The sequence below is a fragment of the Sphingosinicella xenopeptidilytica genome, assembly GCF_042676985.1.
Taxonomy (GTDB): domain Bacteria; phylum Pseudomonadota; class Alphaproteobacteria; order Sphingomonadales; family Sphingomonadaceae; genus Sphingosinicella; species Sphingosinicella xenopeptidilytica.
Genome location: NZ_JBHTIK010000002.1, coordinates 561764 through 675917, shown reverse-complemented (window position 1 = coordinate 675917; position 114154 = coordinate 561764). Strand labels below are relative to the sequence as shown.

The following is a 114154-nucleotide window of genomic DNA, read 5'->3' as shown; positions in this document are numbered from 1 at the left end:
GAACTAGCAAGTTTCCTAACGATTTTGTATTTTACGCATCTTTTTACTTTGGCGCAGGAAACGAAGACGTCTGCGATTTAGAGGGAGTGGGCACCCTATATATCGACACCGCATCTTCCGACGTTGAGCTCCGCTTCTTGGACGGACAAAATATAAAAATCGAGAACTCTTTCTATTTTGGATTACCTTACAATAAAATATCCTCTTTTGCGTCCCCAAAAATAATGTTGGTCATAAAACACAATGACCAAGCCATACTATATGTAAACGGAAAAGTTAGCCGCTGTATAAATTACAAAACTCCGAATTTCATCTCAGGGAAATTTCGCTGGAAAAGCCCCAGATTCTATCCAGGCAGGGTTGTCACAACGGGGTCTGGGTGGAACCCAAAGAAGTATAGGTCGTCCTTGATGCTGACGTTCGGTGGCCCCTTTCCAACTGATATGGACACGTTTGCTGACAACGCGAAACAGTTCAAAGGGGCGCTTTCCCGCCTAGGGCGAGTACAAATGGATTTGGCTGCATTCCAAAGGACACTTGATAAAAAAAGGAACGGGGGTCACGCCTAACGCGCTTAACTTTTGACTTCCAAACTGCTCACAATCTCCATCCCCCCGTCACCTGTGACCCATAGCGCTTGCGCTCGGATGACGGCGGAAAATGGCAGCGCGCCATACACGTGCGGGAAGAGTTGGCCGCCGCGTGAGGGTTCCCACTTCACGCCTTCGAGCTTCGTGAGATCGACTTCGGCGAGCACGAGATCGTCCCGGCCCGCGAAGTGCTTTGCGGCCGTTTCCGCCACCTGATCGGGTGCGGAGAGGTGGATGTAGCCGTCGGCGAGATCGACCGGGGCGCCGGCGAACGTGCCTTCGGCGTTCAGGCTTTGCCACTCGCCCCGCGTGAGGATCTTGTAGGCGGTGGGGCTCATTCCGTGGCGGGTGCGACTTCTGTTTCCTCGGCGCCTTCGCCCTCGCCCTCGCCTTCGTCCTCGCCATCGGTTTCGATCTTGGCGGCGGAGACGACGTGTTCGTTGTCGGCGACGTTGAACAGGCGCACGCCGGCGCTGTTGCGGCCGATGACGCGGAGCGTATCGAGGCCGAGGCGGATCATCTTCGCCTGATCGGTGACGAGCATGAGCTGCTCGCCGTCGTGCGCCGGGAAGCTCGCCACCACCGGCCCGTTGCGCGCGATGTTGTCGATGTTGCCGATGCCCTGCCCGCCACGGTTCGAACGGCGGTATTCGTAGGCAGACGTGCGCTTGCCGTAGCCGTTCGCGCAGACGGTGAGGATGAACTCCTCCGCCGCCGTGAACTCGGCCATACGCTCCGGCTTGAGCGTCGGTTCGTTCTCGTTGTCCTTCCACGGCGCAGCGCGGAGGTAGGCCTCGCGCTCGTCCGGAGTCGCTGCGAAGCCGCGCAGGATGGAGAGCGAGATCACCTCGTCATCGCCCTTCAGCGTCATGCCGCGCACGCCGGTCGACGTCCGACTCTGGAACTCGCGCACGTCGGTCGCGGAGAAGCGAATCGCCTTGCCCTGCCGCGTTGCGAGCAGAACGTCGTCGTCCTCCGTGAGCAGCGCCACGCCGATCAGGCGGTCGTCGCTGTCCTCGTCGAAGCGCATGGCGATCTTGCCGTTCGAGGGCACGTTGGTGAACGCATCCATCGAGTTGCGGCGCACGGTGCCCTTCGCGGTGGCGAACATCACGTGGAGCTTGCCCCACTCCGCCTCGTCCTCGGGGAGCGGCAGCACGGTGGAGATGACTTCGCCATCCGCCAGCGGCAGCAGGTTCGCCATCGCCCGGCCGCGTGCCTGCGGCGCGCCTTCGGGGAGCTTCCACACCTTCATGCGGTAAACCTTGCCCGCCGTGGAGAAGAACAGCACGGGCGTGTGGGTAAGCGTCACGAACAGGTTCGTGATCGCATCCTCGTCCTTCGTGTTCATGCCGGAGCGGCCCTTGCCGCCACGCCGCTGCGAACGGAAGCTGCCCAGCGGCGTGCGCTTGATGTAGCCGCCCATGGTGACGGTGACGACCATCTCCTCGCGCTCGATGAGGTCTTCATCATCGATGTCGTCGAGGTAGGGCACGATTTCGGTGCGCCGGGGCGTCGCGTAGCTTTCCGAGACGGCGACGAGCTCCTCGCGCATCACCGCGTAGAGCTTCGCACGATCCCCGAGGATGGCGAGCAGCTCGGCGATCGAAACCGCCAATTCCTTCAGTTCGGCGCCGATCTCGTCGCGGCCGAGCTGGGTGAGGCGGTGGAGGCGCAGATCGAGGATGGCGCGGACCTGCGTCTCGCTCATCTTGTAGGTGTCGCCGTAGACGGCGTCTTCCACGGCCTCGACGAGCTCGAGATAGGGCCGGATTTCGCCGATCGCCCACTCGCGCGCCATCAGGGTTTCGCGCGCTTCGGCGGGGTTGGAGCTGCCGCGGATGATGCGCACGACCTCGTCGAGGTTCGACACGGCGACGACGAGACCGAGCAGGATGTGGGCGCGGTCGCGCGCCTTGTTGAGCTCGAACTTCGAGCGGCGGGTGATCACTTCCTCGCGGAAGGTGATGAACGCCGCGATGATGTCGCGGAGGTTCAGGAGTTCCGGGCGGCCGCCGCGGATCGCCAGCATGTTGAAGGCGAAGCTCGTTTGGGCCGGGGTGAAGCGGTACACTTGGTTCAGCACCACTTCGGGGGTCGCATCGCGCTTCAGCTCGATGACGACACGGACGCCTTCGCGGTTCGATTCGTCGCGGATGTCGGACACGCCCTCGATACGCTTGTCCTTCACCGCCTCGGCGATCTTCTCGACGAGGCCAGCCTTGCCGACCTGGAACGGGATTTCGGTGAGCACGATCTGGCGGCGGTCGCCGCGCCGATCCTCAATCACGCTGCGCGCGCGCATGATCACCGAGCCGCGCCCGGTGGTGTAGGCGCTCAAAAGCCCGCCCTTGCCCATCACCATCGCGCCGGTCGGGAAGTCCGGCGCCGGCACGAACTCCATGAGCTCCTCGACCGTGATCGCCGGATTGTCGATGAACGCCACCGCCGCCGCCACGACCTCGCCGAGGTTGTGCGGCGGGATGTTGGTCGCCATGCCGACCGCGATGCCGCCCGCGCCGTTCACCAGCAGGTTCGGGAAGCGCGCCGGAAGCACCGAAGGCTCGCTTTCAGAGCCGTCGTAGTTCGGGACGAAATCGACCGTATCCTTGTCGAGATCGGTCAAAAGCTCGTCGGTGACCTTGGCGAGGCGCGATTCGGTGTAGCGCATCGCCGCCGCGGCATCCGGGTCCATCGAGCCGAAGTTGCCCTGACCGTCGATCAGCGGCACGCGCATCGACCAGTCCTGCGCCATGCGGACCAAGGCGTCGTAGATCGCGCTGTCGCCGTGCGGGTGGTATTTACCCATCACGTCGCCGACGATGCGGGCCGATTTGCGATAGGCCTTGTTCGACGTGAAGCCGTTTTCGTAGGCGGTATAGAGAATACGGCGATGGACGGGCTTCAAACCGTCGCGAACATCAGGCAGCGCACGCGCCACGATCACGCTCATCGCGTAATCGAGATAGCTCGTCTTCATCTCCTCGACGATGGAGATGGGGCGGATATCGGACGGCTCGGCGCCGCTGGTCTCTGGGGCGTCCACTCGGTTTCCTGTACGCTCTCGGGGATTTGTTCTTGGTATGCCGTTAGGTCTCTACATGCGCGCGCGCGTGAAGGCCAGCGTTACGATTGGGTGACGTCCGCGCCCGCTAGCGGATGCCTTCCAGCCACTCTTCGATCATGCGCCGGCCCGCAGCGACGGCGACGGGGCCGAGTTCGTCATGCTCGCGGCGCATCGCTTCGATGTCCTTGCCGGCTTCGAGCACCGATTCCGGCCATTCGTCGATCCAGGCGTCGAAGCGCGGGTCTTCGCCCATTTCGGCATGAAACTGGAGCGCGAGCAGGTTGCGCCCGCGCCGGAACGCCTGATGCGCATAGGCGTCGCTGGACGCGAGCAGCTCGACGCCGCGCGGCAGATCGAACGTATCGCCGTGCCAGTGCAAGACCGACACGTCATGCACGTGGCGGAGCGGCGAATCCGCGCCTGCGGCGCTGATCGACACGGGCTTGAAGCCGACCTCCTTCACGGGACCGGCAAAGACGCGGGCGCCAAGCGCCGCAGCCATCATCTGCGCGCCGAAGCAGACGCCGAGCGTTGGCCTGTCCGCATCCAGCCGCCCGGCGAGGCGCCGGAGCTGGCAGGAAATCCACGGATACTGCTCCGCCTCGTACACGCCCATCGGCCCGCCCATCATGATGACGAGGTCCGGCGCCGAAAGGTCCACGGAGGAGAACGCCGCGTCGGTCACGTCGATGCGATCGACGGCGTAGCCCGCGTCCTCGATGGGTTTGCGGAAGCCGGCGACGCCTTCGTAGGGGACGTGACGAATGATGAGCGCGGATTTCATTCGACCGCTGATAGGAATGCCGCGCACCCCGGAAAAGCTAGACTTTCTTGGCGTTCGACAAGCTTTGGTCGAGCAAGGCTTCGACCTTTTCGAACTGCGCGGCGCGCGTCAGCCCGTCGGCCGCGCCTGCCGGAAGGTCGGGAAGGCGACCGTTCGCACGCTCGGCCAGCTTTTCCGAGAGCCAGCCGGCGATTGTCGCCGGATCGTTGCTGACGAGGCCGATGCCGGTGCGCCGGATAATATCCGCCGCCTCGCCTTCCTGCTGGCCGTGGCAGAGGATGGGACGCCGCGCGCCGACATATTCGTAGAGCTTGCCCGCGACGACGTGTTTTTCGCCCTCGGTCGAGAAGCGCAGCAGCAGAAGGATATCCGCCGCGCGCTCGATGCGCAGCACCTCGCCGCGCCCGATCGGGGGATGCGCCTGCACCAGATGCGCGACACCCGCGCGCTCGGCCATCGCCATCGGTACGTGGCTGTCCTCGCCCCAGAAATGTACGACGAGCTTCGCCGGATCAGGCTTCAGGAGCGCGAGCGCCGCGAGCAGCGGCTCGGGCGAACGGCCACCGTTGTAGGTGGAGCCTGCGTGGACGATGGTGAGCCGCCCGGCATCCAGCGCCGCCGCGTCTTCGAGGCCAACGAAATCCGCCGGGTCGTAGCCATTTGCGGCACAGATGACGGGCTTTCCGTAACGCCGTGCGAGGATTTCGGCGCTGCCCTCGGTCACCGCCACCAATGCAGCCGCCTTCGACAGCGCGCGCCGTTCCATACAGCGATTCACGCGGTTCGCGATGAAGCTCTCGTTCTGGTAGATATTGTCCGCCCAGAGATCGCGGAGTTCGGCCACAAACGGCACGCCCCAAGCACGCGACAGCCGCGCCGCCGCCATGTGACTCGAATGCGGCGGCCCGGTCGAGAAGATCGCATCGGGCTTCCAGTCCCACGCCAGTGCGGCCTCGACCGCCGGGTCGATCCAGGTGATGTGGGGGTCAGGCAAGTAGGAGAGCTGCCAGAGGAGCCGCCGCAGCCCGCCCGGCTCCGCGGCGGTTTCCACGCCGGCCTTTGCGCCGGACTTCGGCTGATCGGCCTCCGTCATCGGCGCGGTCCGTCCACGCCGCACATAAGGCACGGCGGTGATGCGCTCGGCGGGAATCTCGGGGTCGACCGCGGCAGGAAACTGCAGATTCCGCCCTGAAAGCACGCGAACGTCGTGGCCGCGATCCAGCAGGAAACGCGCGAACTTCGGCGCGCGCACGGTCGCCGTGGGGGCGTTCGGCGGGTACAGCCCCGTGACGATCAGGATGCGGCGCGACATTCGCCAAGGCTCATCGCAAAGAGCGCGCGACCATGCAACACTGGACGCAGCCACCCCTTCCCCATATCTCCGCGCGCATGAAGACACCCGTTCACGTCATCGGCGGCGGCCTCGCCGGTTCGGAAGCCGCATGGCAGCTCGCGCGCGCGGGCGTTCCTGTCGTTTTGCACGAAATGCGCCCTGTGCAAGGCACGGACGCGCATCATACCGACGGCCTTGCCGAGCTCGTCTGCTCCAACAGTTTCCGGTCGGATGATCCGAATGCGAGTGCCGTCGGCGTGCTGCATGAAGAGATGCGACGGCTTGGCTCGCTGATCCTCGGCTGCGGAGACGCCGCGCGGGTGCCCGCGGGCTCGGCGCTGGCCGTGGACCGCGACGACTTCTCGGCGCGCGTCACCGCCGCCATCGAAGCCGAACCGCTGATCGAAATCCGCCGCGAGCGCGTGGACGGCCTGCCGCCGCCCGAATGGGGTCAGACGATCATCGCCACCGGGCCGCTGACCGCCGCACCACTCGCCGAAGCGATCCGCGCGCAGACGGGCGAAGACGCCCTTGCCTTCTTCGACGCCATCGCACCCATCGTGCACCGCGAAAGCATCGACATGGAAACCGCGTGGTTCCAGTCCCGCTACGACAAGGGCGACGGCAAGGACTATATCAACTGCCCGATGGACGAGGCCCAGTACGGTGCCTTCATCGACGCGCTGCTGACCGGCGAGAAGACCGTGTTCAAGGAATGGGAGGCGAACACCCCCTATTTCGAAGGCTGTATGCCGATCGAGGTGATGGCGGAGCGCGGGGCCCAAACGCTGCGTTTCGGGCCGATGAAGCCAGTCGGCCTCACCAACCCGCGCACGGGGAAGAAGGCCTACGCCGTCGTCCAGCTCCGCCAGGATAACGCTTCCGCCACACTCTGGAACATGGTCGGCTTCCAGACGAAGCTGCGCCATGCCGAGCAGGTGCGCATCTTCCGCAGCATCCCCGGCCTCGAAAACGCCGAATTCGCGCGGCTGGGCGGGCTTCATCGCAACACGTTCATCAAATCGCCGGTGCTGCTCGACGAAAGCCTGCGCCTGAAGTCCGATCCGCGCATCCGCTTCGCCGGGCAGATCACCGGCTGCGAAGGCTATATCGAAAGCGCTGCAGTCGGCCTGATGGCAGGGCGCTTCGCGGCAGCGGATGCACTCGGCAACGCGCCGGACCTGCCGCCGCGCACGACGGCGCTCGGTGCGCTGCTCGCGCATATCACGGGCGAGGCGGTGGCAGAGACCTACCAGCCGATGAACGTGAACTTCGGCCTGTTCCCGCCGTTTGACGCGCGCGTTCCCAAGAAATCGCGCAAAGCGGCTTACGCGGAGCGAGCACTTGCCGATCTCGACCAGTGGATCGCCGCCAAGGCGAGTTAGTCAGCGCAGCTGCATTCGGCTTTCGACTTCGCGGCTCGCACCGTTCGCGTCTTTTCGAACTCTGCCGCAACGAGTTCGCCGGACCTGTCGGCATCGGCGTCATCGAAGCGCGCGTTCTGCTTCACGGCATATTCCGCAAAGCTGAGCACGCCGTTGCCATCCGTATCGAACCGGTCGAACGATTGCCGACGCGCGCGCAGATACTCCTCACGGCTGACGCTGGCGTTGCGGTCGCGGTCGTAGCGGCGGAAACGCTTTTCCTCGCGCGTCGCCTCGCTCGCCTGCGGCGGCTCGGGGAGCGCGGCGGGCGCGGCGATGGCTGCCGGAGGCTCCGGAAGGGCGGCGGTCTCCTGCTCATCGTCGCCGCTCACCACCACGGCGGCGGCCACAAGCAATGTCACCGCAATCCCGCCGACCGCCCAGCGCCAAACCATCGTCATCCCTGCCCCCTCGATGCGACTCGAAGCGGCAAGTCTAGAGTCGTTCCGGTTCTGAGTGAACCGGAACGACTCTAGAATATCTTTTGTTTACCGTTATTTCCGAGCCGGCAGGTGATTCCACCTGCCTCGAAATCACTCTAACGGGTTCGTTTCGGCGCTGTCACACTTTCCCTGTCAGACGCGGCCGGTCAGCACATGCCGCAGGATCGCGAACTGCCGTCCGGCCGCCCCGCGCGGTTCCCGCTTGCCGGCGGCGTCGCGCCGGGCGACGGCTGCAAGTGCGGTGACGGGCCGGACAGGAGGCACAAAGCGCATCCGGTGAGGCATCGAAATGGCGGCCTCCGCGCCCCGGCGGCGCGCGTTTGCCTGCGCCCAGAAGCGGCCGGCATCGGCGAGCCCGGCATCGTCCTCCGCCCCGAGCAGCGCAGCGGCGCAGCGGAAAAGCTGCGCTCCGCTCTCGCCGATTTCGGCGCCGTCGAGGACGTCCATGTGCGCCTCGGCCAGCGCCGCGAGCCCTCCGGTATCCAGTGCGGCAGCCGCAACGGCGGCGAGAACGGGCTCTCCTGTGATCGGCTTTTCGCGCGCACTCTCAACACTGTCGCGCCACCATGCGAGCCGGATCATGCCGATCTGCGGCTCCGTGGTCGTGCGCACCACCTCGGCGAGCGCAAGATCGAAGGCATGGAGCGCAAAAAGTTGCGGCCTTGCGGCAGCCGGAGCGAACAGCGTCGCGACGTAGCGGTCCCGATCTTCGGCCCGCACAATCGCTTCCACTTTGGAAATCGTTTCGGCAACGCCCGGAATTCCGCCGATCCCGTCTGTCATTAACCAGTCACCTCAACGGCTTCTTAGGCATTTCCCGTTATGCATCCTTGATTATGCGCCTACTTGCAGGCGGCGCACTTCGGGGGTGAACACTATGTCGCTGGGCAGCAATACGCCGGGCAATCGCATGAAAACCATGCAGTCGTCGACCTTTCTTTCGCGCCTGAGACGCGACCAAAAAGGCAACGCGCTCGCCATCGTGGCCGCATCCGTGATCCCGCTCGTCGGCGCGATCGGCGGCGGCGTAGACCTCACCCGAGCCTACATGGCAGAGGCCCGCCTCGCCCAAGCTTGCGACGCGGCCGCGCTCGCGGGGCGGAAGGTAATGACGAAGGACGATACCGATAGCGGCGGCACCGTGCTCGACAATTCGACCGCCGATCAGGAAATCCAGAAGTTCCTCGATTATAACTTCCCCGAAGGCAAGTTCGACACGAGCGAGATCACGCGTACCGCACAAGTCGATGATGATGGCGAGCTCACGATCACGCTCGCTACGACGATTTCGACGCAGTTGTTGCGTATCGCGGGAATCCAGTCGATGGATATCAACGCCGAGTGCTCGGCGCGCCGCTCCGGCGTGAATGTCGATGTCGTTCTCGTCGTTGACGTAACCGGATCGATGGCATGGGACGTCAATAAAAACAGCGGAAGCGACAACGAGCGCATGATCGCGCTGCAGGGCGCTTCCAAGGAATTTCTCGACATCCTCAAAGAGCTTCAGGATCAGCTGAGCAGCAGCGGACTTCGTGTGCGCGTTGGTATCGTTCCCTATTCGCAGGGCGTGAACGTCGGCAAGCTGCTCTACGCTGAAAATCCCGACTACATCGATTACTCGGGTGAGCCGTATTCAACGAATATCGGTGAGCCGTACATGGCGACGGTGAGCGGAAAATACGCTTGGAAGAACTATTCCGTGACGGGCTCTTGGGACGATGAAAATCTGGACCTCGACCAGTTCGTTTCCCTCGGGCTTGCAGAAACGACGCCCGCCAACCCCTACGCGTGGAAAGGTTGCGTCGAGGCCCGCAGCACCGTCACGACCATCAACGCATCGAGCGCCCCCTACACGACCACTCCCGCGAGTGCGTGGGACGTCATCGACGCCGTGCCGGGAGCGGAGCTCGATGGAAAGGTCGCACCGAAATGGAGGCCGTACTTTGCTTTGCCGTGGACCGGGGACAAGGTCGGGACCGCGACCGTTACCGGCAATAAGTACCGCCCGAATGCGACTTACATGGACATTACCAAACAGCCGTGGGCCAATGTGAACTGGCGCATGGAGAACAAATCCGACACCTACACGAGCAAGGCTGTGCGCTATGACACGAGCTACACGAGCCTGACAACGACAAGCCACTACAAAAACGGCGTCGCCACGACCGGCCCCAATAAAAATTGCCCGAACGAGGCAAAGCTGCTTACGCAGATCGATGCGGACGGCGTGACGACGTTGGGTAGCTATATCGACGCCCTCAAACCTACAGGCGGCACCTATCACGACCTCGGCATGTACTGGGGTCTCGCGCTGATCAGCCCCGGCGCACCGTTCCCCAACGACAGCACTTACCTTGCACCCGGACACACGGGCGAAGAACGCGGCGTCAACCGCTATATCGTCTTCATGTCCGACGGTGAAATCGACCCCGGGATCAGCTATTCGGCATATAATCAGTATCTTTGGGATCACCGAACCAAATCCGACACCGCGGAACCCAAGGCCGAGCACAGGGGGCGCTTCCTCATGATCTGCAAAGCGGCTCAGATGCAGGGCATCAAGGTTTCGACGGTGGCCTTCTCCACCTCGATCGGCACGACGGACAAAAACGCGATCAAAGAATGCGCGAGTTCGGAGGACGATTACTACGTTGCGGAGACCGCCGAAGATCTGAACGAGGCCTTCCAGAAGATCGCGCAGAACATCGGCTATCTGCGCGTGTCGAAGTAAGCGCGCCATGATGCGCCTCCGCAATCCGCTTCGCCGTCTCCGCCGGGACGAACGCGGCAGCTACATCATCGAGTTCGCCTTGCTCAGCCTGCCGATGATGACGCTGCTGATGGGCGGGATCGAGCTTGGCTATCTCGCCTATGCGAAATCGAACGTGGAAGGCGCGCTTCGTGAAGTCTCGCGTCTCGCCGCGACCGGCGGCTCGACCGCGGAGGAACTTGACGCGATCCTCGACGCGAAGATCGGACAGATCAAAGGCGCCCATGCAGAGATCGATCGCAGAAGCTATTCCAGCTTCGGTGCCGTCGGGCAGCCTGAACCGCTTTCGTCCGATGTCGCGCCGTTTGGTGGCGAGCCAGGGCCGGGCGACTGCTACATCGATATCAACGGGAACGAACAGTGGGATGCAGATCGCGGCAGCGACGATCTCGGCAATGCCGAAGACATTCTTTATTACGGCGTGACGGTTACCTACCCGATGATCTTCAAGCTGACCTCAGGCATCATCAACGGCGGCAATGCAAACATGACCATCGAGGCCAATGCCATCATCAAGAACGAGCCGTTCAGCAATATCGAGGTGCCCGCCCCCGAGGAGGAGTGCATTCCTTCATGACAACGAAACGGGTTCGCCTCTTTCAAAAGGTTCGGACACCACTTCGTGACGACGAGTCCGGTGTCGCGTTCATGGAGTTCGCGTTTGCGTTGCCGTTCCTGATGGTTGCGCTGCTCGGCGGCCTTGAGCTTGTCCACCTCGCGCTGACCCACCAACAGCTCTCGCGCATCGCAACATCAACCGCCGATCTTGCCGCACGTTATCGGGCAAGTATCGACGAAGTGGACGTGAACACGCTGTTCATGGGTTCGCAGATGTCTGCATCGTTCGACGATTTCGATACAAATGGTCGCATCGTGCTCAGTTCCGTCACGCGCAATGCCGACGACGACGGGCACTGGATCCGCTGGCAACGCTGCGAGGGCGATCTCGCCCGGGCGAGCGCAATCGGCGAGGAAGGCGATGGTGAGGACGACGATTCGATCGACGAAGTAAACGGCATGATCGTCACGGACCCGAACAACGTGCTCGTCGCCGAAGTGACCTATCGCTACACGCCGTGGTTCTTCCCGGTGAGAAGCAGCATTCTGCGCAGCATCGCGCCGATATTCACGGAACGCGACATCACCTATACGTCAGCGTTCATCGCGCGCGAATTGACGCTCAGAAACATCACGAATACCACCAGCCTTAGCGACGGAGACCGTAGGCTCTGCGACTGACGTACCCTTACCGCGTGAGCTTCTTGTAGCTCATGCGGTGTGGGCGGTCGGCTTCGTCGCCGAGGCGGCGGCGCTTGTCTTCCTCGTAGGATTCGAAGTTGCCTTCGAACCATTCGACGTGGCTGTCGCCCTCGAACGCGAGGATGTGTGTGGCGAGGCGATCGAGGAAGAAGCGGTCGTGGCTGATGACCACGGCGCAGCCGGCGAAGTTCTCCAGCGCCTCTTCGAGCGCGCGCAGCGTTTCGACGTCGAGGTCGTTGGTCGGTTCGTCGAGCAGCAGCACGTTGCCGCCCTTTTGCAGCATCTTCGCCATGTGAACGCGGTTACGCTCACCGCCTGAAAGCTGGCCGACCTTCTTCTGCTGATCGACGCCCTTGAAGTTGAAAGCGCCCACATAGGCCCGCGTCGAGATGTCGTGCTTGCCGAAGTAGAAGCGCTCGTTGCCGCCGGAAACCTCTTCCCAGACGTTCTTGTTCGCATCGAGATGATCGCGGCTCTGGTCGACATAGCCGAGTTTCACCGTGTCGCCGATCTTTATCGAGCCGCTATCGGGCGTTTCCTGCCCGGTGATGAGCTTGAACAGCGTCGACTTGCCGGCGCCGTTCGGGCCGATGACGCCGACGATACCGCCCGGCGGCAGCGTGAATTCGAGGTTTTCGAACAGCAGCTTGTCGCCGTAAGCCTTGGTGAGGCCCTTCGCCTCGATCACCGTGCTGCCAAGGCGCTCGGGAATCTGAATGAGGATCTGCGCACCGCCTGGCCGGCGGTCGTTCTGCTTTTCAACGAGTTCGTCGAACGCCTTGATACGCGCCTTGGATTTGGTCTGGCGGGCCTTCGGCGATTGCCGGATCCACTCCAGCTCTTCCTTGATCGCCTTCTGGCGCCCCTCTTCCTCGCGGTCTTCCTGCTCCATGCGCTTGGCCTTCGCTTCAAGCCACTTGGAGTAGTTGCCCTCGAACGGCAGGCCGCGACCGCGGTCCAGCTCCAGCACCCAGCCGACGACATTGTCGAGGAAGTAGCGATCGTGGGTGACGAGGATGACGTTGCCCGGATACTCGATGAGATGGCTTTCCAGCCACTGCACGCTTTCCGCGTCGAGGTGGTTGGTCGGCTCGTCGAGCAGCAGGACTTCGGGCTTTTCGAGCAGGAGCCGGCAAAGCGCCACGCGGCGCTTCTCACCGCCCGAGAGGTTTTCGACGCCCGCGTCGCCCGGCGGGCAGCGCAGCGCGTCCATGGCGATTTCGAGCTGGTTGTCGAGCGTCCAGCCGTCAACGGCGTCGATCTTCTCCTGAAGCTCGCCCATCTCGGTCATCAGCGCGTCAAAGTCCGCGTCTTCGGGCGGATCGGCCATGATGGTGCTGATCTCGTTGAAACGATCCATCATGTCGGCGACCGGGCGAACGCCGTCCATGACGTTTTCCTTCACGGTCTTCGTCGGATCGAGCTGAGGCTCCTGCGAAAGATAGCCGACGCGGACGCCGTCTGCGGCCCACGCCTCGCCCTGATAGTCCTTGTCGTAGCCCGCCATGATCTTCATCAGCGTCGACTTGCCGGCGCCGTTCACGCCGATGATGGCGATCTTGGTGCCGGGCAGGAACTGCAGGTGGATGTTGTTCAGAACCGGCTTCGGCGCGCCGGGGAAGGTCTTGGTGAGACCCTTCATCACAAAACTATACTGGTAGGACGCCATGCCGCCGCCGCCTTCTCACGTGATCTTTCGGATTTGCGGGCGCGTTTAGCGTAGCCGCTCGGCGATGTCGAGGATGCCGGAGAGGTACGCGTCGATGCTCGCTTCGCTTACCGTCCGGCCGTCCAGGAACCGCCGCAGGCGATATGGGTTCGTACCCGGCGCGTTCAAGCCTTCGGTGACGAGCGTTGCGGATTTGATCCCGGCTTCGGCGAGCATCGCCTCCCCGCGCGCGTCGAAACCGCCGCTCGGGTAGCAGAAATGGTCCTGATGCGCGCCGCCAAGCATGGTGCCGAGCGACGCGCGGTTGTCGGCAAGCTCCTGCGGCAGGGCGTCGATGTAGCGGTGGAGGCCCTTGTGGCGGTGTGTGTGGAGCTGGATGTCGAGGCCGCGGCGGGCGGCATCCTGCACCTCCTCAGGGCGCATCAGGTGGAACTGGCGCCCGGACCACCACGGCTCCGTACCCATGCCGAGCCGGTTCGCGACTTCGGCGAGACCGACCATGCGGGGCTGGAAACCGACATCGTCGACGGCCGTGCGCAGCCGGTCCCCTGCCCTGTCGCGGCTTGCGGCATCACCCAGAACGAGCGGCGCTTCGAGGCCGGGAAGGACGCCGGCGAGGTCATAGGTGCCTGCAGGCGCGCGCTCGGCGAGATAATTCGCCACGACGTTCGCCACCGGGCCGTCGTTTTCGACATAATAGGTCGAGACATAGACGGTCGCCGGAAGGCCGCAGGCTTCGAGCGCGGGCAGCATGTGCGTGTAGGTGGAGGACCAGCCGTCGTCGATGGTGATGACGGTAGCGCCCTTCGGCAGCCTGTCTTCGGCGAGCATGTCGACCGCTTCGCCGAGCGGCAGCACCGGATAGGGCGAGGCGGCAAGCCACTTCATCCGATCGGCGAACTGCCGGTGCGGCATGAACAGGCGGTTGCCGAACGGCCGCGCATCCAGCGTCCAGAGGCCATGGTAGCAGAGGATGCGCAGCTTTCGCGCCGTCAGCGCGCGCGCCGCCGCAAAACCGCCGAGCGTGCGGATGGACCCGAGCAGCGCCTGCTTCACCGTGATGCGTCCTCGAACGCCTCATCGATGCGCCGTACCGCGGGATGCTGCTTGCCGTAAGCGGCAAGACCTTCGCGCAGTTCGCGAATCCGCGCCTCGACATTGTCCGGCGTCAGCACCAGCCGGTCGTCGAGCGAGCTATTCATGATGAGGACCATGCGGTCTCCGAGTGCGGGTTTGAAATGACCGGCCTCCCAATACCACCGCATTCGCGTTTTCGTATCCCCATCTTCGGGCACGGCTTCTCCGGTCACCTCATCGACGCGCGTGAACATATAGGTGAGGATACCTGTGCGCGCCGAAAACGCCGCCAGATCGCGGAGCCAATCCTCGTAGGCAGGCCACAGCCCGGCCTTCTGGTAGCTGAGCAGCACGTCGGCATGGTACGGATAGGTGAAGAAGGTGAGCGAAATCTGCCGGGCCTTCGCCGTCTGCACGAGATCTTCGAGCGCGTCGAACTCCGGGTTCTGCTCGGGGCCCCAGCGCACGCGCTTTGGGCCTGCCAGATAGTATTCGAGATTCTCCCGGTTGCGTTGGCGAAACAGCGCCGCGTGGCCCTCCCCCGCTATGATGGCGGGATAGATGCCGGTGCCATAGAAGCCGGCGGGCGTTATCGTTTCGGGCGAAGCGCTGTGCTGTTCGAGAAGGGCGTCCACTGTATCGGTGAGCGCATCGAGCGATAGCAACAGCTTCGCATTGAGCGCCGCGCGCTCGGCGAAATCCGGCTTGGGCGGCAGCGCAACAGACCCGCCCTTGTGCCAATCAGCCTGTTCCACCGTGAAGTTCATGAAATCCAGCCCAACGAAAAGCGCGCGAGGCTGGTGAGTGAAGAGCGCGGTTTCGACAGCCTGGACGACGTTGCGCATACCGACGCTCGGCAGGCCGAGGTTGTAGACGGGCTGCATTTCGGACGGCCAGGTGCGTGATCCGGGGTCGATCCCGACATACACGCGGCTGTTTCCGGCAACGAGCGTGTTCGGCTGCATCCGTTCGTACTGCCGCAGCTTCACGGCGAGCATGTGCTTTCCGGCCGCAGGACGGTAGCGGTTCACGCCATCGATGACGGGCGCATTCCAATAGGCATAGGGATCGACGAGCCATGCCAGGCCCGCGACGCCGGTGACAATCACCAGCACCGTGGCGGCAAGGATGGCGAGATAGCGTTTCACGGGTGCGGCCTTCAGAACTGGAAGTAGAGGAATTCGGAAACCTGATTGAGCGCGAGCAGCCCTGCGGCGGCAACCGCGCCTGTCAGGATGGCCCAGCGGGCCGCCGGCCGCCACAACAACCTCACCGCGCCTGCAGCCTCGAAGCCGAGACCGGGACGGTATCTGCCCATGATCTGTTGCGTGTTAGGCGCAAAGCGTGCGAGCGCGAACAAGGCGGCGATCCAGAGCCACACCGCCACGAACGCACCGCCCCCGCTGGCCGAAGCCTCGACACCAAGCGCCTCCAGACCATCGCGCAGCGGCCCGAGGCGCACGAAGATGGCGGTGGGCAGCGACACCCCGTTCAGCCCCGCCATCCCGGCAAGGATTCGCCCGGCGCCATCGAGCGTAAGCGCACGGAACGGCACCCACGCCGCGACCACGACAAGGAAGGTCAGCAGCCACGCCGCCACCGGATAGAAGCGCGCACCCGTGAGCGCGGCGGGCGCAAGCCGCCGCCACGCATGGTTCACGACAAGGAAGGCGCCGTGCAGCGCGCCCCAGAGCACGAAGGTCCACCCCGCGCCGTGCCAGAGGCCGCCAAGCAGCATGGTCGCGAGCAGATTGGCATAGCGGCGCGCACGTCCCTTCCGGTTGCCGCCGAGCGGAACATAGAGATAATCGCGCAGGAACCGCGACAGCGTCATGTGCCAGCGGCGCCAGAAATCGATGATGTTCGCCGCCTTGTAGGGCGAGTTGAAGTTGAGCGGCAGCCGGATGCCGAACAGACGCGCGGCGCCGATCGCCATGTCCGAATAGCCGGAAAAGTCGAAGTAGAGCTGGAACGTGTAGGCGAGCGCCGCGCTCCACGCGGTGAGGAGGTCCGGCGAGCGGCCGGCCTCCGCCGCATCGAACACCGGCGTTGCGTAGACCGCGATGCCATCTGCCAGCACAGCCTTCTTGAACAGGCCGATTGCAAAGATGGTGACGCCCACAGCGAAGTTTTCGGCGATCGGCCGGAAGGTTTCCGGCAACCGGAACTGCGGCACCACATCGCGGTAATGGACGATCGGCCCGGCGATGAGCTGCGGGAAGAACGCCACGAACAACGCATATTCGAGCGGGCCCACGTCGCGCGCGAGGCCGCGATGGCTATCGACGAGGAAGGCGATCTTCTGGAAGGTGAAGAAGGAGATGGCGAGCGGCAGGACGATGGGGCCGATCGCCCAGTTCGCACCGGTGAGCGAATCGACCGTCGACACGAAGAAACCGGCGTATTTGAAATAGCCGAGCGTGCCGAGATCGACGGCGATCCCGAAGCCCAGAAGCCAGCGCGACGGCTTGCGGGACAAAGCGCGCCCGACAACATAGTTGAAGGCCGCGATGCCGATGAGAAGCGGCAGATAGGCCGGATTCCACCACCCGTAGAAGACCAGCGACACGGCGACGAGCCAACCCATCGCCGCCCGCGTGCTCGCGCCCGCAAGCACGAAGAATCCTGCCACGGCGACCGGCAGGAACAGCAGGATGAATTCGTAGCTATTGAAAAGCATCGTCTTATCCGCGCCTCTATAGCGCGGAAAATCTTGCCAACAGATGCACTTTGCAAGCCCGGACAGCGATCACAGGCCCCTTGCAGGCGTCTCCGCACCCCACTAACCGGAAACCATGACTGCCGAGATCGATCCCTTTCACGCCATTGCCATAAGCCGCCTTGCCCACCGCCTTTCTGCGGAGGGGCGGCAGGTCATCCACATGGAGTTCGGCCAGCCTTCAACCGGCGCGCCCGCAGAGGCGATCGCCGGGGCGCACAAGGTGCTCGACACCGACGGCATGGGCTATTGGGAAAGCATCCCGCTCAAAACGCGCATCGCGCGGCACTATCAGGAAACCTACGGCGTCTCGCTCGATCCCGAGCAGATCATCCTCACGTGCGGCGCCTCCCCCGCCTTCGTGATGGCGCTCTCCTGCCTGTTCGACCCCGGCGCGCGCGTCGCGCTGGCGCGGCCAGGCTATGTCGCCTATCGCAACACGCTGAAGGCGCTGCACATGGTGCCGGTGGAGCTGCCCTGCGGCGAGGCGGAGCGCTACCAGATCACCGCCGCCGCGATCGAGGCTTTGGAGCCCGCACCTGAAGGCCTGATCGTCGCGAGTCCGGCCAACCCCACGGGCACGATCATCCCGAAAGACGAACTCGCCGCAATCACCGAGGTGTGCCGCCGCCGCGGTATCCGCATCATCTCCGACGAGATTTATCACGGCATCAGCTACGTGGGTCCGGCGCACTCGATGCTGGAGTTCTCGGCCGACACACTGGTCGTCAACAGCTTCTCCAAATACTTCAGCATGGCGGGCTGGCGGCTCGGCTGGCTGGTTGTGCCGCCGGAGCTGATCGGCGCGGCGCGGGCGCGCATGGGCAACCTGTTCCTGACGCCGCCGTCGCTCGCGCAGCACGCCGGGCTCACCGCCTTCGAGTGCCGCGACGAGCTGGAAGGCCATATCGCGACCTACACGCGGAACCGCGACCTGTTGCTGGAGGCGCTGCCGAAAATGGGGCTGCGCCGCATCGCGCCGCCGGACGGGGCTTTCTACATCTACGCCGACATCAGCCACCTGACCGACGACGCGATGGCCTTCTGTATGCGCATCCTTGAAGACACCGGCATCGCCACGGCGCCCGGCATCGATTTCGATCCGGTGGAAGGCCACCACTTCATGCGCTTCAGCTTCGCGGTTTCAACCGACCGGGTGGAGCGCGCCATCGCGCTGCTCGAACCGTGGTTCGCAAAGCAGAACGCGCGCTGAGCGCCTACTCGGGCTGACCGAACGGGATGTAGAGCGCGCTCGGGTGCACCTTGTCGTGGAGCAGCTTCACCGTCACCGACCGCGCATCCGCCATGGTTTCGTCCGCAACCACGCCGCCCGAATTGTAGTTCTTCTGCGTGTTGATCGAGTTGATCGGCCCGACGACGAGGCGAAGGCGGCTGCCCTTCGCGATCTGCCGCGACACGAAGGTGAAGCGGTTGAAATCGTAGCGCAGTGGCGCCTTTGAGGTGACGAGCTTCGCTTCGCGCAGCGACTCGCGGTAGCGCGCGCGGAGGATGTCGTTCGTCAGCAGGATGCTGCCGCCATCGGGGGTGATCTCGTAGACCGAGGCTTGAAAGTCCGTGTCCGGCTGATCGATCGAGATCCACGCGGACAGGCGGAAGAAGCCGGAGACTTCGGTGGGCTTGTCGAAGGCCGCGCTGTGATAGACGAGCTGCTTGCCGTCGGCCGCGAGTACCAGCGTCTGGTCGGTGAGGAGGCTCGGGTCGAGGCCCGCTTCCAGCGCCGCGCCCGACACGTCGCGGGGATCGTAAACATAGCTGTCGGCGCTGCCCTTGCCGGCTGATGCCGGTGAGAGCGATCCCGACGCCATCACGCGGTTGGCGTTGGCGGTGGAATCGAGGAAGTACGGCTTCTCCTCGGCGGTCACGCCCTCCAGCGTGTCCGCGTAGCGCCAGCGTTCGGCGCCCATCACGTAATAGGCGACGCGCTTTTGCAGGAAGTCCGGCTTCGCGCCCCCGGCCATCGCCCAGTTGTACCACTGGACATGCAGCTTCGGCAGGTCGACGAGGCTTGCAGGGCCGAAGGTCAGCCCGCCGACGCTCGCCTGCGGCGTGCGCGTGCCCGCGTGGTCCCACGGCCCGACGATCAGATAGTGGTTCGCGCGCGCCTTCTCGGAGCCCAGCTTCATGTGCGTCTTGTAGAATTCGAAGGCGCCGGGCTGGTCGCCATCGTAGCTGCCGGTGATGGTGAGGATCGGCATGTCAAACGCGCGGAACTGCTCGGGTGTGGGCGCGTAGCTGTCGTACCACGCATCGACGGCGGCGTGCGAAATCCACTCGACGAGCGTCTTATGCTCGCCGCCGAAGATGCGGGGCAGCGTGCTGAACGCCTCGCCCTCCTCGAAGCGTTCGCGGGCGATCGATGCCCAGAAGGCGGCATCGCCGAAGATGTTCGCCTGCGAGGCCTTGCCGTCCGTGAAGGTCAGCCATTGCATCAGATAGGGGTAGGCGATGTTGTTGCGCGCCGGGAAATCGGCGCCGGGATAGGGCGAGGCGACGGGGACGATGGTGGCGAGATGCGGCGGGGCTTCCTTCGCGGTCGCCCACTGGTTGTACCCGGCGTAGGAGCCGCCCCACATCGAGACCTTGCCGTTGCAATAGGGCTGTTTCGCGAGCCATTCGACGACGTCGTGACCGTCCTTCGCCTCCTGGATGAGGGGACGGAATTCGCCTTCGGAGTTGCCGCGTCCGCGCACGTCGACGGTGAGGAACGGCAGGCCGTGCGCCGCGAAATAGACGCCGCGGTCGTGGTAGCTCTGGGCGATGTAGGGCGTCAGCGTGAAGATGCAGGGCGCGGGCGCCGCCTGTCCCTTCGGCAGGTACACGGTGGCGCTGAGCTTGACGCCGTCGCGCAGCGGGATTCGCTCGCCCCAGCGCATCTCGACCTTGCTGGCTTCGGCCGGCGCCTCCGCCCGCGCCGCCACGACCGGCCCGAAACCGGCGGCAAGCGCCACGCCCAAAACCAGTGCTGCCTTCATCGCGCGCCTCCCTGACCCATCCCCGGAAACAATCCTGATCAGGATCATCATTTTCCAAACGGGATATGTCAATCGGGAGAACGCCGCTTCAATCCAGAAAGTCGAGGACGGCGGTGCTGAAGGCTTCCGGCTGTTCGACATTGGAGAGGTGCGCGGCATTGAGCATGACCTGCCGTGCGCCGGGGATCGCCTCCACGATGAGCGCACTGTCGGCGGGGGGTGTCGCGGGGTCGCGGCTACCGGTGATGACGAGCGTCGGCGCCGCGATCCAGTTGAGCAGCGGTCGCAGGTCCATGTCGCGGATGGCAGCGCAGCAGCCGGCGTAGCCTGCCGGATCGGTCGCGAGCAGCTGGTCGCGGACGAAGCTGGTCCTTTCCGGCACGGCGCGGAATTCCGGCGTGAACCAGCGTTCGAGGATGGCGTCTGTGAGTGCCGCCATTCCCTGCTGCCGAACCGTCACGATCCGCGTGTCCCATGCCGATGGCGGGCCCATGACGGCGGCGGTGTTGGCGAGGATGAGCCGGTCGATGCGATCGGGGGCGCGGGCGCCGAGCCATTGCCCGGTCATGCCGCCAAGCGACAAGCCGCAGAAATGGACGTGATCGATCCCGAGGGCATCCAGAAGCTCGACGGCATCGCGACCGAGACGATCGAGGCCGTAGCCGCCCGGCGGCGCATCGGAACGGCCGTGACCGCGCGTGTCGTAGCGCAGGATACGGAAACGAGCGGCGAACGCGGCAAGCTGCGGCCGCCACATCTCCATCGTGGTGCCGAGCGAGTTCGACAACATGAGGACCGGGGCACCCTCCGGCCCATCGAGCGCCCACGCGATGCGGCAGCCGTCGCCGAGCGTTGCGATACCGGTCGTCATGCGGTCCTCCGAATGGGTGCGCCTGTGCGCTCAAGGATTTCGGCGGCGGTCACGCCGGGCGCGCACTCCACCAGGGTGAGCCCGCCGTTCGCCTTGTCGCAGGCGAGAACGCCGAGATCGGTGATGATGAGATCGACGACACCGATGCCGGTGAGCGGCAACGTGCATTCCGGCAGGATCTTGGGTTCGCCGCTGCGGCTGCAATGTTCCATCACCACGACGACGCGGCGGACGCCCGCGACGAGATCCATCGCGCCGCCCATGCCCTTCAGCATCTTGCCCGGAATCGTCCAGTTGGCGATGTCGCCGCGCGCGCCGACCTGCATTGCGCCAAGGATCGCGAGATCGATGTGGCCACCGCGAATCATCGCGAAACTCTCTACGGACGAGAAAAAGCTGGAGGTCGGGAGTTCGGTGATCGTTTCCTTGCCGGCGTTGACGAGATCGGCATCCTCCTCGCCTTCATAGGGATACGGCCCCATGCCGAGCATCCCGTTCTCGCTTTGCAGCGTCACGCTGATACCGGGCGGAATGAAATTCGCGACGAGCGTCGGGATACCGATGCCGAGATTGACGTAGTCGCCGTCGGCAAGCTCCTGCGCGGCGCGCGCGGCCATCTGTTCGCGGGTCCAGGGCATCAGGCGGCCACCGGACGCGGGCGCGTGGTCAACTTTTCGATGCGCCTCTCGTACCGCCTGCCCTCGACGATCCGGTCCACATAGATGCCGGGCGTGTGCACCTCGTCGGCGGCGATGGAACCCGCCGGGACCAGATGCTCGACCTCGGCGATCGTCACCTTCGCGGCGGTGGCCATGACGGGGTTGAAGTTGCGCGCGGTTTTCCGGAACACGAGATTGCCTTCGGGATCGCCCTTCCACGCGCGGACGATGGCGAGGTCTGCCCTCAGCCAGCGCTCCATCACATAGCGGCGGCCTTCGAACACCTCGGTCGGCTTGCCTTCGGCAACGACGGTGCCGACGCCGGTTGCCGTGAAGAAAGCGGGAATGCCCGCGCCGCCTGCGCGGATGCGCTCGGCGAGCGTCCCCTGCGGGACGAGTTCCAGTTCCAGCTTCCCGTCGAGATAGAGCTGCTCGAACAGCTTGTTCTCGCCGATGTACGACGAGATCATCTTGGCGATCTGGCCGTTCGCGAGCAGCGTCCACAGGCCGAAGCCGTCAGCACCGCAATTGTTGGAAACGATCGTCAATCCCTTAACGCCGGAGGCGCGGAGCGCGGCGATCAGGTTCTCCGGATTGCCGGTGAGGCCGAAGCCGCCCGACATGATCGTCATGCCATCGAACAGCACACCTTCCAGCGCCGCCTCGGGACCAGAGAAGACCTTGCCTTTCATCAGGCCGCCTGCGCCGGGGCGCGGTGCCGCGCCATCAATTCAGCTTCCGTGCTTTCCGCCGCGTCGTGCAGCACGAAATCGAAATCGATCTCGCTGAACGGTCCGTTGAGCTGCTCGGCGTGGATCGCTTCCGGATCCTCGCGGCGCACGACTTCGGGGATGAGATCGTTGTGCGTGGCGAAGGCGAAATCATCGTAGAGATAAGGATCGCCCTTGATGTTGATCTGCGTCGTCAGATGGCGATGGCCGGGGGCCGACACGAAGAAATGAATGTGCGCGGGCCGGTTTCCATGCCGCCCGATCGCCTGCAGCAACTGGTCGGTGCTGCCCTGCGGCGGCACGCTGTAGCCGGAGGGGATGACGCTGCGGAATACGTAGCGTCCGTCGGCATCCGTCTCGATCCGGCGGCGGTTGTTGTAGGACGCCTGCGAGGGATCGAAGGTCGAATAGGCGCCCTTCGTGTTGGCGTGCCACACGTCCACGATCGCGCCTGCAACCGGCTTGCCGCGTGCATCGCGCACCTGCCCGCGCATGATCAACACCTCGCCCGCGTCGCTGCCGTCATCAAGACGCGCGCGGCCCTTTTCGATGGGTGCGCCGGGCACATAGAGCGGCCCTTCAATCGTGCGCGGCGTGCCGCCGGAAATGCCCGCCGCGCGATCGGCAATGTCCATGCGCACGTCGAGGAAGTGATCGAAGCCGAGACCGGGGGCGATCAGGCCGAATTCGGGCGCGGCCTGCTGCATGAAATGCAGCGCGTGCCAGAACTCTTCGGCGCTGACATCGAAATCATCGATTGTCGTGAAGAGATCGGAGACGATCCGGCGAACGATGGACTTGGTGCGCGCATCGCCGCCCGTATCACCGAGGCCGGCGATGCGATCGAGATAGGCCTGCATTTCGGCGCTCTGGACCAGTTCGGAACCCATGTCATCTCTCCCCTTGGTGTTCTGGATTCAGGAAACTCAGCGATCGTCCGCGTGGATGGAGGACGGGTGCCGGCAAAGCGGCGTCACCCGGATTTCCATGAACGGAAACAGCGGCAGCCCGACGAGAAGCTCGTGAAGCTCCGCATTGCTTTCCACATCGAAGATGCTGGTGTTCGCGTACTGCCCGGCGTGGCGCCAAAGATGCCGCCACTTGCCGCTTTTCTGCAGCGCCTCGGCGCGGGCCTTTTCCTCGGCCTTGAGCGCATCAAAACGCGCCGGGTCGACTGTGTCCGGCACACGCACGTGCATTTCCACCTGGAAGAGCATCAGGCTTTCTCCGCTGCTACGATGCTGAGGGTTGGACGCGGCTGCGCGTCCCGGCGAAAGAACGCGATCTTTTCGAGATCGAGCGCGATGCCGAGGCCGGGGCCGCGGGGCACGGCGAGCTCGAAATCGGCGTAGAGCGGCGGCGTTTCCAGAATCTCCTCAGTGAGGAGCAGCGGCCCGAACAGCTCGGTTCCCCACGGCAGGGCGACGAAGGTGGCGCAGAGATGCGCGGCGGCGATGGTGCCGACACCGCCTTCGAGCATGGTGCCACCGTAAACGGCGATATCGGCAGCTTCGGCGATGGCGGCGACCTTTGCGGCGGCATGAAGCCCGCCCGCCTGCGGCGCCTTCACCGAGAACACGTCTGCCGCATGGCGCCGCGCGAAATCGAGCGCGTCAGCGGGGCCCTGCAGCGCCTCGTCGGCCATGATCGGGACTTCCGAGCGTGCGGTCAGCCGTTGCATCCCGGCGCGGTTGGCACGCGGCAGCGGCTGCTCGACGAGATCGACGCCCGCCTCCGCGAGCATCGCGATGCCCCGGCGCGCAGTCTGCTCGTCCCAAGCCTGATTGATATCCACGCGGACGCTGGCGCGATCGCCGAGCGCCTGCTTGATCGCGCGGACGTGCGCGACGTCCGCCTCGACGTCACGCTTGCCGATCTTCAGCTTGAAGATCCGGTGCCGACGCGCTTCGAGCATCGCTTCGGCCTCTTCGATGTCGGTTTCGGTGACGCCGCTCGCCAGCGTCCACAGCACGGGAAGCGTATCGCGGACACGTCCGCCGAGGAGTTCGCTGAGCGGTAGGCCCGCGCGCTGCGCGGCGGCATCGAGCAGCGCGGTTTCCACCGCGTTCTTTGCAAAATGATTGCCGACGACGTGCTTGCGAACCAGCGCCATCGCCATCGCCGGAGAGTCAGCCGCAGCACCCAAGAGCAGCGGCGCGAAATAGGTATCGATGGCAAGCTTGATGCCTTCCGGGCTCTCGTCACCGTAGCTGAGGCCGCCGATCGTGGTGCCCTCGCCGAGCCCGACGATGCCATCCGAACAGTGCACGCGAACGATCACCATCGCCTGGCTTCGAATCGCCGTCATCGACAGGACGTGCGGGCGGATTGTCGGCACATCGACAATCCAGGTATCGATCTTTTCGATCGTCAGCAAAGCAATGACCCTTCCATATTGCATGACTTCCGCCATTTGGTAGGTATTGCACCGTGCGGCGTAAACGACCGTCTCGGTAAGCCGCGAGACCTGAAAGGTATCGAATGGAGCTGAGGCACCTGCGCTACTTCGTTGCGGTCGCCAACGAACGGAACTTCACGCGCGCGGCCGAACGGCTGAACATCGCGCAGCCGCCGCTCAGCCGACAGGTCCGCCAGCTGGAGGAGGAACTCGGCGTCGACCTGTTCGACCGCGAGGCGCGGCCCATCCGCCTGACCGAGGCGGGGCGCCTGCTCTACGAACAGGCCGTGCAGGTGCTCGCCGGAGTCGACCGGATACGCGAGGTGCTGCGGGATCAGGCTGGCAAAGGCCGCAAGCGTTTCGTTATCGGCTTCGTCGGCTCGACGCTCTACGGCCTGCTGCCAGAAGTGATCCGGCGTTTCCGCGAATGCGCGGCGCGCAGCGACGTTTCCGTGATCGAGCTTTCGACCATCGAACAAATCGCCGCACTGAAGGACGGACGCATCGACGCCGGCTTCGGCCGCCTGCGCTTCGAGGATGCCGCGATCCGCCGGATCGTGCTCGCGGAGGAGCCGCTGGTGGCGGTGATGCCGATCGATCATCCGCTTGCGGGCGGCGGACCCGTTCACCTTGAGGCACTGCTCGGCGAACCGCTGATCGTCTATCCGCGACCGGCACGGCCGAGCTACGCCGATCAGGTGCTCGGCATCTTCCACGATCTCGGGCTGCAGCCGCGCATCGTGCGCGAGGTGCGCGAGGTACAGACGGCGATCGGGCTTGTCGCGGCGCATGTCGGGTTCAGCATCGTGCCCGCATCGGTGCAGCGCATGAAACGCGACGACGTCGCCTACGTGCCGATCGTCGACAGCCCCGCGCACTCGCCGATCATGATGATCCACCGCGCCGGAGACGTTTCGCCGGAGCTTGGGCAGCTCGTGGCGATCAGCGAGGCGCTCTATGCCGGGCACGGCCAGGCCAGCATCGACCGATAACGGCCCCTCGATCATCGCGGCTGAGGCGCCAGAGGCAGCATCGTGTCCAGAACGCGTCTCCCCATGTTTTCTGATACCGTCCACCGTGCGGGAGAAGCCGGACGCCCACTATCCCCGCCCCGCAGCGGGTGGACGCTGAGTGCGGATTTCGCAGGGGGCATCTGAACCCGCGCGGGTGCGTCCATCGGCAGCCGGGACATGACGATACCCTACAGGTCTGGTGATCGGGCGAATGGGTATTGGACAGGGAACCCCGCGGGACGCAGCTTCTGCAGAGGATATCGAACCGGTGACGCGCAACTTCCGGGCCTGCCGGACGCCCGCGCTTCGATACCTGAGACGGGGGAGCGCAGGGCCAGTGCAAGCGCGGATCATGCCAGCGGCCGGCGCATCGAATCGTCGCTTGATCGCAGGGGCAATGTGCGAAATGCTGCCAGGCGGGAGAGGCCGGGAAACAGGCCAAGCGGAGGTGGGAGCATGTTGATCACGGATGTGGAGACGGCCCGCCGCTGGGCGGGCGACGGGCTGCCGCTCGCAGAGCGGGCAAGGCTGGTGACGAACGACATCGACGAGGTGCATCAGCACATGAGCGCGATGTTCTGCCCGCACGACCTCCGGATCGAAGGCGGCGTACCGCCGCTCGCGTTCCGGCATCATCAGGCAGCGCTGCGGTCGCTGACCTTCAACGCGACCGACTACGGCAATCCCTATGGCCGCGTCGTCGTCAACATCCCGCCGATGGATGCGCTCTATCTCGTACAGTTCTCGCTGCTGGGCGTCGCGCAGATCGTGCAGGACAAGAATACGTTCGAACTGCATCCCGGCGAAATGTGCGTGATCAGCCCGGACGCGAAGGTCCGGCAGGTCTTCGGCGAGGGCTACAAGCACTTCACCGTGAAGATTCCGAAAAGCGGCCTTGAGGCCGTGCTGGCACAGGAGCTGGGCTTTCGCCCCGGCGACCTGCGCTTTTCGCCGCGTCCCGTGCGGCTGCAGGGCGCGGCGGCGGCGTTCGCGCAGCTCGTGCGCACGGTTTGCGACGGGCTCGATACCGGCGCCACCGGCTATACGCACGCACGCGCCTGCGGCTCCGTGGAGGAAACGCTGGAGCGGCTGCTGCTCGCCGCCGTGCCGCACAATCATTCCGACCTGTTCGATGCGCCGCCTTCGGGACCGGCGCCCTATTATGTGCGCCGCGTGGAGGAGTTCGTGCGCGAGCACGCGCGCGACCCGATCACGCTCGGCGAGATGATCGATGTTTCGGGCGTCAGCGCGCGGTCGCTTCATGCCGGGTTCCGGCGTTTCCGCGACACGACGCCGATGGCGTATCTCAAGAACCACCGGCTCGACCTCGCGCACCGGCAGCTGAAGGCCGGCGCCGATCTCGGGCTTTCCGTTACCGACGTCGCGCTCGCCTGCGGCTTCACGCACCTGTCGAAGTTCGCGCGCGATTATCACGACCGCTTCGGCGAACGGCCTTCCTGCACGCTGAAACGCCTGAGCAGCTGAATCAGGAGGCGAGCAGGACCTCGCCGTCCTCGACCGTCACCGCGTAGGTCCGGAGCGCGACCGAACAGGGCGCGCCCGTGGGCTCGCCGGTGCGGATGTCGAAGCTGCCGAGATGGAACGGACAGAGGATGTTGCAACCCTCGATCTCCCCTTCCGCAAGCGACGCGTCGCCGTGCGTGCAGAGATCGTCCGTGGCGTAGAACGCGCCCTCCAGATGATAGACGGCGAGCGCGCGGCCATCTTCGAGATCGACGCGCAGTATCTCACCCTCGGCGATGTCGCCGACAGCGCAAAGACGCACACTCACCGCGCGACCGGCTGCTTCAGATACCATGGCGGGTTCGCTTCGCCCTGGAGCCGTATCTCCAGACACACATTCCTGAATTTCCATCCGTCCTCAGTCCACTCCGCTTCACTGTCGTACCATCCGCCGAGCCATTCATCCCGCTGACCCGCGTCCCCGGCCATGGTGCACAGTTCCCAAAGATACCAATGGCACCGCGCCGATCTTCCGTCGGGCGCGAGCACGATGTGCGGCGACACCATGAAATGGATCGACCACAGCACGCGCGATGCCGCGATTTCCGCAAGCCCCTTGGTGATCGCCTCGCGACCTTCGAGCGCCGCGAAACCCGCCGCCGACCATGTCGCATCCGGCGTGAAGAGCGTGCGCATGATCGCGGGATCGTTGCCGCGATCCGCCCCGTGCGCATAGCGCGCGACGAGGTCGCCGATTTCGGCGCGCGCTTCCAGCCGTGCCAGACGCGCCTCGGCCGAAACCGCCATACTCAGATGCCCGCCATCGGGTGCAGTCCGCGCCATGTCGGCTGCGCACCATGCACGGCGATGAAGCGGCCTTCCTCGAACGCATAGGGCACGCCGGGCGAGCCGCCGTAGAGCTCGACATGCGGAGCGACCTCGGCGAGCGCGAGCGCCATGTCGTAGATGGCGTGATGGCTCTCCGGCAGGCCGCCCAGCGGATATTTGTCAACCTCGGCGAGGATCGCCTCCAGCCTTGGCAGCAGTGCGTCGTAGAACGCCTTTAGCCCCTCTCGGCTAGCATGGCGACGTTTGGTCTGGCGCTCGTCGGCGGTGGGCAAGGCCCAGTCGAGGAACGGTGCGAGATCGGCGAAGGCGGGCGGCAGCGTAAGTTCGGTCATGATCGCGCTCCGCTCAGGCGTTGACGTACTGGTCGACGACGACAGCGCCGTGGCGGATGAGGATCTCGTCGTCCTGAAGATGCTGCAGCGTCTTCGCGCGCGACTGCATGGCGCGCTGCGTGTCCTCCATCGTCGCGGTGTCTTCGAGCCAGGCATTGCGCTGCAGCGTCATCGCGTGCTCGATCGCCCAGCGCTCCGCATTGGTGGTCGGCGCCTTCACGTAATAGCGGCCTTCCCACAGCGTGCGGTTGTGCGCGAGCGGCCAGAACTGATGCGTGAACCAGATGCCTTCCGACACATGCAGCAACGTGTTCGGGAAGATGACGCTCAGCTCGAACGCGAAATCGCTGCGGTGATCGGGATTGATCGTTTTGGGCAGCATCGATTCGCCGCGCTGCGAAACGAGGCTGGCGCCGGCCATGCGGTTGGCGATGCCGGCCACCGGCGTCGGCTTCGCATCCAGCGTCAGGCACACGGCGCAGGTGCGGTGCGGCCCCATCAGCTTCACGTTCTGGAGGCCGGTGGAGAACACGTTCGGGAACGATCCGGCGTGGATCGTATCGACGTGATACGCCTCCGCGAACGCATCGTGCGCGACCTTCCAGTTGCATTCCAGCTCGGTGCGATAGGTGAAGCCGTAGTCGAGGCTGTCGAACGGGTAACCCCGGAAATGCTCGGCATAGTCGCCGAGGAATTCGCCGAGCGTCGTCTCCGGCGTTTCGGCGACGTTGATGAACATGAAGCCTTCCCACAGCGACAGGTGCACGGGCGTCAGACCGTTGTGCCCCTTGTCGAAGCAGGAATAGAAACGCTGCTCGCTCGGCACGCTCCTCAGCGCACCGTCGGCGCCGTAGACCCAGCCGTGGAAGCGGCAGGTGATCACCGCCGCCCGGCTCTTGCCGTACGTCTCCTGCCCGTGTTCGGTGACGACGGTGTTGCCGCGGTGCGCGCAGACGTTGTGGAACGCCCTCACCTCCCCGTCCTTGCCGCGAATGAGGATCACGGAGGTTCCCGCCGCCTCGATGCGCTTCACCTTATAGTCGCCGGCCTTGGGCAATTCGTTCGCGCGGCCGACGCACAGCCAGACCTTGCGGAAGATCTTCTCGCGTTCCTTCTCGTACCAGTCGGGCGAGATGTAGGGTTCGGTCGAGATCGGGTTCGATCCCAGCTCCGGGTATTTTTCCAGCCAGCGATGTTCAACGCTCATGGGTTCGGTTCCTTCGGTTTGGCCGGCGCTTCAGTCGACGAAGATGTCGAGCGGCAGCACGGCCGAGACGATGATGTTGGGAACATCGACGAGCTGGCCGATGCGGAGGTCCACCGCCGCGGCGGCGACCGCATAGGCCTGCTCGCGCGTCAGCCCCTTGTTCTCCACCATCCAGTCGATGATCCGGATGAGCGCATCGCGCGCGGCGAGCGTCAGGTCTTCGGACAGGTTGGTGAGCGCGGCGACCTTCGGGCTGTCGAGATAGGCGAGATGCGGCGGCACTTCGCCCTTCTTCTTCACCGGCATTCCAACCACCGCGTGAAAACGCCCCGGCTCCGTATTGCGGAGCTGGCTGCCGCCCGTGACGTGCGGGAACACGATGTTCTTGCCGCCGCCCTTGATGACCTCGCACTTCAGCGTGACGCGCGCCGCCATCTCGACGGCGGTGCCGCAGACCTCGCCGTCGCCCTGCGCGAAATGGATGTCGCCGGTCCACAGGCCGGCGCCGTCGACGAGCACGGGGAAGAGGATGGTGGTGCCGACCTGCATGGCCTTGATGTCCATGTTGCCGCCGTTCTCGCGGGGCGCGACGGTGCGCAGCCCCTCGGCGGCGTAAGGCGCGCCCTCGGCGAACAAATGCGCGGGAAGCGCGCGGCCGGGATCGGGCATCAGCACGAAGCCGCCCGCCGCCGCGAGCGCGCCTTCGCGTTCGAGCGCGGCGGCGACCTCGGGCTTGCCGGGGAGCACGCCGATGGAGCCCGGAAACGCGCACATCGGAATGCGCACGCCCGGAATCTGCTCGGAGACCGCGCAGAGACGGTCCAGCTTCCAGTTGGCGATGAACGGCCCGGGGATGATGTCGCGAAGGAAGCCGAAGCCCGGCACGATCACCGTGTAGCCATAAGCGGACGGAGCGATATCGACGATGGTGACGGCGAGCGCGTCGCCGCGCTCGGCGCCTTCGATATAGACGGGGCCGGTCATCGGGTGGACGCGGTTCAGATCGCAGGCGGCGACTTCCGCGGGCGTCGTCGCGAAGTTGAACTGGTCGTCGAACGCGTCGCGCGTCTCGTAGACGATATAGTCGCCCGGCCGCGCCTTCGCGACCGGCTCGATCGCCCAGTGCAGGCGGTTGAAGCAGTTGGGATCATCCTTGGCGGTTTCCCCGCTGCGCAGCACTTCGACAGTGTTGGTCATGAGTCTTTCCTGGCTTGCCGCCAGCCGAAGCCGGCCCGTTTCGTGGAGAGATCATGTCGGCAGGGTGCCGCCGGCGGCTATCCCGCTGCCGAGCCTGTTAGCCGGTTACCGCACTAAAGCGGCACAAGGCGCCCTTGCAGGGCCGCGGAAACGCGACAGTGCAGGTTGCACTCGATCGCACTGCGGTGCTGCTGATCGCACCCTTGGGCTAGCGGAAATCGCAGCGTTGTTGTTGCCTTGGGAGTAACAATGGATGGCGCGTGGATAGTTTCCGGTGGGATGGAAACGGCGGGCGCCCCGGGGTGAGAACAACAACGCCGCCGCCGGACAGCGGGGCACCAACAGGAGGGGAAAGACACATGAACGGAGCGACCGGAACAAAGATGCGGGGGGCTTGCGGGTTGCTGCTGGGCGTATCGCTGCTCGGTATCGCAAACACTGGCCCGGCACTGGCACAGGATGCTGCGCCCGCGCAGGCCGAAGCCGACACGGGCGGCCTTGAGACGATCACCGTGACAGCACGCCGCCGCGCGGAATCGCTGCAGGACACGCCGATCGCGATCTCCGCCGTCACCAGCGAGGGCCTTGCGCAGCGCGGCATCGAGACCGTGACGCAGATCGGCGATTTCACGCCGAACGTGAAGTTCAACAGTTCGGTTCCGGTCTCCGCGAGCAATGCAACCGCGGCCATCTTCATCCGCGGCATTGGGCAAAACGATTATCAGCTCTCCGCCGACCCCGGCGTCGGCCTCTATCTCGACGGCGTCTACATCTCTCGCGGCGTCGGTAACGTGCTCGACGTGATGAACGTGGAGCGGATCGAAGTGCTGCGCGGTCCGCAGGGCACATTGTTCGGCCGCAACACGATCGGCGGCGCGGTGAGCGTGGTGACGCAGAAGCCCACGGACACGCTCGGCGGCAACTTCGAGGTATCGACGGGGAGCCACAACCGCGTTCAGCTGAAAGGCATTCTCAACCTGCCGCTCGCCGAGGGCATCTACAGCAGCGTTGCGGGCTTCTATCACAAGCGCGACGGCTACGTGAAAGGCGTGGTCGACGGCGCGCCCGACCTTGGCGATACGGACAACCTTGCCGGCCGCTTCGCGCTAAGGCTTGAACCTTCCAGCAACCTGACGATCGACCTTGCCGTGGACGGATCGCGCACGCGTGAGAATTCCGCGCCGAACGTGATGCTGAGGGTCGACGAGAATGCGCCCGCCGCGCAGGCCTGGAACGCCGCCTATTCGGGCGCAGGCGCCATCTGCGCCGATCCGCTGAACCCCGCGCGCCTGACCGACCAGCGCTGCTACAACAGCCAGTGGGCGCTGGCGCCCTATCGCCACGGCGGCACGTTCAGCGCGATTTCGGACGTGTTCGCGAACGGCAATCCGAAGCCCTACCAGTCCGGCTCCGATGTCGACATCTGGGGTATTTCCGGCACGATCGAATGGAAGATCACCGACGACCTGACGCTGAAATCGATCACCGCGTACCGCAAGGTGACCGGCTTCTGGACGCGCGATTCCGACCATAGCCCGGCCTCGATCGTGCAGACCAACAGTGACTGGAAACAGGACCAGTTTTCGGAGGAATTGCAGCTCCTCGGCGAGGCCGGCGACGGGCGCCTGAACTGGGTCGTCGGCGGCTATTATTCGAGCGAAAGCGGCAACCATAAGGATCTCGTCAACCTCATCGACGCGGTGTTCCTGAGCGGTGCGGTGCTCGACGGCGAAAGCCTCGCCTTCTTCGGCCAGGCGACCTACGAGATCGTCGACAACCTGAACCTCACCGCGGGCATCCGCTGGACCGAAGACAAAAAGACCTTCGGCAACGCCAACCAGTATGTCGTGGAAGCGGGCTTCCTGACCGGGCAGCCGTTCAATCCGGACGGCTCGGGCCTGCAGAACGGCGACCCACTTATGGGTCCGCTCGGCCAGACCGCGACGATCACAGACCGTGCATGGACGCCGATGGTGAGCCTTGCCTATCGCTGGAGCCCCGAACTGCTTACCTACGTCTCCTATTCGGAAGGCTTCAAGGGCGGCGGCTTCACGCAGCGCGTGTTCCCGCCGTTCGCCTTCATCCCTTCGTTCAAGCCGGAAACGAGCACGACCTACGAATTCGGCTTCAAGTCCGACCTCGCGGGCCGGACGCTCAGGCTGAACGGCGCGGCGTTCCTGAACGACTATGACGATCTCCAGGTCACCGTGAACGACCCGACGCTGGGTTTCGCACCGATCATCCAGAACGCCGCGAAGGCGCGCATCAAGGGCATCGAGCTTGAGCTTGAGGCGCGGCCCGTGGATGCGCTCCGCATCGAGGCCGGCATCGGCTATCTCGACGCGAAATATCGCAGGGTCGACATCCGCGCGCTGAACGCCGGTGTCACCACCGACACCAAGTTGCAGAACGCACCGAAGTGGACGCTGAGCGCGGGCATCTCCTACCTGATCGAAGCGCCCGGCCTCGGCAGCTTCCAGCCGCGCGTCGACTGGTCGTACCGTTCGCGGGTTTACAACGATGCCGTCAACAACCCGCTGCTAGTGCAGGACGGCTATCACCTCGTGAACGCCTCGATCGCCTTCAACGACGAGAGCGAGCGCTGGGGTCTGTCGCTCGGCGTCAAGAACCTCACCAAGGAAGTCTATCTCGGATCGGGCTACGCGGATGCGTTCGGCGGTATCACCGAAGGCGTCTATGGCCGCCCGCGCGAGTGGTATCTGAGCGCACGTTACAAGTTCTGATCTTCCCCCGGCGGGCCTCCCCCCTCCCGGAGGCCCGCCCCCTTACGCGGGAGCCCTGCGATGCCGAACCCGACGCTTGAAGAGCGCGTGCGCAGGCTGGAAGCACTGCGCGCCATCGATGCCCTGATCAGTGATCTTGGCCGTGCCTTCGATGCCGGCCCATCCGCGGAGGCATTGCTGCCGCTGTTCACGGATGATGCGCTGTTCCGCATCGACCGCTACGGCGACCTCGTGGGTGCCGCCGCGATCGCCGGAGGCGTTGCCGGAAATGCCGAGCAGGGTTTCCGCTGGACGCTGCACTATCTCGTCTCTCCCAAGGTGACGCTCGACGCCGACGACGCGGCGGCCGATGTCGATTTCATGCTCTGGGAAGTCGCGACCGCCGCCAGCGGCCGCGCATACTGGATCGGCGGGCGCTATCTCGCGCGCGCCGTCGCAGCGGATGCGGGGTGGCAGTTCGCGCGCCTCGAACTGCAGGCCGATCTGATTTCACACTACCCGGCCGGATGGTCGCCGAAGCCCGACGCGCTCGGCGACGCCTGACCGGCCTGTCTCACGAAGGAGAAATGACATGAGCGTGACCCCCCTGCCCGGCGCGAAAAGCGCGGAACAGTTGCGGCACCTCAATCGCTCGGTTGCGGCCATCCGCGATGAACTCGGCGTCGATCCGGTTTCCGTGGAGGCAATCCGCGATCCCGCCGTCTACGAAATCGAGCGCGAGAAGATCTTCCGGAAGACGTGGCTCAAGGTCGCCACCAGCTGGGAACTGCCCGCAAACGGCGATTACAAGGTGAAGGAGCTTCCGGTCGCCGATGCCTCCGTGCTCATCGTGCGCGGCAAGGACGGCAAGATCCGCGCTTTCCACAACGTCTGCACGCACCGCGGCAACAAGGTGGTGCCGACCTCGGATTTCGAGACCTTCGGGCGCGCCCGCGCCGGCGTCGTCAGCTGCCGCTTCCACGGCTGGGTGTTCGGCACCGACGGGCCGCTGCGCTCGGTTCCGCTCGAGGAGCATTTCGGCACGCTCGACAAAGCCTGCCTCGGCCTCCGCGAAATCGCCTGCGACACGTGGGAAGGCTTCGTCTTCATCAACTTCGCGCCGGAGCAGACGCTGCGCGAATATCTCGGCGATTTCGCCGATCTCTTCGGCGGCTATCCCTATGCGGAATCGACGACCGCCTTCCGCTATTCGACCGTGCTCGAATGCAACTGGAAGGTCGCGCTCTACGCCTTCTCCGAAGGCTATCACGTGCCGACGATCCACGCAGGTTCGCTGCCTGGTTTCCGCGGCATCGAGCATAGCGATTTCAAGCTGATCGGACCGCACGCCTCCTCGGCGATCTACGGCGCCGGCATGGACGCCGCCGCCTCGACCGCCGCGTTTGCGGGCGTGCTCCACGGCGGCGAGCCGCACCGCCCGCGCCCGGATTTGCTGCCGCCCGGCATCAATCCCACCCGACGCGCAGATTTCCAGTTCGAGCTGCCCAACATTTTCCCGAACTTCCTGATCCACCTCGCGTCGGGCTGCGGCTATCCGGGCATGTCGTTCTTCACGCACCAGTTCTGGCCGCTCGATCACGGCCGCACGCTCTGGGAAGGCATCAATTATTTCCGGCCCGCTCAGAACGCCGCGGAGCGCATCGCGCAGTTCCACGTCAACGCGCTGCACCGCAACGCCTGGCTTGAAGACACCGCGACGATGGAAGACACGTTCACCGGCATCCGTTCCGGTGTCATCGACACGATGCAGCTGATGGATCAGGAATTCCTGATCCGCCACGCCGCGCGCACGCTCGATCAGTATCTGGCCGCCTGAGGAGACCGCGCATGACCACCCTTCCCACGGGCTTTGAAGACCTCGCCGCGCTCGCCGCACAGTGGGCTAGGCCGACCGAACGCACGCGCAGCGAAATCCGCTGGGCAGCATCGGCAAAGGATTTCGCGGCGTTCTACGAAGCGTTCATGCCGCGCCTTCCGCAGGCGCTCGATTGCCTTGCCGGGTGCGAACTGGGCGCGATGGACGAGGCTGAGCAGACCCTGTTTGCCCTCGCCGCCGCCTTCGCCGAAGCTTCCCCCCACCACGAACTCTACGGCGGCAGTGCCGAAGTCCCCCACAGCTTCGCCGCCCGCCGCTTCGTCCCCGGTCACGGCGATCAACCGAGCGATGGCGCTTTGCGCTGAACCGTTGGGAGGGACGCTTTCGCTTCTGATGACAGGGAGGCCAAAACCCGCTCACCAGTGAGTGGCAGGGTCACGAGCGGCGATGCCGTCCCAAGTGCATTCTGCACCGCATTGGCGATCGCGGCGGGCACACCTATCGTTCCGCTTTCGCCGACCCCCTTGGCACCGATCGGCGAGAACGGGGTCGGCGTTTCGAAATGCACGAGTTCGACGTGCGGCACGTCCGAGGCCAACGGCAGCAGATAGTCCTGCAGCGACAGCGTGAGCGGTCGCGCGTCATCGTAGCGCATCTCTTCGAACAGCGTCGCGCCGAGCGCCTGCGCGAGCCCGCCGATTACCTGCCCCTCCACGATCGCGGGATTGATCTGAACGCCGCAATCATGCCCGAAGACGATGCGCTCCACGGTGACCTTGCCCGTATCGAGATCGACGGCGACCTCCGCCGCGACGCAGCCATAAGCGATGGCAAGCGCGGGCGGATCGTAGGCGGCCCTGTCCTCAAGGCCGGGCTCCAAACCCTCGGGCGTTGAGAACGCCTTGTACGCCGCCACCGCAATCTCAGCGATGCCGGTGCGGCGCGTCGGCATGTCGACCACCTCGACGCCACCTTGGACGAAACGGACGCTTTCGAGCGGCGCGTCGAGAAGATGCGCGCCCCAGCGCAGGATACGCTCCCGCAGTCGCCGTGCGGCAAGCGCTGTCGAGCCGCCCGCGACCCCCGCGCCGCGGCTGCCGCCGCTCGCGTAGGCGGTGTAGGCAGAAGAGACCGTGTCGCCGTGGACGATGGAGATGTCCTCGATCGGAAGGCCGAGTTCGTCGGCGGCGACCTGCATGAGTGCGGTTTCGATGCCCTGTCCCATCGGCGTTTGGCCGACGAAGACCCGCACGTGGCCGCTCGGCTCCATGCGGATCGACGTGATGTCAAAACCGCCGCTGTCGACGCCGATCAGCTTGCACAGCGGCGACGGGCCGAAGTTGGTCGTTTCGGCGTAGCAGGCGATGCCGACACCGGTCCGGCGCCGTGACGACGACTGCGCGGGCCTCGCGTCGTCGTAGCCGAACCTTTCGAGCGTCGCATCGAGGAGATCGGCGTAACGTCCGCTGTCGAGTACGATGCCGGTCGGTGTGGGGTATGGCATTTCGGAGGGTGCCACGAGGTTGCGGCGGCGGAGGTCCGCAGGATCGAGACCGAGGCGCTGCGCCGCGATGTCGAGCGCGCGTTCGAGGGCGAAGTTCGCTTCCGGCTGACCAAAGCCGCGATAGGCGCCGGTCGGTGTCTTGTTGGTGACGACGGCGAGGGCTTCGATGTCGATGGTGTCGATCCTGTACGGCCCGGTCATCACCGCGCCGGTGATCCAGGCCGTACCCATCGAGGTTGCATAGGGGTCGGCGCCCTTGTCGAGGACGATGGTAGAGCGGAGGCCGCGGATGCGGCCGTCGGCGTCGAAGGCGACGGCGAGGTCGACGCGTTCGTCGCGGCCGTGGGTGGAGGCGACGAAGGCTTCGGCGCGGGTTTCAATCCAGCGAAGCGGACGACCGATACGGTGCGTGAGGAAGGCGAGGACCACTTCCTCGCCGTAGATGCACGCCTTCATGCCGAACGATCCACCTACGTCCGGCGCGATGACGCGGATGCGGTGCTCGGGGAGGCCGAGACATTCGGAGATGCCGGCGCGCACCTGGTGGATGGACTGAGTGGAGAGCCACACCGTGATGCTCTCACCGTCGAGATCGGGCGCGACGACGACACCGCGCGGTTCGAGCGAACAGGGATGGACGCGCTGGGTCGTGAAGCGATCGCTGACGACGAGTGCGGCGCCGTCGAAGGCGGCGGCGATGTCGCCTGCCTGCCAGCGTGGACGGGCGACGATGTTATCGGACCAGTGATCGTAGAGGCACGGCGCATCGTTGCGGAGCGCGGCATCCATGTCTGCGATGATCGGGAGTGCGCGGTACTGAGGAACGATCGCGCGGACTGCCGCTTCGGCCGTGCGGCGATCGACGGCGACAACGGCCGCGAAAGGCTGGCCCACGTAGCGCAGCCGATCGGTTGCCAGCGCCTTCAGGCCCGAATGATTCTGGCCGGGCAGATTCCACAGCGACGGCTGCGGCGCGAAGCTCGCAATGTCATCGCCTGTGATGACGGCGAGAACGCCGGGCATGGCGCGTGCGGCTTCCGTGTCGACACCGAGGAGTTCGGCGTGCGCGACAGGACTGCGCGCGAAGGCGACCGTTGCCATGCCCGGCAGATCGATGTCGCCAACGTAGCGGCCACGGCCCGCGGCGAAGCGATCGAGCGCCGCGCGGCGCACCGATTGGCCGATCACGCTCATTCCGGCACCGCGGCTCGAACGGCTGCGACAATGGCCTGATACCCTGTGCAGCGGCACACGACGGCATTCAGGCGCGAGCGGATCGCCGCCTCGTTGCGGTGATCGGCGACCGTGGCGTCCGCGAGGAATTCGCGCGCCACCGCCATCATGCCCGCCGTGCAGAAACCGCACTGCGCCGCGAAATTCTCCGCGAACGCCTTGCGGAGCCGATCACCTGCCGGATCATCGAACCCTTCGACGGTGGCGATGTCGGCTCCATCCATCTGCGCTGCGAGCGTGAGACAGGAACGCAGCGTCTCGCCGTCCGCCAGCACCGTGCAGCTTCCACAAACGCCCTCCTCGCAGCCGATGTGGGTGCCCTTGAGACCCTGATCGCCGCGCAGGAAATCTGCGAGCGTCAGGTCCGGCGCGACATGCGCCGTGACTGCCGCGCCGTTGATACGGAGGCTGACGGAAACACCTGTCATGCCCGTTCCCGCGCACGAAGGGCGAGCGCATGAACAACGCGCCGCCGATAGTCTGGGCTGCTCGCGTCGGCGAGGATGGGAAACTGCAGGAGCAGATCATCGAGCCATGGGCCGAGATCGCCTGCGATCGGCCCACTGCGGACAGGACGATCGACGAGGCCGGAAACCGTATAGCGCATGGCGTCTCCCATCCGTTCGCAGGCGGCTGCAACCACCGCGCGGCCAGTCGAGTTGCGCACCAGCAATTCCTCGAAGGCAAATTTCCGCCCGATTTCGAATGTCGCGGCCACGATCATCTCGCCGGGCTCGAGTGCGGTTCGGGAGGGGCCTGTTATGAAGCTTTCCATCGCGATCTCCCGCCTGTCCGTCACCACGGTTCCGCCGAGCGCAAGCAGGACGAGCGGCAGTTCGCCGCGCGGGTCGGCCCACGCGAGACAGCCACCGACTGTGGCACGGTTGCGGATGGTGACGTTGCCGACGAAGCCGATCGCTTCTGCAAAACCGCCGGCCACGGCGGGATGCCGTGCGAGCGCCGCGAGCGTGACGCCCGCGCCGACCCGCACGCGGTTGTCCTCGATCTCGATCGTCTTCAGCGCCGCGATGCGGCCGATGTCGACGAACAGCGGCGAGGCCTTGCCGCGAAGGCTCGGCAGCAGGCTTTGCCCCCCGGCAAGGATCGCCGCGCCGGGATTGGCATCGAGGAGCGCACGCAGCGCCCCCAGATCGTCCGGTGCCGCATAGCCGCCGCTCTCTCCCGCCACGCCCGGCCGATCAGCGAATGAAATCGGCCGACGGATGCGCCCTTGGGAAATCACGCATGTAGTCGAAGAAGCGCGCGAGCGTCTTGTCGCTGCGCGTCAACGTGCCGGGCTTGAAATGAATCGTCTGCATGTTGACGAGATCATCGAGCACGACACGTGTTTCGAGCTCCGCCACAAATTCGAGATACTCGTCGATCTCTTCGGGTGTACCCATGTCCTTGCGCGCGCAGACGACGATGAACACCGTGGAGCGGCTCGGCCGGTTGAGGCTGAACGGCGACACGAAGCCGAACCAGCGGCCGGCGAAATTGGTGCTCTGGAAATACATGCTCGTGCCGACGATGCCGATGCGGTGGTTGACCGGATCGCCGGTGACGTGCGTGCCCTCGAACTCGTAGAACATCGAATGGTCGGTCCACTCGACGGCATCGTGGGGATTGTCGCCGTTGATGACGATGCCGTGCAGGTAGCGGATGTGCTGCATGTCCGGCGTGTTGGCGCAGAGAATCCACGGATCGGTGGGAATTTCCTCGCCGAACGTCTTGATCTTGAAGACAAGCTCGTCGTCCGGATACGGAAAATCGGGAAGCTGATAGTGCGGATCGGTGCCGTTGTAGGCCCAGACGAGACCGTATTTCTCGCAGGTGGGGAATTCGAACAGGCGCGCGGTCGGCGGAATCGGATCGCTGCTCGGCATACCGGAGCAGCGCCCGTCCGCACCGTAGCGCCAGTGGTGGAAAACGCAGCGCACCTGCCCGTCCACCATGTCTCCAACCGAAAGGTCCGCGCCGAGGTGCGGGCAATAGGCGCTCATCACGTGCGCCTTGCCGTCCTTGTCGCGGAACACGATGACGCGCCCATCGAGGAAATCGAAACCGCGGACGAACGACGAGGTTGCCGCGCTCGACAGGCAGATCGGATACCACGACTGGGTGAAGAGCCCGTCTTCACCTTCGAACGGTACGGGCTGGCTCAAAGGCCGCTTCACCGGCTGATCGAGACGGCGCGACTTACTGACATCATCAAGCGACACGCGAGACCTCCCTCTTGGTCCACTGGAATGGAATATGAGGTGCAGCATCGGTCAAGCCGGCAGCGGCGCATAGCCCCACGTACGGCCAATGCGGCAGTGCGCGGCCCTATCCTAACGGACGGGCGATGCTCGCCAATCGGACGTGTGTGTGCTTGTCCCCGCGCCGCTTATGGTCTCTCCATTCCACTCAGGGGAGCAAGCGGAGCCCGACATGGCCAAGAAAATCCTGTTTATCGTAACCTCGCACGGCGAGCTCGGATCGAGCGGCAACGCCAGCGGAAGCTGGCTTGAAGAGCTGGCGACACCCTATTGGCAGTTCGTGGACGCCGGCTTCGACGTCGCGATCGCATCGCCGAAGGGCGGCAAGGCGCCGATCGACCCGATGAGCCTTGAAGACGCATGGATCAGCGACAACGGGCGCCGTTTCCTTGGCGATGCAACGGCGTCGGCGAAGATGAACGGCACGCAGCCGCTCGAAAGCATCGGCGACGAGGGGCTGGACGGCATCTTCCTTGTCGGCGGCACGGCGACGACGTGGGACTTCCCGCACAACCCCGTGATCAAGCGCCTCGCCGAGACGCTGTTCGCGCGTGGCGATGTCGTCGCGGGCATCTGCCACGGCGTTATCGGGCTGGTGCAGACGGTCGACCCGAACGGCGAGCCGCTGGTGAAGAACCGCAAGCTCACCTCGATCAGCAATGCCGAAGACGTGATGATGGGCGTCGACAAGATCGTTCCCGTGCTGCCCGAAGACATGCTGCGCAAGCTGCGCGCGATCTATTCGGCGGCGCAGCCGTTCGGCGCGCACGTCGTTTGCGACGCGCCGTTCTTCACGGGACAGAACCCGGCCTCCGCCGAGCCCCTGGCGAAGCAGATTATCGATCATCTCGAACGGAAGGCCGCGGCTGCAGCGGCCTGAACTGGCCCGGGGGCGGCGCTGCCGCCCCCGATTGCCGTGCTGGAGTCATTCCGGTTCGGCAGGTGAGTCCACCTGCCTTGAAATCACGCTATCAGCCGACGGGTGCAGCACCGACGAGCGCGCGGTAGCGCGCCAGTGCCTGCGTGCGGTTCTGCGCGCTCAACTTCCTGTAGATGTTGCGCAGATGGAACTTGATCGTCGCCTCGCTGAGACCGAGGCGATGCGCGGTGACCTTGTTCGGGTGCCCCTCCCCCATGAAATGCAGAATCTGCCGCTCGCGCGCCGTGAGCGGATCGCTTGAAGCTCCGACCGGGTCGGCGCCCGCGACCGGAATGTCGCCGCGCTGCGGGTCCGGCGTCGACCAGCCCGGCAGCTCGGCAAGATAGGGCTGGAGATCCGCGCCCGCCTCCACGAACAACCGCGCGGGCAACAATCCCTGGCAGTGCCCGCACGCCGCCTGCAGCTTCGCGCGCACCAGCACGGGCTTCGCCTCGGCATGGTGAATGCGCGCCCAGGCGATATCGATCGCGGTCGCAAAGCGCAGCGCCGAGGTTCGCCCGACCTCCTCCTCGGCGAGGTGGAGCCAATGCGCGGCCTCGTCGAGACGACGTGCCGACGTCTGCAGCTCGGCGAGCGCGAGCAGGCCCCCGATACGCTCCTGCCATGTGAGGGGAACACCCGTTCCGCTGAGGAAGGCGCCGCCCGGGAGGCCAAGCGCCTCCACATCGCGCCATGCCTTGTCAACGGCACCGCTGCGCGCCTCGATGAGCGCACCGGTGAGACCCATGTTCCATGCAAGACGCGGCGTTTGCAGCCGTTCGCTGACCTCGACCCCGTTGGCGAGGATCGCGCGCGCTTCGTCCAGCCTGTTCGCGGCAGCGGCAGCGCGCGCCGCATAACGATGCGCCCAGAGCTGCACCTCCACCCACGCCTCCACCGCGCCAACCATGGCGGCAAGGTCGAGCGGATTGGCATGGAGATCGGGCTTGCCAAGCTCGAACTGGATGCTGGTGCGCAGCATCTCGGTGAGCACGCGCAGCCGCTGATCTTCCGGGAAGAACAGCCGCACCATCTTCTCGCCGAGCGCGGATTCGGCAAGCGCACCTTCGAGATCGTTGCGCCAGAATTGCGCGAGCATCCGGTGCACATGCATGAACAGCGCGCCGAAAACGCTCTCCGTGCCCGCATAATCGATCGCGGCTTCCACCGCAGCGCGCTCCGCCTTCACGAGATCGCCGCTGCAATAGCTGTTCCACGAGCGGAGGATATGGACCTGCGCGCGGCCATGATGATCGCTGGCGGCGGCTTCGACGATGTAGCGTTCGAGCGCGGCTTCATCCTCGGCGCTCGCCCGCTGATCGAGGAAGCCGTTGACGAAGCCCTCGGCGATCAGGAACTGGCGGTCGATCAGCAGCGTATCGGTTCCGGCTTCGGCACTTTCGAGCTGCAGCCGCACCGACTGGAGACGCTCGACGGCATCGACGATGCGGCCTTCGTGGGCGCTGACGACGGCGAGCGAGAGCTGCGCGCTCGGGCAGCGCGGATCGGCGGCGATGCCGATCGAATCGAGCATCAGCCGCGCCGCCGCGATGCCCTGCCGCGTGACGACGGTGGTCGCGCCGACCTGCTCGATGAGCGCGAGCGCGCGCTCGCGTTCGCCCGCTTCGATCGCGTGGCGAAGCGCTTCCTGAAACAAGCCGCGATCCGCGAACCATTCGGCGGCGCGGGCATGGAGCGCCGCGCGCTCCTTCGCGTCCATGAGCGCGAGCCGATCGTCGAGGAACCGGCGCAGCATTTCGGGGAAATGGAATTCCTGCGTGTAGAGATCGCGGAGCAGCAGGCCTTCGTCGTGATAGAGCTTTTCGACGAGCGACAGCGCGACGTTCCCGACCAGTGCCTCGGCAAGCGAGAGGTCGAAGCGTTCGACGACGACGAGGCGGCTCATGGCGGTGCGGAGATCAGGGTCGAGCGTGCTCAGCACCTCGTCGCGGAAATAATCGCCGAGCCAGTCCTGCCACGTGCCGCAATCGTGGCCGGGGCGCGGCGTGTGATCGAGCGAACGCCGCGCGAAAGCGACCGCGACCGCCGAACCGCTCGTGCTGGCATGAAGGCGCCGCGTGTAGAGCTCCGGCACCTGGTTCGAGAGCAGCGCGTGGATTTCCGCGGGTGTGAAAGCGAGATCGCCGGGGCCGATCTCGAGCAGCTGGTTGCGCGCACGGAGTGCGCCGAGCGGAAGCTGGGGACGCCGGCGCGACGACAGCACCAGACGCAGCGCGGGCGAATGGAGGAGCAGGCTCGAAAGGAACGCGAAGGCCTCGGGCGCGTCGATCGCCTCGCAGCCATCGAGGATCAGGATGGGCTTGCGCGGGGTGCGGTTGACGGCGGCGGCAAGGCGGCGGGCCGCTGTCTCCGGCGCTTCAGGAGAGAAGCTGGGCGCGATGGCGGCGAAGGCTTCGGCGAGGTCGTCGTAGCCCGCGTGGGCGAGCGCTTCGGCGATTCCGGCGATGAGCAGCGCGGGGGCGCGATCCGACGCATCGAGCGTAAGCCATGCCGCCGGGCGCTCCATCTGGCGCAGCAGGTCCGCCCACTGCGTGAGGAGCACGGTTTTGCCGGAGCCCGCGGGGCCGCGAACGATGGTGAGCGGACGCAGCAGGCTCGCTTCGGTCAGCTCACGCAGCAGAAGCTGGCGCCGGACGAGCGGCACGTCGCCGCGCACAGGGCCGAAGCGGTGCGGCAGCGCGGTGGTATCGGCGGCAATCGCCTCAAGGCTGTGATCGACCGGCATCGCTCCCTCCCAGCCCCTTCACATCAAGCCGGGGAGCCTATCACGAAAGCGCGCCCCAAGCGAAGAAGTCCGTATCCACGCGCCAGCCCTTGGCGGTGCGGCGCCAGAGGATCGTGTAGCGCACGAGCGTCGGCGCCTCGCCCGCCGCCTTCGGATGCACGGTGGATTCGCCGAGCTCGAACGCGATGTCGCCGCCACCGTGGCTCACCTCCACCTGCCGGAGGTCGCACGCCGAGAAGCCGTCCATCAGGCCGCGAAAGACCGCGACCGCTGCGTCACGGCCCTTCTGCAGCGGCGTGTCAGGGACGGCGATGCGGGGATCGTCGACATAGTAGTTCGCGACGAGGCGCTCGGGATCGCCGCTTCGGAAGTCCGCCTCAAACCGGTCGCTCGCCGCACGGATCGCCGCGGCGACATCTTCCGGCTGTGCCGCAGGTGCACCGCCGAGGAAGACTTCGATCTCATCGAACAGACTGTTCTCGATGGTCTCCCATTCCCTGCCCCAGCCGTCGTCGGTGGTGACACCGACAAAGCTGTTGCGGATCACCACATCGCAGGCACCCGGCCCGCACGGTGTGATGCGCACTTCACCGACATAATCGGTGATCGGCAGCGGGCCGCTATCGACGACGCGGTAGCCATAGCCATAGCCCGCGGCGTCGATCCATTCGAGGCGTTCGCGGAGCGGTGGACCTTCCGCGAGGTGGATCCACTTTGTGGCGCCGACCCCCGCGCCCTCCCCTTCGAACACGACGCGTTTGAAGAAGCCGCCGCCCGCGAGCTTTTCCATGCCGCGCCACGACAGATAGCTCCAGAGCGTCTCCGCCGGTGCGTTGAACCGGCGGACGACCTGTGCCTTGCCCATATCGAAACTCCCCTAGAAGCGCAGCTTCGCCTGCACACCCCAACGCCGCCCCGGCGCAGCACCGGAAAGATCGCCAGCACCTGCGCCACTCCACTCGACGGGCACGAATTCGATCACATAATCCTCGTCGAACAGGTTCTCGACAAAGCCCGCGAGCGACAGGCCGCCCTTGCGCAGCGTGAGACGCGCATTGACGAGACTGACGCCGCTGCGCTTGTCTGTATTGTCGATTTCCCAATAATAGGCCCCGCTCGAACCGTTGAGCTCGACACGCGGCGTGATCGACATGTCGTCGCCGAGTTCGTGCTCGTACTGCGCGCCCAAGGCATAAGAGAACTTCGCCATCTGCGGTAGTTTGTTGCCGGTGTAGTCCCCCGCCCCGGGAAGACCTGCGAATACCGACGTATCGTAGCTGATGATCTTAGAATCCGTGTAGCCGATCGACGCCGAAAGATCGAAACCGGGCGCCGGACGCGCGATCACCTCCGCCTCGAAACCGTAGACTTCCGACTTCGGAATCGGGTTCGCGAGCGTCTGCGCCGAGTTGTTGATGTCGAGCGTGTAGACCTGACGGTCCTTGATGCGCGTGTAGAAGACGGCACTGGTGAGCGTCAGCTTGCGGTCAAATGCGCTCGCCTTGAGCCCGACCTCGTAGTTCCAGTTCTCTTCCTTGTTGTAAGACCGCGTGATGATATCGAGTGGGTTGAAGCCGCCACTGCGGAAACCCTTGGCGACGGTCGCATAAACCATCGAATCGTCGTTCCAGAACCATGTCGCCGAGACCTTCGGCTGCAGCGACTTGAAGGTCCGGTCGTACTCCGGAAGCCCCACCGCGGCGCGATCGATCTGGTGCCGGTCATCGACGTCGTAGCGCAGCGCCCCCGTGAGTTCGAGGCCGGAATCGAAGCGGTAGGAGACCTGGCCGAACGCCGCATAGGCCTTGTTGTGATCCGTCGATCGGCTCTGCGAGAACAGGAGCGGCGCGAGCTCCGGCGGCAGACCGAACAGAGGCAGGAAATCCGCACCGAGGAAAATCTCGGTATCGAGCTTCTGGCGCGTTTTCAGATAGTAGAGTCCAGCGAGCCACTTGAAGCGCGTGTTGCCCGTGGAGGCGAGCCGCAGTTCCTGACTGAAATTCCGCGTCTTCAGCGTCTGCTGCGCGATAATGCCGTCGAGCGGGCTGAGATCGAGCTCCTCGTCGATGTACGACGAGACTTTCGAATAGGCCGTGACGGAGGTAAGCAGCGCGCCGCCGAGATCGACATCCACCTTCGCGGACGCATCGTTCAGGATACGCTCCGCCCACGAGGGATAGTCGCCGATATACGGCCTCGGCTCATCAATGTCACCGCCGGGCGGCACGGCCGCGTACCACGCCGCGCCCGCTTCGGTTTCAAGCCGCGAATAGCGCAGATCGACGGTGACGACATCGGACGGCGTGAACAGCAGGCTGCCGCGGATGTTCTTGTCTTTCGCCCAGTTCGCTTCCCGGGAGCGCGGCGCGTTGACGCTCTCGATGTCGCCGTCGAAATCGCGCAGCGATCCGGCAAGGCGGAACAGCAGCTTGTCCGGAACGATCGGGCCGCTGATCGCGGCGGACAGGCGCCAGTCCTGCCCCGTGCCGTAGCTACCCTGAACGAAGCCTTCGAAATCGTTCGTCGGCTGCTTGGTCGTGATGTTGATGGCGCCGCCGATGGCGTTGCGGCCGTAAACCGCGCCCTGCGGACCCTTCAGAACCTCGATGCGTTCGATATCGAACAGGTCCTGCGTGATCTGGTAGGCGTTGCTGAGCTGCACACCGTCGACGACGACCGCGATCGGCGGTTCGCCGTTGCGCGCCTGCCCGACGCCGCGGATCGTCAGCAACGCGACGCCCGGCTGCTGCGCCTCGACGATGGAGAGGTTGGGCACGCGAAGCGCCACGTCCTTCACGTTGTCGATACGCGTCGCTTCGAGCGCGGCCGCCGTGAAGACGCTGATCGAATCCGGCACGTCCTGCACGCGCTCCTCGCGCTTGCGCGCCGTGACGACGATCTGTTCGACCTCTCCACTGTGCACGGCAGTGTCGCTGCCGCTTTCCTGCGCCCACGCCGGCATGGTGACGATGGTCGCAACGCCAGCCAAAAGGCAGGCGCACGTATAATTCAGGCTAGATTGGCTCCGCATACCACTTCCCCTCCGCATTCGCCGACGATCCTCCCGATCGCTTGGACTGTTCTGCGTCCCTGTTCGGCGACCTTGGTTCTAGCCCGAGGGCGGGGCGAGGCTCATCCTATCTTTTGGGAACAAATGACCTGTGTTTCCGCCTATCCGGACGGATAGGTTCGGGAGAGAGGCCATATGACATGGGCAAAGCACGAGATCATTGCCGCGTAAACCCGTCCAACCACGTTGCGGACTTCTCCGCGGACGCATCTGACGATAACAACAGACGCCTGCCGTAAGTTCTTGAAAACGCTTGGCTGGGGCGGAAGGATTCGAACCTTCGCATGGCGGTACCAAAAACCGCTGCCTTACCGCTTGGCTACGCCCCAATGCGATGCTTGAAACGGCGAATGCCGTGCTTGCGGCGGCCCTTATAGCTGCTGTTCCGGCTTTGGAAAGAGGCGCCCGAGGCTTTGTTTCAGGCGCTGACGCCGCGGCGAACCGTGCCGCCGCGTGTCGCTAGGAAGAGCGTCGCCACGTACATGACGGCGCCGAGGCCAAGGAGCGCAAGGCTGTAGGCCGGGAACATCACGCCGAGGAAATTGGGGAGCGCCACCAGCGCCGCGTAGATGCCAAGACCCGCCGGCCAGCCCCAGCGTGCGTGCAAATAGTGGTGGAGGTGGTTGCGATCACCCGAGAACGGGTTGCGGCCCTGCCGCATTCGCCAAACCATGAGGCGGACCGTATCGAGAACCGGGACCAGGAACAGCAGCGCCACCTGCCCCGCATCGAACGTCGCGAAACTGTGGTTGTAGGCATAGATGGCGAGCAGGCCGAAAATCGCCGAAATGCCGTAGCTGCCGCCATCGCCCAGGAAAAGCGCACCCTTCATGTTGAACCAGAGCATGACCACGAGACTGCCGGCGATGCCGAACAACAGCGGATCAAAAGGCTGCGGGTTGCGGGCGAAGAGCACCGCTGTCCAGATCAGCGACAGCGTGAGAACGATGCCGTTCTTGCCGTCCGCCATGTTCACGGCGTTCAGAAGCCCGATGAGACAGAGGAGCGTGAACAGAATCGAAGCCCATGCTGGCAGCAGGATGAGCTGGTCGACCCCGGCGAAGCGCAGGAAATCCACGCGGAGATCGGGAACTTCGAGGATCGTCAGGACGAGGACGAACGAGGTCAGTGCCAACCTCACGATGGGGGACAGACCCATGCGATCGTCAGCGAGGCCGACGAGTGCCATCGCCCCGACCGCGAAGCCGAACCACAGAATCTGCCAATCGAGCAGCGCGGAATCCTTGGCGAGGAGGTGGTAAAGCAGCAGCGCCGAAGCTTCGAACGCCAGCACGACGGCAAGGCCGCCGACCAAGGGCGTCACGCGGGCGTGACGCTTGCGGCCACCGAACGGATCGGGATAATCGAGAAGCCCGAGCAGACTGCCGACACGGCCAGCGTTTCGTCCCACGAAAAGCGCGATTCCGACACCTATGGCGGCACAGAGCATATTCAGGCTCATCGCGGTCATCGCCGTGCCCCGACCCCTTTCTCATCAACGCCTGCCGACCTTACCGTTGCGGCCCGGCCAGCGCTACGCTAACTCCCCTCAATGCGGCGCCGAAGTGCAACGGCTCGCCTTTATGCAGGATGAATCAATGACTTTTCTCGTGACCGGAGCCGCAGGTTTCATCGGCTACCACCTTTCGGAACGGCTGCTGTCGCGCGGCGAGCGGGTCATCGGGATCGACAACGTCAACGACTATTACAGCCCGACGCTGAAACGCGATCGCATCGCCGATCTGAAACGGCGACACAACGGCTTCACCTTCATCGAGCAGGACTTCGCGGACTTCGAAGGGCTGAAAACCGCGCTTGCGCCGCACCGGATCGAGCGGATCGCCCATCTGGGCGCGCAGGCCGGCGTTCGCTACTCGCTGACGAACCCGCACGCCTACGTGCACTCCAACCTCGTCGGGCATCTCAATTTTATGGAGTATGCGCGGCATTCGGACAGTGTCGAGCACCTCGTCTATGCCTCGTCGTCGTCGGTTTACGGCAAGAACGAGAAGCTGCCGTTTTCGGTGGAAGACCGCGTCGATCAGCCGATATCGCTTTATGCGGCCACCAAAAAGGCCGACGAGCTGATGAGCGAGACCTACAGCCATCTCTACCGCCTGCCGCAGACGGGCCTGCGCTTCTTCACCGTGTATGGCCCGTGGGGCCGACCCGACATGGCGATGTGGCTGTTCACCGATGCCCTCCTGAAAGGCGAGCCGATCCAGGTGTTCAACGGTGGCGACATGCGCCGCGACTTCACGTACGTTGACGATATCGTTTCGGGCATCGTCGCCTGCCTCGACAACCCGCCGCCCGACGACGGCAGCGTGAAGGCCGGCGGTTCGGTAAGCCCGCACCGCGTCTACAACATCGGCAACCACCGCTCCGAAGAGCTGATGCACATGATCGCAGTGCTCGAAAAGGCCGTCGGCAAGACCGCGATCAAGCAGTTCGAACCGATGCAGCCCGGTGACGTGAAGGACACGTTCGCCGATATCTCCGCTATCGAGCGCGATCTCGGCTTCCATCCGACCACGTCGATCGAGGAGGGCATCCCCCGCTTCGTCGACTGGTTCCGCACCTACCACGGCGTCTGACGGGCGTGTCGCTGAACTACCTGCTCTGGGCGCTTTTCGGCCCCGCAGCCTGGTTTGTCTGGCTGACACTGCTTACCGCGACCTTCCTGCTTTGCGGCGCACTGCGACCCGCGCGCGGTGCGATCGCGCTTCTGGTGCTCTGGACCCTCCTGTTCGCCATCCTGCCGACGGGGAACTGGCTGATGAGCCGGCTGGAGGCCGCCTATCCGCGCCCAGCAGCCCTGCCCGACCGGATCGATGCCGTGGCGGTGCTCGCCGGCGCGGAAAAGCTGCGGGCGTCGGCGCTGTCGGGTTCGCTGGAATTCGGTCCGCACGGCGAGAGGGTGAGCGAGGCGCTCGCGCTCGCGCTGGTCTATCCACAGGCGAAAATCTGGATCGTCGGCGGCGTGACCCGCGATGGTAGCAGCGATGTCGACTGGACGGCCGATTATTGGCGCCGGGCGGGTCTGCCGCAGGGCCGCATCGGCAAGATCACCGGCACGCTCGACACCTGTGCCAATGCACGCGGGATTGCAGAGGCCCTGCCCGGCAAGCGGGTGCTGCTCGTCACATCAGGCTTCCATATGCCGCGCGCGATGGCCTGCATGAAATCCGCAGGCGTGGATGCGGTTGCCTACCCGGTGGACCGGCAGGCAAGCGACCGCGAATTCTCGCCCGCGTTCATCGAAAATGTCGAGCGCGCGGACCTTGCGCTCCACGAATATGTGGGCCTCGCCTGGTATCGGTTAAGCGGCCACCTATAGCTGCCAGCGACCGACCCCTGGGGGCAAGGCCTTGCCACGCAGCGCGCCCTTGATGTCCGCGACGAGGCCGCCGTCCTTCACGAGACCACCGATCGCAGCCGGGTCCATCGCCAGATACTCGGCGTGCGGAACCGCAAGCACCACCGCATTGTAGCGACGCGAGAGCGCGTCCGCGTCGAGCGTCAGGTGATATTCGTGAACGGCTTCCTCGGGGTCTGCGAGCGGATCGTGCACCGTGACGTTGTGGCCGAGCCACTTCAGGCGCTCGATGACGTCGACCACCTTGGAATTGCGAAGATCGGGAACGTCTTCCTTGAAGGTCAGCCCCATTACGAGAACGTCACCGGCCTTGCGCAGCCGATCGTGCACACGGTCGGCGACATAAGCGCCCATGCTGTCGTTGATCGACCGTCCGGCAAGGATCACGCGCGGCAGGTGGCCAAGCTGCTGGGCCTTGTAGCTGAGGTAGTAGGGATCGACGCCGATACAGTGACCACCGACGAGGCCGGGACGGAACGGCAGGAAGTTCCACTTGGTGCCGGCCGCTTCGAGCACATCGTAGACCGAGAGATCGATCTTCTGGAAGATCTGCGTGATCTCGTTGACGAAGGCGATGTTGATGTCGCGCTGCGCGTTCTCGATGACCTTTGCCGCCTCGGCCGCCTTGATCGAGGCGGCGCGGAACACGCCGCCGGTCGTGACCTTGTTGTAGAGCGCGGCCACCTTGTCGAGCACTTCGAGGCTTTCGCCTGAAACCACCTTGATGATTTTGTCGACCGTGTGTTCGCGATCGCCCGGGTTGATGCGCTCGGGCGAGTAGCCGAGGAAGAAGTCCTCGCCCTGCTTCAAGCCCGACACCTTCTCGATGATGGGGCCGCAGAACTCTTCGGTGACGCCGGGATAGACGGTGCTTTCGTAGATGATCACGGGCTTCGAGGCGGCAGTGATCGCCGCCGCAAGCGCGCGCGTTGCGCCTTCGACGGGGCTGAGATCGGGCTGATTGGCGCCGTCGACCGGCGTCGGGACCGTCACGATGATGAAGGCGGCATCCGCGCACGATGCCATGTCGGACGCGTACTTGAGGCTGCTGGCCTTCAGCGTGTCGCTGTCGATCTCGCGTGTCGCATCATGCCCCTGCTTCAGCGCGGCGATGCGGGCAGCGTTGATATCGACACCCGTCGTGTCGAAATGGCGCGCCAAAGCCACCGCCAGCGGCAAACCGACATAGCCGAGGCCGACGACGACCACTTTCGTTGCAGCATCAAGGCTCATGCATTCATTCCCACAGGTTCGGCGGCGGGCAACGCGCCCGCTGCGACTAGTTGTTCCGGTCCGCCAGAATCGCGACAGACGCGACGGCTGTCGCCAATTGCCCGAAAATGGTTGCTACATCGCGAACGATGCCAAGAGTCCTCAGCGGCTGCAGGTTTTTCGGCACGATGATCGTGCTGCCCGGCGGCACGACGGCATTGGAACGCCGCCAGAAGCTGGACCGGACCGGCTGCGCACTGCCATTCGGCAGAACAAGAAACACACGGCCATCATCCGCTGTCGACTGCGTTCCACCGGCTTCGGCGACGTACTGCGAAACCGACTTGCCCGGCTGGAACTGGACCGCACCCGGGTTGGAGACATCACCAAGCGCGAGCACATAGGTCGGCTTCTTCGGGATATGCAGCGTATCGCCCCCATCGAGAATGGGGTCGAGGTCAGGACGCTGCGCGAGCACCCGCGGATCGGCCTCGACAACCATGCGCCCGACGGCTTCCGTCGCCGACAAGGTCCGGATTAGTTCGCCGGCGGCGGCAATGGACTGCCCGTTCACATTTTCCTGCGCCGCCAGTGCAAGCAGCGAGGTGTTGAGTTCCCGTGCTGTGCGCCGGAAGCCTTCCTGCTGCTGTTCGCGAACGCTCCTACGTGTGAACACGCCGCCATAAGGATATGCCTGATCGGTGAGACCGCCTGCGCGCGCCACAAGCTCGGACAGCCGCTCGCCCTTCCGGATCGTGTAGAGACCGGGGCTGTTGAACTCGCCCGTCAGCAGCACCGCGCCCGCTTCATAAGCCGCATTGTTCGCGGTGATGCGGATATCGTCGCCAGCACTCACGAGAACATTGGCGAGCCGATCTTCCTGCCCCTGCGCCATTTCATAGCGCGTGAACGGCCCGCTCGCCGGCGTGATATCCAGCATGGGGTCGCGTACGTTCGCCATCACGCCGTCCGAAGCGGAAACGAGGGCGTCGGCGGAGATCGCCCCTGCCACGGGATAAGCACCTGGCCGACGAACGGCCCCGCCCACGCTGACGCTGTGCTCGATCAGGACGGGAAGGAGCTCCGGAACATCCTCGAAGACGGAAGGACATTCCATGGCCTTACGCGAAAGTGCATCGTAGTTGGAGCCTGTGCGCTCGTCCGTAGCGTTCAGTTCGTCCTCAGCGCTGTCGATGGGCTCCCGTTGCTTCGTCTGGATCACATCGAGAGACTGATCGACCCCCCCGGCACCGGTGAGCGCCCTGCCCGCGCTTGCCGCGACATCGCGTCCGCCCCGCTCGACGGTAATCGTACCGCGGGTAATCACGTTGAACCGGGGCGACTGCGTATCGGCGACGAGGCTCTCCAGCTTTTCGAGCGCGAGGCAGCGCGGCTTTGGATTCTTGTCGCCGAGAATGATCTGGCGCGTCGCACTGGAATTGAGGAACGCGATATCATCAGCGCTGAAAACGTAGACACGATCATCGCCGCGAAGCGCCACGGGGCGACTGCGATCAAGCGCGCCACGCAGGTCTGCCGCCTCGTAGCTGCGCATACCGGTGAGTGGATTGCGCCGGATGATGATAGCCATCGGCATATAGGTGCCCAGCCGCAAATCCTCGGGCCCGCCAATCAGATCGGCAAGCGTCGGAACAGCGGCGAGCGCGCGCGGGCCGGGGTTACGGACATGGCCCGCCAGCACGACCCGGTCGAACGCTGCACCGGCGCTGCCCGAGAGCACCTGCACGCCGTCACCCGACCAGATCGCGGCAGCCGCTCCCTGCGGACGCACGAAAACCTCGCGCCCGTCCTCTCCGATGCGGCTGATCGAAATCTGGTAGCCGCGAGGGTAAAGCGCGCCGCCAGCATAAGCGAGAACGTCGCTGACGCTCGCCGAGCCGTGAAGCTCGTAGATCCCGGGCCGCGCAACGGCACCCGTGATGGCGACCGTATTGCCGACCACCGGCACCACGATGCGGTCGCCATCCTGAACGCGGATGCGCGGTGCAGTTCCGATGCCAAGAAGGCCGTAGAGATCGACCGTGCGCGTCACACCGCCCCGGACGAGACGGATGTTGCGAAGGCTGCCCGCCTTACGGACACCACCTGCGAGCGCAATCGCGTTCGCGACATCGGACAGCGCTGTGACCTGATACTGGCCGGGTCTCTCGACCTCGCCGCCGACGAGCACCGTCGCAGATCGCACGCCGCCCAGCGACACGAACACGTCGGTACCGAGCAGGTTCTGACGCGTCGCCTCCGAAAGCGACGTGCGCACCGAACCCAGTGTCCGGCCCGCAGCGCGGATAGGCGGCAGGCTACCGACGATCAGCCGGCCATCGCGGGCCACGCGCGCGCTTTGACTCGTGTTGGTGGCACCCTGAAACGTGACGACCAGCTCATCGCCGGGCCCGAGCACATAGCCATCGGAAACCTCGCCGGTGACGGGCCCGGAACCGCCTTCGGATACCCGAAACAGATCATAGCCGAACTGCCGAAGCGACGGATCACCAAGCCGCTCCCGATACTGCCGTTCAACGGGCGACGGCAGATAGAGGGAATTCAGCTGAATCCGCGATTGCTGGCGGCGGAGTTCGCGCTCTTCGCTGGTCAGATCCGTATTCGACGGCAACGTAATGCGGCCGCTCTGTTCGCGCGCCTGATCGACCTGCGCACCGGCATCCTGCGTGCCCTGTAGCCGCCCCTGAAGCTGCTCGATGACGCGCGGATCGACCTGCGCCGCAGCGGGAAACACCAAACCAAAGATCAGGGTAAGCTGGAGTGATCGCCGCGCAGCTCCTACCACCAGAGCATGTATTGCACTCGACGCCGCGCGCACGATTGCCATGCCCAGCCCTCTCCCGATCAAAGTGGTTGTCACGCGTGATAGATAGGCCGGAAATGCCAGTCAACTCGCCCCGCCCCCTTGTCGAGGCGGGCGGCGGCGCAGAGCTGGTTCAATTCGAAAGAAGGCTTACGACGGCCTTCAATGCTTCGCCATCAATGCGCTGCAAGTCCTCTTCGTCTCGACCAGACCAATATAGGCCTTTGTCCGCATGATAGCGCTGATGCGCGCTACTTGCCCGTCCTTGCGAAACGGGAGAGGGCGTGACAATAAATGCGGCAGAAATAAATAGTGCCGTCAGAGCCTGAACACGCAATTTCATACTACATGCCTGTGCTTGGGGCCGGGACAAATCCCAGTCTCTTTTTGTCAACTTGCATTCCCCAACCGCGAGGGCGAATAAAACGCAAGTATTACAAAATCAAGTCGTTAAACAATCATTCCGGCTGGATGTTCAGTTTTAAAGCCGAAGTGTGACTCGGTTCACACGCCCTCGGTTGTTGGCACCAAGACCATGACAGGTCCGTACTGAGTTTTCGTACCTTCTCCCGCGGCGTAATCCGTGCAAGATGCGTCAATATGGCTGACTCTTTTTTGCCGCCGTCACCGCTGTTCCTGCGCGAGGCCGAGGTTCGCCGCGGCATCGAACTTCTGTATTTCGGCTATTCCAGCCTGATCAAGCGCGCGGACGACAAGCTTGCCGGCACGCCCTATGGCCGCGCGCATCACCGTGCGCTGTATTTCATGGCGCGCCAGCCGGGGCTGACTGTCTCGGAGCTCTTGCGGTTGCTCGACATCACCAAGCAATCGCTTGGGCGGGTGCTGACCGATCTTCAAGATAACGGGCTTGTCGAGCAGAAAGTCGGCGAGCGGGACCGGAGGCAGCGCCGGCTTTTCCTGACCGAAGCGGGCAAGACGTTCGAGCATGAACTCTTCGATCTTTTGCGCCGGCGTATGGCCGAGGCCTATGCCGAGGCCGGGCAGCAGGCGGTGGGCGGCTTCTGGTCGGTTCTGCGTGGACTGCTGCCGCCCGATCTGCGCGAGGCGGTGGCCGACTTGCAGCAGGGCGATTAGCGGCCTTCCGCGAGTTCCTTCGAGCGACCGGCAGCAGCGCGGACGGCGGCGCGGACCAGCGCGGGAAGGCCGGGATCGGCGTCCAGCGCTTCGAGGCCGGCCTGCGTCGTGCCGCCCGGAGAAGTGACGGCGGCGCGGAGATCGCGGGGGCTGCGGGGATCGACTTCCGCAAGGGCCGAAGCACCTACAACGGTGGCGCGGGCGAGCTTTTCGGCGAGTTCGGACGGGAGGCCCGCGGCTTCGCCGGCGGCGGCGAGGGCTTCGATGAAGCGGAAGACGTAAGCGGGGCCGGAGCCGGAGACGGCGGTGACAGCGTCGAACTGGTTTTCCGATTCGAGCCAGACGACCGATCCGGTGCGTTCGAAGAGATTTTCGACCGAGACGCGTGCGGCGTCAGAGAGGCCGTTGGCGTAAAGCGCGGTGACGCCCTTACCGACGGCCGCGGGCGTGTTGGGCATGGCGCGGACGGGTACGGCTTCGCCCGCGAAAGCGGCGAGATCGGCGAGCATCGTGCCCGCCATGATCGAGACGACGACCGTTTCAGGGCCAACAAGCGCCGGGAGCCCCGCAAGCGCGGTCGGCGCGACCTGCGGCTTCACGGCGAGCACGACCACATCGGGACGCGGCAGCACGCCCGCAGGCAGGGCCGGAAGATGCTCGACACCCTCCGGCAACTGCGGCGAACCCGGATCGACGACGACGATCGTTTCGGCGACACCGACCCACCGCGCCAGCAGCGCGCTCCCCATGTTGCCGCAGCCGATCAGCCACAGCGTTCGAATTTTGTTCTCGTTCTGCATAGTCGATGCGCTCCTTAACCGGGCCGGACCACGACCGCAATCGCGAGTTTCGGAACCAACGGGGCAGCGCGTTGTTATGGGGGGACTGAGGATAAGGAGATCGCCATGCAATCGAGGGTATTTCGAATCGCCACCGCGGCTGCGGCACTGACGGCGTTCAGCGGGCTCGCCGCGTGCAACAGCCCGACCGAGCAGAAGGCGGAAGACCGCGCCGACGCCATCGAGAACCAGGCCGACACGATGCGCGACAGCGCGGACGCACAGGCGGACCAGATGGAAGATACCGCCGACACCATGGACCCGACACTGGACGGGGTCGATTCGACCGCTGAACAGTCGATGGAAAATCAGGCCGAAGCCGTCCGCAAGGCGGGCGAAGCGAAGGCTGATGCCATGGAAAACAAGGCTGACGCCGTCCGCGACGCTGCCGACAAGTAAGCCGCGGTCTCACAAAAAGGCCCGGCGCCGCATCTGCGGGCCGGGCCTTTTTTCTTTTCAGGCGGCCTGCCGAAGCTCTTCGCCCGGCCACTTCGCCCAGAGCGCAGCAGCGCGCGCCGCGACTTTCTTCGCGGCCTCTTCCTTGACGGGCCCATAGCCGCGCACATCGAGCGGCAATGACGCGATCGACGTGGCGAGCGCGACGTTATCGGCGCGGAGCCCGGCGATCAGGCGATCGAGATCGGTCTCGAACGCGGGAATGGCCGCGCGCTCGTCTTTCCGTTCCTGCGAATAACCGAAGATATCGAACGGCGTGCCACGAAGGCCTTTCAGCTTCGCCAGCACCTTGAACACCGGCATGATCCACGCGCCGAACTCGTACTTCTTCGGGCGCCCCGTGCGCGGATCGGGCCGCGCGAACAGCGGCGGGGAAAGCTGAACCTTCATCTTGTAGTCGCCGCCGAACTGCTGGCCGATCGCCGCCGCGAAACGGCCGTCGGTGTAAAGCCGGCCGACTTCGTATTCGTCCTTATACGCCATCAGCTTGTAGAGCGACCGCGCCGCTGCCTGCGTCAGGCATTCGCTGTCCGGGTTCGCCGCCTGCTCGGCCGCACGCACCGCCGCGATCCGGGCAGCGTAACGGCTGGCATAGGCCGCGTCCTGGTAAGCCGTGAGGTCTTTCACGCGGCGCGCGATCAGTTCGTCCAGCGTTTCGGAAAGCGGCTCGGGCGCCGGGCCCTTCGCCTCCTCGACCATCGCCATCACCTTGTCGGGCCGGTGCGCGAGCAGCCGCCCGAGCGCGAACGCGCGCTTGTTGAAGGGGATGGCAACGGCGTTCAGATCGATCGCCGCATCGATGCTTGCCAGCGCGAGCGGGATGAGACCCTGCTGCCACGCATAGCCAAGCATCAGCATGTTGGTGCCGATGGCGTCCCCGAGCAGCGCCGTCGCGATCTCGTCCGCCTTCACGAACGTGGTGGCGTTCGGGTTCGCGGCCTTGCGGATCGCGCGCTCGATGGCGGCGTTCTGGAAATCGAGATCGCGGTTGCGAACGAAATCGCTGACCGGCGAGATGTTCGCGTTCGCGACCACCGCCGTGCGGTTCGGCAGCATCAGGTTCTGCGCCGCCTTGTCCGCCGCGACCACCGCATCGAAGGCGAGCACGAGATCCGCCGAGCCGGCGATGATGCGCGGGCTGAGAAGCTGATCGTTGCGATCGGCGAGGCGGACGTGGCTGTAGACCGCCCCGCCCTTCTGCGCGAGACCCGCCATGTCGGCCGTGGTCGACGCCTTGCCTTCGAGGTGCGCGGCCATGCCGAGCAGCGCCGAGATCGTCAGCACGCCGGTGCCGCCGATGCCGGTGACGAAGATGTTGTAGCCGTGGCCGGGCGCGTTCAGCGCCGGCTGCGGCACGTCCGACAGGTCCACGTCGGCCGACTTCGCCTTTTTGATCTGTGCGCCTTCAACGGTGACGAAGCTGGGGCAGAAGCCCTTCAGGCACGAGAAATCCTTGTTGCAGCTCGACTGGTTGATGCGGCGCTTGCGGCCGAATTCGGTCTCCACCGGCTCCACCGACACGCAGTTCGACTGCACCGAGCAATCGCCGCAGCCTTCGCAGACGGCAGTGTTGATGAACACGCGGCGATCGGGATCGGGGAACTTGCCCTTCTTGCGGCGGCGGCGCTTTTCTGCGGCGCAGGTCTGGTCGTAGATGATGACCGTGGTGCCCTTGGTCTCGCGGAACTCGTTCTGGATCGCGGGGAGATGATCGCGGTCCTTCACCGGCACGCCGGAGACGGTTTCGCCCTCGTAGCGCGACATATCCTCGGTGAGGACGACGACCTTCTTCGCGCCTTCGGCCTGCATCTGCGCGGCGATCTGCGCCACGGTGATGTCGCCGTCGTGCGGCTGGCCGCCGGTCATGGCGACGGCATCGTTGTAGAGGATCTTGTAGGTGATGTTGACGCCCGCCGCGATCGACTGGCGCACGGCGAGTATGCCGGAGTGGAAATAGGTGCCGTCGCCGAGGTTCGCGTAGATGTGCGGCTCGTCGACGAACGGCGCCTCGCCGATCCACGGCACGCCCTCCCCGCCCATCTGCGTGAAGTTGCCGGTATCCCGGTCCATCCACATCGACATGATGTGACAGCCGATGCCCGCGAGCGCACGGCTACCCTCCGGCACCTTCGTGGAGGTGTTGTGCGGACAGCCCGAGCAGAAATAGGGCGCGCGCTTGATCGGCGGCGCATAGCTTTCCGCCGTTTTCGCCCGCTCTTCGAAGAAGGCGAGACGGGCGCGGATGCGGTCCGTATCGTGATACTTCTGGATGCGGCTGGCGATCACGTGCGCGATCATGCCGGGGGTCAGCTCGTTATCGGGATTGAGCAGCCATTCGCCGTGCTCATCCTGCTTGCCGACGATGCGCGGGCGCACATCCTCGCGCCAGTTGTAGAGCTGCCAGCGGACCTGATGCTCGATGAACTCGCGCTTTTCCTCGATGATGAGGATTTCCTCGAGCCCTTCGCAGAACTGGCGGATGCCGTCAGGCTCCAGCGGCCAGGGCATACCGACCTTGTAGATACGAAGGCCGATGTCGCGCGCCACGCGCTCGTCGATGCCGAGCGCATCGAACGCTTCCATCGTATCGGCATAGGCCTTGCCGGTGGTGATGATGCCGAAGCGGGGGCGCGGCGTATCCCACACCGTGCGATCGATGCCGTTCGCCTTGGCGAAGGCCATCGCGGCGAAGCCCTTGTAGCGCTGAAGACGCGTGTCTTCTTCGCGCCAGATATCGCCTTCGCGGATACCGAGGCCGCCTTCGGGCATTTCGAAGTCGCCCGGCACGATGATACGGCGATGTTCCTTCGCAAGATCGATCGTCGCGGAGGTTTCGACGGTGTCGGCGGTCGCCTTGAAGCCGACCCACGTGCTGGCGAAGCGCGACATGGCGATGCCGAGCAGGCCGTATTCGACATATTCGTCGACGCTCGCCGGATAGAGGAACGGCACGAAGGCGGCGAGGAAGTTGTGATCCGACTGGTGCGGCAACGTGGAGGACTTGGCGCCGTGATCGTCGCCCACGATGGCGAGGACGCCGCCGTGCTGCGACGTACCCGCCGCGTTCGCGTGCTTCAGTACGTCCATCGCACGGTCGAGGCCGGGGCCCTTGCCGTACCAGATACCGAAGACGCCATCGAACTTGCGGTGCGGATTGAGGCCGACATGCTGCGTGCCCCAGACGGCGGTGGCGCCAAGCTCTTCATTGACGCCGGGGACGAAGCGGATGTCCTGCGCTTCGAGGAGTTTCTTCGCGCGCCAAAGCTCCTGATCGTAGGTGCCGAGCGGCGAGCCGCGATAGCCGGAGATGAAACCGGCGGTGTTGATGCCGGCGGTGCGATCGCGCGCCTTCTGGATGAGGGGGAGCCTGACCAGCGACTGCACGCCGCTCATGAACACGCGCCCGTCTTCGAGCAGGTACTTGTCGCTGAGCGTGATGGCGGGCTTCGTGGCCATGTGTTGATTCTCCCTCAATAGGTCAGTTATACTGCCTTATCCTTTTTCACGCAAGAATATTACAACGCGCCAATGCCGGTTTTTTGGCTGATATCGGCGTTAAAACCCCCATTATGGGCAGATACCACTCCAGAAATCTTATCCGTTGGCAGAATTCTTCTCCAAACCCGACTGCACGCCGAAAGAAAGACAGAATCTAGCGACTTTGCATGTTCACCGCGCCCGCGGGCATCCGCATCTCAAGCTCCGGCAGGTCTTCCGATGTGTAAAGCTGGCAGGCAAGCCGGGAATTGCGCGCAACGCCATAGGCAAAGTCCAGCATGTCCTCCTCCTCCACGCTCGGACGCGGCAGCAGCGCGGCGTGCCGTTCCGCGACGATGACGTGGCAGGTCGAGCAGGCCATGTAGCCTTCGCAGACGCCCTCCAACGGCTGATCATTCAGCTGCGCGATTTCCAGCACGCGCTCGCCGGGCTTTGCTTCCACCTCGACGACATTGGCGCCATCCGCCGATATGAACCGCACCAGCGTCACGCCGCCGTCCTCCGCTGCATCAGCACGGCATCGCCGATCATGGCGGCGGCGGCGCGCACCTCGTCTTCCGTCGAAAAACGGCCCCAGCCGATGCGGAGGCTCGCCTTCGCCTGCGCGCGGCTGAGCCCGAGCGCTTCGAGAACGTGGCTGTGCCGCCCCTTCGCGCTGGCGCACGCCGCGCCCGACGAGATGGAAAGGCGGCGCAGGTCCGCGATCAGGCGGTCGCCGTCCAGCCCTTCGAAGCGCAGGTTGATGTTGCCGCGCCAGCGGTGCGTGGCGCTGCCGTTGATCGCGTGGGGCACATGGAGCGCGGCGAGGAAGGCATCCCACAGTGCTTCGGCATGGGCGGCATCCTCGGCCATGCGCGCGGCGGCGATCTCGGCGGCCTTGCCGAAGCCGACAGCGAGCGGCGCGGCGAGCGTGCCGGAACGCAGGCCCCCGCCCTCCTGCCCGCCGCCGTGCATCTGCGGTTCGAGATCGAGACCGGGGCGGAGGACGAGCGCGCCGATGCCCTTGGGACCGTAGATCTTGTGCGCCGACAGGCTCATGAGATCGATGCCGAGCGCCCGCATATCGAGCGGGATCTTGCCGAAGCCCTGCGCCGCGTCGCAGTGGAACAAGGCTCCGGCGGCGTGCGCGGCGGCGGCGATCTCTGCGAGCGGCTGGATGACGCCGATTTCGTTGTTGACCGCCATGATGGAGACGAGCGCGACGTCCGGGCCGAGCGCGGCTTCGAGCGCGGCGAGGTCGACGAGACCGTCCGCGCCGACGCCGAGCACGGTGAGGTCGAAGCCCTGCGTCTCCAGGAAGCGCGCGGTTTCGAGGACGCAGCTGTGCTCCGTGGCGACGGTGACGAGACGGCGGCGGCCGGCGCGGGCCATGACGCCCTTCAATGCGAGATTGTTCGCTTCGGTGGCACCGCTTGTGAAAACAATGGATTCCGAATCGATATTGAGAAGTTGCGCGAGGTGTCCGCGCGCGACGTCCACGGCGGCTTCAGCCTCCCACCCGTAGCGATGGTTGCTGTGCGGATTGCCGAACTTCGCGGTCCAGAACGGCTGCATCGCCGCGACGACGGCGGGGTCCGCGGGGGTGGTCGCCTGATAGTCGAGATAGATGTTCATGCCGCCCGCCTTGCCGCCGCGAGCGTTTGCCACGTGTCGCAGAAGGCGTCGATCTCGGCCTCGGTCGTCGTCCAGCCGAGGCTGACGCGGATCACCTCCGCCGCGGCGGCGCCCATGCCCATCGTGGCGAGCACGTGGCTCGCGCCGACCTTGCCCGAGGAGCAGGCCGAGCCGCTGGAAACGGCAATGCCCGCCATGTCGAAACGGATGAGCTGGGTGGCGGCGGGGACGCCCGCCATGCGGATCATGCTCGTCGTCGGCAGGCGCGGCGCGGTTGCGGCGACGATCTCGGCGCCGAGGGCCGTGAGGCGCGCCTCCATGCGGTCGCGGAGAGCGCCCGCGCGGGCGAGCCAGGCGGTGTCCGCGCGGCGGGCTTCGAGCGCGGCGGCGAAACCGGCGATGCCGACGAGATTCTCGGTGCCGCCGCGAAGCCCACGCTCCTGCCCCCCACCCTTCTGGATCGCGGCGAAATCGTCCGCGCAGCGCACGACAAGCGCGCCGACACCCGGCGGGCCGCCGAGCTTGTGCGCCGAGACAGCGACGAAATCGGCGGGCGGGAGCGGGAGCTTTCCGGCGGTCTGCACGGCATCGCAAACGACGCGGGCACCGGTGGCGTGGGCGGTTTCGACGATCTCCGCTACGGGCTGGATGACACCGGTTTCGTTGTTGGCGTGGCTGACGGCGAGGAGGTCGCCCGCCGCCAGCGCCGGAAGCCGGGCGAGACCGTTCGCGTCCACGGGGACGATCAGGGCGTCCGGCGCGGCGGCGAGGACGGCGGCATGTTCGGTCGCAAGGGCGAGGCGGCGGCCGGCTTTCGCGCCATTGAGCGCGAGCGCGAGCGCCTCGGTGCCGCCGCTGGTGAACACGATCTGCTGCGGAAAGGCGCCGAGCGCGGCGGCGATGCGGTCGCGACAGTCTTCCAGAAGTGCCTTCGCGCGGCGCCCCTCGGCATGGACGGACGACGGATTCGCCCATGCGCGCGCGGCCTCGGCCATCGCGTCCGCAGCGGCCGGCGACATCGGCGCCGTGGCATTCCAGTCGAGATAGATTCGCTGCGTCAAATCACTGCCTTGCTGAGCGCGACTCATTCATTGAGTCCGGAAGGGTGTTTCCTATATAGGGATGCGCTTTCACGCGCACAGTATCAGGACCATCGATGCCCGAAGTGATTTTCCCCGGACCGGAAGGCCGGCTCGAGGGACGCTATCAGCCCGGCAACAAGCCGCGCTCGCCCGTCGCCATTCTGCTCCACCCGCACCCGCAGGGCGGCGGCACGATGAACAACGCCATCGTGCAGGCGATGTACCAGTCGTTCGTGCGGCGCGGCTTCGCGACGCTGCGCTTCAACTTCCGCGGCGTCGGCCGCAGCCAGGGGACGTTCGACCAGGGTGTCGGCGAGCTTTCGGACGCGGCGAGCGCGCTCGACTGGCTCCAGCAGTTCAACCCCGAGGCGCCGGTCACATGGGTGGGCGGCTTCAGCTTCGGCGCGTGGATCGGGATGCAGCTGCTGATGCGCCGCCCGGAGATCAAGGGCTTCATCTCGGTGGCGCCGCCGGCGAACATGTACGACTTCGGCTTCCTCGCCCCCTGCCCGTCCTCGGGCCTCATCGTGCAGGGCCTCGCCGACGAGGTGGTGGCGCACGGCGCGGTTCAGAAGCTCGTCGACAAGCTAAAGACGCAGAAGCACATCACGATCACGTACGAGACCGTTCCCGGCGCGAACCACTTCTTCGCGAACGAAATGAACGAGCTGATGGGCGTGATCGACGCCTACCTCGATATGCGGCTCGCGACCGACCGCTAGGAACCGAACAAAAAAAGCCCCCGGCCTCAGACGAGGCCGGGGGCTTTTCTTTTTTACGATCAGCCGACCTTGTGGATCCAGCCGCGCTCGTCATTCGACTCGCCGCGCTGGATGCCGACGAGCGCCTCGCGCAGCTTCTGCGTGACCGGGCCGGTCGTCGTGCCGTCGCCGATGGTGAACTCGCCGCCGCGATAGCGCACCGTGCCGATCCCGGCGACGACGGCCGCCGTGCCGCACGCGAACACCTCGCGCAGACGGCCGCTTTCCGCGTCCGCCTTCCATTCATCGAAGCTGTAGGGCTTCTCTTCCACCTTGAGGCCGTCGCCGCGCGCCAGTTCGATCAGCGAGGCGCGCGTGATGCCGGGGAGGATCGTGCCGAGCGGTGGCGTGATGATGCTGCCGTCGTCCATCACGAAGAAGACGTTCATGCCGCCCAGCTCCTCGACCCAGCGGCGCTCGGCCGCATCGAGGAACACGACCTGATCGCAGCCCTGACGGGTTGCTTCGGCCTGCGCGACGAGGCTGCCCGCATAGTTGCCGCCGCACTTCGCAGCGCCGGTGCCACCCGGCGCCGCGCGGGTGAAATTGTCCGAAACCCAGATCGTGACCGGCTTGCCGCCGCCCTTGAAGTAGGGGCCGACGGGGCTTGCGATCACGCAGAAGATATAGTGCGCGGCGGGCTTCACCCCGAGGAACACCTCGTCCGCGAACATGAACGGGCGGAGGTACAGGCTGCCCTCGCCGTCCGGAATCCAGTCGCGATCGGCGGCGACGAGCTTCTCAACCGCCTCGACGAAGAGCGCTTCGGGAATGCGCGGCATCGCCATGCGGTCCGCCGACTCGTTGAACCGGCGCGCGTTCTCTTCGGGGCGGAACATGGTGACCTCACCGCCGCGGCCGCGATACGCCTTCATGCCTTCGAAGATTTCCTGCGCGTAGTGCAGCACGGCGGCCGCCGGATCGAGCGAGAACGGCGCGCGGGCACGCACCTCGGCATTGTGCCAGCCTTTGCCCTCACTCCATTCGATCGTCACCATGTGATCGGTGAAGAGCTTTCCGAATCCGGGGTTTTCAATCAGCTTCGCACGCTCCGCGGCGGGGACCGGAGTCGCGGGGGTAACGCGGAATTCAAGACCGGATGTCATCATTCTCTCCTTAAAACTCGTTCAGGCCGCGGTCCCAGCGACGACTCGCGTGCTTTGTTAGAAAATTGCGCGGGCCTTTGGCAAGCCATCCACCATACAGACGCGTCAGGGCTGGAAGATGACACCGCCCACGGTGGGCGACGGTACGCCCGTGGTGCCGGGAAAGCTGATGGGCAGGTCGCGGAGGCGCCGCACCGCCATGTAGGCGAAGCCTTCCGCCTCCATCGCATCGCCCCGCCAGCCGACGGCCTCGACGGGATCGGCGGCTACACCCGTGCGCTCGGCGAGCATCCGCATCAGCGTGGCGTTGTGCCGTCCGCCGCCGGTGACGAGCAGTCGCGCCGGGCGCACTGGCAGATGGGCGAGCGCGAGACGGACGGTTTCCGCCGTGAAGGCGGTGAGCGTCGCCGCGCCATCCTCGAACGACAGGCCGCTGACGGCGTTCAGCGAGAAATCGTGGCGATCGAGCGACTTGGGCGGCGGCAGCGCGAACCAATCGAGGGCCGTCATGCGCGCCAGCACCTCTTCATGAACAACGCCGGACGCCGCGATCGCGCCGCCCGCATCGTGGCTGAGACCGCGCGCCGCCAGCACCCAGTCGTCGATAAGCGCGTTGGCGGGGCCGGTATCGAAGGCGATCATCTGATCGTCGGCGCCAAGGAAGGTGATGTTGCCGACGCCGCCGAGATTGAGCACGGCAATCGCCCCGCCAAGCCCGGAAGCGAGCGCACGGTGATAGACGGGGAGCAGCGGCGCGCCCTGCCCACCTGCCTTCACATCGGCTGAACGAAGGTCTGCGACCACGGTGAGGCCGAGCGTGTGGGCCAGCGCCGCGCCGTCGCCGATCTGCCATGTCCAGCCGCGCTCCGGCCGATGCGCGATGGTCTGGCCGTGGAAGCCGACGACGTCCGCAGGCGCGCCATCAAGCAGGGTGCGCACGGCATCGGCGTGCAGTGCGGTGATTTCCGCCGCGGCGGCGTCGATCACCGGGTCCGCCCCCGGCGCTTCCATCGCCAGCGCGCGCTCGATGGAGGCGCGAAGCTTTTCGCGGGTGCTTTCACCGTAGGGAACGCTGAGGAAACCGAGCGGGCGGACGTGCCCCTCGCCGTCCGTTTCGATGAGCGCGGCGTCGATGCCGTCCATCGACGTGCCGGACATCAGGCCGACGGCGCGATAAAGCCCGCTACTCATACGCTCACCCTCATGCTATGCGCCCGGCCGCTATGACCCAATTCAAGTCCGATCTCCTACGCCTGCTCGATGCGCGCGGCTATATCCATCAGCAGACCGACGCGGCGGCGCTCGATGCGCTTGCGGTGAAGCAGGTCGTTCCGGGCTATATCGGCTTCGATCCGACGGCGCCCTCGCTGCATGTCGGCAGCCTCGTGCAGATCATGCTGCTGCGCCGTCTCCAGCAGACCGGCCACAAGCCGATCGTGCTGATGGGCGGCGGCACCGGCAAGATCGGCGACCCGAGCTTCAAGGACGAAGCACGGCGGCTGATGACGAGCGAGACGATCGCGGGCAACGTCGCCTCGATCAAGCGCATCTTCGAGAAGTTCCTGACCTTCGGCGACGGGCCGACCGACGCGGTGATGCTCGACAATGCCGAGTGGCTCGATCGGCTCGAATACATCCCGTTCCTGCGCGACATCGGCCAGCACTTCTCGGTGAACCGGATGCTGAGCTTCGATTCGGTGAAGCTGCGGCTGGAGCGCGAGCAGTCGCTGAGCTTCCTTGAATTCAACTACATGATCCTGCAGGCCTACGACTTCCTCGAACTGTCGCGCCGCGCCGCCTGCCGCCTGCAGATGGGCGGATCGGACCAGTGGGGCAACATCGTGAACGGTGTCGAACTCGCGCGCCGCGTGGACGGCGCCGAAGTGTTCGGCGTGACGACGCCGCTCATCACCACCGCCGACGGCGGCAAGATGGGCAAGACGATGGCGGGCGCCGTATGGCTCAATGAGGATTCGCTTCCCGCCTACGATTACTGGCAGTTCTGGCGGAACACGCACGATGCCGACGTCGGCCGGTTCCTGAAGCTGTTCACCGATGTGCCGCTCGATGAGATCGCGCGGCTGGAAGCGCTGGAAGGCGCTGAGATCAACGCCGCCAAGGAAGCACTCGCGAACGCGGCGACGGCGATGTGCCGGGGCGAGGACGCGGCCGTGGGCGCGGCGGAAACCGCGCGCGCGACGTTTGCCGAAGGCGGCGCGGGCGAAGACCTGCCGCATATCGCTGCCTCTGCTCCGATCCCACTCGTCGACGCGCTCGTCGATCTCGGCCTCTCCGCCTCGAAGGGTGAAGCGCGCCGCCTGATCACGCAGGGCGGCGCCCGCGTGAACGGCGAGGCCGTGACGGACCCGGCCGCGACCGTCTCGGGCACCGGCGCGGTGCGCGTGTCGGCGGGCAAGAAGCGCCATGGCGTGGTGAACTTCGGGTAAGGGCAACGTCCCCCGAGGACGATTTTCGCGCCTTGTCTCTCCAGCGGGACACTCTAATATGACCAATGGGTCACATAAGAGTGTCCCGCTGCCGTTCGGATGGAACGGCTTCCGATGGAAGGGGCAATCGTGTCGGCGCCATTACGCAAAATCAGCATTTCCGGTGACGGCAGAACCCGGGGAAGACAGCACGGCGAGGAACTGCGCGATCTGGTGCACGCGCATCAGGCGCGCTGGGCGGACTCGATGCGCGCCGACCTCGACATGCCGGTCGATGCCTACCTCGCGCGTCTTTTCGGAGAGACACGCTTCCTGCCCGCGATCGAACGCCACACGCCGGACCTTCTGGAAGAGGTGCGCGGCATCGCGGAGGGCGCGGGCGCGGATTTCGGCGTCACACTCGCGCGGCAGCTGAGCGACGAGGAGCCGTGGTTTCGCCGCAAGATCAAGCTGGAAACGACGGCGGGCCGGGGCTGCACGGCGATCGGCGTTGACGTGGGTAGCGACGCGCCGACGCTGATCGCGCAGAACATGGACATGCCGAAATGGTGCGACGGCCATCAGATCCTGGTGGATGTCGACGACCACGTCAGCGGCACCCGCGCGCTGGTGTTCACGCTGGCCGGCAAGCTCTCGCTGAATGGCCTCAACGCGCACGGCGTCGGCATCTGCTGCAACGGCATGTCGCAGCTCGATCATGCCATCGACGGCCTTCCCGAAGACTTCGTCGTGCGCGGATTCCTGACCCGAAAGTCACTCGAAGAAGGGCTCGGCTTCATGCGATCGATCCGGCACGCCTCCGGGCAGAACTATGTGGTCGGCGGGCCCGGGGGCAGAGCGATCGACATCGAGGTTTCGGCGGATCGCGTCGTCGAATGGCGACCGGACGCGGACGCCCAGATGGTGTTCCACACCAACCACCCGCTCGCGAACGGCGACCAGACGATCTACCGCCAGCAGGCAGACGGGCTCGATGAGGCCATGCGACGGCGGCTGTTCTACGGCACCTCGCATCTGCGCATGGCGGTGCTTGGCGCCCGTTTCACCGCGCCCTATGATCGCATCGACATGGACGGCATCAGGGCTGCGCTATCCGACCACAACGGCCCGGTGTGCCGGCACGGCGAGGTCGAGGGCATGACCGATCACTACACGATAGGCTGCATGATCATGGAACTCGATGCCTTGCCCCGGCTGCACATCGCGCCCGGCCCGCCCTGCGAGACGCCGTTCGAGACGCACGGGTTCGCATAGCATGGAGCAGGACCACGCCTGGCTGACGGCGCTTCGCCGCGACATCCACCAGCACCCGGAGCTTGCGTTTCGTGAAACGCGCACGGCGGAGATCGTGGCGCGCGAACTGACCCGCATGGGCATTCCCGTCCGCACCGGCATCGGCGGCACGGGCGTGGTCGGCACGCTCAGCGCCGGAACCTCGGGCCGCAGCATCGCCCTGCGCGCGGACATGGACGCGCTGCCGATGCAGGAGGATTCCGGCGTGCCGCACCAGTCGGTATATCCCGGCGCCTTTCATGGCTGCGGACACGACGGGCACACGGCGATGCTGCTGGGCGCGGCTGAGCAACTCGCCCGCACACGCGCGTTCGACGGCACCGTGCATTTCATCTTCCAGCCGGCGGAGGAAGGCGAAGGCGGCGCGGTCGCCATGCTGAACGACGGGCTGCTGCGGGACTTTCCCGCCGAGCAGATATTCGGGCTGCACAATTGGCCGGGAATGCCGCTCGGCCATTTCGCGACGCGGCCCGGCCCGATGATGGCCGCCTTCGCGAAGTTCGATATCCGCATCGACGGCAAGGGCGGGCACGCCGCACTGCCGCATGAATCGACCGACCAGATTCTCGCCGCCTCCGCGCTGGTGCAGGCTCTGCAGAGCATCGTGTCGCGAACGCTCAATCCGATCGATCCTGCGGTGGTCAGCGTCACGCAGTTTCACGCAGGCTCGGCCTACAACGTGCTGCCGGGCAGCGCCGCGCTCGCCGGGTGCACGCGCTATTTCTCCGATGCGGCGGGCGAGACGATCGCCGCGCGGCTGCGCGCCATCGCGGCAGAAACGGCGGCGACGTTCGACGCCACGGCGGATGTCCAGATCGATCAGGTCTACACCGCGCTCGTCAACGATGCGGGTGCGGCGCGCCTGTGCGCGGATGTCGCCGCGTCGCTCGTCGGCAGCGCGCAGGTGGATGCGGACTGTGCACCGATCATGGCCTCGGAAGATTTCGCGTTCATGCTGCGCGAACGGCCGGGGTGCTACATCCTGATGGGCACGGGCGACGGCGACCACGGCTGCATGGTCCACAACCCCGCCTATGATTTCAACGATGCGGCGCTGCCGATCGGCGTGTGCTACTGGGTGCGGCTCGTGGAAACCCGCCTCGCCGCCTGACGGCTAAGCTTGCAGAGCCAGCATTTCGCGCGCCCGCGCCGGCGTCGCGAGCGGATAGCCGAGATCCTCGACGATGCGCCGGGCCTTCTCGCACAGCGGCGCATTGCCTTCGGCGAGGACGCCCTTCGACAGATAGATATTGTCTTCGAGACCGACGCGGACGTGCCCGCCGGTCAGCGCCGAAAGCGCGACCATCGGAAACGACGACGCGCCGACGCCGAACGCCGTCCACACCGCGCCCTCCGGCAGCATCGCCTTGCCGAGGAGGATCGACTCGACGCTCACCGGCCACCCGTATTTGAGGCCGAGCACGAAGGAGAACATCGCGGGCGCCGGGAAGGCGTGGGTGCGCATCAGGTCGCGCGCGAGCACCAGGTCGCCGGGATTGAAGATCTCGATCTCGGGCTTGCTGCCCGCCGCCAGCATCGCATCGGCCATGATCGCCGTGTTCGCCGGCGTGTTGATGACGACCTGTTCGCCCGAATTCATCGTGTTGAGATCGAGCGTGCAGATTTCCGGCTTCAGCGCGGTGATGTGCGGCACACGCTCGAGCGGCGGCAGCAGGCTGGTGCCTTCGGCGGCGATGCGCGGATTGTCGCGGTCCGGCACGAAGCGGCCGCCGGGGCCGGTCGTCAGGTTGAGCACGATGTCGCATCCGGCATCGCGAACGCGGGCGACCACCTCCGCATAGTGCGCGACCTCCATCGAGGGGCGGCCGGTTTCGGGATCTCGAACATGGATGTGCGCGATCGCCGCACCGGCCTTTGCCGATGCGATGGTCTCCTCGGCGATCTGTTGCGGCGTGATCGGGAGCCACGGCGTCTGCTCGGGCCGGGTGATGTTGCCGGTGACGGCGGCGGTGAGGATGATGTCGCGCATGGCCCGTGTCCCTAAAGGTGGCGGCCGCCGTCGACGGCGATGACGATGCCCGTCGTCGCCGTCAGCAGCCGCGCGGCACAGAGGACGGCGTTCGCGACCTCGGTGGTGGTGGCAAGCCGGCCGAGCGGGGTTGCCGCGACGGTGCGGTCGATGAAATCCTGCCCGCGCCCTTTCGCGAAAGGCGTGTCGAGCGCGCTCGGCGCGATGCCGAGCACGCGGATACGCGGCGCCAGCGCCTTGGCGAGCGCCCTGGTGACGGCGTCCATCGCCGCCTTCGCGCCGACATAGGCGATGTTGCTGCCGACACCCGTGCGCGCGGCGACGGAGGAGATGTTGACGATGCACGGCTGCTCGCCGCGATCGAGCAGCGGCTGGAGGTCGCGGATGAGGCGAATGACGCCCGATGCGTTCGAAGTCATGACGAGATCGATCAGCGCATCGTCGAGCTGGTCGAGACGGCCGAGCGGGACGCTGCGCGTGACTCCGGCGCTGTTGACGAGGAGGTCGAGCCGGCCGAGCACGGCGCCTGCCCAGTCGGCGAAAGCGCGGATCGAAGCTGGATCGGTCAGGTCGAGCGCGGCGGTGATCGCTTCGCCGCAGGCGGGCGCGGCGCGGGCGGGATCGAGCGCATCACCGCTGCGCGATGCGACGACGACGCGGGCGCCATGCGCGGTAAGCTGGCTGACAACGGCCGCGCCGACGCCGCCCGCGCCGCCTGCGACGATCGCGATGGCGCCCTCGAACCCAGTCGAGAGCAATGCGGAAAGCGTATCGCTCACTGGTGCTTGATCCCGCCGTCGGCAGCGCGCACCGGGCCATCGGGAAATTTGGTGCCGAACGGCACGTAGTCGGCATCCGCGAGATATTCGAGATCGAGCGTCATGCCGATCCCCGGCGTCTCGGGGATGACGAGGTAGCCGTTTTCGATGCGATTGATGTGGCTGGTGACGCGGTTCCACGGATCGCGGTCCTCGCGAACATAGCCCTGCACGTCCCAGTTGGGCGTGCAGGCCGCGAGCTGGACGTGGCAGGCGGTCGAAACCGGCGCGGTGAAGTTGTGCGGCACGATGCGCTGGTGGCGCGATTCGGCGATGGCGGCGATCTTGCGCATCTGCGTGAAACCGCCAGCAAGGCCGACGTCGGGCCGCAGGATCGAGACCGCGTGACAATCGGAGAACTCGCGGAACTCCCAAATGTTGGTGTTGCGCTCCGCCACCGCGACGGGGCCGGCCATGCGGCCCGCAACGCTGGCATTGGCGGCGACGCTGTAAGGGAGGATCGGATCTTCGAGGAAATAGGGGCTGATGCGCGCGGCGGCGGCGGCGAACACGGCGGCGAGATCGGGCGTCAGGTTGCGGTGCATCTCGATGGCGATGTCGATGTCCCAACCGACCGCCTCGCGCACGGCCTCCACGGCGCCGATCGCCGAGCGCATCATCTGAGCCATCGGCTGCCGGTGCCAATCGCCAAGGAACGGCTTGATCTTGATCGCGGTGAAACCTTGATCGCGGGCGATGACCGCCTGTTCGACCAGCGCCGCTTCCGTCCCCGCTTCGAGCAGCAGGATAGCGCGCACCTTGTCGCGCACGCGCCCGCCCAGCAATTGCCAGACTGGGACGCCGAGCGCCTTGCCCTTGATGTCCCACAGCGCCTGATCGACGGCACTGAGCGCCGCCATCAGCACGGCATCGCGGATGCAGTGATGCTTGAAGGCGCGCTGGAACAGGAATTCGGGGCGAAACGCATCCTGCCCGACAAGCTCGCCGCGCAGATCGTCGATGACGGCGCGCACGGCGGTCGGGTGCGGGAAGTAGGTCGCCTCCCCGATCCCGTCGATGCCCGCCTCGGTGATGACGCGCACGAAGGCCCAGTGCGAGGCGACGTAGCATTCGACCCCCTCGATTCGCATGTCGTCCCCCTTCTTCACTCTGCGCACATATCGATATGACCAAATAGTCATATAATCAATACGAACCATGTCCTACCCGCACGCACTACATGTCGCCGGATCACAAAGCAGTCGGGAGAACAGCATCGTGTTTTATAATAAATTTCAATTTTTACAGTATGATAAAGAAAATTCCGCTTCATCCACGCCGCGCGCGCTCCGTGGCGCACGGCCGGCATTGACAATCCATTCTTGTCAGTCATATGACTATATGGTCATATACTGACGGCAAGCCAGGATGCCGGGTTCCGATCGGCCAGAACGGTGGCGGATTCAGGAATGCCGGCCTACCGGGTCGGGAAAAGGGGGCCGAATCATGGGGATTTCGAAACGGACGTTGCTGGTATCGGGAAGTTTGGGGGCGATCATGTTCGCCGGCGTGCCGGCGTACGCACAGGAAGCCGAAGCGCCGCTTGTCGAGGGCAACGAGATCGTTGTGACCGCAAACCTGCGTGAGCAGGTGCTTCAGGATGTGCCGATCGCGATCAACGTGATCTCCAGTGAGGAGATCCGCAACATCGGCGCCACCGACCTCAACGGCATCGTCAAGACGCTCGCGGGTGTCGAGCTCCGCTCGGAATCGCCCGGACAGGGCGCGGTGGCCATTCGCGGCATTTCAGAACTCAACACCAACAACATCTACGGCACGACCGGAACCGCGGTCGGGCTCTATATCGATGAGGCCCCCTTCTCGGTCGGCGGCTTCTTCCCGCAAGCCGTGCTCGCCGATGCGGCGCGCGTCGAGGTGCTTCGTGGGCCGCAGGGCACGATCTTCGGCGAAGGCTCGCTAGCCGGCACGATCCGCATCATCGGCAACAAGCCCGACTCCACCGCCTTCGCAGGCGCGGCCTCCGCGACGGCAGGCGCCGTGCGCGACGGCGGCACCAACAGGTCGGGCAACCTGATGCTGAACGTACCGCTGGTGACCGATGTGCTCGCCTTCCGCGCGGTAGGCTTCTACCAGCGCGACGGCGGCTGGATCGACCGCACCGACGCAACGGTGACGGCATCCTTCGGCGCGCCGCCCAACCCGATCCTCGGGCCGGGCGTGCCATCAGTGAACCAGACGTTCACGCTGTCCAAAACCGAAAAGAACGCCAACGACGGCGAAACCTACGGCGGGCGTTTCCAGCTGGGCTTCACACCGACCGACAGCTTCAGCGCGAATTTCTCGGCGCTGATCCAGCGCTCCGACCGCGGCTTCCGCAACCGCGGCTCGGTCGATCGCGAAGGCTTCTTCTCGACCGATCTCGAGCACATGAACGACGATTTCGAGCTTTACAGCCTCGTCCTCGAAAAGCGCCTGCCCTTCGGCAAGCTGCTGTCCTCGACCAACTATTTCAGCCGCAACATCTCGCAGGCGCAGGACCAGCTGGGCATCATCTACATCGCCAACCAGATCGGCTTTCCCCTCACCGGCGGCGCCTTCACCTTCCAGGGCTCACGCGTCGAGGTCGACGTCGATGTCAAGGAGTTCAACCAGGAGCTTCGCTTCGTTTCCGACTTCGGCGGCGCGTTCGAGCTGACGGCGGGCGGCTTCTACAGGAAGCGCAAGCTCGACACGCGGCTGTACGCGCCGCAGGAACCGCTGGTGCCGGTCGCAATGGCCAATGCCATGTGCGGCGGGCTTTGCGGCTACACGGTGGACGGCGCCGGCGATCTCGATTCGAATTCCGATACCACGAGCCGGCAATGGGCGGGCTTCGCCGAAGGCACGCTGAAGGTCAGCGACCAGCTGACCCTGCTGCTCGGCGCGCGCTATTTCAACGATCGCCGCCGCTCGGAAACGATTGCTACCAGTATCTTCGGCGGTATCCCCTTCCCCCAGGCCTTCCCGTCTTCGGGCAACGACAACGTCTTCAACCCGCGCGTGTCGATCACCTTCGAGCCGAGCCCAGACCTGACGCTTTACACGTCGGTCAGCCGGGGCTTCCGCAGCGGCGGGCAGAACGATCTGTTCGCGCTCGTCTCCGGTGCGGTGCCATCCGACATCTCCTATGCGCCCGAGCGCATGACCGCGTATGAGGCGGGCGTGAAATCGGCGTTCGGCGACGGGCTCGCCACGTTCAACGCGGCCGTCTTCTACAACGACTGGACCGATCTTCAGGTCGTGACCAAGGAAGGCGCCGGCGGCGTCGGCGAGATCATCGGCAATGCCGGCAAGGCGCGCAGCTACGGCGTCGATCTGGAAGCGATTGTAAAGCCGACTGAAGGGCTGACGCTCGCGGCCGGGGCCACGATCCTCGACACCCGCATCGGCAGCATTATCGCATCGGGCCAGACCATAACCGGTGCGCGCATCCCGAACACCGCGAACTTCAGCGCCAACGCCTCGATCACCTACGAAGCGCCGCTGAACGACGATCTCAGCCTGCTGATGCGCGCGGGCCTGCAGCATCGCGCCGGAGCGCTCAGCTCGCTGCTGCGCATCGGCACGCCCTTCGAACGGCTGGACGGATACACCACGCTCGACCTGCGCGTCGGCGTGCAGACGGACCGCTGGTCGATCAGCCTGTTCGCGGACAATGTGACCGATGCGTTCATCCCCTACAGCCAGTTCGTTTCCACCGATCCTTCGAACCCGAACGGCGGCGACCCCATCACGGGCAAGGCGCTTTATTTCCAAGGCTCTCCACGCGTGATCGGGATCAGCGCCCGCGTCAATTTCGGGGCCAATTGACGAAGGCCGCCCGCCCGATCGCGCTGCCCGGCCGGACCTCCCATCCGGCCGGGCAGTCATATGCGCCGAAGGGGACGGAACGAGATCGACAAGCCGTGCCGCTTTCGATTATTGGCGGAGCAGGCCGTGCCGCACGCGCGGCAGGCAATGGCGGGGATAATGGCTTGAACGGGATCAGCAGCATCCGCTTTTCGACATTTCTGGCCGCACTTTCGGGCGAGATCCGGAAGGTGCGGAGCGGTGAAAAGACGAAGCTGAATCTCCTCTCTTCGGGCGTGCGCCTGCTCGAGGATGTCGGCTACCGCGATCTCAATGTGGAAGATGTCAGCCTCGACGCCGGGCTCGCCAAAGGCACGTTCTACATTCATTTTCCGAGCAAGGACGCCTTCCTCCACGAGATGGCGCGCCGCTATGTCGATTACGAGCGGCAGATCTATCCGGTGCTGCCCTCCAACCATTCGCACTACGCCAATGTGCGGCAATGGATCGCCTGGTACGAAACCACCTTCATGAACAATGTGGGCGTGCTGCGCGCCATGGTGCAGATGGCGGATGTCGACGCGACGATGTGCGCGATCTGGCACGACCGCAACGAGGCAATCGCCGACCGCACGCTGGAATTCGCCGTGCGCCGCATGGGGAAACCGCCAAGGGACCGCGACCTCTTTCACCTGATGCAGCGCACCGCGGGTGGAATGCTCGACCAGAGCCTGTTCGCGCGCCTGCGGATTCAGGCCGGCCCCGGCATCAAGCAGGAATACCCGGCCGAGTTCCTGATCGAACTGCACGCCCTGATGCTCTACCGCGCGCTTTACGGCCAGAACCCGCCTGCGGATCAGGCAGGCGAGATTTGTGCGCTGGTGGAGATGCAGGTTCCCGAATGACACGCATCGCGGTTTTCGGAACCGGGATCATGGGCGCGCCGATCGCGCGCAACCTCGCGGCGGCGGGGCATGATGTCGTCGTCTGGAACCGCTCGTTCGACAAGGCCGCAGCGCTCGCCGGTCCGGGGATCACGCCGGTGCGGAATGCCCGCGATGCGGCGCGCGGTGCCGACGCGGCGATCCTGATGGTGAGCACGGGCGCGGTTTGCGACGCGCTGCTGTTCGGTGACGACGGGATCGCAGAGGCGCTGCCCCGCGGCAGCACGGTCGTGGTGATGAGTTCAATCCCGGTCGAGACGGCACGCACGGAGGCGGCGCGGCTTGCCGACGCCGGGATCGATTACGTGGATGCGCCGGTTTCCGGCGGTGAGCGCGGCGCGGTCGCCGGGACGCTGACCATCATGGCCGGGGGCACCGCGGACGTGGTGGCGAAAGTGGCCGAATGGCTCGCGCCGGTCGGCCGTGTGACGCATGTCGGGCCGGTAGGGAGCGGGCAGCTTGCCAAGCTCGCCAACCAGCTGATCGTGGGCGTGACCATCGGCGCGGTAGCGGAGGCATTGCTGCTCGTCGAAGCGGGCGGTGGCGATGCGGAGGCGGTACACCGCGCGCTGCAGGGCGGCTTCGCGGATTCGACCATCTGGCGCCAGCACGGCGAGCGCATGATCCGGGGGGATTTCCAGCCCGGCGCCCATGCGACGGTTCAGCTCAAGGATCTCGACACATCGACCGGGCTCGCCGGAAGCCTCGGGCTCGAACTCCCCTTCGCGGGTCTCGCGCGCGATCTTTACGCGAAGATGTGCGAAGGGCCCCGCGCGGCGCTCGATCACAGCGCGCTCTATCTGGAACTCGCCGAGCGCCGGAACGGCTGAACAAGCCTTCTCCGTTTGGAATGACCATATAGTCATTCAAAAATTCCGCACGAACCTGCACGAGAGCACATAATAGCTTTCATATCCTCTGAAAATTCTGCGCTTGTTAACATGACCTGATGGTCATATTGTCTCGGCAAGGAATCGGGGAGGCATTCGGGTGCGATGACGAGCGCGGGTGAAATGGCAATGCTGACCGATCAGCTGCGCTTCCCGGAAGGGCCGATCGCACTGGGCGACGGCAGCGTGCTCGTCGTCGAGATCGAGGGCCGCAGCCTGACCCGCGTGACGTCCGGCGGCGCGGTGGAGCGGCTGGCGATGCTCGAAGGCGGCCCGAACGGCGCTGCGCCCGGCCCCGACGGCTGGGTCTATATCTGCAACAGCGGCGGCTGGACCTATGTGCGCGAGGGCGCGTGGACGCGGCCTTCCGGCCAATCCGAAACACCGGGCTGGATCGAGCGCGTGCACTTCGAAACGCGGCAGGTTGAGCGGCTCTACGAGGCGTGTGGCGATGCCGCACTCCGTTCGCCCAACGACATCGTCTTCGATGCGGACGGCGGCTTCTACTTCACTGATCACGGCAAGCGCAGTGCGCGGACGATGGATATCGGGCGCGTTTACTACGGCCATGCCGACGGGCGCCCGCTCGTCGAGGTCGCGGCGGGGCTCATCACGCCCAACGGCATCGGCCTGTCCGCCGACGCGCGGACGTTGTTCGTGGCGGAAACCATCACCCGCCGCCTCTGGGCCTTCACGCTTTCGGCGCCCGGCGTGATCGCGCCCGAGCCGTGGCCATCGCCCTGCGGCGGCCGTCTCTTCGCGGCCCTCGGCGATGCGGCCTATCTCGATTCGCTGGCGATCGATGCGGCGGGCAATATCTGCGTCGCCTCGTTCAACCGCTGCGGCATCCACGAGATCTCGCCGGACGGCGCGCACCACCGCTTCGTCCCCATCGACGATTTCTACGCGACCAACATCGCGTTCGGCGGGCCGGACAACCGCACCGCCTACGTCACCCTGTCGTCGTCCGGGCGCCTCGTCGCGCTGCCGTGGCCGCGCCCGGGCCTGCCCCTCGCTTTCCAGGACACCATCGCATGACCGTTTTCACCGACAACCTCCTTGCTGGCCACGCCGCGTTCGTCGCGGGCGGCACCAGCGGCATCAACCTCGCCATCGCCAAGGCCTATGCCGCCGCCGGCGCGAAGGTCGCCGTGCTCAGCCGCAAGCCCGAGAAGGTGGAGGCGGCCGTCGCCGAAATCGGCCACGGCGCGATCGGCTTCGCGGCCGACGTGCGCGAGAGCGATGCGGTTCATGCCGCGATGCGCAGCGCCGCCGATGCGTTCGGCCCGCTTTCGATCGTCGTGTCGGGCGCGGCGGGGAATTTCATCGCGCCGGCCGCGCAGATGTCAGCGAACGCATTCCGTACCGTCGTGGAGATCGACCTCATCGGCACGTTCAACGTGCTGCGCGCCGCCTATGACGTGGCGCGGAAACCGGGCTGCCGGATGATCAACATCTCCGCCCCGCAATCGACGGCGCCTTACTGGGGGCAGGCGCACGTCTGCTCGGCGAAGGCGGCGATCGACATGCTGACCCGCGCGCTGGCGCTGGAGTGGGGGCCGGAAGGCATCTGCGTCAACGCCATCGTCCCCGGCCCCATCGACGGCACCGAAGGCATGGCCCGCCTCGCCCCGACGCCGCAGGCGCGGCGGATCGCCGAGAGCGCAACCGCGCTCGGCCGCTTCGGCACCACCCGGGACATCGCCGAAATGGCGCTGTTCCTCGCGTCGGACGCGGGCCGCTACGTCACCGGCGCGATCCTCAATTGCGACGGCGGACAGACACTTTCGGGCGGGGGCGCCTTCTCGCCCGCCGTCATCGCCGCACAAGGCTGAGCTGCAGGAGAGCGACATGCGCAAATCCCCCAAGGTCATCATCACCAGCGCGACGACAGGCGCGATGCACATGCCGATCATGTCGCCGTACCTGCCGATCACACCTGACGAAATCGTCGCCGATTCCGTCGCGGCGGCCGAAGCCGGCGCGGCGATCGTCCACCTGCACGCGCGCGATCCCGAAACCGGCTGCCCGGTCACCGATCCCGCCGTCTACGCGCTCTATCTTTCGCGCATCAAGCAGCAGTCGGACGTGATCATCAACATCACTACGGGCCAGCCGGCGATCCGCCGCAACCCGGAGACGGGCGGCTTCGACGTGAAGAGCAACTGGGCCGAGGTGATCGAGGAACGGCTCACGGCACCCAAGGAATTCTCGCCGGAGATCACCAGCTTCAACATGGGGCCGATGAACGCTGCGAGCTGGATGCTGGGGCGCAAGTATGACTTCGACAAGCTGCGCGACTGGGAGAAGCTGTTCGTCCAGTCGACCCGCGACCTGACCATGGCCAACACCTGGGCGAGCATGGAGAAGATCGCGCAGGAGCTGGGGCGCGACCGCGGCGTCGTGTTCGAATACGAATGCTTCGATATCGGCCATCTCTATTCGCTGAAGATGCTGGAGACGATGGGCGTGGTGGAACCGCCCTATTTCATCCAGTCGGTGTTCGGCTTCCTCGGCGGCATCGGCAGCACGCCGCGCCATGTGCTCCACTTCCGCGAAACCGCCGACGAGCTGTTCGGCGACACCTATTACTGGTCGCTGCTGGCGGCGGGGAAGGAGCAGATGCGCCTCACCACGCAGGCGGCGCTGCTGGGCGGCAACGTGCGCGTCGGGATGGAGGACAGCCTGTGGCTCGGCAAGGGCCAGCTCGCCAAATCATCGGGCGAGCAGGTGGCGAAGATCCGCCGCATTCTGGAAGAACTCGGCCTCGAGATCGCGACGCCCGACGAGGCGCGCGCGATTCTGGGCACCAAGGGCAAGGACAAGGTGAATTTCTGATGGGTTCCACCCCTGCCCCGCCGAACCACAACCAGAGCGTTTCCGAGCGTCTTTTCACGCGCGCGCAGGCGGTGATGCCGTCGGGCTACACGCGCCATCTCGCCGTCGCCAAGCCCTATCCGATCTATGCCGATCACGCCGAAGGCTGCTGGATCACCGACGTCGAGGGCAATCGCAAGATCGACTGGATCAACAATTTCTCGGCGCTGATCCACGGCCACAACAAGCGCGAGATCATCGACGTGCTTTCGGCGCAAGCGGCGCGGCTGATGTCTGCGGTGCTGCCGACCGAGTGGGAAGTCGACCTCGCGGAGATCCTCTGCGCGCGCATCCCTTCCATCGAGCGCGTGCGCTTCATGAACAGCGGCACCGAAGCGAACCAGATCGCGGTGAAGGCCGCGCGCGCCTATACCGGCAAGCCCAAGATCGCCAAGATGGAGGGCGGCTATCACGGCCAGTTCGACCTGCTTGAAGCGAGCTTCCAGTCGACGCCCGAAAACTGGGGCGATCCGCGCCGGCCGAGTGCGACCGCCTATCAGGCGGGCCATCCGCAGGGCCTGCTCGACCTCGTGACCATCCTGCCGCTCAACGACATCGAGGCGACCCGCGAAATCCTGCGCGCCGAGGCCGATCAGCTCGCCGCCGTGATCCTCGATCCGCAGCGGCTTCAGCTCGGCATGGTACAACCCGATCTGGCGTTCCTCGAAATGCTCCGCGAGGAGACCGAGCGGCTTGGCATCCTGCTCATTTTCGACGAGGTCTGGTCGCTACGCGCCGGCCATGGCGGCTATCAGGGCAAGATCGGCATCACCCCCGACCTGACCACGATGGGCAAGATCGTCGGCGGCGGCATTCCGGTTGGGGCCTGCGGAGGCAAACAGGAATATATGTCGGTGTTCGAGATCGAGGCGGGCGATCCCAAGATCAAGCACAGCGGCACGTTCACTGCGAACCCGATGGCGATGGCCTGCGGCACGACATCGCTGCGGCTGCTGACGCCGAACGCTTTCGACGATCTCGCCGCCAAAGGCGATCGCCTGCGCGATGGCCTCGCGCAGATCCAGCACGATCTCGATCTCGACGGCGTGGTGCTCGGCGAGGGTTCGATATCGGTGCTGGTGATGACGCGAAAGCCGCTGCGCAATTACCGCGATCTGGCCTTCGCGGCGGCAACCGATCTCGCCGCGCGCCTCCCCATCATCCAGAAACTGCTCGCCGAAGAACGGCTGCTGACGATGCGCGGCGGGTTTGTCGGGTCGACGCCGATGACGAATGATGACATCGATTTCACGATCGCGGGGGCGCGCCGCGCGTTCACGCGCTTCAAGGCCCTGTAGACGGCAAGGGAGGACGACGTATGCGCGATTCCATTCGGGCCCACCCCTTCCGCTGGTTCTACGCAATCGCGTTCGGCATCGCTTCGCTGCTGTGGACGTATGCCGTCGTCGCGGAGATCGTGGCGCCGGATGCTTATGGCCCGGGTCAATCGCTGGTCGATCATTATTTCACGGTGCGGGCGGAGGTTCTCGCCGCGCATCCGCTGATCGCCGCGCACCCTGACGGGGTTCCGGCGACGCTGCTGTCTTACTGGGCGGTACCGCTGGTGTTTCCGTTCCTGTTCTTTCCCGGCGCACCGACCACGGCGGCGCTGATCGTCGTCGCGGCCGGGTGGGGTAAATCGGGCCTGAAGGCACTGCTCTCGCTCTATCACCCGCTGCGCGGCAGCCTCGGCTGGCGTGAGGGCGCGCGCCTCTATCTCACGCTCCTGCTGCTGGTCGCGGGCGTTGCCGCGCTGGCCGGGACAGTCACCTGGCTGCGTGCGGGCGACCTCGCCCTGCCGGGGCTCATCCAAGGCTTCGGCCTGCAATCCGCCGCCATGTTCGCCAGCGCCTGGCTCGTCGCGCTATTCGCCAATCAAGGCGCCCTGCTGGAGGAACTCGGCTGGCGGGGGTTCGCGTGGCCTCTGCTCGTCCGCAAGTTCGGGGTGCCGCTCGTCGCCGCGGTCGTGCTCGGCATCTGCTGGGCGCTGTGGCATTTCCCGCGCGAGGTTCCGCTACTGCTCGCCGGGCAGAACACGCTGCCGCGCCTGCTCGCCGGGCAGTCCGTGTTCATCGCCAGTTGCGTCGGTATGACCATCGTCGCCGGCTATTTCGTGAACCTGTCGGGCGGCAGCGTGTGGCCGGCTATCATCGTGCACGGCAGCTTCAACATGATCGGTTCGGCGATGCGCATCGAGCTGCCGGGCGCAGGCGGATCGGGACAGGTGCACATCAGCCTGATGGTGCTGTGGATCATCCTTGCCGGCGCCGTTCTGCTGGTTGCGGGGCGCGATCTCGGCTGGCAGCGACGTCTTGCGCTGCACGGCGGCGACGGCAGCACGGACCCCTCGCGCCTCTGGTCGAAAGAAGGCAGCAACTGATGTTCCCCGACAGCCAATCCCGCTCCGCCGCATTGTTCGATCGCGCGCGCGCGGTGCAGCCGGGCGCCAACACGCGCCACATGATCACCTTCGCGCCCTACGTGATCTACGCGGAGCGCGGCAACGGCTGCCGCGTGACCGATGTCGACGGGAACGTCTACATCGACTGGGTCAACAACTTCTCCACGAACATCCACGGCTACGGCTACCCGCCGATCGTCGAGGCGATCAAGGCGCAGGCGGAGCGGATGCTGTGCTGTATCCTGCCGACCGAGGCCGAGATCGCGCTTTCAGAGATCATCGTCGAGCGCTGGCCGGGGATCGATCAGGTGCGCTTCACCAACAGCGGCACCGAAGCAGTGATGGTCGCGGTGAAGGCCGCGCGCGCGATCACCGGCCGCAGCAAAATCGCCAAGACCGAGGGCGGCTATCACGGCCAGTTCGATCTCGTGGAAGCAAGCTTCCTGCCGACACCCGCCAACTGGGGGCCGGAGGATCGCCCGGCCGCGCCGCCGCTCGGCCACGGCACGCCGCAATCGCTGCTGGACGAGGCCGTCATCGTCCCGTTCAACGCCGTCGATGCCACGCTGGCGCGGCTCGAGGAGGAGAAGGACGCGCTCGCCGCCGTGATCATCGATCCGATCCCGGCGCGGCTCGGCTTCGCACCGGCGAGCCAGGCGTATCTCACGGCGCTGCGCCGGTTCTGCACGGAGAACGGCATCGTGCTCATCTTCGACGAGGTGTTCTGCGGGCGGGCCGGCTATCACGGCGCGCAGGGGCGCCTCGGCGTGCTTCCCGATCTCACCGCGCTCGGCAAGATCATCGGCGGCGGACTGCCCATCGGCGCAGTGGGCGGCACAAAGGAAGCGATGGCGATCTTCGACAATCTCGCCGGGCCGCTGAAGATGAGCCACAGCGGCACGTTCACAGGGAACCCGATGAGTATGGTCGCCGGTATTGCGGCGATGCGCGGGCTGACGCCGGAGGTGTTCGCGCGACTCGAAGCGCAGGGAGAGAGTCTGCGCCGGGGTCTGATGGAACGCATGGCGGCGTTCGGCCTCGACATGCGCGCCAACGGGCTCGCTTCCATGACCAGCCTGCAGTTCTTTTCCGAGCCCGCCGACAATTATCGCGAATTCCATAACCGCTCGGGCGACGCCTATCTCGACCGGATGCGGCGCCTTCACCGCGACATGCTGAACGAGGGGCTGCTGATGGCGACGCGCGGGCTGATGGTGGGATCGACCGCGATGACCGACGCCGACATCGACGAGACACTGGCGCGCGCCGAAATCGCCTTGCAGGCGTTCGCACAGAGAGAGGCCGCATGAACCGCCGCTTCTCGACGAGCGTCTCGCTGATGTTCCGCGAGTTCGCCATGCCGGAGCGATTCGCGCAGGCGAAAGCGGCGAGCTTCGAAGGCGTGGAGATCCAGTTCCTTGCCGAGGGCGACCTCGCCGAAATGGCGACAGCCGCAGCGGCGGCGGAGATCGACGTTACGCTCATCAATGTCGACATGGGCGACTACATGGCCGGCGGCGCGGGCCTCTCGGGGGTTCCGGGCCGCGAGGCGATGTTCCACAACGAATTCGCCAGCGCGCTCAATGCGGCGGAGGTGCTGGGCGCGCGCTTCGTCCATCTCGGCCCGTCGCGCATTCCCACCGATAGCGATCGCGCCGCCTGTCTCGACACGTATCGCCGCAACATCGACCATGCCGTTGAACATGCGGCGCGCCGGGAAAGCGCAGCGCGACTGGTGATCGAGCCGATGAACCGCGTCGATGCGCCGGATGCGCTGATCAACGACATCGACTATGGCGCCGCGCTGATCCGTTCCGCTTATGCGGGCGCGATCGGGCTGCAGTTCGATATCTATCATGTCGCGATGAACGGCCACGATCCGGTCGAGGCCTATGCGCGGCACCGCGACATCGCCGCGCACGTCCAGTTCTCCGATGTGCCCGGGCGGCAGCCGCCCGGTGACGGGACACTCGATTTCACGAGCATTTTCGCAGGCATCGAAAGCTACGGCTACGATGGCCTGTTCGGTGCCGAATACATGCCGCGCCAGCCGACGCTGGAAACGCTCGGCTGGATGAAGCAGCTTGCCCGCCGTGGCTGACATCGACCTCCTGACGCACAAAAGCGTCCACGGCGCGGTGGTGCGCGTCGAGGATGCCGAGGGTGCGCCGCTTCTGGTCGCGGCAGCCGGCGAAGCGCGGCCCGGCATCGCCATGACCGCCACGCACGGCTTCCACATCGCCAGCGTTACCAAGACGATGACCGCCGCGATCGTGCTGCAACTCGCCGAGGAAAACGCGCTCGGCCCACGCGGCATCGACGCCGCGTACGGCGACTTCGGCGTGTTCGCGCCCGAGATCACGGCGCGGCTGCACAGGAGCGGCGGCGAGAGCCTCGCGCACCGCATCACGCTCCGGCATCTGCTGACGCACACCAGCGGTCTCCGCGATGCGATGGAGGATGACGCGGCGACGCTCGGCGGACCGGCGCCGGACTCGCTGATCGGGCGGATACTGGCGCCGGGCGGCGATCCGCGCCGCGCATGGAAGCCGTGGGACCCGGAACGGCCGCTCGACCCCGAAGCGGGGGTGATCAACCTGTTCCTCGCGAACGGCACGGCGGACGCGCCGCTCGCCGCGCCGGGCGAGGGCTTCCACTATTCCGACACCGGCTTCATGCTGCTCGCCCTGCTGATCGAAAAGCTGACCGGATCGACGCTGGGCGATGCCTACCGAAAGCGCCTTTTCGCGCCGCTCGGCCTCGCCGACACGTATCTGGCGTACCGCAACGACCCGCCCGGCCTCGGCCCGCACCGCGAGCCGGAAGCGGAGGTCTGGATGGGGCCGATGCCGGTGCTCGGCAGCGGCGCCAGCCTGTCGTTCGACTGGGGCGGCGGCGGCGTGGTGTCGAGCGCGGCCTCGCTCAACCGCTTCCTGCGTGGGCTGCTCGGCGGCGCGCTGTTCCGGGACCACCAAACACTGGCAGCGATGCTCGACTGGAAGACCCCGCCGGGGCTCGCCGCGCCGCGCACCGGTGTCGGGCTGGGCATCTTTCGGACCGAGGACGCCGGCCTCGAGCTGATCGGCCATTCGGGCGCGAGCGGCGCCAAGATGTTCCATGCGCCCCGGCACGGTTTCTTCATCGCCGGCACGATCAACCAGATGGCCGGCCCCGGCACATGGCACTGGCCGATCGCGCATCACGCCGCGGCGGCATCTTCAGCGGGAGGACAGGCATGACACACGACAGGGCAAACGCGCTCATCACGCACATTCTCGGCGCCATCGCGAGCGGCGATCATGCATCGATCGAGGCGATGCTGGCCGATCAGGTGGAATTGAACACACCGCGCTTCCTGAAACCGATCCGCGACAGGAACCACGTCGTCATCGTGCTGCAGACGATCCCCAAGGTGATCGAGAACTTCCACTATGTCCGCACATGGCCCGCCGCCGACGAGGCGATCATGGAGTTCAAGGGCAATATCGGCGCGATCGAGGTGCACGGGCTCGACATTTTCCACCTCGATGCCAGCGGCAAGGTCGACGAGTTGACCGTGTTCATCCGTCCCACCAAAGCGCACGCCGCGCTCGGCGAGGCGGAGGATGCGCTGATCCTCGCGCAGCTCGAAAAGGCAAAGGGCGGCGCGGCCTGATGCGCCGCGCCGACGATCCCTACTGCGCGCCCCTGGCGGTCAGCGCCGACGGGATGCTCGATGTCGGCGACGGCCATCACATCTACTGGACCGATAGCGGTGCCGGCATCCCCATGATCACCTGTCACGGCGGGCCTGGCGGGGCGATGATGGTGGGCGCGGCGCGCTTCACGGACGGGCACCGCGTGCGCCACATCATGTTCGATCAGCGCGGCTGCGGACGCTCGGCGCCGCGCGGCCGGCTGGAGGCGAACAGCCTGCAGCACACCGTCGCCGACATGGAACGGCTGCGGCGCCATCTCGGCATCGAACGCTGGATCGTCAGCGGCGGATCGTGGGGCAGCACCGTGGCGCTCGCCTATGCGGAGGCGCATCCCGAACGCTGCCTCGGCCTGTTCCTCGTCAGCCTGTGGCTGTGCCGGAAGGCCGATACTGACTGGTGGTTCCACGGCGTGCAGACGCTGTTCCCCGAGCTTTGGGAAAGCTTCGCCGCGATGGTGCCGGAGGCGGAACGCGGCGACCTTCGGGACGCATATTGCCGCCGGATTCTGGGCGACGACGCCGATGTGGCGGCGCGCCTCGCGACCAGCCTTTTCCTCTATGAAGAAGGCTTCATGCACTTCGATGCGCCGATCGCGCCGCCCGATCCCGGGCGCGGGGCCGATTACGGCCGCATCTTCGCGCATTATGCGGCGCACGACTTCTTCGTCGACGACGACACGCTGCTGCGGCATGCGGACCGCCTTGCCGCGATCCCGGTCTCCATCATCACCGGCCGCTACGATTGCTGCACGCCGCCGTCGAACGCCTGGGCGCTGGCGCGGCGCCTGCCGCACGCCCGGCTGGAGATCGTGCCCGGCGCGGGCCACTATCCCACCGAACCGGCGTTCGGCCACGCCGTCGCGCGCGCCGCGCAGGACTTCGTGGGGCACATTGAACGGGAACTGGGCCGATGAGCAAAGCGGCGCAGCGCGTTCCCTTCGGCCAGCTCGCGGCCTATGCGGCGCCCGGCTTTTCGCTGGCGCTGCTGATCTCGCCGTTCCCGGCGCTGCTGATGGCCTTCTACGCCAAGCACACCGAGGCGACGACGGCGGGCATCGCGACGGTGATCCTGTTCGCGCGCATCTTCAACGGCGTCATCGACCCGCCGATCGGCTTCCTCAGCGACAAGACGCATTCGCGCTGGGGGCCGCGCAAGCCCTGGCTGGTCGCGGGCGCGCTGTTCTCGCTGTTCGCCTTCTGGATCGCCTACATGCCGCCGGCGAATGCGGGGAATGCCTATTTCGCGCTGGCGATCGTCTCCTTCTACATCGCGCATTCGGTGATCGACACGCCCTACCGGACATGGTCGGGAGAAATCAGCACCGATTATGCGCAGCGGTCCCGGCTCGCCGGGGCAACGACGCTGGCGCTGCTGATCGGCGGTGTCGGCTTCCTCGCCGTGCCGGAAATCCTCTCCATGCCCGCCATCGGCGTACTTGATTCCGCCGAGCTCGACCGCGACGCGATGGCCATCCTCGGCTGGATCGGCATCGCGCTGATGCCGGTCTGCATCGGCATTGCGGTGTTCGTGGTGCCGGTCGGCACCGTTACGCGGGGCGAGGCCTATCATCTTGCGGAAATGCGGACGATCTTCACCCGCAACGGGCCGTTCCGCCGTTTCATCAGTGCCGATTTCATCAGCCAGGTGGGCTGGGCAGCGAGCTATGCGCTGATGGCGATCCTCCTCGACAATTATTTCGGCTTTGGTGACCGCGTGGTGATGTTCCTGCTGGTGGCAACCGCCGCGCAGGTGGCAGCGATCCCCCTGTGCACGCGCCTCGCCGCGCGGTTCAGCAAACACAAGGTGTATGCGTGGTGCCAGATCCTGAACGGCGTGCTGCTGCCCGGCTATCTGCTGTTCCCACCCAACGGCCAGGCTGATTTCGGACTGATGCTGGCGTACGGCGCCTTCGTCAGCGCGCTTGGCACGCCCAACATGATGTTCCCGCAGGCGCTCACCAGCGATATCGCCGACTATGACACGCTGCGTTCAGGGCAAGCGCGTGCCGGCACCTATTTCTCGATGCGCACGTTCCTCGCGCCCGCGGGCGGCGCCGTGGGCGGCGCGCTCGGTTTCTACACGCTGTCGCTGGTTAGCTATGATCCGGCGAGCAACGCCAACTCGGCACTTGCAACCCACGGTATGCTGGCAGCCGCAATCGGTCTCCCCATGATTGCCTTCGTCGTATCGGGGATTCTGATGCTGTCGTACCCGATCACCGCATCTCGCCATGCCTTCATCCGCAAACGCATCGAAGGGCGCCGCCGGGAGGATCGAAACCTCACGGCGTGAAGGCGGCAACACTCAGTGCGGCCGGGGCGGTACGGTGCTGAACTGCGGCACCTCGTCGGCGATGTCGTAGTAGTCGCCCTTTTCAGCGGTATGGACGTGCACAGCGAGGCACGTTTTCGTCGGCGTATCGAAGGCGCCCATCGCGATGCCGGTCCAGTCGCGGCCGATCGGATCCCAGAACAGCGACGACCCGCAGACCGCGCAGAAACCCCGCCGCACCTTTTCGGAGGACTGGAACCAGCGGACGTTTTCTGCGCCGCGGACGGCGAGTGCGGACCGCGGCACATCGGTCGAGACGAAATAATGGCCAGACTGTTTCCGGCATTGCGTGCAATGGCAGCCATCCGGCCCGGGCAGATCGCCCTCCACCGTGAAGCTCACCGCGCCGCACAGGCAAGACCCCGTGTGCATCTTCGAAGCCTCCCTACCGCTGCCGCTGTGCCCTCGGGCGCCAGTTGTGGACCTCCTCGTCGATCTCAGCGCGGGTTTCGGGGCTGAGAGATTCGCCCAGCGCCTTGACCCGTATACGGCCGGGCGCTTCGGCACTGCGGTCTCCACCGGTCGTCGCCGCAAGCGCCCAGAAATAGGCGTCATCGATGTCACGGCTGACGCCGTGCCCACGCGCGAAGGCATCCGAGAGCGCGATCTGCGCCGGGCCGTAACCGCGGCTGGCGGCGCGGCGGAACCATCCCGCCGCAACGGCCGGGCTCGCCCGAACGCCGTGCCCCTTGGCGTACATGACACCGAGCATCGTTTCGGCGATCGCGGAGCCGTGCTCGGCAAGGCGCTGGAAACCGCGCCGCGCCGTGCGGTAATCGCCCGTATGATAGGCCGACATCGCGCCTTCAAGCCGCGCCGACGCCCAATCGCCATTCCCAACGCCCGTGTCGGCGAAGGACGGTGCGGCGAGCGCGAGCAGCAGCGCGATTGCAAGCGGTGTCTTCATCTCTTTCGGCGCTGTCGCAAACGGCTAACCGGAACGCAAGAGGCCGACAGCAGCATCACGTCCGAAGAGGTAGAGAAGAATGCGCGCAGCCTCACCACGCGGGCCGGAAAGGCCGCCTTCGTGCTCGACGAGGAGGCGGGCATCGTCGCGCGCGGCCTCGACGAGCGCGCCGACTTGCTCGGGCGTCGCGATGCGGAATTCAGGGTCGCCGGACTGGCGCACGCCGAGCAGTTCGCCGCCGCCGCGCAGCTTGAGGTCTTCCTCGGCGATTTCGAAGCCGTCGGTCGAGCGGCGGATGAGCGCGAGTCGGCTGCGCGCGGTTTCCGAAATGTTGGGGGCGCGGACAAGCAGGCACACCGAGCGCGCCGCGCCGCGCCCGACGCGGCCGCGAAGCTGGTGAAGCTGGGCGAGGCCGAAACGCTCGGCCTGCTCGATGACCATCAGGCTCGCCTCGGGCACGTCGACGCCGACCTCGACGACGGTGGTGGCAACGAGAAGCTGGATGCGGCCAGACTGGAAATCCGCCATCACGGCGTCCTTCTCAGGACCCTTCATGCGGCCGTGGACGAGGCCCACGATGGGTCCGAAGCGTTCCTTCAGCATGGCATGGCGCGCGTCGGCGGCGGCGAGATCACCCGCGCCTTCGCTTTCCTCGACGAGCGGACAGACCCAGTAGGCGCGGCCGCCGTCTGCGAGCAGGCGGCCGACGCCTTCGACCACCTCTTCCAGCCGGTCCTGGCTGATGACGCGCGTTTCGACGGGAGTGCGGCCCGGCGGCATCTCGTCGAGCTTCGAGATATCCATCTCGCCGTACTGGGTGAGCGTGAGCGTGCGCGGGATCGGCGTGGCGGTCATCACCAGCATGTGCGCGGTCTTTTCGGCCTTGTCCGCCAGCATCAGGCGCTGCGCGACGCCGAAGCGGTGCTGCTCGTCAACCACGACGAGGCCGAGGTTCTTGTAGTCGACAGCCTCCTGGAAGATCGCGTGCGTGCCGACGAGGATGTGGATGTCGCCGGCCGCGAGATCGGCGAGGATCGCCTTGCGCTGCGCGCCCTTCTCGCGGCCGGTGAGGATTTCGGCGCGGACGCCGATCCCGTCCAGCAGCGCCGCGATGTTCGCCATATGCTGGCGGGCGAGGATTTCGGTGGGCGCGAGCATCGCCGCCTGCGCGTCGGCCTCCACCGCGCCGAGCATGGCGGCGAGCGCGACCAGCGTCTTGCCCGAGCCGACATCGCCCTGAAGCAGCCGCAGCATCGGCGCGGACTGTGCGAGATCGCCGGTGATCTCGGCAATCGCACGCTGCTGGGCACCGGTGGGGCGATAGGGCAGCGCGCGGAGCATGGCGTCGATAAGGCGACCATCGCCCCGGAGCGGCAGCGCGCCCTTGCGGCGTGAGGCCTGCCGCATCAGGAGGAGCGCGAGCTGGTTCGCGAAGAGTTCGTCGTAAGCGAGCCGGTCGCGCACGGCACGGTCGTTCGCATGGGCCGCGGCAAGGGCTTCGTGCCAGTGCGGCCAGGCGCGCTGGCGGACGAGCGAGGCCCCTGCCCATTCGGGAAGCGCCGGAACACGCTCCAGCGCGTGCTCGACGAGGGTACGGAGGCGGCGGTTGGTGAGGCCTTCGGTGAGGCCGTAGACGGCTTCGCGTTCGGGTATGTCCCCCGCCTTTTCCGGCACGACGACATGATCGGGGTGGACGATCTGGAGGTTCTGCCCGAAGCGGTCGAGACGGCCGCTGACGACGCGGCGCTCGCCGATGGGCAGGAGCTGGCGCGCGTAGCCGCCGCGATCGGTGAAGAACACGATATCGAGCAGGTTTCCGTCACCATCGCGGACGCGCACGCGCAGCGGCGACTTCGGCCCGCGCGTCTCGTGAGCCACGACATCGACGGCAAGCGTGACGACCTTGCCTTCGAGGCCGCCGTGGACGGCATCGACGCGCAGGCGCTCGATCTCGCCCGTCGGCAGATGGAACAGCAGGTCGATGACGCGCGCGATTTCCAGCCGCTCGAGCTGACGCTGCAGAGCCGGGCCTACACCTTTCAGCGCCGCGATTTCCGCGAACAGGGGGTTGAGGATATCGGGTCGCATGCTATCTCGCTCCGACTGACTAACTCCATGCAGCGGGAGGCGCAAATGCGCTTTCCGCTTATCGGCTATTGGCGAAAGCGCATATGACCACCCCCCTAGACGCGCGCCGGCGGCGGCTCCACTTCCGCGCCTGGCACCGCGGCACCAAGGAAGCCGACATCATGATCGGCAGCTTCACGGACCGCTATCTCGCGGGCTGGGGCGAGGCCGAAATCGCGTGGATGGAAGCCTTTCTGGAAGAGGACGACGTGGAGATCATGGCGTGGGCCATCGGCACGGCCGAGGCGCCGCAGCGGTGGCACGGGCCGCTGCTGGACGCCTTGACGCGCCTTGATTTCATGGTGGCGCCGGAGTGAAGAATTACGTCGAGGTCATCGCCAAGGCGGGCGCGCCGCTGACGCTGGCGAGCGCGCCCGCCGGGTTTCAGCCGTGGCTGCTCGCGGACCTCGCGCGCGCTGCGTTTGCGAAGGATGCGCGCGCGGTGTTCGTCGCGCCCGACGATCTTGCCGCGCACCAGCTTCTTGACGCCGCGCACTTCTTCGCGCCCGAGGTGGAGACGCTGTACGTTCCGGCGTGGGATTCGCTGCCCTACGACCGCGCCTCGCCCTCGCTGCGCGTGGCGGCGGAGCGGGTGGCGGGACTCGCGGGACTGCTGAGGCCCGTCAAGACGCCGCAGCTTGTCGCGACGACGGTGAACGCGCTCATCCAGCGCACGCTGACGCCCGAGCGGCTTGGAAAGCTGAGCGCGCGGATCGCGCCGGGCGAGCGGATCGACCGCGACGCGCTTGCCGAGATGCTCGTCGCCAACGGCTACGTGCGGACCGATACGGTGATGGACGCGGGCGAGTTCGCGGTGCGCGGCGGCATCCTCGACCTGTTCCCCGCGGGGGGTGAACACGCGCTGCGGCTCGACTTCTTCGGCGACGAGATCGAGACACTGCGGCTGTTCGACCCGGCGAGCCAGATGACGAGCGGCACCAGCGCGGGCTTCGACCTGCTGCCGGTTTCGGAGGCGCTGCTTTCGGCGGACAGCATCCAGCGCTTCCGTCGCGGCTATGTGGACCTGTTCGGCGCGACGGCAACCAGCGACCCGCTGTATCAGGCGGTGAGCGACGGGCGGCGGCTGGCGGGCATGGAGAACTGGCTGCCGCTGTTCGAGGACGGGCTCGGCACCGTGTTCGACTATCTGGGCGCGGACGACATCATCGTGCGCGACGAGGGCACAAGCCTTGCCGCCGAGCAGCGCTTCGCGGCGATCGACGATTATCACGGTAACCGCGTTTCCGCGATGACGCGCGAGCCGGGCAGCTACCGGCCGCTCGCGCCGGATGCGCTCTACCTGACCAAGGCCGAATGGGACGGCGCGCAGGCGGCGCGGCGCGTGCATCTCGCCACGCATTTCGCGCGACCCGACGAGGAGGGCGTGCTCGATCTCGGTGTGACGGCCGCGCGGGACTTCGCGCCCGAACGCGCTGCGCAGGCGAACATCTACGAGGCCGTTGGCACGCATGTCGCGGCGTTGCACCAGGGCGGCAAGCGCGTCGTGCTCGCGAGCTACACCGAAGGCTCGCGAGACCGCCTGCGCACATTGCTCGCCGACCACGGCTTCGGGCCGCTGCATGTCGTGGAGAATTGGCAGGAAGCGCTGGGCGCGGCCAAATCCGGCGGCGCGGCGATGGCGGTGCTGCCGATCGATCACGGCTTCACCACGGGCGACGTCGCACTGGTTTCCGAGCAGGACATGTTCGGCGACCGCATGGTGCGCCGCGCCAAGCGGGCGCGCAAAGCCGACGCGTTCATGGACCAGATCTCCATGATGACGCCGGGCGACCTCGTGGTGCACGCCGACCACGGCATCGGGCGCTACGAGGGGCTTGTCACCATCACGGTGGGCCGGAGCCCGCACGACTGCGTGCACCTTTCCTACGCGGGCGGCGACAAGCTGTACGTGCCGGTGGAGAACATGGACGTTCTCTCCCGCTACGGCTCCGATTCCGAGGGCGTGGCGCTCGACAAGCTGGGCGGCGCGAGCTGGCAGGCCCGCAAGGCACGGATGAAGGAGCGGATTCGCGAGATCGCGAACGAGCTCCTGAAAGTCGCCGCCGAACGCGCAACCCGGCCGGGGAAGGTGTTCGAGGCGGAGGCATCCACGTTTGGGGCCTTTGTGGACCGCTTCCCCTATGCCGAGACGGACGACCAGCTCCGCGCGGTGGACGACGTGGTCGCCGACCTCGCCGCCGGAAAGCCGATGGACCGGCTGATCGTGGGCGACGTCGGCTTCGGCAAGACCGAGGTGGCGCTGCGCGCGGCGTTCGTGGGGGCGATGGCCGGCGAGCAGGTGGCCGTGATCTGCCCGACGACGCTGCTGGCGCGGCAGCACGCGCAGAACTTCCGCGAGCGCTTCGACGGCCTGCCGCTGAAGGTCGGGCATCTCTCGCGGCTTGTTTCGGCGAATGAATCGGCGCAGACGCGTGCCGGTCTCGCGGACGGCAGCGTCGATATCGTGGTCGGCACGCACGCGCTTTTATCGAAGAATATCAATTTCAAGCGGCTCGGCCTTGTCATCGTGGATGAAGAGCAGCGCTTCGGCGTGATCCACAAGGAGCGGCTGAAGCAGCTCAAGTCCGACGTGCACGTGCTGACGCTGACCGCGACGCCGATCCCGCGCACCTTGCAGATGGCGATGTCGGGGCTGCGCGACATGTCGATCATCGCGACGCCGCCCGTCGACCGGCTCGCCGTGCGCACATACGTGATGCCGTGGGATGAGGTGGTTGTGCGTGAGGCGCTGCTGCGCGAGCATTATCGCGGCGGCCAGAGCTTCTTCGTGACGCCGCGCATCGCCGATATCCCGGAGATCGAGGAATTCCTGCGCGCGCACGTGCCTGAGGTGAAATACATCGTCGCGCACGGACAGATGAGTTCGAGCGAGGTCGAGGAGCGCATGTCCGCCTTCTACGACAAGCGCTACGACGTGCTGGTCTCCACGACCATCATCGAATCCGGGCTCGACATCCCAAGCGCCAACACGCTCGTCGTGCATCGCGCGGACATGTTCGGGCTGGCGCAGCTCTACCAGATCCGGGGTCGCGTCGGGCGTTCGAAGGCGCGCGCCTACGCCTATCTGACGACGCCCGCGAACCATCTGATCACCGAGACGGCGACGAAGCGGCTGCAGGTGCTTTCGAACCTCGACACGCTGGGCGCAGGCTTCCAGCTCGCGGCGCAGGATCTGGATATCCGCGGCGCGGGCAATCTGCTCGGCGACGAGCAATCGGGGCACATCCGCGAGATCGGCTTCGAGCTGTATCAGGACATGCTGGAGGAGGCGATGCTGGTCGCGCGCGCAGACGCCGCCGGGCTCGACAGACCGCGCGAGGCGTTCAGCCCGCAGATCGCGGTGGACGCGCCGATCCTCATTCCGGAGAGCTACGTGGGTGACCTCAATCTGCGCATGGCGCTCTATCGGCGGCTCAATGACATCGATGAGGTGGCCGGCGTGGAGCCGTTTGCGGCCGAGATGATCGACCGCTTCGGCAAGCTGCCGGATGAGGTGAGCAATCTCCTCAAAGTCATTGAAATCAAGCTACACTGCAAGGCCGCCAACATCGAGAAGCTGGAAGCCGGACCCAAAGGTGCGCTGATCGCCTTCCACGCCGGCAGCTTCCCGAAACCGGGCAAGCTGATCGAGTTCGTGCAGAAAAACGCGCAGGTGGCGAGGCTGCGCCCCGACCACAAACTCTTCATCGGCCGCGACTGGCCGAACCCGGCAGCGCGTTTGCAGGGCGGGCTCAACGTGGCGCGGGCGATGGGGAAGCTTGCCGGATAGGTTTGTGGGGTGTCGCCCCTCCAATCCTGCCCGGTCGCGCGGCGGCTGAAGACCGCGGAACAAGCGCCCAGCTAACGGAACTGCGGACTTGATGCGGCCCCTGCGCACATGCGATCAGCGCCTGTGAAGCCGCAGTCCGAAAGCGGCGTTCCAGAGGGAGAGAGAAGGTGTTCAGTCACATCATGCTCGGCGCGGATGATACGGCCGCAGCCAAGACGTTCTACGACGCGACGCTCGGCGCGCTCGGTATTCCGCCAGGTAACACGGATGACAAGGGGCGGCTTTTTTACGTGACGCCGACCGGCATCTTCGCCGTGACGCAGCCGATCAACGGCGAACCTGCGAGCTGCGCCAATGGCAGCACCATCGGCTTTGCCGCGAAGACCCCCGCCGAGGCCGATGCCTGGCACGCCGCAGGCGTGGCGAACGGCGGCACCACCTGCGAAGATCCGCCCGGCGTTCGGGAGGGCAGCTTCGGCAAGCTTTACCTTGCCTATCTGCGCGATCCGGCCGGTAACAAGCTCTGCGCCCTCCACCGGATGGGCTGACGACAACGGCGTGCCCATCTTTGTGGGCACGCCCTTTTCTATGCGGCGGCGAGCTCAGCCGCCTGCCTTAGCGCCTCGATCGGCTGCGCGCCGACCACGGCGACCTTGTTTGCAAAAATGTGGGTGGGTACGCCGCTGACACCCATCGAACGGGCTCTATCCGCCTGCGCATTGACAATGTCCCTGTCGGCATCGCCGGCGAGCAGCGCTTCCAGAATGACGCGGTCCATGCCCGCCGCTGCGCCAATATCGGCGAGGACAGCGGCATCCCCGATATCGCGACCCTCGCTGAAATAGGCGCGAAACAGACCTTCGGCGACGGCGTCCGCCCGCCCCTGCCCGCCCGCCCAACGCACGAGGCGGTGCGCATCGCGGGTATCCGGCACGCGCTCTACGCGACTGTAGTCGATATCGAGACCGGCACCCTTCGCAGCCGCAGTGACACCCGCTGCCAGCTCGCTCGCGCGCTCATCGCTGCCGAACTTCGTGCGCATGAAATCGGCGCGGGCGACACCGCCCGCAGGCATATCCGGGTGGAGGAGATAAGGGTGCCAGCGCCGCTCGATGTCGGCCTCGTTCGCGAACGTATCGAGATGGCGCTTGCCGATCCAGCACCACGGGCAGACGAAATCCGAAACGACATCAATGGTGATCGCCATGAAAAGCCTCCCGCGCGGGAGCCGGATCAGGCTGCGACTGCGACCTTCCGCGCCTTGAGCGACGCGACGAGGGCGCGCGCGTCGGCATCGCCATCCCAGCAGGCGAGAGTGTAGCCGATCCTGAGCGCGATGGAAGCACCGCCCGGCAGATCAACCTTCTGGAAGCGCAGGACGTTCGCAAGGCGGCGGACCGCAACGTTCGCGCTCGCATAGCGCGTATCAGGGAACTGCACGAGGATGCGGCTGCCGGAGAGGCGCGTCGCCATGTCCTCGCCGCGGATGCAGCGGCGCACCATGTCGCCAACGCGGCGCATCACGATATCGCCCGCGAGATAGCCGTGCACGGCATTGATCTCGTCAAGATTCTCGATCGTGAGCCCGGCCACGGCCACGGGAAGCGAAAGTTCGGTGCAGTCCCGCAAGGTCGCCTGCAGATGCGCCATGCCGAAGCCATGACCCGCAAAGCCGGTGAGACCATCGCGGATGACCATCTCGACGTGCTGCGCGTAGCGCGCGGCAAGCGCGGCGCGCAGCGCTTCGAGCCGCTTGAACGAGGTAAGGTGCACGGAAAGCTGCTCGCTCGACAGGCAGGTGGGCGCGACATCGGTCACGCCGGCGTTGAACACCATATCGAGATCGAGCTTCTCGACCTCCGGCGTCGCGAGCAGCACGGGAAGATTGTAGAGCGCGGGCACGCGACGCATCCGGTCCGCGAACTCGATAGCGCTCTTCGGGTCGACTGCCGAGCAGAGCAGCACGGCATCGAGACCGCCGCGATAGAGGAGCGCACGCGCCGCCTCGGGATCATCGCAGATCGTCGCCTCGGTGCAGGACCGCACGGCGCGGTTGAACTGTTCGGCGCAGTGCGCGCTCTGATCGAACTGCACGAGCAGGACCGACGCCCGGCGGCTTGCCACAACCGGTTCGGCGGGCGCGAGAAACAGCCCGTCGCCGCTCGTGAAGCCGCGCGCGGTCGCCTGGCGACGCGCGAGCTCGCGGCGCATCGTGGAGAGGCGCAGGAGTATGGCGACGCGGCTCGCGACCTGCGTGGGGTGCATCGGCCGATGAATGATGTCGTCGAAACCCGCGTGCTGGAGATCGCGGTGAAGCGCGGCGGTGCCGTCTTCGGTGAGCGCGACGAGCATCATGCCTTCGCGCTGCGTCCACCGCTCGGCGCTGCGCGCGAAGGTGGTGACGGCCGCAATCCCGATTTCTGCGCCCGCGAGAACGATGACAAGCTGGTAGCGTCCGCTCGACGCAAGCGGAATCGCTTCCATCCAGGAGGCTGCCTGCACCTGGGTGAACTTGTCGGCCGCGATCTTCGCGACGCCCGCTTTCGCGTGCGTTTCATCCTTGCCGACGACGAGTACGCGATTGGCCTGCACGAACCAGCCTGCCCCCTGTTAAAGCGTTAATGTGCAGCTTTCTAAGGGACGGCGGTTAAGGATTGGTCAAGCGGCGCGGGCGCGCTGCCAGTTCTCCACAAACGGCGGGAGATCGCCGAGCGCAAGCGGCGGGCTGCACAGATAGCCCTGATACCAGTTGCAGCCTTCGCGCACGAGCGTTTCGAGCTGGCTTTCGGACTCGACACCCTCCGCGATCACCACCATGCCGAGCGAGCGCGCCATATCGACAACGCCGCGCACGATGACGCGGTCGCGCGTCGAGCCCGAGAGATCGGTGACGAGCTTCTTGTCGACCTTCAGGATATCGAGCGGCAACGACTTCAGGTAGGCGAGCGACGAATAGCCGGTGCCGAAATCGTCGATGGCGACGCTGATGCCGCGCTGGCGGAGCTTGGAGAGGATCGCGGAGGCGTGTTCGAGATCCTCGACGAGCCCGCCCTCGGTGACCTCCAGCGTCAGCCTCGTCGCCGGGAAGTGGCTGTCCGCCAGTGATTCCACGATGATGCGCTCGAAATCGGGCGCGCGCATGTCCGCCGCCGTGACATTGACGGAAAGCCTGAGGTCGCGCAGGTGCTGCGGCCACGCAGCCGCCTCGCTGCACGCCTGCCGCATGATCTGCTCGCCGAGCCGCGTGCCGAACTCGGCGCGCTCGGCGATTGCGAACAGGGTCTCAGCCGGGAGCACGCCGTAAAGCGGATGCTCCCAGCGCACCAGCGCCTCGACACCGACAATGCGGTTGGTGACGATATCGACCTGCGGCTGGTAGAGCAGGTTGAGACTGCGCTTTTCGGCCGCGGCGCGCAGGTCCGCCTCCAGGCTTGCAAAGCGCGCGGGGTTTCCATGCTCATCCGACAGGAAGACCTGGAAGCTATTCGGATCAAGCTCCTTCGCGCTGGCAAGCGCGGCGCTCGCGCGCTGGAAGAGTTCGTCCGCAGTCGTCACTTCCTCGTCGCTCGCGGCGATGCCGATGCGGCACGAAAGGTGGATGACACGCCCGCCGACGATGAACGGCTTCTCGAAGCCCTTGCCGATGCGCTGGCTGAAGAACACCGCCTGATTGAGCGTGATCGGCCCGGCGAAGGCCACCGCGAACTCGGCGCCTCCGAGCCGCGCAGGAAGCTCGCTTTCGGCGGTCTGGTCGTTGAGCAGGCGGCGGAGGCGACGGCCGACGGCCTGCAGCAGCGAATCCGCGACGGCGCGGCCATAGGCAGCGTTCACCTGATCGAATCGGCTGATCGCGAACATCACGACGATGCACGCGGGGTTGTGCCCAGCGCGCGTGTTCAGCTTCTCATCCACCCACGCGCGGGCGTGGCGGAGGTTCGCAAGGCCGGTCAGCGTGTCGAAATGCGCGGAAAGCCGCCGCTCGATGAGCGTTGAATCGAGATCCTCGACCGTGGCGGTGAGCCCGAGCACGCTGCCCGCGGCATCACGCGTGGGCCGTATGTGGTGAACATAGGTGTGCGGCCGCCCGTCGAGAACGAGGCGGTGCTCGACCTCGCCGGGTACGCCTGCCTGCCAGATACGGCGGACGGCCCGGCGCGCTTGCGCGCGCGCGCGCCGATCGAGCCGCAGGAACGCGTCGTCGAGCGAAAGCCGATCGGTATGCGGCGGATCGCCGATGAGCACCGCGAGCGCCGGGCCGATGCGGACGAAATCGTCGCCCACACTCCATTCCCAGCGCGCCGTGCCGCCGATCGAGGCCTGCGCGGAGGCCACGGCCGCTTCGGCGCTCGTCTTCTGCATCCGCCGGATCGAGCGCTCGACAAAGCGCAGCGACTGGCCGAGTTCGGACGCACCGAACGGGCTGATCAGATAGTGCGTCGCCCCCGCCGTGTAGACATCGCCGAGCGCGGCCGCATCGCTGCGCGAGAGCAGTACGAGAAGGCCGCCGCGCCGCTCCTGCACCGCCTGCGAAAGCTGCTCGACCTGCTGGAGGCCCCGTTGCAGCGCGCCGCGCGCATCGACGATGGCGATCAGCGCTTCCGAGGCGGCATAACGACGGGCGGCATCGTCGGGCCGAAGGCTGACGATAACCGGACGTCCTGTCGCCTCAATGGCATCCTGCGCTTCGCGCCGGTAGCGGAATGAGGCGAGAAAGACGGGCGCTGAAAGCGATGAGCCGTGCATTTCACCTCGTGTGGAGACCGCAGCGCCTGTAACACTATCACGACGCCCTGCAAAGGCCAGCGCCGACCATGGCCGGAGCCGTTGCCGTTGACGGCAAAACTTGCCCCCCGCCCCCGGCACGACTAACTCAGGAGGACGATGCAGGATGTGATCGCACAAACGGCCGGGAAAGGCCCGCTGATCGACCCCTTCGGGCGGGCGGTGACGTACCTGCGCGTCTCCGTGACCGATCGCTGCGATTTCCGCTGCACTTACTGCATGGCTGAAACCATGCAGTTCCTGCCGAAATCCGAAGTGCTGAGCCTGGAGGAGATCGACCGCGTCGCGTCGGCCTTCATCCGGCGCGGCGTGCGCAAGGTTCGGCTGACGGGCGGCGAGCCGCTGGTGCGGCGCGGCATCGTGAGCCTTGTCGACTCGCTCGCGCGGCACCTTGGGCGCGGCCTCGACGAGCTGACGCTCACCACCAATGGCAACCAGCTTGCAAAGCACGCCGAAGCGCTCGCCGCAGCGGGTGTGCGCCGCGTGAATGTGAGCCTCGACACGCTCGACCCCGACCGCTTCCGGCGCATCACGCGCTGGGGCGAGCTGCCGCGCGTGCTGGACGGCATTGCCGCCGCGAAAGCGGCCGGGCTCGCGATCAAGATCAACACCGTGGCGCTGCGCGGCATCAACGAGGACGAACTCGGCGACATGGCGGCGTGGTGCGGCCGCGAAGGCCACGACCTCACCTTCATCGAGACGATGCCGATGGGCGAGGTCGACGAAGACCGGACCGACCACTACCTGCCGCTTTCCATCGTGCGCGCCGAACTTGCGAAGCGCTTCACGTTCCGGCCGACCGATTATGTGACGGGCGGCCCGGCGCGCTACGTGGAGGTCGCGGAGACCGGCCGCAGGATCGGCTTCATCACGCCCCTCACCCACAATTTCTGCGAAAGCTGCAACCGCGTGCGCCTGACCGCGACGGGGCGGCTCTACATGTGCCTGGGGCAGGAAGACAGCGCCGATCTGCGCGCCGCCGTGCGCCGCTCGCCCTCCGACGCCGACCTTGACGCCGCGATCACCGAGGCGATCACGCGCAAGCCGAAGGGCCACGATTTCGTCATCGGACGCGGCGGCCCCCGTGCCGCCGTCCCCCGCCACATGAGCGTGACCGGCGGATGAACGACAAGCTGCCCGGCAAGGTGGCGCTCGCCGTCTCGCCAACCCCCGCCGCCCGCGAGGCCGCTGCGGATATCCTGCCGCTGCACGACTGGGCGAGCGAAGCCGAGGCGGACATCATCCTCGCGCTCGGCGGCGACGGTTTCATGCTGCAGACGCTGCACGCCGTGCTCCACCGACGGCGGCCCGCAAGCGTCTTCGGCATGAACCGGGGCACCGTCGGCTTCCTGATGAACGAATACAGCCCGGACGGCATCGCCGAGCGCATTGCGAACGCGCGCGCCTTCAAGCTGCACCCGCTGCAGATGGACGCGCGCACGATCGCGGGCGACCGCATCGTCTCCCCCGCGATCAACGAGGTCTCGCTGCTGCGCGAAACGCGGCAGGCCGCCAAGATCGAGATCGCGATCGACGGACGCGTGCGTATGTCCGAACTCACCTGCGACGGCGTGCTGGTGGCGACGCCGGCGGGCTCCACCGCCTACAACCTCTCGGCGAATGGCCCGATCCTGCCGCTCCAGTCCGATCTCCTCGCGCTGACGCCGATCAGCCCCTTCCGCCCCCGCCGCTGGCGCGGCGCGCTCATTCCCGACACGTCGGTAGTGGAGTTCCGGATGCTGGAGGCTGGCAAGCGCCCGGTGAGTGCAGTCGCCGACCAGCTCGAGGTGCGTGATGTCGACGTGGTGCGTGTCAGCACCGACCGTTCAATCACGCTAGAGCTGCTGTTCGACCCCGAATACGCGCTCGACGATCGCATCGCGATGGAACAGTTCCTGACCTGAACACCCACCCGCGCCGGAAACGCATTCCGGGGCTTGGCAGCGGAAACCGGCACTGTTATACGCCGCGCCCTGACCATGTTCCCCGGTAGCTCAGCGGTAGAGCATCCGACTGTTAATCGGACGGCCGCCTGTTCGAATCAGGCCCGGGGAGCCACTTTCCTTCAGACTTGAAAAACAGCGGCCGAGACCAAGAGCGTGATCACGCCTGCCCGGTCACCAGCTTGCGCAGTTCGGTCTTCAGTATCTTGCCTGCGCCGGACAGCGGCAGCGGGTCTTCGCGGAAGGTGAAGGACCGGGGGCATTTGTATCCGGCGATGCGTTCCTTCGCGTGGGCGATCAGCGTGTCTGCCGACACGTCGCCGTCCGGGTGGAGCTGGACGAAGGCGTGCACCGCCTCCCCCCACCGGTCGTCGGGCACGCCGATGACTGCGCACTGGCGCACCGCCGGGTGCGACATCAGGGCATTCTCCACCTCGACCGAATAGACGTTCTCGCCGCCGGAAACGATCATGTCCTTCACGCGGTCGACGAGGAATACATAGCCGTCGGCGTCGCGGTAGCCGGCATCGCCTGTCCGCAGCCAGCCGTCGATGATCGTCGCCCCGGTCAGCTCCGGCTGCCGCCAGTAGCCCATCATGACGCCCGGGCCCCGCACCGCGATCTCCCCGACCTCGCCGAATGGCCGGCTCTGCATCGTTTCATCGACCACACGAAGGTCCACCGTCGGAATGGGTCGCCCAGCCGAGCGGAGGTAGCCGCGCAGATGGTCCTCGTGCTCCAGCACGGTCGCCACCGGGGACAGTTCGGTCTGGCCGTAGGCCTGACAGAAGCGCGCATTCGGGAACGTCGCCATCGCCTTGCGCAGCACGGCTTCCGAAATGGGAGACGCGCCGTAGAAGATGCGCTGGATGCAACTCATGTCGTCGTCGCGGTCCTGCAGCGCTTCGATCAGCATGGCGATCATCGTGGGGACGAGCATGACGGCGGTGACCCGTTCGCGGACGATCGTGTCGATGACCTGGGCGGGATCGAAAACGGGCAGCGCGACGTGTGTCGCGCCGATCGCGGTCATGCCGAGGAGGCAGCAGGCATCCGCCATGTGGAACATCGGCGCGACGTGCAGGAACACTGTGTCGGACGGATAGTGCAGCAGCGCCTGCTGCGCGAGGAAATTGCCGGCAAGGTTGGCATGGCTCAGCATCACCCCCTTCGACCGGCCAGTGGTTCCCCCGGTGTAGAAGATCATCGCGAGATCGTCGCCGCCGGCGCTTTCATCAGGCATCGGATCGTACGCCGAGACGAGCGCGTCGAAACACGGGCTGCCATCACCTGCACCATCCATGGCGACGACGGGACAGGTCTTCGCAAGCTCGGGGGCGAGATGCGCGAAATGCGCGTCGTAGAGGATCAGCGACGGCTCGCTGTCGGAAAGCGCATGGGCGATCTCCGCCCACACCCAGCGCGTGTTGAGCGGCACGGCGACGCAGCCCGCCCATAATATGGCGTAATAGGCATCGATGTAGCGGTCGCTGTTGAGCGCGAGGATGACGATGCGGTCGCCGCGCTGCGCGCCCAGCCCGCGGAGGCCGGCGGCCAGACGTGCCACCCGGTTTTCGACCTCCCGCCACGTACTGCGGCGGTCCCCCATGATCGTCGCCACACGGTCGCCGAACAGGTCGGCGCTGCGGCGAAGGCCCTGGGTAAGTTGCAGGCGGCTCATGCTGGTGCTCCCATGCTGTCGCTATGCCCCGTAACCTGTCACGACATAGCTACCCTGCGGATGCGGTTACGCAAAATGCCAATGCGCTCCATTTCAAGTTCAACGACGTCGCCGTCCTTCAACATGCGGCCATGTTCCAGCCCGCAGCCGCTGCCGACCGTTCCCGATCCGAACAGTTCGCCGGCATGGATCGTCTGCCCGCGCGCGGCAAAGGCGATCATGTCCTCGAAGCGGTGATGCATGGCGGACGAATTGCCGCGCGACACCTCTTCGCCGTTGATCCGGGCGACCATTTCGAGCGCGTAGGGATCGCCGATCTCGTCCAGCGTGACGATGCACGGGCCAAGGACGTTCGATCCGTCGAACTCCTTGCCCTTGCCCGGCCCCAGCTTGCCATCCATCACGCGCATCTGCTCGTCGCGGGCGGACAGGTCGTTGAAGATCGTGAAGCCGAAGACATGGCTGAGCGCGCGTTCGCGGGTAATGTCCTTGCCCGGGCGACCGATGACGGCAGCGAATTCGAGTTCGTAGTCCATGATCGCCGAATAGGCGGGCCATGTGATTTCCGCTTCCGGTCCCGCGATGCACAGATGCGAGGCCGTGTAGTAGATCGGACTCTCGTACCAGATGGCCGGAATGTCGAAGGCGTTCGAGCTTTCGATCGCGGCGCGCTCGGCCTCGTTCCTCGCCTGGGACAGGCGCAGGGTCCGGGCCATGCGGAAGGCATTCACCAGATGCTCTTCGAAGCCAAGAAAGTCCCGGAACAGGCGCGGGCGCGGCAGCGGTGCGCACAGGGACACCGCATTCGTCGCGACGGTCGGCCCATCGCCGCGATCGATAAGACTGCGCACGGCACCCCAAGCCTCCGGCCCAGCGTCGATCAATGCGAGCATGGATTCGCAGCAGCCCGGCGGCACGGCTCCCGCCGTACGCGCTGCGGCGTTCAGATCCACGATCAGCCGATCACCGTCGACCCAGGCTCCCAAGGCTTCCCGTCCTTCGCGGACGAATGTCACCAATCGCATAGACCCTCTCCAATTTCGTTAGCTGCGTGCTTTTTGTTGTACGTTTGTCTATATAAATTCAGGATATGATTGACGAAAGCATCGGCCATCCTCCACTAGGGCCGCTCAAGCTGGTAGAAGCCGAGGATGCAGTGGCGAGAAGTTCGAAAGCCTCCACGAGCAAAAAACAGAGCGCCCGCGACCGGATCCTCACCGCCGCCGAGGAACTGTTCGCGACCAAGGGCCTGCACGGCACTTCGCTGCGCGAGATCGCCCGCACGGCCGCGATCAACGTCAACCTCATCTCTTATTACTTCGCGGAGAAGGAAGATCTCTACGACGCCGTGGTCGATGCGCGGGCGGCGCTGCTCAACGACGCGCGCGCGATCAGCCTCGACGCGCTCGAACATCGCTACTCGCCCGAACCGGTGCCCGTGCCGGAGATCATCCGCTCGCTGATCCACCCCTTCTTCGAGCTGCGCGGAGAGGACCCGGCCGGTTGGGATTATTGGGTCCACCTGCTGGACAGGGAGACGGGCACCGACCTCTTCACCAATGCGATGGCGCGCAACCTGTCGGTGGTGCTGCGCCGCTATCTTTATTGCCTGCATCGTTCGGTTCCCAATGCGGACAGGGTGGACCTGCTGTTCGTTCTGGAGCTGACGACGCGGGCGATGGTGATGGGTTCCGAATGGGACATGCAGGCCATCGTGCCGGACCACGCCACCGAGATGTTCCTCGACGACAAGGCGGTGGAAGAACGCATCGTTCGATCCATGTCGGCTGCAGCGCTGTCGTTCAACAAAAGCACGGCATGAGGCGTGCGCGAGCGGCCGTTTCGGCCAAGGCCCGGACGCACGCCCCTTTTCACCATCAACTGCCGAACTTGTAGCCGATCCGGACACCATAGGTGCGCGGCGGATAGAGCGTGCCGGTAATCGGCAGACCGATCAGCCCCGAATTGACGAGCGCATTGGCGATCACGGTCTTGTCCGTGAGGTTTCGCCCGAACACCGAAATCTCCCAGTTGTCGAGCGTGTAACTCGCAAACACGTTGAGCAGCGTGTTCGGCTCGCGCGAGACATTCCTTTCCTTGAACGGTGTGAAGTAGACGCGGTCCTGGAACCCCATCTCGCCCCGCAGACGCAAAGAGCCAGCGCCGACATTCGCCTTGTATTGGGCGGCAAGGTTGAGCGCAACCTCCGGCGCCTGGATGATCGGATTGCCATCGAGGACGACCGGCGTGGGATTGAAGGGATCAGCGGGGTTGGCGGACTGGAAATCCTTGTAGCGCCCGTGCAGCCACGTCGGCGTCACTTCCAGTTGCAGGCCCCGTAGCGGCCGCACGATCGCCTGCGCCTCGATGCCATAGATCGTGGAAGCGGCAGCGTTCTCGATGATCACCGTTGTATTGACGACCTTCGATACCTGTAGATTCTTGTAGTCATAGTAGAAGGCGTTGGCGTTGAGTTCGACACGGCCGTCGGCGAAGCTGCCGCGGAAGCCCGCATCGTAAGACCACAAGGTTTCCGGCTTGAAACCATCGTTGGCGAGGCCGGTGTTCGGATCGATGATATCACCCAGATTATAGCCGCCGCTCTTGAAGCCTTTCGACATGGAGGCGTAGAAAAGCATATCCTTGCGCGGGCTGAACTCCAGGCCGAACTTGGGCGTGACGGAATTCTCCGACCTGCGCGCATCGCGCGTAGCCGCCGGGATCAGTTCGGCGCCGGGCACATAGGGTCGGAACAGATCCAGCTGGAACTGATCGGAGATATCGTGCCGTTCCCAGCTGTAGCGCAGGCCGAGCGTCGCCTTCAGCGTGTCGGTCAGCGCGTAGCTGCCCTGACCGAAACCCGCGAGCGCCTTGGTCTTCACGTCGCCGTTCACCTCATAGCCCTGCACCATCAGGGCGGGCATTCCGATCGCCATGCGATCGAACGGAATGGCGACATTACCGCTCAGCGACTCTTCGAAATAGAAGCCCCCGACCAGGAATTCGAACCGGCCGATTTCGCCAGCGAGCTGCAATTCCTGACTGAAATGATCGCCCTTCTCGGCGAAGGTGAAGCGAGAGATCGCCGCGCTCGTCGCATCGAGATCGGTGAGCAGGGAATATTCGTTGTTGCGATAGCCCGTGATCGACGTGAGCGTCAGGTCGCCGAGGCCCACTTCCAGCCGTGCCGACAGACCCCAGAAGGTGCGGTCGTTCTGCGGATCGAAATCGTTGGCGATGTCGCGCGGATCATTCGGCACGACGCCGCCCACCAGCAAGCCCACCGGGCTGATCACCGTGCTGGCGCGACCGAGATAATGGTTGCCGTAGTTGCGGTCATCCTCGGTGGAGTAATCGGCGCTCAGGTCCAGCTTCGCGGTTTCGCCCAGCGCGAACGACAGCATACCGCGCACCGCGCGCCGCTTCGCATTGTCGATCTCGTTCCCCGTGGTAATGTTGCGGCCATAGCCGTCATGGTCCTCTGTCGAGAAGGCGACGCGGAAGCCGACGCCATCCGTGATCGGCCCGCCGATCGCGCCTTCAGTCGTGATGGCGTTGTAGTTGCCGTAGCCGAGATTCAGATACCCTTCGAAAGCGTCGGTGGGTCCGCGCGGGATGACGTTGATCGATCCGCCGGTCGCGTTGCGGCCATAGAGCGTGCCCTGCGGCCCCCGCAGAACCTCGACCCGGTTCACGTCGAAAAATGTGCCGGTGGTCGCGGCCGGACGCGACAGATAGACGCCGTTCAAATGATAAGCGACACGCCCTTCCCCACCCGGGTTGATCGTGTCGAAACCGATACCGCGAATGGCGATGCGCGCCTGCCCGCCATAGCTGCCGAAGGTGAGGCTCGGCACCGCCATCGCCAGGCTGGCAACATCGGTGATGGCCCTGTCGGAAAGCGAGTCGCCCGAAAGCGCACTGATCGCCAGCGGCACGTCCTGAAGGCTTTCGGAGCGCTTCTGCGCGGTGACGATAATTTCCTCACCGGCCCAGACGCTCGGCGCCTCGCCTGCTGTCTCGGCCTGCGCGAACGCCGTCGCGCTGAACAATCCCGCCGTGCCCGCGAGCAAGACGCACGTGTAGCGTGAAATCATTCTTCCCTCCCCTGCCGCGCGCCCGGCCGTCCCTGACCGTTTGCGCTGTTTTTTGTTCGTATGTTTTATGAACTCGACGACTGTGTAATCATCAGTGCGGCTTCTATTCGGCCGCAACCTGCGCTTCACCGGCCTCTCCGCCTTCCTGACGGATCAGCTTCGAAAGGATGCGGCGTGCCTGCACCGCCGCGATGTCGGTTTCGAGAATTGCCGGCGACAGATCGAACAGAGGGCGCCTGCCCATCATCTCGAAGCACTGCGCGATCACCGGCTCGTCCTCCTCGGCGAAAGCCTTCATCGCGATCTCGCCCATGATCCGCGTCTTGTCGCTGTTCTCCAGTTCCCAGTTGCGGGAAATCGCGAAGAAATAATGGCAGCTGTTCGCGGTCTCCGGCACGATCAGATGCGCGCTCGGAATCAAGAGCCCGTTTTCAGGCGACTGTCCCACGGGGGTGATGCCAATATCGAGCAGGAGCGAACTGGCCGGATCCCACCGCATGGACGCCCGCATGTCCCCGCGCGCCTCCTTATAGAAATGCGCCATGAGCGGCGTCGGCGCGGAATTGTAGAAGGTGTAATCCGAATAGACCGTGGAGCCTTCGGTCCGGAAATCGTAATGCAGCGAGGATCCCAGAGTGTCTTCCGGTGACGCGCCGACCGTATCGAGATGCAGATAGGTGCCGTGCGTGAGATCGAGCAGATTGTCGATCACGAGCTGGTAATCCGCGTTGATCTTCAGATAGCCGGTCGTTCCCGCCCAGCCTTCCGCATTGACGAAATAGAGATCCATGATCGTATCAGGATCAGCCGCAGCGGCATCGCCCATCCACACCCAGATCGCGCCGTGCCGCTCCGCCACCGGATAGGCGCGGATGTGGGCGCGGGGCGGAACCGTGCCGCTGCCATGCGGATTCTTCGTGCAGGTGCCGGTGCGATCGAATTGCAGGCCGTGATAGCCGCATTCGATGACATCGCCCCGCACGCGCCCGATCGAAAGCGGCGCAAACCGATGCGGACAGCGGCCTTCAAGCGCGGCCACACTGCCGCCCTCTGTGCGGAACAGCACGATTGGCTCGTCGCAGATGCGGATGCCGATCGGCTTCTCGCCCAGATCGCCGGACCAGCCGGCGCAGTACCATGAGTTCCTCAGGAAGGAGGTCATCAACAAGTCCTTCAGTGCGCGTGGTCGCAGTTCGTGTGCGCGGAAGCCGGTGGCGGCGGTGGAACGCGAGGCTTGCCGAGCCCCTCCGCGCGGTAGCGGCGATCGAGCGTGGCCATGCGCCCGAACATCTCCATGACATCGCGCGGAGACGTATCCGCGTTCAGCTCGCGATAGATCGTGTCCACGGTCACCGCGATCCGCTCGGGATCCTCAAGCGCGCCGAAGGCACCAAGGCTGATGTCCTGCGCGGCCTCCCAGCTATCCATGCCCGCCGCGTGGCGCTTCTTCGCCTCCGCCTCGACGAAGGCGAGATAGTCGCGATTGGCCTGCACGCCGCGCTTGTCGGTCATCGGCCCATGGCCCGGCACGATCAGATCCACATCCATGGCGAGCATCCGGTCGCAGGCGGCGATCCAGTTGCGCACCGGCCCCGACCAGCTGATCGGCGTGCCGTCGATGAACAATATGTCGCCGGTGTAGAGAATCCTGTCTTCCGGCACATAAACGAGCGTGTCGCCCCCGGTATGCGCGGGGCCGACGACGATCAGCTCGACCGTCTTGTCGCCCACCTTCAGCGTCTTGGCACCACCCGCAAAAGTCTCGTCCGGCAGCCGCAGCTTCACGCCGGCAAAATCGAACGCGCCGAAAATCTCCTCCAGATAAACGCCCAGCGGCCCCATCTGGCTTGCCTGACCCATGAGAGCCGCGAGCATTTCCGGCGGCGCATCTTCCTTCATCTCGTGGTCGGTGGCGGCCGAAGCGATGATCCGCGCCTCCGTCAGCAGGCGGTTGCCGAAGGTATGGTCGCCATTGGCGTGGGTATTGACGAGCTGGCCGATCTCACCCGCGCCGAAGCCGGTCGCGTCCTTCATCACGGCAAGCATTTCGGCGGTGAGACGCTCGTCGAACAGTGTGTCGACCAGCATCGCCTGATCCCCGTCGATGATCAGCCCGGCGTTGTTGTAGCCCCAGGTGCCCGACGGCTGCAGGTAGGCGTAATTGCCATTGCCGATCTGCTGCAGGCCTTTTTCGAAGCGCATCCTCTTCTCCTCCCCTGCAGTCGATCCGAGGAGATTCACTCCCCGAACGACATCATTTGTGTCGCTGCTGATTGTAGTGCTCGCACAGAAAAAACAGACGATCAAGATATTTTAGACAAATAAACAATTTTTGATATACAATTGCTTTTGCCGGTGACGACGCATCGTTCATGCCGCTGCCCCTGCGCCCCTCCGAGACGGGCACAGCAGCGCTGAGTCGCCGATCAACACAGCCCCTAGCTTCAGTGAACGCCGTGATGTCGGCGCGGCCGCTCTCAGCCCCCCACGTGCGGATCGGGGCGCGGCGACAATCCCTGCAACATGAACTCAACGCTCTGCTTCATCAGAGCCAGCAAGGCCGCGGATCGGCCGGATTGCGCGCGATGCCCGAACCAACTGAGCGCCCCGGCCAGCGTGAATGCCGCGACCTTCGCATCGCACGGTGCGATCGACCCATCGGCGATCCCGTCCTCGACCAGCCCCCGCAGACGCCGATCCACTTCCGCTTCAACGGCCCTCACACGGACGAGGCTTTCGGGCGAAAGATCGTGGTCGGCCAGCCGGACCAGACAGATGCCGAAATCGGTAATCACGACATTCGCATAGGCTTCAAGCGCGGCGACCAGCCGTTCACGGCCATTTTGCCGGGATTGCAACCCGGCTTCGCACGCCTCGCTGAACATCCCGTAGCCCACGTTCAGGCACTCGAAGAGGATATCCTCCTTGCTGCGGAAATAATGATAGACGGTGGGCTTGGTGACACCGAGACGCTCCGCGATGCCGTCGAGCGAGGTCTTGTGATAGCCGCTCTCCACGAACATGCGCGCAGCGACGCGCAGCACTGCCTCGCGCTTCATGGCCCTCTGGCGTTCTCGCTCTGCACTCGGCTTCCAGGGCGACTGCGCCATCCGATTCTCCTGCCCGGTTGTTTCCGCTGCCATCATGACGACGAAGCCGCCGCCACTCCAGCCCGGACAGCACCGCACAGACTGCGACCGGTACGCCGCCGTCGCTTAGAGGCTCCGCGCGATCAGCAGCTTCATGATTTCGCTGGTGCCTCCGTAGATGCGCTGTACGCGCGCGTCCACGAACATGCGGCCGATCGGATAGTCCGCCATGAAGCCGTTGCCGCCAAACATCTGCAGGCAGCGATCGATGACGATGCCCTGCCGCTCGGTGCACCACAGCTTCGCCATCGAAGCCGTTGCCGCGTCGAGCGCGCCTTCCAGATGCAGGCGGATGCAATCGTCCACGAACGCGCGCGCCGCCGCGATCTCGGTGCGGCATTCCGCAAGCACGAACTGGCTGTTCTGGAAATCGGCGACCGTCTTGCCGAACGCCTTGCGCTGGCGCACGTAATCGAGCGTCAGTGCGAGCGCGCGCTCCATCGCGGCAACCGCGCCGACCGCGATCACCAGCCGCTCCTGCGGCAGCTCGTGCATCAGCATGGCGAAGCCCCGGCCTTCGCTTCCGCCGAGAAGATTGTCCGCCGGAACAACGGCGCCGTCGTAGAACAGCTCCGACGTGTCGGACATGTGAAGGCCGATCTTGTCGAGCTTGCGCCCCCGCGCAAAGCCCGGCGCATCGGCTTCCACACCGATCAATGAAAGGCCCTTCGCACCGGCGCCGGGCTCCGTCGTGCACACGGTCAGCACCAGATCGGCAAGCTGGCCGTTGCTGATGAAGGTCTTCTGTCCGTCGATGCGGAACGTGTCCCCTTCCCGCACGGCGCGCGTCGAAATGGCCTGGAGATCGGAGCCCGCACCCGGCTCCGTCATGGCCACCGCGCCGACGATCTCCCCGCGCGCCATCGCCGGCAGCCACCGCGCCTTCTGCGCTTCGCTTCCGAAATCGCGGATGTACGGTGCGACGATTGCGTTGTGCAGTGCGACCGAGAAGCCGATGCCGAAGCCCGCGTATTCGAGTTCTTCGACGATCACGCAGTCATGCGCGAATGTGCCGCCACCGCCGCCATATTCGGCGGGCATGGACACGCAGAGCAGCCCCGCCTCGCCGGCGATACGCCACGCCTCACGGTCCACGATGCCGCGCTCCAGCCAGGCTTCAAGTTCAGGCGTGAAATGCCTTCGGATCAGCCCGCGCACCGAGGCGCGGAACATCTCCAGTTCCTCGGTGATCCATGGCGCGGGGCGGCGAGTGATGTCCATGCCGTGCCCTAAAGCCGGATGCCGCCGCCGACGGTGACGAGCTCGCCCGAGATATAATCGGATTCGGGGCTGCAGAAGAGATAGACTCCGTTCGCCGCCTCTTCCGGCGTACCGGCACGCCCGATGGGGATCATCTGCTTTTCCATCGCGCTCAGAAACGCAGGCTGCACGCCGACGGCAATCTCGCGGCCTTCCACATCGATCGTCGCGCCGCCCGATGTCAGCGGCTGCGTAAGCCGTGTGTTGATGAGCCCGAAGGCGACGCAATTGACGTTGACCTTGTAGCGCCCCCACTCCTTCGCCAGCGTCCGTGTCATGCCGACCAGCGCCGCCTTCGCCGAGGAATAATTCACCTGCCCGGCATTGCCGCCGATGCCCGCGATCGAAGCGATGTTGACGACCTTGCGGAAGACCTCGCGCCCTTCGTCCGCCTCCTTGCGCGACAGGATGCGAATGGGCTCCGCCGCGGCGCGGAGGATGCGGAACGGCGCCTTGACGTGGACATCGTACATCGCATCGAATTGTTCGTCCGACATCTTGTGGATGACATTGTCCCACGTGTAGCCGGCGTTGTTCACGATGATGTCGAGGCCACCGAAGCCCTCCATCGCAGCGCGCACGAAACGATCCGCAAAACCATCGTCGGTGACGCTGCCGACAACGGCAATGGCGTCGCTGCCCGCCGCCCGGATCGCCGCCACGGTTTCTTCGGCCGGATCGGCATCGAGATCGTTCACCACCACGCGCGCGCCTTCACTCGCCAGCTTCAGCGCCAGCGCGCGTCCGATGCCGCGCCCCGAACCCGAAACCAGCGCGACCTTACCCTTGAGCTTGCTCATCGATCGTCCCCTTCCGCGAGCGCGACCACCGCGTCGCCCGCCAATTTCACTTCGCCTGTCTGATTGCGCGCCGTCAGCGCCAGCGTCGCGACGGGCACGCCGTCCTGCTCGTCGATCGACTGCAAGGTCGCCGTGCAGGTGATCTCATCACCAAGCTGCGTGATCGCCTGAAAGCGCGTGCTGAAACTCCTGTGCCGTTCGACCGGCGCAATGTGGGTCAGCAGATTGCCGAGATACGCCATCACCAGCATTCCATGCGCGAAGACATCGGGGAAACCCGCGCGCTTCGCGAAGTCGATGTCGACATGGATCGGATTGTGATCGCCCGACGCGCCGCAATAGAGCGCCAGCGTGTGCCGCGTGATCGGCGGCATGGTGAGGCTGGCGATCTCGGTTCCCGGCGGCGTGCCGCCGTCCAATGCAACGCGCTCAGCCATTTCGCACCACCAGTGTCGTTGTTGCCGTCAGGGCAAGCGTGCCGTCTGCCTTGCGCGCCTCGCGTTCGATGGTCGCGAAGACGAGCGCGCCGCCCTTCTTTTCGTAGACATCGGCAACGCGCGAGGTGAAGCGGATCGTATCGCCCGCGAAGATCGGCGCCCGGTAATCGAAACGCTGTTCGGCATGGAGCAGCTTGCCGAGATCGATGCCGAGCTGCCCGAGGAAATCGAGCGGCTCGTCGCGGTCCATTTCGAGGCAGAAGCCGAGCGTGGGCGGTGCGGGGATGGCGGGATAGCCCGCCGCGCGCGCCGCCTCGGCATTGGCGAAGACCGGATCGTCCTGCCCGGTCGCACGCGCAAAGAAGCGCAGGCGACCGGCCTCGACGACGTGTTCGGAGGGTTTCAGCTCAAGGCCGATATGGCTGCGATCGACCATGTCAGACGCGCTCGTAGAGCGTCACGACGCAGGCGCCGCCGAGCCCGAGATTGTGCTGCAGGCCGATGCGCGCACCATCCACCTGCCGCAATCCCGCCTGCCCGCGAAGCTGGCTGACGATCTCGGCGCATTGGCCGAGGCCCGTTGCGCCGAGCGGATGCCCTTTGCTGAGCAGACCGCCCGACGGGTTGGTGACGACAGCGCCGCCATAAGTGTTGTCGCCGTCCGTGACGAAACGCTCCGCTTCACCTTCCCCGC

Annotated in this window: 100 protein-coding genes and 2 tRNA genes (2 of these 102 cut by a window edge); 42 read left to right on the top strand and 60 right to left on the bottom strand. The window is 65.6% G+C overall.

Going from position 1 to position 114154, the window contains the following annotated elements; genetic code table 11:
• Positions 1 to 569: the 3' portion of a hypothetical protein gene (locus tag ACFQ00_RS06085; RefSeq protein ID WP_381487659.1), read on the top strand. 394 nt of this gene lie to the left of the window's left edge; 569 of the gene's 963 nt are visible here — the last part of the coding sequence; the start codon falls outside the window, past its left edge; it ends in the stop codon at positions 567 to 569.
• 5 nt (positions 570 to 574) lie between these two features.
• Here the strand turns inward: ACFQ00_RS06085 and ACFQ00_RS06080 are convergent, their stop codons facing one another.
• The 4 genes from ACFQ00_RS06080 to ACFQ00_RS06065 form a co-directional block, all read right to left on the bottom strand.
• Positions 575 to 928: a DUF952 domain-containing protein gene (locus ACFQ00_RS06080; RefSeq protein ID WP_381487657.1), complete on the bottom strand. Its 354-nt coding sequence runs from the start codon at positions 926 to 928 to the stop codon at positions 575 to 577.
• The gene (gene gyrA / locus ACFQ00_RS06075; protein WP_381487885.1) at positions 925 to 3570 is read right to left on the bottom strand and encodes a DNA gyrase subunit A; all 2646 of its coding nucleotides are present in this window, start codon (positions 3568 to 3570) and stop codon (positions 925 to 927) included. The genes ACFQ00_RS06080 and gyrA overlap by 4 nt, the downstream gene beginning before the upstream one ends.
• Before the next feature lie 172 nt (positions 3571 to 3742).
• The gene (locus tag ACFQ00_RS06070) at positions 3743 to 4441 is read right to left on the bottom strand and encodes a glutamine amidotransferase (protein ID WP_381487654.1); all 699 of its coding nucleotides are present in this window, start codon (positions 4439 to 4441) and stop codon (positions 3743 to 3745) included.
• A 37-nt stretch (positions 4442 to 4478) separates the two neighbouring features.
• Positions 4479 to 5753: a glycosyltransferase gene (locus tag ACFQ00_RS06065; RefSeq protein WP_381487652.1), complete on the bottom strand. Its 1275-nt coding sequence runs from the start codon at positions 5751 to 5753 to the stop codon at positions 4479 to 4481.
• Between the two features lie 77 nt (positions 5754 to 5830).
• On the opposite strand from ACFQ00_RS06065, the gene trmFO reads away from it, so the two are divergent.
• Positions 5831 to 7159, top strand: a complete 1329-nt coding sequence (trmFO, locus tag ACFQ00_RS06060) for a methylenetetrahydrofolate--tRNA-(uracil(54)-C(5))-methyltransferase (FADH(2)-oxidizing) TrmFO (RefSeq protein ID WP_381487882.1) — start codon at positions 5831 to 5833, stop codon at positions 7157 to 7159.
• Here the strand turns inward: trmFO and ACFQ00_RS06055 are convergent.
• Both ACFQ00_RS06055 and ACFQ00_RS06050 read right to left on the bottom strand, forming a co-directional pair.
• The gene (locus ACFQ00_RS06055) at positions 7156 to 7599 is read right to left on the bottom strand and encodes a histidine kinase (RefSeq protein WP_381487650.1); all 444 of its coding nucleotides are present in this window, start codon (positions 7597 to 7599) and stop codon (positions 7156 to 7158) included. The genes trmFO and ACFQ00_RS06055 overlap by 4 nt on opposite strands.
• A 174-nt stretch (positions 7600 to 7773) precedes the next feature.
• Positions 7774 to 8424 carry a squalene/phytoene synthase family protein gene (locus ACFQ00_RS06050; protein ID WP_381487648.1) on the bottom strand — a complete coding sequence of 217 codons (651 nt, stop codon included), beginning with the start codon at positions 8422 to 8424 and terminating at the stop codon, positions 7774 to 7776.
• Positions 8425 to 8518: 94 nt separating this feature from the next.
• On the opposite strand from ACFQ00_RS06050, the gene ACFQ00_RS06045 reads away from it, so the two are divergent.
• The 3 genes from ACFQ00_RS06045 to ACFQ00_RS06035 are packed head-to-tail and all read left to right on the top strand — an operon-like array spanning position 8519 to position 11650.
• Positions 8519 to 10372 (top strand): TadE/TadG family type IV pilus assembly protein, encoded by a 1854-nt coding sequence (locus ACFQ00_RS06045; protein ID WP_381487645.1) that lies wholly within the window; start codon positions 8519 to 8521, stop codon positions 10370 to 10372.
• Between the two features lie 7 nt (positions 10373 to 10379).
• Positions 10380 to 10988, top strand: a complete 609-nt coding sequence (locus ACFQ00_RS06040) for a TadE/TadG family type IV pilus assembly protein (protein ID WP_381487642.1) — start codon at positions 10380 to 10382, stop codon at positions 10986 to 10988.
• Positions 10985 to 11650 (top strand): TadE/TadG family type IV pilus assembly protein, encoded by a 666-nt coding sequence (locus ACFQ00_RS06035; protein ID WP_381487639.1) that lies wholly within the window; start codon positions 10985 to 10987, stop codon positions 11648 to 11650. The genes ACFQ00_RS06040 and ACFQ00_RS06035 overlap by 4 nt, the downstream gene beginning before the upstream one ends.
• Positions 11651 to 11657: 7 nt before the next feature.
• Here ACFQ00_RS06035 and ettA read toward each other — a convergent pair whose 3' ends face one another.
• The 4 genes from ettA to ACFQ00_RS06015 are packed head-to-tail and all read right to left on the bottom strand — an operon-like array spanning position 11658 to position 17097.
• Positions 11658 to 13340 carry an energy-dependent translational throttle protein EttA gene (ettA, locus tag ACFQ00_RS06030; RefSeq protein ID WP_381487636.1) on the bottom strand — a complete coding sequence of 561 codons (1683 nt, stop codon included), beginning with the start codon at positions 13338 to 13340 and terminating at the stop codon, positions 11658 to 11660.
• Positions 13341 to 13385: 45 nt separating this feature from the next.
• Complete coding sequence (locus ACFQ00_RS06025) at positions 13386 to 14396, bottom strand: polysaccharide deacetylase family protein (protein WP_381487633.1); 1011 nt, start codon at positions 14394 to 14396, stop codon at positions 13386 to 13388.
• Positions 14393 to 15565, bottom strand: a complete 1173-nt coding sequence (locus tag ACFQ00_RS06020; RefSeq protein WP_381487630.1) for a hypothetical protein — start codon at positions 15563 to 15565, stop codon at positions 14393 to 14395. The genes ACFQ00_RS06025 and ACFQ00_RS06020 overlap by 4 nt, the downstream gene beginning before the upstream one ends.
• Before the next feature lie 11 nt (positions 15566 to 15576).
• A complete protein-coding gene (locus ACFQ00_RS06015; RefSeq protein ID WP_381487627.1) occupies positions 15577 to 17097 on the bottom strand; it encodes an MBOAT family O-acyltransferase in 1521 nt (506 codons plus the stop codon).
• Positions 17098 to 17212: 115 nt separating this feature from the next.
• Here ACFQ00_RS06015 and ACFQ00_RS06010 point away from each other — a divergent pair, with 115 nt between their 5' ends.
• A complete protein-coding gene (locus ACFQ00_RS06010; RefSeq protein WP_381487624.1) occupies positions 17213 to 18349 on the top strand; it encodes an aminotransferase class I/II-fold pyridoxal phosphate-dependent enzyme in 1137 nt (378 codons plus the stop codon).
• A 4-nt stretch (positions 18350 to 18353) separates the two neighbouring features.
• Here the strand turns inward: ACFQ00_RS06010 and ACFQ00_RS06005 are convergent, their stop codons facing one another.
• From ACFQ00_RS06005 to ACFQ00_RS05975, 7 genes are all read right to left on the bottom strand, one after another.
• Positions 18354 to 20129: a CocE/NonD family hydrolase gene (locus ACFQ00_RS06005; protein WP_381487621.1), complete on the bottom strand. Its 1776-nt coding sequence runs from the start codon at positions 20127 to 20129 to the stop codon at positions 18354 to 18356.
• 88 nt (positions 20130 to 20217) lie between these two features.
• A complete protein-coding gene (gene pcaD / locus ACFQ00_RS06000; RefSeq protein WP_381487618.1) occupies positions 20218 to 21000 on the bottom strand; it encodes a 3-oxoadipate enol-lactonase in 783 nt (260 codons plus the stop codon).
• Positions 20997 to 21638 carry a 3-oxoacid CoA-transferase subunit B gene (locus ACFQ00_RS05995; RefSeq protein ID WP_381487616.1) on the bottom strand — a complete coding sequence of 214 codons (642 nt, stop codon included), beginning with the start codon at positions 21636 to 21638 and terminating at the stop codon, positions 20997 to 20999. Before ACFQ00_RS05995 ends, pcaD begins: the two co-directional genes overlap by 4 nt.
• Positions 21638 to 22351 (bottom strand): CoA transferase subunit A, encoded by a 714-nt coding sequence (locus ACFQ00_RS05990; protein WP_381487614.1) that lies wholly within the window; start codon positions 22349 to 22351, stop codon positions 21638 to 21640. Before ACFQ00_RS05990 ends, ACFQ00_RS05995 begins: the two co-directional genes overlap by 1 nt.
• The gene (gene catA / locus ACFQ00_RS05985) at positions 22351 to 23280 is read right to left on the bottom strand and encodes a catechol 1,2-dioxygenase (protein WP_381487612.1); all 930 of its coding nucleotides are present in this window, start codon (positions 23278 to 23280) and stop codon (positions 22351 to 22353) included. The genes ACFQ00_RS05990 and catA overlap by 1 nt, the downstream gene beginning before the upstream one ends.
• A gap of 36 nt (positions 23281 to 23316) precedes the next feature.
• Positions 23317 to 23607, bottom strand: a complete 291-nt coding sequence (gene catC, locus ACFQ00_RS05980) for a muconolactone Delta-isomerase (protein ID WP_374593921.1) — start codon at positions 23605 to 23607, stop codon at positions 23317 to 23319.
• On the bottom strand, positions 23607 to 24791 hold the full coding sequence (locus ACFQ00_RS05975; protein ID WP_381487609.1) for a muconate/chloromuconate family cycloisomerase: 1185 nt from the start codon (positions 24789 to 24791) through the stop codon (positions 23607 to 23609). The genes catC and ACFQ00_RS05975 overlap by 1 nt, the downstream gene beginning before the upstream one ends.
• An 80-nt stretch (positions 24792 to 24871) precedes the next feature.
• Here ACFQ00_RS05975 and ACFQ00_RS05970 point away from each other — a divergent pair, with 80 nt between their 5' ends.
• The gene (locus ACFQ00_RS05970) at positions 24872 to 25780 is read left to right on the top strand and encodes a LysR family transcriptional regulator (protein WP_381487606.1); all 909 of its coding nucleotides are present in this window, start codon (positions 24872 to 24874) and stop codon (positions 25778 to 25780) included.
• A gap of 477 nt (positions 25781 to 26257) precedes the next feature.
• Entirely contained in the window at positions 26258 to 27286 is a 1029-nt protein-coding gene (locus tag ACFQ00_RS05965) for an AraC family transcriptional regulator (RefSeq protein ID WP_381487603.1), read from the top strand.
• Between the two features lies 1 nt (position 27287).
• Here ACFQ00_RS05965 and ACFQ00_RS05960 read toward each other — a convergent pair whose 3' ends face one another.
• Genes ACFQ00_RS05960 through ACFQ00_RS05940 form a run of 5 tightly spaced genes read right to left on the bottom strand, consistent with a single transcriptional unit; the run spans position 27288 to position 30850 of the window.
• Positions 27288 to 27620 carry a non-heme iron oxygenase ferredoxin subunit gene (locus ACFQ00_RS05960; protein ID WP_381487600.1) on the bottom strand — a complete coding sequence of 111 codons (333 nt, stop codon included), beginning with the start codon at positions 27618 to 27620 and terminating at the stop codon, positions 27288 to 27290.
• Positions 27590 to 28108: a nuclear transport factor 2 family protein gene (locus tag ACFQ00_RS05955; protein WP_381487597.1), complete on the bottom strand. Its 519-nt coding sequence runs from the start codon at positions 28106 to 28108 to the stop codon at positions 27590 to 27592. Before ACFQ00_RS05955 ends, ACFQ00_RS05960 begins: the two co-directional genes overlap by 31 nt.
• Positions 28075 to 28446: a hypothetical protein gene (locus ACFQ00_RS05950; RefSeq protein ID WP_381487594.1), complete on the bottom strand. Its 372-nt coding sequence runs from the start codon at positions 28444 to 28446 to the stop codon at positions 28075 to 28077. Before ACFQ00_RS05950 ends, ACFQ00_RS05955 begins: the two co-directional genes overlap by 34 nt.
• Before the next feature lie 13 nt (positions 28447 to 28459).
• Positions 28460 to 29653 (bottom strand): aromatic ring-hydroxylating oxygenase subunit alpha, encoded by a 1194-nt coding sequence (locus ACFQ00_RS05945; RefSeq protein ID WP_381487591.1) that lies wholly within the window; start codon positions 29651 to 29653, stop codon positions 28460 to 28462.
• Positions 29654 to 29683: 30 nt separating this feature from the next.
• Positions 29684 to 30850 carry an acetamidase/formamidase family protein gene (locus ACFQ00_RS05940; RefSeq protein WP_381487588.1) on the bottom strand — a complete coding sequence of 389 codons (1167 nt, stop codon included), beginning with the start codon at positions 30848 to 30850 and terminating at the stop codon, positions 29684 to 29686.
• 359 nt (positions 30851 to 31209) lie between these two features.
• On the opposite strand from ACFQ00_RS05940, the gene ACFQ00_RS05935 reads away from it, so the two are divergent.
• The 4 genes from ACFQ00_RS05935 to ACFQ00_RS05920 are packed head-to-tail and all read left to right on the top strand — an operon-like array spanning position 31210 to position 35775.
• Complete coding sequence (locus tag ACFQ00_RS05935) at positions 31210 to 33594, top strand: TonB-dependent receptor (RefSeq protein WP_381487585.1); 2385 nt, start codon at positions 31210 to 31212, stop codon at positions 33592 to 33594.
• A 60-nt stretch (positions 33595 to 33654) separates the two neighbouring features.
• Positions 33655 to 34137 (top strand): nuclear transport factor 2 family protein, encoded by a 483-nt coding sequence (locus ACFQ00_RS05930; protein WP_381487583.1) that lies wholly within the window; start codon positions 33655 to 33657, stop codon positions 34135 to 34137.
• 28 nt (positions 34138 to 34165) lie between these two features.
• Positions 34166 to 35410 carry an aromatic ring-hydroxylating oxygenase subunit alpha gene (locus ACFQ00_RS05925; RefSeq protein WP_381487580.1) on the top strand — a complete coding sequence of 415 codons (1245 nt, stop codon included), beginning with the start codon at positions 34166 to 34168 and terminating at the stop codon, positions 35408 to 35410.
• 11 nt (positions 35411 to 35421) lie between these two features.
• Positions 35422 to 35775: a hypothetical protein gene (locus ACFQ00_RS05920; RefSeq protein WP_381487577.1), complete on the top strand. Its 354-nt coding sequence runs from the start codon at positions 35422 to 35424 to the stop codon at positions 35773 to 35775.
• Here the strand turns inward: ACFQ00_RS05920 and ACFQ00_RS05915 are convergent.
• From ACFQ00_RS05915 to ACFQ00_RS05900, 4 genes are read right to left on the bottom strand one after another with little or no spacing between them, the layout of a single operon-like run.
• Positions 35748 to 38108, bottom strand: coding sequence for a xanthine dehydrogenase family protein molybdopterin-binding subunit (locus tag ACFQ00_RS05915; RefSeq protein WP_381487574.1), 2361 nt, complete (start codon positions 38106 to 38108; stop codon positions 35748 to 35750). The two genes, ACFQ00_RS05920 and ACFQ00_RS05915, sit on opposite strands and share 28 nt — an antisense overlap.
• Positions 38105 to 38575: a (2Fe-2S)-binding protein gene (locus ACFQ00_RS05910; protein WP_381487571.1), complete on the bottom strand. Its 471-nt coding sequence runs from the start codon at positions 38573 to 38575 to the stop codon at positions 38105 to 38107. The genes ACFQ00_RS05915 and ACFQ00_RS05910 overlap by 4 nt, the downstream gene beginning before the upstream one ends.
• The gene (locus ACFQ00_RS05905; RefSeq protein ID WP_381487569.1) at positions 38572 to 39336 is read right to left on the bottom strand and encodes an FAD binding domain-containing protein; all 765 of its coding nucleotides are present in this window, start codon (positions 39334 to 39336) and stop codon (positions 38572 to 38574) included. Before ACFQ00_RS05905 ends, ACFQ00_RS05910 begins: the two co-directional genes overlap by 4 nt.
• A gap of 10 nt (positions 39337 to 39346) precedes the next feature.
• Complete coding sequence (locus tag ACFQ00_RS05900; protein WP_381487567.1) at positions 39347 to 40369, bottom strand: Rieske 2Fe-2S domain-containing protein; 1023 nt, start codon at positions 40367 to 40369, stop codon at positions 39347 to 39349.
• Between the two features lie 211 nt (positions 40370 to 40580).
• Here ACFQ00_RS05900 and ACFQ00_RS05895 point away from each other — a divergent pair, with 211 nt between their 5' ends.
• Complete coding sequence (locus ACFQ00_RS05895) at positions 40581 to 41288, top strand: type 1 glutamine amidotransferase domain-containing protein (protein ID WP_381487565.1); 708 nt, start codon at positions 40581 to 40583, stop codon at positions 41286 to 41288.
• A gap of 91 nt (positions 41289 to 41379) precedes the next feature.
• On the opposite strand, the gene ACFQ00_RS05890 is transcribed toward ACFQ00_RS05895, so the two are convergent.
• The 5 genes from ACFQ00_RS05890 to ACFQ00_RS05870 all read right to left on the bottom strand — a co-directional run bounded on the left by ACFQ00_RS05890 (position 41380) and on the right by ACFQ00_RS05870 (position 48614).
• Entirely contained in the window at positions 41380 to 44073 is a 2694-nt protein-coding gene (locus ACFQ00_RS05890; RefSeq protein WP_381487562.1) for a LuxR C-terminal-related transcriptional regulator, read from the bottom strand.
• A 40-nt stretch (positions 44074 to 44113) separates the two neighbouring features.
• Positions 44114 to 44938, bottom strand: a complete 825-nt coding sequence (locus tag ACFQ00_RS05885; RefSeq protein WP_381487559.1) for a DUF4440 domain-containing protein — start codon at positions 44936 to 44938, stop codon at positions 44114 to 44116.
• A 12-nt stretch (positions 44939 to 44950) separates the two neighbouring features.
• Positions 44951 to 47104 carry a TonB-dependent receptor gene (locus tag ACFQ00_RS05880; protein WP_381487556.1) on the bottom strand — a complete coding sequence of 718 codons (2154 nt, stop codon included), beginning with the start codon at positions 47102 to 47104 and terminating at the stop codon, positions 44951 to 44953.
• 293 nt (positions 47105 to 47397) lie between these two features.
• Positions 47398 to 47472 (bottom strand) — tRNA-Gln (locus tag ACFQ00_RS05875).
• Positions 47473 to 47561: 89 nt separating this feature from the next.
• A complete protein-coding gene (locus ACFQ00_RS05870; protein ID WP_381487553.1) occupies positions 47562 to 48614 on the bottom strand; it encodes an MraY family glycosyltransferase in 1053 nt (350 codons plus the stop codon).
• A 127-nt stretch (positions 48615 to 48741) separates the two neighbouring features.
• Between ACFQ00_RS05870 and ACFQ00_RS05865 the strand changes: the two genes are divergently transcribed.
• Both ACFQ00_RS05865 and ACFQ00_RS05860 read left to right on the top strand, forming a co-directional pair.
• On the top strand, positions 48742 to 49740 hold the full coding sequence (locus ACFQ00_RS05865) for a GDP-mannose 4,6-dehydratase (protein ID WP_381487551.1): 999 nt from the start codon (positions 48742 to 48744) through the stop codon (positions 49738 to 49740).
• 5 nt (positions 49741 to 49745) lie between these two features.
• Positions 49746 to 50483, top strand: a complete 738-nt coding sequence (locus tag ACFQ00_RS05860; RefSeq protein ID WP_381487549.1) for a YdcF family protein — start codon at positions 49746 to 49748, stop codon at positions 50481 to 50483.
• Here the strand turns inward: ACFQ00_RS05860 and ACFQ00_RS05855 are convergent.
• Together ACFQ00_RS05855 and ACFQ00_RS05850 are read right to left on the bottom strand one after the other, a co-directional pair.
• Positions 50478 to 51755 carry a nucleotide sugar dehydrogenase gene (locus tag ACFQ00_RS05855; protein ID WP_381487546.1) on the bottom strand — a complete coding sequence of 426 codons (1278 nt, stop codon included), beginning with the start codon at positions 51753 to 51755 and terminating at the stop codon, positions 50478 to 50480. The two genes, ACFQ00_RS05860 and ACFQ00_RS05855, sit on opposite strands and share 6 nt — an antisense overlap.
• A 46-nt stretch (positions 51756 to 51801) precedes the next feature.
• Positions 51802 to 54489, bottom strand: coding sequence for an SLBB domain-containing protein (locus tag ACFQ00_RS05850; RefSeq protein WP_381487879.1), 2688 nt, complete (start codon positions 54487 to 54489; stop codon positions 51802 to 51804).
• Positions 54490 to 55158: 669 nt separating this feature from the next.
• On the opposite strand from ACFQ00_RS05850, the gene ACFQ00_RS05845 reads away from it, so the two are divergent.
• A complete protein-coding gene (locus tag ACFQ00_RS05845) occupies positions 55159 to 55653 on the top strand; it encodes a MarR family winged helix-turn-helix transcriptional regulator (protein WP_381487543.1) in 495 nt (164 codons plus the stop codon).
• Here ACFQ00_RS05845 and proC read toward each other — a convergent pair.
• Complete coding sequence (proC, locus tag ACFQ00_RS05840) at positions 55650 to 56453, bottom strand: pyrroline-5-carboxylate reductase (RefSeq protein WP_381487540.1); 804 nt, start codon at positions 56451 to 56453, stop codon at positions 55650 to 55652. The two genes, ACFQ00_RS05845 and proC, sit on opposite strands and share 4 nt — an antisense overlap.
• A 105-nt stretch (positions 56454 to 56558) precedes the next feature.
• Between proC and ACFQ00_RS05835 the strand changes: the two genes are divergently transcribed.
• The gene (locus ACFQ00_RS05835) at positions 56559 to 56891 is read left to right on the top strand and encodes a hypothetical protein (protein WP_381487537.1); all 333 of its coding nucleotides are present in this window, start codon (positions 56559 to 56561) and stop codon (positions 56889 to 56891) included.
• A gap of 57 nt (positions 56892 to 56948) precedes the next feature.
• Here the strand turns inward: ACFQ00_RS05835 and ACFQ00_RS05830 are convergent, their stop codons facing one another.
• The 4 genes from ACFQ00_RS05830 to ACFQ00_RS05815 form a co-directional block, all read right to left on the bottom strand.
• On the bottom strand, positions 56949 to 60404 hold the full coding sequence (locus ACFQ00_RS05830) for an indolepyruvate ferredoxin oxidoreductase family protein (RefSeq protein WP_381487534.1): 3456 nt from the start codon (positions 60402 to 60404) through the stop codon (positions 56949 to 56951).
• Between the two features lie 196 nt (positions 60405 to 60600).
• Positions 60601 to 60936, bottom strand: a complete 336-nt coding sequence (locus tag ACFQ00_RS05825) for a 2Fe-2S iron-sulfur cluster-binding protein (RefSeq protein WP_381487531.1) — start codon at positions 60934 to 60936, stop codon at positions 60601 to 60603.
• A complete protein-coding gene (locus ACFQ00_RS05820; protein ID WP_381487528.1) occupies positions 60933 to 62060 on the bottom strand; it encodes a cysteine desulfurase family protein in 1128 nt (375 codons plus the stop codon). The genes ACFQ00_RS05825 and ACFQ00_RS05820 overlap by 4 nt, the downstream gene beginning before the upstream one ends.
• Complete coding sequence (locus ACFQ00_RS05815) at positions 62057 to 63121, bottom strand: cysteine desulfurase family protein (RefSeq protein ID WP_381487526.1); 1065 nt, start codon at positions 63119 to 63121, stop codon at positions 62057 to 62059. Before ACFQ00_RS05815 ends, ACFQ00_RS05820 begins: the two co-directional genes overlap by 4 nt.
• A gap of 95 nt (positions 63122 to 63216) precedes the next feature.
• Between ACFQ00_RS05815 and ACFQ00_RS05810 the strand changes: the two genes are divergently transcribed.
• A complete protein-coding gene (locus ACFQ00_RS05810) occupies positions 63217 to 63864 on the top strand; it encodes an alpha/beta hydrolase (RefSeq protein ID WP_339708503.1) in 648 nt (215 codons plus the stop codon).
• Between the two features lie 59 nt (positions 63865 to 63923).
• On the opposite strand, the gene ACFQ00_RS05805 is transcribed toward ACFQ00_RS05810, so the two are convergent.
• Both ACFQ00_RS05805 and ACFQ00_RS05800 read right to left on the bottom strand, forming a co-directional pair.
• Positions 63924 to 65009 carry a branched-chain amino acid aminotransferase gene (locus ACFQ00_RS05805; RefSeq protein WP_381487876.1) on the bottom strand — a complete coding sequence of 362 codons (1086 nt, stop codon included), beginning with the start codon at positions 65007 to 65009 and terminating at the stop codon, positions 63924 to 63926.
• A gap of 105 nt (positions 65010 to 65114) precedes the next feature.
• Entirely contained in the window at positions 65115 to 66200 is a 1086-nt protein-coding gene (locus ACFQ00_RS05800; protein ID WP_381487522.1) for an anhydro-N-acetylmuramic acid kinase, read from the bottom strand.
• A gap of 32 nt (positions 66201 to 66232) precedes the next feature.
• On the opposite strand from ACFQ00_RS05800, the gene tyrS reads away from it, so the two are divergent.
• The 3 genes from tyrS to ACFQ00_RS05785 all read left to right on the top strand — a co-directional run bounded on the left by tyrS (position 66233) and on the right by ACFQ00_RS05785 (position 69860).
• The gene (gene tyrS / locus ACFQ00_RS05795) at positions 66233 to 67456 is read left to right on the top strand and encodes a tyrosine--tRNA ligase (RefSeq protein ID WP_381487520.1); all 1224 of its coding nucleotides are present in this window, start codon (positions 66233 to 66235) and stop codon (positions 67454 to 67456) included.
• Positions 67457 to 67585: 129 nt separating this feature from the next.
• Positions 67586 to 68710, top strand: coding sequence for a C45 family autoproteolytic acyltransferase/hydolase (locus ACFQ00_RS05790; protein WP_381487517.1), 1125 nt, complete (start codon positions 67586 to 67588; stop codon positions 68708 to 68710).
• A gap of 1 nt (position 68711) precedes the next feature.
• A complete protein-coding gene (locus ACFQ00_RS05785; RefSeq protein WP_381487514.1) occupies positions 68712 to 69860 on the top strand; it encodes a M20 aminoacylase family protein in 1149 nt (382 codons plus the stop codon).
• A gap of 3 nt (positions 69861 to 69863) precedes the next feature.
• Here ACFQ00_RS05785 and ACFQ00_RS05780 read toward each other — a convergent pair whose 3' ends face one another.
• The 3 genes from ACFQ00_RS05780 to ACFQ00_RS05770 are packed head-to-tail and all read right to left on the bottom strand — an operon-like array spanning position 69864 to position 72648.
• The gene (locus ACFQ00_RS05780; protein ID WP_381487510.1) at positions 69864 to 70739 is read right to left on the bottom strand and encodes a BKACE family enzyme; all 876 of its coding nucleotides are present in this window, start codon (positions 70737 to 70739) and stop codon (positions 69864 to 69866) included.
• Positions 70740 to 70750: 11 nt separating this feature from the next.
• On the bottom strand, positions 70751 to 71518 hold the full coding sequence (locus ACFQ00_RS05775; RefSeq protein ID WP_381487507.1) for an SDR family NAD(P)-dependent oxidoreductase: 768 nt from the start codon (positions 71516 to 71518) through the stop codon (positions 70751 to 70753).
• Entirely contained in the window at positions 71515 to 72648 is a 1134-nt protein-coding gene (locus tag ACFQ00_RS05770) for a mandelate racemase/muconate lactonizing enzyme family protein (protein ID WP_381487504.1), read from the bottom strand. Before ACFQ00_RS05770 ends, ACFQ00_RS05775 begins: the two co-directional genes overlap by 4 nt.
• Before the next feature lie 355 nt (positions 72649 to 73003).
• On the opposite strand from ACFQ00_RS05770, the gene ACFQ00_RS05765 reads away from it, so the two are divergent.
• The 14 genes from ACFQ00_RS05765 to ACFQ00_RS05700 all read left to right on the top strand — a co-directional run bounded on the left by ACFQ00_RS05765 (position 73004) and on the right by ACFQ00_RS05700 (position 88448).
• Positions 73004 to 75367, top strand: coding sequence for a TonB-dependent receptor (locus ACFQ00_RS05765; protein WP_381487502.1), 2364 nt, complete (start codon positions 73004 to 73006; stop codon positions 75365 to 75367).
• A 164-nt stretch (positions 75368 to 75531) separates the two neighbouring features.
• Positions 75532 to 76251: a TetR/AcrR family transcriptional regulator gene (locus ACFQ00_RS05760; RefSeq protein WP_374594045.1), complete on the top strand. Its 720-nt coding sequence runs from the start codon at positions 75532 to 75534 to the stop codon at positions 76249 to 76251.
• The gene (locus ACFQ00_RS05755; RefSeq protein WP_381487499.1) at positions 76248 to 77120 is read left to right on the top strand and encodes an NAD(P)-dependent oxidoreductase; all 873 of its coding nucleotides are present in this window, start codon (positions 76248 to 76250) and stop codon (positions 77118 to 77120) included. The genes ACFQ00_RS05760 and ACFQ00_RS05755 overlap by 4 nt, the downstream gene beginning before the upstream one ends.
• Before the next feature lie 189 nt (positions 77121 to 77309).
• On the top strand, positions 77310 to 78218 hold the full coding sequence (locus tag ACFQ00_RS05750; protein WP_381487496.1) for an SMP-30/gluconolactonase/LRE family protein: 909 nt from the start codon (positions 77310 to 77312) through the stop codon (positions 78216 to 78218).
• Complete coding sequence (locus ACFQ00_RS05745; RefSeq protein WP_381487494.1) at positions 78215 to 79015, top strand: SDR family oxidoreductase; 801 nt, start codon at positions 78215 to 78217, stop codon at positions 79013 to 79015. Before ACFQ00_RS05750 ends, ACFQ00_RS05745 begins: the two co-directional genes overlap by 4 nt.
• A gap of 16 nt (positions 79016 to 79031) precedes the next feature.
• Positions 79032 to 80018 carry a BKACE family enzyme gene (locus ACFQ00_RS05740; protein WP_381487491.1) on the top strand — a complete coding sequence of 329 codons (987 nt, stop codon included), beginning with the start codon at positions 79032 to 79034 and terminating at the stop codon, positions 80016 to 80018.
• Entirely contained in the window at positions 80018 to 81355 is a 1338-nt protein-coding gene (locus ACFQ00_RS05735; RefSeq protein ID WP_381487488.1) for an aspartate aminotransferase family protein, read from the top strand. The genes ACFQ00_RS05740 and ACFQ00_RS05735 overlap by 1 nt, the downstream gene beginning before the upstream one ends.
• A 20-nt stretch (positions 81356 to 81375) precedes the next feature.
• Entirely contained in the window at positions 81376 to 82437 is a 1062-nt protein-coding gene (locus tag ACFQ00_RS05730) for a CPBP family intramembrane glutamic endopeptidase (RefSeq protein ID WP_381487485.1), read from the top strand.
• Positions 82437 to 83768, top strand: coding sequence for an aspartate aminotransferase family protein (locus ACFQ00_RS05725; RefSeq protein WP_381487482.1), 1332 nt, complete (start codon positions 82437 to 82439; stop codon positions 83766 to 83768). The genes ACFQ00_RS05730 and ACFQ00_RS05725 overlap by 1 nt, the downstream gene beginning before the upstream one ends.
• On the top strand, positions 83765 to 84559 hold the full coding sequence (locus ACFQ00_RS05720; protein WP_381487479.1) for a hydroxypyruvate isomerase family protein: 795 nt from the start codon (positions 83765 to 83767) through the stop codon (positions 84557 to 84559). The genes ACFQ00_RS05725 and ACFQ00_RS05720 overlap by 4 nt, the downstream gene beginning before the upstream one ends.
• On the top strand, positions 84552 to 85697 hold the full coding sequence (locus tag ACFQ00_RS05715) for a serine hydrolase domain-containing protein (RefSeq protein ID WP_381487476.1): 1146 nt from the start codon (positions 84552 to 84554) through the stop codon (positions 85695 to 85697). The genes ACFQ00_RS05720 and ACFQ00_RS05715 overlap by 8 nt, the downstream gene beginning before the upstream one ends.
• Positions 85694 to 86113, top strand: a complete 420-nt coding sequence (locus ACFQ00_RS05710) for a hypothetical protein (protein ID WP_381487473.1) — start codon at positions 85694 to 85696, stop codon at positions 86111 to 86113. Before ACFQ00_RS05715 ends, ACFQ00_RS05710 begins: the two co-directional genes overlap by 4 nt.
• Positions 86113 to 87069 carry an alpha/beta fold hydrolase gene (locus ACFQ00_RS05705; RefSeq protein WP_381487469.1) on the top strand — a complete coding sequence of 319 codons (957 nt, stop codon included), beginning with the start codon at positions 86113 to 86115 and terminating at the stop codon, positions 87067 to 87069. Before ACFQ00_RS05710 ends, ACFQ00_RS05705 begins: the two co-directional genes overlap by 1 nt.
• Positions 87066 to 88448, top strand: a complete 1383-nt coding sequence (locus ACFQ00_RS05700) for an MFS transporter (protein ID WP_381487466.1) — start codon at positions 87066 to 87068, stop codon at positions 88446 to 88448. The genes ACFQ00_RS05705 and ACFQ00_RS05700 overlap by 4 nt, the downstream gene beginning before the upstream one ends.
• 12 nt (positions 88449 to 88460) lie before the next feature.
• On the opposite strand, the gene ACFQ00_RS05695 is transcribed toward ACFQ00_RS05700, so the two are convergent.
• The 3 genes from ACFQ00_RS05695 to recG are packed head-to-tail and all read right to left on the bottom strand — an operon-like array spanning position 88461 to position 91482.
• Positions 88461 to 88859, bottom strand: coding sequence for a GFA family protein (locus tag ACFQ00_RS05695; RefSeq protein WP_381487463.1), 399 nt, complete (start codon positions 88857 to 88859; stop codon positions 88461 to 88463).
• Positions 88860 to 88872: 13 nt separating this feature from the next.
• Entirely contained in the window at positions 88873 to 89394 is a 522-nt protein-coding gene (locus ACFQ00_RS05690) for a tetratricopeptide repeat protein (RefSeq protein WP_381487461.1), read from the bottom strand.
• Between the two features lie 24 nt (positions 89395 to 89418).
• A complete protein-coding gene (gene recG, locus ACFQ00_RS05685) occupies positions 89419 to 91482 on the bottom strand; it encodes an ATP-dependent DNA helicase RecG (RefSeq protein WP_381487458.1) in 2064 nt (687 codons plus the stop codon).
• A gap of 83 nt (positions 91483 to 91565) precedes the next feature.
• Between recG and ACFQ00_RS05680 the strand changes: the two genes are divergently transcribed.
• The 3 genes from ACFQ00_RS05680 (at position 91566) to ACFQ00_RS05670 (ending at position 95859) form a co-directional block, all read left to right on the top strand.
• Positions 91566 to 91838, top strand: coding sequence for an FAD assembly factor SdhE (locus ACFQ00_RS05680; RefSeq protein WP_381487455.1), 273 nt, complete (start codon positions 91566 to 91568; stop codon positions 91836 to 91838).
• Positions 91835 to 95311, top strand: coding sequence for a transcription-repair coupling factor (gene mfd, locus ACFQ00_RS05675; RefSeq protein ID WP_381487452.1), 3477 nt, complete (start codon positions 91835 to 91837; stop codon positions 95309 to 95311). The genes ACFQ00_RS05680 and mfd overlap by 4 nt, the downstream gene beginning before the upstream one ends.
• 167 nt (positions 95312 to 95478) lie before the next feature.
• On the top strand, positions 95479 to 95859 hold the full coding sequence (locus ACFQ00_RS05670; RefSeq protein ID WP_381487449.1) for a VOC family protein: 381 nt from the start codon (positions 95479 to 95481) through the stop codon (positions 95857 to 95859).
• Between the two features lie 38 nt (positions 95860 to 95897).
• Here the strand turns inward: ACFQ00_RS05670 and ACFQ00_RS05665 are convergent, their stop codons facing one another.
• The 3 genes from ACFQ00_RS05665 to ACFQ00_RS05655 form a co-directional block, all read right to left on the bottom strand.
• Positions 95898 to 96518, bottom strand: coding sequence for a DsbA family oxidoreductase (locus ACFQ00_RS05665; protein WP_381487446.1), 621 nt, complete (start codon positions 96516 to 96518; stop codon positions 95898 to 95900).
• A 26-nt stretch (positions 96519 to 96544) separates the two neighbouring features.
• Positions 96545 to 97903 (bottom strand): diguanylate cyclase, encoded by a 1359-nt coding sequence (locus ACFQ00_RS05660; RefSeq protein ID WP_374594088.1) that lies wholly within the window; start codon positions 97901 to 97903, stop codon positions 96545 to 96547.
• Positions 97904 to 97969: 66 nt separating this feature from the next.
• A complete protein-coding gene (locus ACFQ00_RS05655) occupies positions 97970 to 100054 on the bottom strand; it encodes a putative bifunctional diguanylate cyclase/phosphodiesterase (RefSeq protein WP_381487441.1) in 2085 nt (694 codons plus the stop codon).
• A 138-nt stretch (positions 100055 to 100192) separates the two neighbouring features.
• Here ACFQ00_RS05655 and moaA point away from each other — a divergent pair, with 138 nt between their 5' ends.
• From moaA to ACFQ00_RS05640, 3 genes are all read left to right on the top strand, one after another.
• Complete coding sequence (gene moaA, locus ACFQ00_RS05650; RefSeq protein ID WP_381487438.1) at positions 100193 to 101218, top strand: GTP 3',8-cyclase MoaA; 1026 nt, start codon at positions 100193 to 100195, stop codon at positions 101216 to 101218.
• Entirely contained in the window at positions 101215 to 101997 is a 783-nt protein-coding gene (locus ACFQ00_RS05645) for an NAD kinase (protein ID WP_381487435.1), read from the top strand. The genes moaA and ACFQ00_RS05645 overlap by 4 nt, the downstream gene beginning before the upstream one ends.
• A gap of 79 nt (positions 101998 to 102076) precedes the next feature.
• Positions 102077 to 102151, top strand: a tRNA-Asn gene (locus ACFQ00_RS05640).
• Between the two features lie 45 nt (positions 102152 to 102196).
• Here ACFQ00_RS05640 and ACFQ00_RS05635 read toward each other — a convergent pair.
• A complete protein-coding gene (locus ACFQ00_RS05635; protein WP_381487431.1) occupies positions 102197 to 103717 on the bottom strand; it encodes a class I adenylate-forming enzyme family protein in 1521 nt (506 codons plus the stop codon).
• Between the two features lie 38 nt (positions 103718 to 103755).
• Positions 103756 to 104703, bottom strand: a complete 948-nt coding sequence (locus ACFQ00_RS05630; RefSeq protein ID WP_381487427.1) for a fumarylacetoacetate hydrolase family protein — start codon at positions 104701 to 104703, stop codon at positions 103756 to 103758.
• A gap of 104 nt (positions 104704 to 104807) precedes the next feature.
• Here ACFQ00_RS05630 and ACFQ00_RS05625 point away from each other — a divergent pair, with 104 nt between their 5' ends.
• Entirely contained in the window at positions 104808 to 105539 is a 732-nt protein-coding gene (locus ACFQ00_RS05625) for a TetR family transcriptional regulator (protein ID WP_381487424.1), read from the top strand.
• A 55-nt stretch (positions 105540 to 105594) separates the two neighbouring features.
• On the opposite strand, the gene ACFQ00_RS05620 is transcribed toward ACFQ00_RS05625, so the two are convergent.
• The 9 genes from ACFQ00_RS05620 to ACFQ00_RS05580 all read right to left on the bottom strand — a co-directional run.
• Positions 105595 to 107814 carry a TonB-dependent receptor gene (locus ACFQ00_RS05620; protein WP_381487421.1) on the bottom strand — a complete coding sequence of 740 codons (2220 nt, stop codon included), beginning with the start codon at positions 107812 to 107814 and terminating at the stop codon, positions 105595 to 105597.
• A gap of 103 nt (positions 107815 to 107917) precedes the next feature.
• Positions 107918 to 108976, bottom strand: a complete 1059-nt coding sequence (locus ACFQ00_RS05615; RefSeq protein ID WP_381487418.1) for a Rieske 2Fe-2S domain-containing protein — start codon at positions 108974 to 108976, stop codon at positions 107918 to 107920.
• Positions 108977 to 108987: 11 nt separating this feature from the next.
• On the bottom strand, positions 108988 to 110016 hold the full coding sequence (locus ACFQ00_RS05610) for an MBL fold metallo-hydrolase (protein ID WP_381487414.1): 1029 nt from the start codon (positions 110014 to 110016) through the stop codon (positions 108988 to 108990).
• A gap of 275 nt (positions 110017 to 110291) precedes the next feature.
• Complete coding sequence (locus tag ACFQ00_RS05605; RefSeq protein WP_381487411.1) at positions 110292 to 110873, bottom strand: TetR/AcrR family transcriptional regulator; 582 nt, start codon at positions 110871 to 110873, stop codon at positions 110292 to 110294.
• A gap of 156 nt (positions 110874 to 111029) precedes the next feature.
• Positions 111030 to 112184, bottom strand: coding sequence for an acyl-CoA dehydrogenase family protein (locus ACFQ00_RS05600; protein ID WP_381487408.1), 1155 nt, complete (start codon positions 112182 to 112184; stop codon positions 111030 to 111032).
• An 8-nt stretch (positions 112185 to 112192) separates the two neighbouring features.
• On the bottom strand, positions 112193 to 113023 hold the full coding sequence (locus tag ACFQ00_RS05595) for an SDR family NAD(P)-dependent oxidoreductase (RefSeq protein WP_381487405.1): 831 nt from the start codon (positions 113021 to 113023) through the stop codon (positions 112193 to 112195).
• Entirely contained in the window at positions 113020 to 113460 is a 441-nt protein-coding gene (locus tag ACFQ00_RS05590) for a MaoC family dehydratase (RefSeq protein WP_381487402.1), read from the bottom strand. The genes ACFQ00_RS05595 and ACFQ00_RS05590 overlap by 4 nt, the downstream gene beginning before the upstream one ends.
• Positions 113453 to 113896, bottom strand: coding sequence for a MaoC family dehydratase N-terminal domain-containing protein (locus ACFQ00_RS05585; protein ID WP_381487399.1), 444 nt, complete (start codon positions 113894 to 113896; stop codon positions 113453 to 113455). The genes ACFQ00_RS05590 and ACFQ00_RS05585 overlap by 8 nt, the downstream gene beginning before the upstream one ends.
• Before the next feature lies 1 nt (position 113897).
• Positions 113898 to 114154: the end of a lipid-transfer protein gene (locus ACFQ00_RS05580; protein WP_381487396.1), read on the bottom strand. 940 nt of this gene lie beyond the right edge of the window; 257 of the gene's 1197 nt are visible here — the last part of the coding sequence; its start codon lies beyond the right edge, outside the window; the stop codon is at positions 113898 to 113900.

Bases quoted from the DNA above. Each gene is read 5' to 3' on its own strand.
- catA (WP_381487612.1), bottom strand. From the start codon at position 23,280: ATGGGTTCCGAACTGGTCCAGAGCGCCGAAATGCAGGCCTATCTCGAT.
- ACFQ00_RS05835 (WP_381487537.1), top strand. From the start codon at position 56,559: ATGCAATCGAGGGTATTTCGAATCGCCACCGCGGCTGCGGCACTGACG.
- ACFQ00_RS05935 (WP_381487585.1), top strand. From the start codon at position 31,210: ATGAACGGAGCGACCGGAACAAAGATGCGGGGGGCTTGCGGGTTGCTG.
- ACFQ00_RS05590 (WP_381487402.1), bottom strand. From the start codon at position 113,460: ATGGCTGAGCGCGTTGCATTGGACGGCGGCACGCCGCCGGGAACCGAG.
- ACFQ00_RS05735 (WP_381487488.1), top strand. From the start codon at position 80,018: ATGGGTTCCACCCCTGCCCCGCCGAACCACAACCAGAGCGTTTCCGAG.
- ACFQ00_RS05725 (WP_381487482.1), top strand. From the start codon at position 82,437: ATGTTCCCCGACAGCCAATCCCGCTCCGCCGCATTGTTCGATCGCGCG.
- ACFQ00_RS05920 (WP_381487577.1), top strand. From the start codon at position 35,422: ATGACCACCCTTCCCACGGGCTTTGAAGACCTCGCCGCGCTCGCCGCA.
- ACFQ00_RS06070 (WP_381487654.1), bottom strand. From the start codon at position 4,441: ATGAAATCCGCGCTCATCATTCGTCACGTCCCCTACGAAGGCGTCGCC.
- recG (WP_381487458.1), bottom strand. From the start codon at position 91,482: ATGCGACCCGATATCCTCAACCCCCTGTTCGCGGAAATCGCGGCGCTG.
- ACFQ00_RS05645 (WP_381487435.1), top strand. From the start codon at position 101,215: ATGAACGACAAGCTGCCCGGCAAGGTGGCGCTCGCCGTCTCGCCAACC.
- ACFQ00_RS05930 (WP_381487583.1), top strand. From the start codon at position 33,655: ATGCCGAACCCGACGCTTGAAGAGCGCGTGCGCAGGCTGGAAGCACTG.
- ACFQ00_RS05710 (WP_381487473.1), top strand. From the start codon at position 85,694: ATGACACACGACAGGGCAAACGCGCTCATCACGCACATTCTCGGCGCC.
- ACFQ00_RS06015 (WP_381487627.1), bottom strand. From the start codon at position 17,097: ATGCTTTTCAATAGCTACGAATTCATCCTGCTGTTCCTGCCGGTCGCC.
- ACFQ00_RS05765 (WP_381487502.1), top strand. From the start codon at position 73,004: ATGGGGATTTCGAAACGGACGTTGCTGGTATCGGGAAGTTTGGGGGCG.
- ACFQ00_RS05910 (WP_381487571.1), bottom strand. From the start codon at position 38,575: ATGACAGGTGTTTCCGTCAGCCTCCGTATCAACGGCGCGGCAGTCACG.
- ACFQ00_RS05880 (WP_381487556.1), bottom strand. From the start codon at position 47,104: ATGCGGAGCCAATCTAGCCTGAATTATACGTGCGCCTGCCTTTTGGCT.
- ACFQ00_RS05595 (WP_381487405.1), bottom strand. From the start codon at position 113,023: ATGAGCAAGCTCAAGGGTAAGGTCGCGCTGGTTTCGGGTTCGGGGCGC.
- ACFQ00_RS05700 (WP_381487466.1), top strand. From the start codon at position 87,066: ATGAGCAAAGCGGCGCAGCGCGTTCCCTTCGGCCAGCTCGCGGCCTAT.
- ACFQ00_RS06045 (WP_381487645.1), top strand. From the start codon at position 8,519: ATGTCGCTGGGCAGCAATACGCCGGGCAATCGCATGAAAACCATGCAG.
- ACFQ00_RS05975 (WP_381487609.1), bottom strand. From the start codon at position 24,791: ATGCAATATGGAAGGGTCATTGCTTTGCTGACGATCGAAAAGATCGAT.
- ACFQ00_RS05915 (WP_381487574.1), bottom strand. From the start codon at position 38,108: ATGAGCGTGATCGGCCAATCGGTGCGCCGCGCGGCGCTCGATCGCTTC.
- ACFQ00_RS05995 (WP_381487616.1), bottom strand. From the start codon at position 21,638: ATGCCCTGGACCCGCGAACAGATGGCCGCGCGCGCCGCGCAGGAGCTT.
- ettA (WP_381487636.1), bottom strand. From the start codon at position 13,340: ATGGCGTCCTACCAGTATAGTTTTGTGATGAAGGGTCTCACCAAGACC.
- ACFQ00_RS05965 (WP_381487603.1), top strand. From the start codon at position 26,258: ATGTTGATCACGGATGTGGAGACGGCCCGCCGCTGGGCGGGCGACGGG.
- ACFQ00_RS05940 (WP_381487588.1), bottom strand. From the start codon at position 30,850: ATGACCAACACTGTCGAAGTGCTGCGCAGCGGGGAAACCGCCAAGGAT.
- ACFQ00_RS06005 (WP_381487621.1), bottom strand. From the start codon at position 20,129: ATGAAGGCAGCACTGGTTTTGGGCGTGGCGCTTGCCGCCGGTTTCGGG.
- ACFQ00_RS05740 (WP_381487491.1), top strand. From the start codon at position 79,032: ATGCGCAAATCCCCCAAGGTCATCATCACCAGCGCGACGACAGGCGCG.
- ACFQ00_RS06040 (WP_381487642.1), top strand. From the start codon at position 10,380: ATGATGCGCCTCCGCAATCCGCTTCGCCGTCTCCGCCGGGACGAACGC.
- catC (WP_374593921.1), bottom strand. From the start codon at position 23,607: ATGCTCTTCCAGGTGGAAATGCACGTGCGTGTGCCGGACACAGTCGAC.
- ACFQ00_RS05925 (WP_381487580.1), top strand. From the start codon at position 34,166: ATGAGCGTGACCCCCCTGCCCGGCGCGAAAAGCGCGGAACAGTTGCGG.
- ACFQ00_RS05945 (WP_381487591.1), bottom strand. From the start codon at position 29,653: ATGAGCGTTGAACATCGCTGGCTGGAAAAATACCCGGAGCTGGGATCG.
- ACFQ00_RS05780 (WP_381487510.1), bottom strand. From the start codon at position 70,739: ATGCGCGACATCATCCTCACCGCCGCCGTCACCGGCAACATCACCCGG.
- ACFQ00_RS05845 (WP_381487543.1), top strand. From the start codon at position 55,159: ATGGCTGACTCTTTTTTGCCGCCGTCACCGCTGTTCCTGCGCGAGGCC.
- ACFQ00_RS05705 (WP_381487469.1), top strand. From the start codon at position 86,113: ATGCGCCGCGCCGACGATCCCTACTGCGCGCCCCTGGCGGTCAGCGCC.
- ACFQ00_RS05960 (WP_381487600.1), bottom strand. From the start codon at position 27,620: ATGGTATCTGAAGCAGCCGGTCGCGCGGTGAGTGTGCGTCTTTGCGCT.
- ACFQ00_RS05950 (WP_381487594.1), bottom strand. From the start codon at position 28,446: ATGACCGAACTTACGCTGCCGCCCGCCTTCGCCGATCTCGCACCGTTC.
- ACFQ00_RS05625 (WP_381487424.1), top strand. From the start codon at position 104,808: ATGATTGACGAAAGCATCGGCCATCCTCCACTAGGGCCGCTCAAGCTG.
- ACFQ00_RS05610 (WP_381487414.1), bottom strand. From the start codon at position 110,016: ATGCGCTTCGAAAAAGGCCTGCAGCAGATCGGCAATGGCAATTACGCC.
- ACFQ00_RS06010 (WP_381487624.1), top strand. From the start codon at position 17,213: ATGACTGCCGAGATCGATCCCTTTCACGCCATTGCCATAAGCCGCCTT.
- pcaD (WP_381487618.1), bottom strand. From the start codon at position 21,000: ATGACGACCGGTATCGCAACGCTCGGCGACGGCTGCCGCATCGCGTGG.
- ACFQ00_RS05970 (WP_381487606.1), top strand. From the start codon at position 24,872: ATGGAGCTGAGGCACCTGCGCTACTTCGTTGCGGTCGCCAACGAACGG.
- trmFO (WP_381487882.1), top strand. From the start codon at position 5,831: ATGAAGACACCCGTTCACGTCATCGGCGGCGGCCTCGCCGGTTCGGAA.
- ACFQ00_RS05865 (WP_381487551.1), top strand. From the start codon at position 48,742: ATGACTTTTCTCGTGACCGGAGCCGCAGGTTTCATCGGCTACCACCTT.
- tyrS (WP_381487520.1), top strand. From the start codon at position 66,233: ATGACCCAATTCAAGTCCGATCTCCTACGCCTGCTCGATGCGCGCGGC.
- ACFQ00_RS06065 (WP_381487652.1), bottom strand. From the start codon at position 5,753: ATGTCGCGCCGCATCCTGATCGTCACGGGGCTGTACCCGCCGAACGCC.
- ACFQ00_RS05830 (WP_381487534.1), bottom strand. From the start codon at position 60,404: ATGGCCACGAAGCCCGCCATCACGCTCAGCGACAAGTACCTGCTCGAA.
- ACFQ00_RS05820 (WP_381487528.1), bottom strand. From the start codon at position 62,060: ATGAACATCTATCTCGACTATCAGGCGACCACCCCCGCGGACCCCGCC.
- ACFQ00_RS05620 (WP_381487421.1), bottom strand. From the start codon at position 107,814: ATGATTTCACGCTACACGTGCGTCTTGCTCGCGGGCACGGCGGGATTG.
- ACFQ00_RS05800 (WP_381487522.1), bottom strand. From the start codon at position 66,200: ATGAGTAGCGGGCTTTATCGCGCCGTCGGCCTGATGTCCGGCACGTCG.
- ACFQ00_RS05615 (WP_381487418.1), bottom strand. From the start codon at position 108,976: ATGACCTCCTTCCTGAGGAACTCATGGTACTGCGCCGGCTGGTCCGGC.
- ACFQ00_RS06055 (WP_381487650.1), bottom strand. From the start codon at position 7,599: ATGACGATGGTTTGGCGCTGGGCGGTCGGCGGGATTGCGGTGACATTG.
- gyrA (WP_381487885.1), bottom strand. From the start codon at position 3,570: ATGAAGACGAGCTATCTCGATTACGCGATGAGCGTGATCGTGGCGCGT.
- ACFQ00_RS05745 (WP_381487494.1), top strand. From the start codon at position 78,215: ATGACCGTTTTCACCGACAACCTCCTTGCTGGCCACGCCGCGTTCGTC.
- ACFQ00_RS05585 (WP_381487399.1), bottom strand. From the start codon at position 113,896: ATGGTCGATCGCAGCCATATCGGCCTTGAGCTGAAACCCTCCGAACAC.
- ACFQ00_RS06080 (WP_381487657.1), bottom strand. From the start codon at position 928: ATGAGCCCCACCGCCTACAAGATCCTCACGCGGGGCGAGTGGCAAAGC.
- ACFQ00_RS05655 (WP_381487441.1), bottom strand. From the start codon at position 100,054: ATGCACGGCTCATCGCTTTCAGCGCCCGTCTTTCTCGCCTCATTCCGC.
- ACFQ00_RS05605 (WP_381487411.1), bottom strand. From the start codon at position 110,873: ATGAAGCGCGAGGCAGTGCTGCGCGTCGCTGCGCGCATGTTCGTGGAG.
- ACFQ00_RS05955 (WP_381487597.1), bottom strand. From the start codon at position 28,108: ATGGCGCGGACTGCACCCGATGGCGGGCATCTGAGTATGGCGGTTTCG.
- ACFQ00_RS05990 (WP_381487614.1), bottom strand. From the start codon at position 22,351: ATGAAAGGCAAGGTCTTCTCTGGTCCCGAGGCGGCGCTGGAAGGTGTG.
- ACFQ00_RS05695 (WP_381487463.1), bottom strand. From the start codon at position 88,859: ATGCACACGGGGTCTTGCCTGTGCGGCGCGGTGAGCTTCACGGTGGAG.
- ACFQ00_RS05680 (WP_381487455.1), top strand. From the start codon at position 91,566: ATGACCACCCCCCTAGACGCGCGCCGGCGGCGGCTCCACTTCCGCGCC.
- ACFQ00_RS05895 (WP_381487565.1), top strand. From the start codon at position 40,581: ATGGCCAAGAAAATCCTGTTTATCGTAACCTCGCACGGCGAGCTCGGA.
- moaA (WP_381487438.1), top strand. From the start codon at position 100,193: ATGCAGGATGTGATCGCACAAACGGCCGGGAAAGGCCCGCTGATCGAC.
- ACFQ00_RS05855 (WP_381487546.1), bottom strand. From the start codon at position 51,755: ATGAGCCTTGATGCTGCAACGAAAGTGGTCGTCGTCGGCCTCGGCTAT.
- ACFQ00_RS05770 (WP_381487504.1), bottom strand. From the start codon at position 72,648: ATGCGAATCGAGGGGGTCGAATGCTACGTCGCCTCGCACTGGGCCTTC.
- ACFQ00_RS05870 (WP_381487553.1), bottom strand. From the start codon at position 48,614: ATGACCGCGATGAGCCTGAATATGCTCTGTGCCGCCATAGGTGTCGGA.
- ACFQ00_RS05755 (WP_381487499.1), top strand. From the start codon at position 76,248: ATGACACGCATCGCGGTTTTCGGAACCGGGATCATGGGCGCGCCGATC.
- ACFQ00_RS05885 (WP_381487559.1), bottom strand. From the start codon at position 44,938: ATGGGCAAGGCACAGGTCGTCCGCCGGTTCAACGCACCGGCGGAGACG.
- ACFQ00_RS05750 (WP_381487496.1), top strand. From the start codon at position 77,310: ATGCTGACCGATCAGCTGCGCTTCCCGGAAGGGCCGATCGCACTGGGC.
- ACFQ00_RS05600 (WP_381487408.1), bottom strand. From the start codon at position 112,184: ATGGACATCACTCGCCGCCCCGCGCCATGGATCACCGAGGAACTGGAG.
- ACFQ00_RS05635 (WP_381487431.1), bottom strand. From the start codon at position 103,717: ATGAGCCGCCTGCAACTTACCCAGGGCCTTCGCCGCAGCGCCGACCTG.
- ACFQ00_RS05665 (WP_381487446.1), bottom strand. From the start codon at position 96,518: ATGGCGATCACCATTGATGTCGTTTCGGATTTCGTCTGCCCGTGGTGC.
- ACFQ00_RS05690 (WP_381487461.1), bottom strand. From the start codon at position 89,394: ATGAAGACACCGCTTGCAATCGCGCTGCTGCTCGCGCTCGCCGCACCG.
- ACFQ00_RS05730 (WP_381487485.1), top strand. From the start codon at position 81,376: ATGCGCGATTCCATTCGGGCCCACCCCTTCCGCTGGTTCTACGCAATC.
- ACFQ00_RS06050 (WP_381487648.1), bottom strand. From the start codon at position 8,424: ATGACAGACGGGATCGGCGGAATTCCGGGCGTTGCCGAAACGATTTCC.
- ACFQ00_RS05785 (WP_381487514.1), top strand. From the start codon at position 68,712: ATGGAGCAGGACCACGCCTGGCTGACGGCGCTTCGCCGCGACATCCAC.
- ACFQ00_RS05805 (WP_381487876.1), bottom strand. From the start codon at position 65,009: ATGACATCCGGTCTTGAATTCCGCGTTACCCCCGCGACTCCGGTCCCC.
- ACFQ00_RS06035 (WP_381487639.1), top strand. From the start codon at position 10,985: ATGACAACGAAACGGGTTCGCCTCTTTCAAAAGGTTCGGACACCACTT.
- ACFQ00_RS05810 (WP_339708503.1), top strand. From the start codon at position 63,217: ATGCCCGAAGTGATTTTCCCCGGACCGGAAGGCCGGCTCGAGGGACGC.
- ACFQ00_RS05890 (WP_381487562.1), bottom strand. From the start codon at position 44,073: ATGCCGGTCGATCACAGCCTTGAGGCGATTGCCGCCGATACCACCGCG.
- proC (WP_381487540.1), bottom strand. From the start codon at position 56,453: ATGCAGAACGAGAACAAAATTCGAACGCTGTGGCTGATCGGCTGCGGC.
- ACFQ00_RS05720 (WP_381487479.1), top strand. From the start codon at position 83,765: ATGAACCGCCGCTTCTCGACGAGCGTCTCGCTGATGTTCCGCGAGTTC.